The following is a 115343-nucleotide window of genomic DNA, read 5'->3' on the forward strand; positions in this document are numbered from 1 at the left end:
CCACAGCATCAGACCCAGAAGGTGATGAGTTAACGTTCAGCATCACTAACCAGCCCACCTGGGCAGCCTTCGATACCGCGACTGGACAACTGCAAGGTACACCCGGTGAGAGCGATGTTGGCACCAATAGCAATATTCAAATTACCGTCAGTGACGGCGACTTGAGTGCGCAACTCCCGGCGTTTGCTATCGAAGTCACTGCGGCTAATCAGGCCCCTCGTATTATCACTCGCACCATGAGTGTTGAAGAAGATACGTCAAAAACGGTGACCCTAGAAGTAGACGATGAACAAGCCGAGCAAGTCACTATTACTGTCGTTTCAGCGCCTGAGCAGGGTGAGCTACTCGTCAATGGCTTGAGCCTTACTTACACGCCCAATACTGACTTCCAAGGCACTGATAGTGCAACTTTGATAGCAAGTGACGGTGACTTACAAAGTGAACCTGTCGCTATTGAAATTACTGTCACCGGAGCCAATGACAAACCAATAGCCAATGATGATACTTTGAGCCTTACGCGCAATGACAGCGGCACATACATTCTTGAGGTACTTAGCAATGACAGCGATCCAGATCAAGGTGATACCTTACGCATAACAACAGCTAGCGCAGAATTAGGTGATGTCACTATCGACAATGGCGCGCTGCTATATACGCCTCCGGGTGGTCTTAATGAAACCACGACACTGCGCTATCGCATCGCCGACGAGCAAGGTTTAGCGGATACAGCAACGGTCAGGTTCTCCCTTGATGGCCCTATGGCCGACGATATCCCGGTACTCTCACTGCCGGCGGATGTCAGTGTTGATGCCACAGGCTTGTACACTAAAGTAAATCTTGGTGTTGCCACTGCTGTCGATGCAACGGGTAAAGCCATTGCGGTTAGAATCCTAGACAATCCGGTGTATTTCAAACCAGGCGTGCATAAAATTTACTGGCAAGCTACAGATGATCAAGGTCGCAGTGCCTTGCAATCACAGCGTGTGGAGGTCAACCCACAGGTAAGCTTGAGTGCACAAAGTATTGCCACAGAGGGGCGTAGTCATAGCATTACCGCTTACTTAAACGGTCCTGCGCCAAGCTACCCACTTATAGTACCTTTTACCGTCAGTGGCAGTAGCAGCAGTGATGACCATTCACTTACCAATGCAGAACTACGCTTCACCTCTGAGCAAGCAACCATCGACTTTGATGTATTCGCTGATGCCCTTGATGAAGAGGATGAAACCATCATGATAACACTGGACGAAAGTATCAATAGAGGCCCAACGTGGCAGCACCAGGTAACGATTACACAGCGTAACCTTGCCCCACAAGTGAAGGTAACAGCACAGCAAAACGCGCAAGCGATGACGTTATTTGTTGCCGACCAGGATATTGAGCTTGTTGCCCAAGTAAGCGATGCGAATATCAATGACTCTCATACTTATCAGTGGCAAATAAACCCGACACTACCTTTGAACCAATCGAGTAGTGAACGCGCTATTATTGAGGCCAGTGATCTAACTCCGGGTATCTATCATGTCAGCCTCGAAGTCACTGATAGCGGCACTCCATCGGCCAGTCAAAGTGTCAAACTACAGTTAGATGTGCGCAGTACGCTACCGCCTTTGAGCGATAATGATAGTGACGGCGATCTGATCCCTGATGATAGCGAAGGTTACCGTGATAGTGACGGTGACGGCGTTGCTGATTATTTAGACGCCATCGGCGTGTGTCACTTACTTGCAGCAACACCAGCGCAAGAAGATAACTTTATCGTCGAGACTGAATATGGCAACTGTCTGCAAACCAGTATATTTGCTGATGCTGCGAGCGCAGGTGCTGAGCTGATGCCAGAGCAGGTCGCAAGTGATGAAGACACACGTCATGTTGGCACACTTTACGGTGTGGTAGTCAGTGCCCTACCGGTACCTGGTGCTGCCGTTGATTTTGTGCTTCCGCAGCGTCAGCCACTGCCGCAAAATACACTCTATCGCAAGTATATCAATGACCAATGGCAAGATCTGGATACCCAAGGCGATGATGCTATTGCTTCAGCGTTAGGTAGTAAAGGTTACTGCCCAGCACCTGGCAGTGAGCTTTGGCAACCCGGGCTGACAGCCGGTCACTGGTGCGTACAATTAACATTGACAGATGGCGGCGCCAACGATGCTGATGGCATCATCAATGGCAGCATTGTTGACCCAGGTGTGGTGGCTATAGCACTTGACGCCAACCAGCCACCGATTGCAAACGATGATGTGTATACGGTAGCAGAGAACGCCATGCCGATGCTCGATGTGCTAAGTAATGATACTGATGCCGAGAGCGATGAACTCATGCTTACTGGCGTGGAGGCGGAGCTGGGTGATGCCAGTATTGTTGATAATAAAATCCAATACCAAACACCTAGCCAGTTCATTGGTAACGACCGTTTGATCTACAGCATTCGCGACGCTGCAGGCAATAGCCACAGTGCCGAGGTAAGTATTAACATTGTCGCTAACCAAGCGCCAGTTGCAGTCGCTGATAGCGCATCGGTTGCCTACCAAGGTACGGTTACAGTGGATGTACTCGCCAACGATAGCGACCCAGAGGGACAAGTGTTAACAGTGACCCAAGCGAGCAGTGAACATGGGGAGGTAGTAATTAACAGTGACTTCTCATTACGCTTTAGCGCCGCCGATGGCTTTAGCGGTAATGCGTTAGTACGCTATACCTTAAGCGATGAACTCGGAGCCACCGCACAAGGCGAGCTTAATATCGAGGTTGCTGCTGAAGTAGACAACTCACAGCCGCCAAAGCGTAAGCAAAGTAGCGGAACTCTAGCATGGCTAGTTATGTTACTTGCGTTAGTGGCTATTCGCCGACAAGCCAAGCGACTGAAATAACCGCAACGTCATTAAGTTAATGAATAAAAGCCTCGCAGAGCGGGGCTTTTTTATTGTGTGCGATAACGGGAAAATAATAACAGTAAAAAGAATATGCTTCCGATAGCCGACGTGATCACCCCAACTGGCAGTTCTTGATTATCTAACACTGTGCGTGCGGCCAAATCTACCCACACCATAAATAGGCCGCCGCTAAAAAAGCTCGCGGGATATAAATAACTACCTACACGGGGAGCGATTATTCGCACCAAATGGGGGATCATCAGCCCGACAAAACCTATACCACCGCACACACTCACAAGAACGGCAGTGATCAGTGCACTTAATAGCAGCATAGCTAAGCGCAGTCGCGGCACATGAATACCCAGAGTATGGGCACTCTCATCCCCCAACAGCAAGGCATTTAATGGCGCCCGTAACAGCCACACGATTGCGAGGCTGACGCCCATAAGCACACTCACTGGTAGCAGCATAGCCATGGAAGCACCAGAAAAGCTGCCCAAAGTCCAAAAAACTACCGCGCTCACAGCCTGGGGCTCGCCAAAATACAGTAACAAGCTAGTCATCGCACTGAAACCAAAAGATAAGGCCACCCCTGCCAACACCAAAATGGAGTTCTGCATATAGCGAACACTGTAGGCCACAATCAGCAACAACACCACGGCCAGCATGGCACCTGCAAAGGCACTGAGGCTCAGCAGCACCGGGGCGCTAACCCCAAAAAGCACCATGGTCACGACCACGCCCAGAGCTGCCCCCGAGGAAATACCAAACAAGTAAGGATCCGCTAACGGGTTACGTGTGACCGTTTGTAAAATCCCCCCCGCTAACGCCAATCCACCACCCGCTAGAAAGGCAATGCCTACACGAGGGCTGCGCAATTGCCAAATAATTTGCTGCCACAGCGAATCACTGTCCTCGCCACTGAGTACAGCCAACAGTTGCGGCCAACTTAGGCTCACGGCGCCTTGCTTAAGTGCAAATAATCCACTAAGCACAAAAACCAAAAGTACTGCAATCAGGGGTAAAGTATATTTAACTGTCATGCTGATGCCTTTGATAGCCGTAAAAGTACTGCACCAGCGGCCATTTATCAGGCTGCTGCGGATGATCACTGACTTTTGCACAAACGCCAAAAACATCACTGAGCAGTTGCTCCGTTACTACCTTTTTCGGGGCACCATCTGCAACCAGTTGGCCGTGTTTAAGAATCAACAATCGGTCACACAACGCACAAGCCAAGTTAAGGTCATGAAATGACGCCAACACCGTTAGCTTTAACGACCGCACCAGCTCCATCAATTCTATTTGATATTTAATATCTAAATGGCTGGTGGGCTCATCCATGATCAGTAACTGCGGTTGTTGCACTAAGGCCCGAGCAATATGAGCGCGCTGCTGCTCTCCTCCCGATAACTGAGCTAAGGGTTTATGCTGCAAGTTACACAGCCCTACGTCCACCAAAGCCTGATGGACTCGCTGCTTTTGCTCCTGCGTTAATGCTCGCCACATACCCCCTTGGGGCAATAAGCCAAGAGTCACTACCTCATAAACAGTGAGTGACATATCGCTTTCTGGCTGTTGCAGCACCACGGCTACATTTTGTGCTAGTGTGCGCTGTGACAATGTCTGTAAACACTGGCCATTAAAGGCAATAGTCTCAGCCGAAGTGCGGTAATAACGATAAATGCAGCGCAGCAGTGAGGATTTCCCAGCCCCGTTAGGTCCCAACAGGCCCACAAACTCACCTTGCTCAAGCGAGAAACTAAGGCGTTCAAGTACCCGATGTTCGCCAAGCTGGTGCGATAAATTTTGAACCTGTAATAACGGGCGGTGCAACACGGTACTCACTTAGCTAGGTCAGAAAAGAGCTATTATGAAAGCATTATCGCGCAAAGTAAATTTTGTCTATCCAGACGTCTGTGAAGCCATGGCAACATGGCGTGATAGTACGCAGGGTAACTAAACGTATATAGACAACAAACCGCGTTACATTCTACTTTTCACTTTATTGGTAGCCTGCGCGGTACTTGGATCATCGGGCCAAAAGTGCTTTGGGTAGCGACCCTTCATCTCTTTTTGCACTTCGCGGTAACTACTTTGCCAGAAATGCGCAAGATCTTGGGTTATTTGTAACGGCCGCCGCGCCGGCGAGAGTAATTCGAGTTGCAGCGGCAGCTTGCCTTGCGCCAACTCCGGGCTTGACTGCCAACCATAAACCTCTTGCATACGGACGCTGAGTTTGGCCGGACCATCGAGTTGATAATGAATACGATGACTGGCGCCCGAGGGCAGAGTTATTGTCTTTGGTAAGAGCTGCTCCAGGCGCTGTTGGCTCGCATAATCTAACAGGCTGAGCAAAGCGCTCCGGTAGTCAAACTGCTGTAATTGCGATAATGACCCCACATGGTCTAAAAACGGCGCCAACCATTGCTCTGCTTGGCGTAATAGCTGCGCCTCATCGGCAAGGGTGAACTCGCCACCAAGCAATTGACTAGCCAGCAACATACGCACTCGTAGTTGCTGCGACTGTGGATGCTGAAACAGCTCCCAACCCCGCTGCTGTATTAACTCCAACCACGCCTGCACTTTCATTTGTGTATCAATTTTTTTGCCACTGGGCTTAGTGGCAATAACGATTGCACCCAATTGCTGGCGCTGTTCATTAATAAAACGCCCTGATTTGATATCAAATTCGCACACTTGACGCTCACTAAACAAATGTGGCAAATGGGTTTGCAGCATGGCCGGGGAAAAGGCGGTGGCGCTAAAAATATGTTGTCCATCTTTACCACCAACATCGGCAATGGCCACATACTGCTCATCCAACCACAACTGCGGATGCGCACTCACCCCCGCGCCATTACTGAGCAACATACCCGAGCCACGCCGTTTGGCTAGGCGGTCAGGATAAGCCAAAGCTACGACCACAGGCAGCAAGTGCATAGGTAAGTCTTTGTTCGCCGGCAAGGATAAACGCTGGCGCCAGTACTTCAGTTGTTGTGTAAATTCTGGGTGAGGACGATGCTGTTGCGCACTGATAGCGGTAGCCAGCTCGGCATCAATGCGCACCCGTGCCTCCATCAAGGCGACAAAATGTACCGCCAAGTGCACAAAACCAGGATGCTGAGATTCACGTTGCTGAGCTTGATACAGCAAATGGGCAAAACGTAAATCGCTGCCCATAGCATGTATTTCTTTTGCCTTTGCGGTGAGCTTGCCATCGGCAATCAGCTCTAACATCTGTAACAGTTCGCAGGCTTGGTGCTGCTGCGCCGCAGAAGGCGGGTCAAGCAGCTGTAATTGCTCGATATCGGCCCCCCACAACTTCGCCTCTAGCATTAAAGGACTAATATCACTGGTTAATATTTCCGGTGCATCATGTTGCGCCCGTCGCTCTAATTGCTCTTTACTGCCTAAACGATAGACCACTCCAGGCTCTACACGCCCCGCTCGCCCAGCCCGTTGCAGCGCCGAGGAGCGTGAGATATTCACGGTTTTCAGCTCACTCACACCGGTTTTTAGATTGAACTGCGCGGCGCGGCGTTTACCGCTGTCGATAACAATGCGAATGCCCTCAATAGTCAGGCTGGTCTCGGCCACATTGGTGGTTAATACCACCTTGCGCTGACCTTGCGCTGCGGGTGCTATCGCTCGTTGCTGGGCGGCTTTGTCTTGCTCGCCATATAAGGTGTGGACTTCAATATCGCTGGGCAGCCCGCTGAGCTGCGCGGCGACATAGTTTATTTCTTTTTGTCCTGGCAAAAACACCAAGGCGCTGCCACTTTGCTCTTGCAGTGCTGTGATTACGGTAGGCGCAATCGCCTCAAGCCACTGCGTTGGCTGCGCTAACGGGCGGTAAATTTCATCTATTGGGTAGCTACGACCTGTTGAACTAATGAGTGGGCAATCAAAAAAGCGTTGATAGCGCTCGCCATCAAGGGTGGCGGACATCAATAAGATCTTTAGATCATCACGCAGCATCTGGCTTTCTAACGCAAAAGCTAATGCCGTATCAGCAGCCATGGAGCGTTCATGAAATTCATCAAAAATAACTAAATCGATACCGCTGAGCTCAGGGTCTTGCTGCAACATGCGCGTTAATACCCCTTCGGTGACAATTTCTAGGCGCGTCTCAGCGCTTACTTTGGTCTCTTGGCGCAACCTTAGGCCCACGCTTTGTCCTACCGCTTCTTGTTGCTGCGCAGCCAAAAAGCGCGCTATGTTGCGCGCAGCTAAGCGCCGGGGCTCAAGCATGATAATACGGCGAAAATGGCCTTCGCGAAGCAACTGCAATGGCAACCACGTTGACTTACCTGCGCCAGGTGGGGCTTGCAGTAGGCACATAGGTACACGATGTAATTGCTCAACAAGTTGCGGGTAACTTTGCTCTATTGGTAAGGCCATAATCCCAAGGTATTCATACTCTTTGCCGCTATTGTACGTTATTCGTTTTGCCTATGCAGCTTAGCAAGCAACTGTCGGTTCACTTTCATAACTTGCTGTGGGCATAGTAATGCGGGGCAGCACTGTAGTAGCCGAGATTCAAAGCTAGCCAGATCAGGGGCATTAAATAAGTGTGCGAACCATATTTCTAAGGGGATACCTAATGCCTGCGTTAAAAACAGCTCACCCTGCCAATCGCGCGGTGAAAGTGATCTAGGTTGCTGGTTTTGCTTTGCCCATAAACACTGCGCAAACGCCCGCTTTATATAAATGAGCCCGAGGTCGGCACAGTCATTAATGCTGGGTAAGGTGAGTGCTGATAGGCGTTTATCATGCGGAAACTCGAATATGAAATCGGCCTGTCTGGGGTTAGCATAGTGAAAAGGAACATGTGCGCCCGCAAAAAGGCAAGTTGCCTGCGGCGGTACTGAAAATGGCACGGTTAAGCTTGATTGCCCTTCGCTTAAAACGCAGTGATTATAAACTTGGATATCCGTGGTTAGCGTAAAGTGGTCGTCACTTTGATGCTGCGCTGGGATAACAAGCTCACCACGTATATCGGTAATATCATCGCGTGCTAAGCGCAGTGCCGTGATTTTATCGAGGCGAAAGTACTCATCAATCAACACTCGCTCTTTAGCGCGCTCTAGCCAAGCTCGCAAAGAAACCACTTGAGGAATTAACACTCCCTGTGCTTGCAGATAACGCACGAGGTTTTTAAATATCCATACCTGGGGCTCACGACGAAGCAGTGCTGTCATCGTTTCAGAAATAATGATATCGAATCGACGTTGCGCGTCAGGTTGCCAGCAGGTCGCATCAGCAACCACATATTCGCTGATTAAGTGCCCAATATGCCAGCGTGCAACCAATTTTTTGACCGCCTCAATATTCTCCTGGTGAATATCCAACAATGTTACCCGCACCGGTAATTCGGGGTAGCATGCGAGGTAGGGCAATAATAAGGTGACAAAAGGGCCGGTGCCCGCATAGAGGATGTGGACGACTTTATCACCGTGGACTTTATCGTTAATAGCCGCCGCAACCCCTTGCATAAACACTTGGGTGCGCAGGGGCTCCAAGGAACAGCGTGCAGCTTGTACCGGAGAAATCGCAACGCCATGCTCGGTATATGTTCCGTGCGATGTATTCATATCCGCTCGCGACGAAACACCACTTTCTTGCTCTAACGCATTAACCAAAGCATGAATAGGTTGCTTAACAACACCAGCGTCCACTGGCGCTGCAACAATAGTTGCGACTAGCTGTTGTAACTGCATCAGGGTCATAAGTCAGACTTAAAGGGAAACATGCACTATTGTTAGCAAATCCCCTCTTGGTGTGTCATTACAGCGCATTACACTGTGCTCGGCTAATAAAGGTTGTGCAACAAGCTGACAATTCAATAAAATTTCATATAAGACATGAGCTTGGCGATTGACTGTTCTGCGGCCTTGTATGAGAATAGCGATAAAAGGAACATAGCATGGAGGCCTCAATGCTCATCAATGCAAGAGAAGAATTAAGAAATAAGCAGCGAGATCAGCAACTCGCTCATCTATTAAAGTCCAACCAGCATAACTTTATCCATCTTAATGACAGGGAATTTTTTGATTACGCTGTGAACGTAAAACGCACCCAAGGCCATTCTAATGAGCGAATCGCCGCCTGGTTCGAATCAATTATGGAACGCGCCAATATTGTACCTGAGCTTTGGCGAGCACATCGCGATTGGGTTAAAAATGGTTCAGGGCTCGTCCCTTTAGGGCTGGATGTGGCCGCTTTAACAGCCATTGCGCTAGAGATGCAGCGTAGCGGTTCAGTCTTTGATAAATTCAAAGTGAAGTCATATTCTGGGAAAAACTACATTATATTCAAAGGCTACTCGGGTCTCAGAAGACACCTGACGGGAACCCGATACTTAGCCAACAACCCTAAACTAGTGTCTTTCGGCATCGGTAAGCTGGGAGCGCAAAGCTCTATAAAGCAAGGGTTTGTGTTAACGATTCTTATCTCTGCAGGGTTTCATGCCTTGGAGCAACTGATTGATGACAGCAAAACATGGCACGACTTTATTGGTGGTTTATCTGTTGATGTTGCCATCGCAGCAGCATCATCAGGCATTGCCTGGGGAGCGGTAACTGCCGTTGTGGGAACAGCTGCAACCGTCGCCGTTGGCCCCATGATTGCCGTTGTTGTGGTTGGCGCAGCTCTGGCTGGTTTGGCCTATACATTCATTGATACTGATGCGATAGCAGAAAAAATAGCGGCTAGTCTAAGAGCGGTTGAAAACGATTTAAAACAAAGCTTTCAGCAAGCACGTAGAGAAATAGACCGGGCGCAGCGGTGGTACGAACAAGATCCCATCGGGTTTATGCACCGTTTATTTGGGCTTCCTTACTCTGGCGGATATAGATAGCACAATGGATGACGTGCAAAGTACAACGATGGACAGAGTAAAGCTATTCTGCTTTTTTGCTTTATTCTGTGTACTTACTTTACTGCTCCCTTATGCAACGTTCAGTGAAGTGAGCCAAGTAAGTACAGCCCTAGGGGAGCATGTTCTGGCTTTTCGGGAGCGCAGTTTTTCTCCTTCTTTGGTATTGGCCACCCCCGTTTTTGCCGTATTAACCTACTTACTGTGGTTACGAGCAACTCATACCCAAGTAAGTGATAGGTTACTCAGTGGTTGGTTTAAGCTGTGCGGCGTGACCTTAGTATTGATGTTAATTGCCACGCCTATCTACACCTATCTCATTGAACACCATATTAGTGCTCAGGGTTACACCCTATGTAGCGCCTACGGCCGGGGCACGATTGGCTCAGCCGATATCTGGGTGGCAAATGAGAGCCATTGTATAAAAGAAGGTTTCCCCGTACGCAACGAACTCGTTGATTGGCTATCTCAGCAACCATCAGATACCAGCGCGCAACAAGTAAAGCAGAAGTTGGCAACGCTTTTGGCTGCTCAGCATCATACAAAGTAATTGAGCAGCCAGCTCATGTTCCACTTGGCGCAAAAAAGTAAAACCTGTGGTTAATTTTCATACCCCAAATTCGGGCCTAGCCACTTTTCGGCTTGCTCTAGCGTCATTCCTTGGCGGTTAGCATAGTCCTCAACTTGGTCTTGTTGAATCCCTGCCACGGCAAAGTATTTCGAATCAGGGTGTGAGAAATACCAACCCGAGACGGCGGCACCCGGCCACATCGCATAGGAGCTCGTCAGTTTCATGCCGATGCGCTCTTCAACGCTCAGTAATTCCCAAATCTTAGCCTTTTCAGTGTGCTCTGGGCACGCTGGATAGCCCGGCGCAGGGCGAATGCCCTGATAGTTCTCACGAATGAGCTGATCATTGTTTAACGCTTCGTCTGCGGCATAGCCCCAGTACACTTTACGCACTTGCTCATGCAGGTATTCTGCGAAGGCCTCTGCAAGGCGGTCAGCCACCGCTTTGACCATGATTTTATTATAATCATCACCTTGGTCATCAAAGGCCTGGGCTAAGTCATCTTCTTCTAACCCGCCGGTCACGGCAAAGGCGCCAAAGTAGTCGGCAACACCTTTAGGTGCGATATAGTCGGCTAAACAATAGTTAGCAAAGCCCTTTTTGTGCGTTTGCTGGCGTAACTGACACGAACGTAAAATCACTTCGTCACGCTGCTCGTCGCGGTATATTTCTATGTCATCGCCGACGCGGTTTGCTGGGAATAAGCCAATCACCCCTTTTGGTTGAATGCTGCCTTGGCGCGCAAACTCATCCAACATTGCATTTGCATCGGCAAACAATGAGCGCGCTTGCTCACCCACCACCTCGTCATTCATGATACGCGGGTATTTGCCGGCCAAAGACCAGGTCATAAAAAATGGCGTCCAGTCGATATATTGCCTTAAGGTGCTCACTGGCACCGAGTGAAACTCTTGGACTCCTAGCTGTTTAGGCACAGGCGGAGTGTAGTTTTGCCAATCCAGCTGGGCATGATTGGCGCGAGCTTGTTGCAAACCTATGGGCTTGGAGCGGGGTTTCTTGCGTGCTTGTTGCTCTCGCACTCGCTCGTACTCTGCTTTAGTTTTACTCAAAAACTCACTTTTCGCGGTTTTACTTAGCAAACTAGATGCCACGCCCACCGCACGGCTGGCGTTATTAACATAAACCACGCCGTTATCATATTGGGGCTCAATTTTTACGGCGGTATGCGCCTTTGACGTCGTCGCGCCACCAATCAGCAACGGAATGGTAAAATCGCGGCGTTTCATTTCTTTGGCGACATGCACCATTTCATCTAACGAGGGAGTGATAAGCCCGGACAGGCCTATAATATCGGCGTTTTCGTCTATTGCGGTTTGTAAGATTTTTTCAGCGGGCACCATCACCCCTAAGTCGATCACCTCGTAGTTATTACACTGTAACACCACGCCAACAATATTCTTGCCAATATCATGAACATCGCCTTTTACCGTGGCCATGACAATTTTACCGTTGGTTTCACCCTCTTGTTTCTCGGCTTCGATATAAGGGTCTAAATAGGCCACCGCGCGCTTCATTACCCGCGCCGATTTCACCACCTGCGGCAAAAACATTTTCCCGGCCCCAAACAGATCACCCACCACATTCATGCCGTCCATCAACGGACCCTCAATGACCTCGATGGGTTTAGCAAACTGCTGTCGGCACTGCTCGGTGTCCTCATCAATATAATCTGTAATGCCTTTAACTAGGGCATGTTCTAGGCGCTTTGCCACCGGCCAACTACGCCACTGTAAATCCTCAACCTTCTCCGCTTGCGCCATGCCCGAATACTTAGGCGCTAATTCCACCAACCGCTCTCCGGCGCCGGCATCTTTATTTAAAATCACATCCTCAACGGCGTCTCTCAGCTCAGAGGGAATATCGTCATACACCGCTAGTTGACCAGCATTGACGATGCCCATATCCATTCCGGCTTGAATGGCGTGATACAAGAACACAGAGTGAATAGCCTCGCGCACCGGATTGTTGCCTCGAAACGAGAAAGAGACATTAGACACACCACCGGATACCTTGCAGTGGGGAAGGTTCTCCTTGATGCGGCGAGTTCCTTCGATAAACTCTACGGCATAGTTGTCATGCTCTTCTATGCCGGTGGCCACGGCAAAGATATTGGGGTCAAAAATAATATCTTCTGGCGGGAAGCCCAATTCATCGACCAGGATGCGATAAGAGCGCGCGCAAATAGCAAACTTCCGCTCGGCGGTTTCTGCTTGACCACTTTCATCAAAGGCCATCACCACCACAGCGGCGCCGAAGCGCTTTAATATCTTGGCTTGGTGACGAAACGGCTGCTCCCCCTCCTTGAGGGAAATAGAGTTCACTATCGCCTTGCCTTGAATGCATTTTAGTCCCGCCTCGATTACTTCCCATTTCGACGAGTCCACCATAATGGGCACTTTCGAAATATCGGGCTCTGAGGCGATAAGGTTCAAAAAGGTGACCATGGCCGCTTTAGAGTCCAACATGGCTTCATCCATGTTGATATCGATAATCTGCGCGACATTTTCAACTTGCTCACGTGCCACCTCTAACGCGGTTTCGTAATCTTCCTCGAGGATCAGCCGTTTAAAGCGCGCCGAGCCGGTCACATTGGTGCGCTCGCCGACATTGGTAAAAGTTGCAGTATTATTCATGTTATTGGCCCCTTAATTGAGATTACAGGCTTCAAGGCCACTTAAACGCATGCGCACCGGCAGCTCGGGCAAAGTACGTGGAGCGGTGTTTTTTAGCCCATCACTAAAGGCTTTAATGTGCTCGGGTGTGGTCCCACAACAGCCACCAACAATATTGATAAACCCTTGCTCCCCCCAGTCGATGATTTCTTGTGCCATTTCTTCGGCTTCTAAATCATATTCGCCAAATTCATTCGGCAGCCCTGCATTGGGGTGCACCGAGGTGTAGGTTTCACAAATACTGGCCAACTCTTCCACATACTGACGCAACAAGTCTGGCCCTAGCGCACAGTTCAAGCCAATGGAGAGCGGTTTAATATGGCGAATGGAATTATAAAACGCCTCGGTGGTTTGCCCTGACAAGGTTCGACCCGAAGCATCGGTGATGGTGCCGGAGATCATTACCGGCAGAGTCACTGCGGCCTGTTCGAACGCTTCTTCTACCGCAAAGGAAGCGGCTTTGGCATTGAGGGTATCGAAAATAGTTTCAATTAAAATCAGATCGGCACCACCTTCTATCAGTGCCAGGGTCGATTCGATATACGCGGCCACCAGCTTATCGAAGGTGATATTGCGATAGCCCGGATCGTTAACATCCGGCGAAATCGAGCAGGTTTTTGATGTTGGCCCCAGTACGCCGGCCACGTAGCGCGGTTTATTTGGCTCGCGAGCGGTAAACTCATCGGCCACCGCGCGTGCCAGTCGGGCCGATTCGAGGTTAATCTCACGGCTTAGGCTCGCCATGTCATAATCTTCCATGGAAATGGTCGTGGCGTTAAAGGTATTGGTCTCAATAATATCGGCGCCCGCTGCCAAATATTCACGGTGAATTTGTGCTATTAGATGAGGTTGAGTGAGGCTCAATAAATCGTTGTTGCCCTTGACCAACACGTGCCAATCTTGAAACCGCTCACCACGATAATCATGCTCTTCGAGCTTATGCTGTTGGATCATCGTACCCATGGCGCCATCTAAAATTAAAATGCGCTCGTTGAGGGCCAGTGTTAATGCATCACGTTTATTCGGCATAGTTGTTAGTCCTTACATCCTGGCTAACCAGATTAATATCATAGGGAGTGGTTTGGTAAACGTAGTAATTAAGCCAATTCGAAAATAACAAAAAGGCATGGCTTTGCCAGGTTTTCGAGGGCTCTTGCGCTGGGTCGCCATGAGGGAAGTAGTTTTCTGGCATCGGTGCGTCAGCGCCTTTATCGCAATCACGTAAATACTCTTTTTTCAGGGTATCGGCATCATACTCAGGGTGTCCTGTGATATACACCTGCGAACCACTCTGGTTTTTAAGTAAGTAAGCACCTACCTTGGGCGAGCCTGCTACCACGACTAATTCTTTACAGGCGTTTATCGCAGCAATATCAATATGGCCATAACGCGAATGCGGGACTAAGAAGCGATCGTCAAAGCCTCGGGTTAACGCCGCGTGGTCAAAGTAACACTGATGCTCAAACACCCCGCACAACTTATTTTTCTGCAATTGACGCTTAAGTCCATGATGATGGAAAAGCCCAGCGTGCGCCGCCCAACAACTAAATAGCGTCGAGGTCACATGGTGCTCCGCCCAATCAAAGAACGCTTGTAGCTCCGACCAATACCCTACCTCATCATATTCTAAGTGAGCCAAGGGCGCGCCGGTGACAATCAAGGCATCGTAATTGTTGTCTTTAACATCTGAGAAATACTGATAAAACATATCCAGATGCTGCTCTGAGTTAGCGCTAGAGCGGTGCGTATCTAAACGCAGCAAGTCAACATTGACCTGCAATGGCGTATTCGCCAGCAAACGAATAAATTGCACTTCGGTTTCCACCTTATTCGGCATCAGGTTCAAAATAGCCAAGCGCATGGGCCGGATCTCTTGAGTCCGAGCGCGACTTTTCGGCATCACGAATACATTTTCTTGGCGCAGCTCCATAATCGCTGGCAAAGCGTCTTGAACCGTAATGGGCATGGCGGTACTCCGAATTAAAAGATAAGGAGCTATTATGAACGCCACACTGGAAATTTCAACCTCTAGATGTTTAGACGTCCAAAATAAAGTTGCAGTGAATGAGTTAACTGCAATAATGCCCGCGATTAACTAACAAAGAGTCGATGATGGGTATAGGTGAAATTGCAGCAATCAGTGCAGCCGTGGTTTGGGCCTTTTCTACCTTACTGTACAAAGGCTTCAGTCATCATCTTTCACCGCTGCAACTAAATGTAAGTAAAGGCTTACTCGCTTCTTTAATGATGGTGATTGCCATGGCGCTACTTGGCGATGGGGCCATGCCAGTGCAGCTCACCTCATGGGGCTGGCTTATCGCCGGTGGGATTATCGGTATTGCCATTGGCGATAGCGCCTACTTTGGCGCCCTGCGCAGTATTGGCCCAGCACGAACCTTAATAATTGAATCTCTCGCTCCAGCCTTAACTGGCATACTTAATATTGTGCTGTTAGGTGTGTACTTACCGCTACTGGCCTGGTTGGGCATCGCCATCACTTCGGTGGGGGTTATCCTCGCGGTATTACCTCAACGCCACTTGCCCCCAGTTGATAAGAAGTTTTACTTTCAAGGCGTGGCTTTCGCATTACTTGCGGCTTTGTGCCAAGCCAGTGGCATGGTGATGTCAAAAGGGGCTATGAATACTGAGTCGATGAGTAGCCTATGGGCCGCCCTTATTCGCCTCCTTGCCGGCACATTGAGCGTGGCTTTACTGGTAATGATTATAAAACGCAGCGACCTGTACCAAGCCACTCGACTGCACGGTATTGATAACAAACGCTGGCTGCTCGTGGCTGTTTTTTTCGGCACCTTCGTTGGCTTGTGGCTGCAATTGGCGGCGGTGCAACATACCGACCCGGCTATCGCACAAACTATTTTTGCCACCGCCCCGCTGATGGTCATGACCATTGGCTTTTTTAAACGCGAGCCGGTGACTTGGCGTATGATAGTGGGCGGTTTATTGGCGCTGGCTGGAGTGGCCATATTATTGGCAAATTAACGGGCCATTCGTTGACGCTTTCACCATAGAGACTCTACAATAACGGCAGTTTAAATTAGTCACATTGTAAAGGCTCCTTTCATGGTTTTACCTGATAAGTTTATTTTCTCGATGAGTCGCGTGTCAAAGGTGGTGCCACCTAAACGCACCATCTTAAAAGACATCTCTCTGCACTTTTTCCCTGGCGCTAAAATTGGTGTACTTGGCCTAAATGGCGCAGGTAAATCGACCTTACTACGCATTATGGCCGGCGTGGATAAAGATTTTGAAGGTGAGGCACATCCTCAGCCTGGCATTAAAATTGGTTATCTTCCTCAGGAGCCTGAGCTTGATGAAAGCAAAACGGTGCGTGAAGTTGTAGAAGAAGCGGTCAGTGAAGTTAAAAATGCTCTTGATCGCCTTGACCAAGTATACGCTGAGTATGCCATGGAAGATGCCGATTTCGATGCGCTTGCCAAAGAGCAAGGCGAACTTGAAGCCATTATTCAAGCCCACGATGGCCACAACCTTGATAACGCCCTAGAGCGCGCCGCAGATGCATTACGATTGCCAGCTTGGGATGCCAAGATTGAGCATTTATCAGGGGGTGAGCGTCGCCGTGTGGCAATTTGCCGTTTATTGCTTGAAAAGCCGGATATGCTTATCCTCGATGAGCCTACCAACCACTTAGATGCTGAATCTGTCGCTTGGTTAGAGCGCTTCCTACATGATTATGAAGGCACTGTAGTGGCGGTAACCCACGACCGTTATTTCCTTGATAACGTGGCCGGCTGGATCCTCGAATTAGACCGTGGCGAAGGTATTCCGTGGGAGGGCAACTACTCTTCTTGGCTTGAGCAAAAAGACGCACGTCTGCAACAGGAGCAAAAAGCAGAGAAAGCAAGACAAAAATCCATCGCTCAAGAGCTTGAGTGGGTACGTTCAAACCCGAAAGGTCGCCAAGCAAAATCAAAAGCGCGTATGGCGCAATTTGCTGAACTACAACAAGGCGATTATCAAAAGCGTAACGAAACCAATGAGCTGTTTATTCCACCTGGCCCGCGCTTAGGTGATCAGGTCATTGATGTACAGGGCTTAAACAAAAGCTTTGGCGACCGTGTGCTTATTGATAACCTTGATTTTAGCGTTCCTAAGGGAGCGATTGTCGGCATTATTGGTGCCAACGGTGCTGGTAAATCGACCTTATTCAAAATGCTCAGCGGCGAGGAACAGCCTGATAGTGGTGAAATCACCCTAGGTGAAACCGTTGAACTCGCCACCGTTGACCAATTCCGTGGCAACATGGACGAGAGCAAAACCGTATTTGATGAAATCGCAGACGGTCAAGATGTGTTGAAAGTGGGCAACTTTGAGTTCCCAAGCCGTGCTTATGTGGGACGCTTTAACTTTAAAGGTAATGATCAGCAAAAATACGTCAAAGACCTTTCCGGCGGTGAGCGCAACCGTTTGCACTTAGCCAAACTACTAAAAGCGGGCGGTAACGTATTACTTCTCGATGAGCCAACCAACGACTTAGACGTTGAAACCTTGCGGGCGTTAGAGAATGCAATTCTCGAGTTCCCTGGCTGTGTCATGGTAATCTCGCACGACCGCTGGTTCTTAGACCGTATCGCCACTCATATTCTTGATTATCGCGACGAAGGCCAAATTAACTTCTTCGATGGTAACTACACCGAATACGAACAGTGGTTGAAGAAAACCTTAGGTGCCGAGGCTGCACAACCGAAGCGCATTAAGTATAAAAAGATTGGTTAATTAACCACATAAAAAAGCCCCATCTCGATGGGGCTTTTTTGTGCCCTTGGCATCCACCTATGTATGGCACTATGATTGCGCTAACGCGCCACTACTTAATGACCATTGTGATATTTTTAGCTTATTGAAATAGCGAAAAAAGTCATTCACAGCCAAGGACAACCTCAAGGCTGGCTACTACACTGGAGGGAGACGCGCCAATACAGGAACTGTTATGGAAAACCGCAGAAACTTTACTCGTGTTATTTTTCAACGCCCCGCCCTAGTGGTATTTAATAACCAGCATCATGGCTGTCATTTACTTGATCTTTCCTTAAATGGCGCTTTGGTAAGCCACCCTGATGACTTCAACCCACAGTTAGGTCAAAGCGTAGAGCTTATTTTCCACCTATCTGGCAGTGATGTTGATATTGATATGCTTGCTGAAGTGGCTCACATTGAGCCGCAACACATTGGCTTACATTGTGTAAAAATGGATATTGACAGTGCCACTCATTTAAAACGCCTTATTGAACTTAACGTGGGTGATGATAAGCTACTGCACAGGGAGTTAGCGCAGCTTGCTGCGCCCGAACAATAATAACGATTGCAGTGAGAGCACAATAATGATCATGGAATCCATCCAGGGCTTTGTCCCTTTTATCATGTACTTTGGTTTAGGCTACCTACTTATCCTAGCCTTTCTATTCATTTACACCCTTATCACCCCGCATTGCGAATGGACCTTGATGAAGGAAAACAATGCCGCCGCTGCCACCGCGTTTAGTGGCGCGTTCATTGGCTTTACCCTTCCAGTTGCCAGTGCAGCGGTGAACTCGGTCTCGCTGCTAGACTTTGCCATCTGGGGCGTTATCGCTGGCATTATGCAATTAGTGACCTTTTTCTTAGTGCGCTTATACATGCCGAAGTTGTCTGAAAAAATTGCCCAGGGCCATATGAGCGCAGGGGCATTTTTAGGGGTTGCTTCACTGGCCACCGGTATTCTCAACGCTGCCTGTATCACCTACTAAGGAGGCGGCAATGAAACGTACTAGCAAACTTAAACTGACACTTATGCTCGGTGCCAGTGCCGGACTGAGTGGCTGCACCGACCCTGAAGAACCAGCACTATTATTTACCGATGTAGATGATTGCACCGACTTTGGCGTCGAACGCGATGTATGCCAAGCACAATACCAACAGGCCTTGGCTAATCACGATATTGAAGCGCCAAAGTACGCCAATGAAAACCTCTGTGAAAATGACTTCGGGTTTGAGCGCTGTGAGCAAGAAGGCAGTATTTGGCGACCCATTATGGCAGGCTTTATGATCGCCGCCGTGGCTGAGGCGGTGGATGAAGGTTTAGACCTTATGAAGAAGAAGAAAAAACGCAAAAAATACGCGTTTTTAGGGGGGAATTACTACTCAGGTGCGAAGCCCCTTTATCGCTCACGCGATGACTTTTTCAGCTTCCGCAATGCCAACAACGATTACATTGGCTCAGTCAACAATCGCGGCACCACTATGGTGAAAAAGTCTAAAGTTAAATACGCTTCTAAGCCCAAGCGCGTTACTCGTAACCGAGGAGGCTTTGGCCGCCGCGCTTCATCACGTAGCTTTGGTGGTTAAATGTTTCGCCACCCTATTGCTGAGCGGCCGGATTTAGCCGCTCAGGCCGATTATTTCGGCTTTGACTTTTGCCGCATTGATGGTGAAAAGTATTGGGATGAAAGCGCTTATTACCAATTCACGCTAGAGCAAATTGAGAACGACTTAGAGCAACCGACCAATGAACTGGAGCAAATGTGCTTGCAATTGGTCGACAAAGTTGTGCGTGACGAGTATTGGCTGCGCAAGTTCGCTTTGCCCGAGCAGTATTGGGACTTTATCGCCACCAGTTGGCACAACAAAGAGCCTAGCTTATATGGCCGTATGGACTTTAGTTACCACGGCAACGGCCCTGCGAAATTACTGGAGTACAACGCCGATACCCCCACCTCCATCTATGAAGCAGGTTTTTTCCAATGGCTGTGGCTGGAACAGCAAGTAGATAGAGGCAAATTGCCACGGCAAAGTGATCAATTCAACAGTATTCAAGAGGCGCTCATTGAGCGTTTTAACTTCTTCTCTAACCGCGAATTGCTGCACTTTGTCCACAGTCGCGACTCCATTGAAGATAAAGGCACCGTCAGTTATTTACAGGACTGTGCCTATCAAGCAGGTATGCCCACGGCACGCATGGCCATTGAAGATATTGGCGTTGATGAGCACGGCCAGCTCACTGACCTAGAACATGCTCCTATCGCGCAACTCTTTAAACTTTACCCTTGGGAAGAGTTGCTGCATGACGACTTTGCTCCCCATGTGCTCAGCACCGACACCCTGTTTGTCGAGCCGCCTTGGAAGGCTGTGTTATCGAATAAAGCCATATTACCGCTGCTGTGGCAAATGTTTCCCGGCCACCCGAATCTCCTAGCCGCCTACTTTAGCGGTGAAGAAGGCGATGGGCTGGAGCAAGGCTTTGTCAATAAACCCCTGTTTAGCCGCGAAGGTGAAAACATTACTTGGGTGCACCCAGATAAGGGCCGTGTGCACCAAAGCGGCAGTTACGGTAGCGAAGGCTTTATTACTCAAGCGTTAGCACCCTTACCCGTGTTTGCTGGTAATCACACCTTAATCGGCTCTTGGGTCGTCGGGCACCAAAGTTGCGGCCTCACTATTCGCGAAGATGATGGCCCCATCACCAAGGACACCTCCCGCTTTGTGCCTCATATTATTTTGGGGTAATGGCCTTAAAAGCACAAAAAGTCATTCCTAAAAATTCCCCTTTGTTCGTTATTAGATTTACAAAGCCAAAAACTATTGGTTTTGCTCATAATAAAAACGAAGGGGCCAAAATGAACCAACACACACTTCAGTATAAAAAACACCTTATTGCGCTTGCTATAAGCAGTGTACTTTTCAGTAGCCAAGCGTTCGCCGCTACAGAACCACAACAACAATCCGATAAAAAGCAGTTGCTCGACCTTGAGCGCATAGTGGTCACAGGGAGTGGCGGGCGTGGGCAAACTAAGCTTGAGTCATCGGTGTCTATCACCACCTTGAGCGCCGAAGATCTCGCCCGCGAAGCACCGCTGGGCACGGCAGACTTACTGGAAACCGTTCCCGGGTTTTGGGTTGAGGACTCTGGTGGTGAAACCAACAATAACGTCGCTCCACGGGGTCTTCGCGGCGGCGAAGGATTTCGCTATATAGGCGTGGAAGAAGATGGGCTACCGGTGGTCTACGACGGCGTCTGGGTCGATTTTTATCAGCGCCAAGACATCACTATCGAGCATATGGAAGCGGTTCGCGGTGGCACCTCGGGCTTGCTAACCACTAATGGTCCGGCAGCCTTGGTGAACTTTATTACCCGCAAACCCGATAGCGTTGAAGAAGCCACCATTCGCTTAACCACCGCCGACTATGGCATGTACCGCAGTGAGTTCTTTTACGGCACCCCTATTAGCGATGATTGGAAAATGTCGTTGGGCGGTTTTTATCGACGCTCAAACGGGGTCAGAGATACCGAATTTACGGCAGACCATGGCGGCCAGCTGCGCATGAGTTTAGTCCGAGAGTTTGATAAAGGTCAGTTAACTTTATCTGCCAAGCATTTAAACGATCACACCACTTTCTTTGTGCCGATCCCCCTGCAAAACCAAGATGATCCCGAGGGCATCCCTGGTGTCGACCCGCAACATGGCACCTTAATAGGTAATGGCCAGCGGCTGTTACAGTACTTGCAACAAGATGGCAGCTATCAAACCCGAGACCTCAAAGATGGGCAACATACTAAGTTCTCCACTTTAGGGTATAACCTGGATTGGGAGCTCAACGATCGCTGGCTACTCGACACCGCTGGGCGTTACTCTCGCTTTGAGAATGACATGTATATCCTGCTGAACTTTGATAACTCCACACTAATCAATGCCAACGAGCGCCTAGGCCAGCAAGATGTCACCGCAATGTTGACACAATTTGCCGATGAGGGCGCTGTTGCAGCGCGATATCGTTACGTGGATAACGGTGAACTACTGACAGATGTCAGTAATCTCAATGGCAATGGTTTGGTCACCACAAGCTACCCTTTGTACTCACAATACCAAGCCGAACAGTTCGTAAATAAGCTGAGCTTTACCTATGAGGGCGACCAACATACAGTGACTATGGGTTGGCTATTTGCTTATGTTGATGCCGATGCACTGCCAGTTGATCAGTGGCAATCACAGTTCCTTACCGAGGTAAAAGACAACGCCCGGTTGCTCGATATCGTAGCCGTAGACAATAACCAGCAGGTGGTGGGTCAACTCACCGATAGAGGCTCCACAGGGTATGCACCCGGATGGGGTCAAGCGACCGCTTTTGGCACCAGTACCTCGCATTCTTTCTTTATCAATGAACAATTTCAGGTAACGGATAAGCTGCGTATAGACGGCGGCCTTCGCCTCGAGTGGCTAGAGCTTGATAGTACTGCGTCGGGCACCGAGTTTGCGCAGCCGGTAGACGGTGCATTTGACGACAATGGCAACGATACCGACAACAACCTAGCTAATAACTACGTTGATACACCTTCGCAGCAATTCTTATCGAAAACCCGCAGTGAAACCGAGACAGCCTGGACCCTGGGCTTTAATTACCGCCTCTCTGAGAGTGTATCGACCTTTGGTCGTTATGCAGATGCGTTTGAAATGCCGCGCTTAATGAGCTTTGGTCAGAATATTCATGCCCAAAGCGAGGCAGACTTTAACGACAGTGTGAACCTGACCTTTGGCGAGCTTGGGGCCCGCTACTCGGGTGCGGACTTGGGCGCTTCTGTTACCTTATTCCGCACTAAGTTTAATGACTTAGTTGAACGTAACTTTACCGGCACTGATGGCCAAGTCGCTAATCAAGTAATTGACACTATTACCGATGGCGTCGAATTCGAGGCCGTATGGCAAGCCTTGGATGATGTCCAGCTGACCTTAACCGGGGTGGTACAAGATCCAAAAATGGAGGGCTTCACGGGCGCCTTTGCACATTGGCAGGGTAAACAGGTTAAGCGCACTCCAAAGGTGCAACTACGACTCACCCCAACCTATTATTTTGACGATGGCGATGTGTACTTAACCATCCACCACTTAGGTGAGCGTTATTCCGATGGCGAAAATAAGTTTGTTCTTCCCGACTATACCACCGTGGATATGGGCGTTAACTACCGCTTTAACGACACCGCTGCGTTGCATGTTAAAGCGACAAACCTCACCGACGAGCTAGGTCTAACCGAGGGCAATCCACGTGCCGTAAACGATGTTCAAGCGGGCTATGACTATTACTACGCCAGGCCTATTCTGGGGCGCACAGTGAGTGCCTCATTAACGCTTAACTTTTAATGTTCCCCGACTAATTAGCGCTTTGCCCAGTGCCAATTAGTACACCCAAGCCCGCTGTTGCGGGCTTTTCTCAGGAATTGACTATGAATGACAGTACCCTTTCTTACTACTTATCCAGCACCTTGATGGCATTCGCATTGTTTTTCAGCTGCCAACAGGCGTATGCCGATATCACCCCAAAACCCCATCATATAGCCTTTACCGAAGGCCAGTTTGAGCTCACTCAGGAGACCGAAATAAGCTTCAATCACCCCGATGCTAAACCGGTTGCTGAATATTTGGCAGAGTTTTTACGCCCGCCCACAGGCTATTTACTGCCTGTAACCAAGCAAACGCGTAGCCAAAGAAACGTCATCACGCTACATCTTGTGGATAGTGCGCTTGCCGAGGAGCAATACCGACTAGCAGTGAGTGCACAAAGCATAAAAATAAGCGCGCAAACGCCAACGGGACTATTTTGGGCGGTGCAATCATTGCGGCAATTGCTCCCTGCAGAGATAGAATCGCGCATGCCTATAAACCAAGCCAGTTGGGCTGTCCCCCTAGTGACCATTAACGATAAGCCGCGCTTTAAATACCGTGGTATGCACTTAGATGTAAGCCGCCATTTCTTCGGTGTCGATTTTGTAAAGCGCTACATCGATTGGTTAGCCATGCATAAATTTAATGTCTTTCAATGGCATTTAACCGATGACCAAGGCTGGCGCATTGCCATTGATGCCTATCCGAAATTAACTGAAATTGGCGCCACCCGCCCTCATACTGTGGTCGGTCATACCTATGACTATCAACCGCTGTTTGATCAGCAACCCGTTTCTGGCTTTTACACCCAAGCTCAGATAAAAGAAGTGATAGCCTATGCACAGGCCCGCCATATTGAGGTAATACCAGAGATCGATATTCCCGGGCACACCAGTGCCTTGCTGGCCGCTTACCCGGAACTTTCTTGCCATCAACAACCGGTCAAAGTACAACCCCAATTTGGTATTTTTGAGGACGTACTTTGCCCCCGAGAGGATGTATTTGCATTTTTAAGCACAGTGTATAAAGAGGTGGCCGAGCTTTTCCCTAGCCAATATATTCACATTGGCGGCGATGAAGTCATTAAAAAGCAATGGCTCGCTAGCCCCTTTGTAAAGCGGCTCATGCGTGAACACCAGCTCAGCACGCCTGAGCAAGTACAAAGCTACTTTATAAAGCGCGTCGCGAATATTGTTCAAGCGCAGGGCAAAACAGTAATTGGCTGGGACGAAATTTTAGAAGGGGGTGTCGCAGAGGGGGCTGTGGTGATGTCTTGGCGCGGGACGCAAGGAGGGATAGCCGCTGCCAAACTGGGTCATCAAGTGGTAATGAGCCCCTATCAGTATATATACTTTGACGCTTATCAATCGCGTAACCTCGATGAGCCCAAGGCCATTCATGGCCTTTCCACACTCAAAAACGTTTATCATTATGAGCCCCAGCCCAGCCATTTGAGCCCCGAGCAGCAAGAGCTCATCATTGGTGCGCAAGGTGCTTTATGGACGGAGTATATAAAAACACCGCGCCACGCCGAGTATATGGTTTTTCCGCGCTTAAGTGCGTTGGCCGAAACCTTATGGTCTGCAAAAGCAGATAAGTCGTGGTCTGAATATAGCCAGCAGCGCTTACCCAAACTAATGCAGCGCTACCAAAAAATGTACATAAATGCCGCCACCAGCGCCTACAACCCCACCATCAGCAGCACGATAAAAGGCGATCAACTACAGGTATCCATGCGCACTGATATCGAAGGCACTGAGATTTACTATACCCTCGATGGCAGCGAGCCGACACTCACCTCGTTACGTTATCAGCAACCTATTATTATCAGCGAGCGCACGCGCGTGCGCGCGCGCAGTTTTGCAAAGCCGCTCGGGCAACTAGTAGGAGACGCACAGCTTACCTTAGCGCCGCACCTCGCATTGGGGAAAAAAATAAGCTTTAGCTATCCGCCAGCAGAAGGCTCTGCCACTAAACTGCAAGACGGTCAGTTCGCCTATGATCAATTTTATAGCGTCAATGACTACGCCATTTTTTATGATAGCGACCTTGAAGCGGTCATCGATTTAGACAGCCCAACCTTAGTCGAGCGCGTGGAAATAGGCTATAACAGCGGTCGTCATCGACAACTGCATCCGCCAACGAGCATCAAGGTATGGGGTTCTAACGATAACAAAAACTGGCAACCGCTGGCCCACATTCAGCAACCTCCCGGGCCCATGTCGATTCTCTCTTTTGCGGCCACGCGTGTACGCTACCTCAAAGTGAGTGCCATCAATAGTAAGCAATCTCAGGATATACAAATCCCCAAATTGCCTTTATATATTGATGAAATAGCGGTGTATTAACCTTTTAAGCCCTAGTACTAAATACGTATTTAGGGCTTATTGCCATTTTTTATTCCCAAACCTTAACGCTAAGACGTTTATAGCAATAGAGCCACTTGCGGTACTCGCTCTCACTACACAATAACAACGTCTTAGGAGCCCTCATGGTTGCAAAACTATCTACATTCACACTCGCATTGGCAGGCTTGAGCTTATTGAGCGCGAGCCAGTTAGCCGTTGCTCAGCCCCATCCTGATAACCTCGATTTACACTGGCAAGTGGTCGATCACAGTATTGGCGAGAATATCTTTCTTGGCAGTTTAACCATCACTAATAACGGCAGGGAGCCACTTTCAGAGTCAGGATGGGCACTGTATTTCAGCTCAGTGCGCCCCCCAGCCAGTGTGTTACCAAGCGGCGATGCTAATGGCGATTATGCGCGTCAGCATATAGCGGCGCAAAACCTCAGTTTGGATAATGCCGATGTCGCCAAAAGCGGCGATTACTTTGTGTTAAAGCCGCAACCTGGCTTTGTGCCCATTCAACCTGGGCAGTCGCGAGAGATAGAGATAATCGCTCAATACTGGCAAATGCTTAAAAACGACTCGCCTTCTGGCTTTCATATCAGTTATGACGGACAAACGCCTCAGGCTGTGCTGGTGAATGTCACCATGGACCCCAGCGATCCGAAGCAAACCACTCAAGCCAGCAATGACACCATGCCAGTGCAAACCACGGCACTGCGATTTACAGAGAACACCACAGCGCTCACTCCCTTAGCCTTGCAACATCAGGTAGTGCCTCAGCCTTATTCAGTCGAGCATCAAAACGATGAGTTTCTCACCCTAATGAGCCAATTAACGGGCATCTCGGCGCCTTCCTCTTTGGCCACGGAAGCGGCCTATTTACAAACGGCGCTCAGCGATATTCTCAGTGGCTCTTTTCCTATTAATGGCGCTGCGCAAAATGGACCGAACCATATCACTTTGCAACTAGATGATCAGCTCGATACCAACAACGATGGCCAACCGGATGCCGGCGGTTATCGCCTTGAGATAGATGCATTTTCCGGTATTACTATCACCGGTCGCGATGCCCAAGGGGTGTTTTACGCTATCCAAACTTTGCGTCAATTAATTCCTACATCCGTATATAAAAATGCTGTTAATTCAAATACCTTGGCTGATAATGCAGTGCTGCCAGCAAGCACTATTTTAGATGCGCCTCGCTTTGCTTATCGAGGCATGATGCTCGATGTCTCGCGTAACTTTCAATCCCTTGAAACTGTTTTTAAACTATTGGATTTAATGGCGTTTTATAAGCTCAATAAATTTGAGATTAATGTTGCTAATGACGAGGGATGGCGCTTAGAAATACCCGGGCTGCCCGAGCTCACTGAGTTTGGTGCCAAGCGCGGACATGACCTTGAAGAGAACACGATGTTGCATACCTTTATGGGCGCAGCCAATGAATTTGCGCCCGGTGACGGCATCGACAACAAACCAGCCGATAAAGTAGCGGCTAACTTAGGCACCGAGCCACAGTTCCAAGGGTTTGAAATAGCTCAGCAAAACTTCCTTGGTAAAGGCTGGGGTTATTATAGCGTCGCAGAGTTTCAAGAGATTCTACAATACGCGGCAGACCGCCATATTGATGTCATTATTGAGTATGACTTCCCCGCCCATGCTCGCGCCGCCATCAAAGCCATGGAATACAGATATAACAAATACAAAGACACCGATCCGGTTGCCGCCAATCAATACCGATTGATTGACCCACTCGATGAGTCTCAATACTACACTCCGCAGTTTTATACCGACAATTTTGTCAACCCAGCGCTAGAGGGCACCTTCACTTTTCTCAACCATGTGGTCAGAGAGACTCGCGCTATGTACGATGCGGTGCCCGATGCCAAGCGCACGCGCTTACACGGCGGTGGCGATGAGCTGCCGCATTTAGGCGCAAATGAATGGTGGGCCAAATCCCCGGCCGTGCAGGCGAACCCAGCAACAGCAGGGAAAACCGACGCCGAACTATTTGACTACTTTTTCACGCGCTGGAAAGACATCATTCATAGCCATGGCTTTGATATGGCTACCTGGGGCGATGTGCTTTCTCATAACGGCACTGGCAATGTCGATTATGGCGACATATACCCGGTGTTTTGGAATAACGTTTGGGGCTGGGGCAATGAGCATCAAGCCTATAAATTTGCCAACCAAGGCTATAAAGTGGTGCTCGCGCATGCCACTAATATGTATCTCGATTTAGCCTACAATAAGCACCCTGACGAGGTGGGTTATCATTGGGCGGGCTATACGGATACCAAAAAAACCTTTACCTATCGCCCCTTTAATATCTATGCCAATGCCGAGTCTGATAAGCTCGGTAACCCGGTCCCTTGGGGAGAAAATTGGCTGCCATTGAGCGCCACGGGTAAACAAAATATTGATGGCATTCAGGCGCAACTTTTTGGTGAAAATCAAAAATCCCCTGAGATCCTTGATTACATGACCTTTCCGAAGTTACTCGGAGCCGCCGAGCGCGCTTGGGTACAAACCATGCCCGCTGAAGGCTTAGCAACACAGCAGGCCTGGGACACTTTTGCGAACACCTTGGGGCAGCACGCTCTACCACTATTAGACTATTACCAAGTGGTCGACATTCATGGTCAAATACCCCATCAACATGGCGTAAACTACCGCATCCCCTTGCCCGGCGGCGCCATAGAAAACGGAAAGCTGGTGGTTAATACTCGCTTTGCAGGGATGAATACCGAGTATTCCTTAGATCAAGGTGTGACCTGGCATCACTACCAACAGCCAGTCCCACTTACCACCTCGGCGTCAGTACAATTACGCACTGTGAGTGACTCTGGACGAGTGAGTCGAGTGGCCACGTTGTCTGAGTAAATCAAGGCGGCGGGCCTGCACTTAAGGCTCGCTGTACGCTAAATAAAAGGAATAGCAGGATGCGTAACCATGCCATCTTTATTATCGTTTAAGCGCAAAGCGGCGAACAGCGAAAGTAGCTATGAATCAGATAGACGTCAGCAAGTAGAGCAACTGTTTTTAAAGCAGCAACGCAAGCTCATCCGCCACATTATGGCCAAGGGGCTGGATAAGCGTGAAGCCGAAGACATTGCCCAAGAAGCTTTTGTTAAGCTGCTGGGTCTAGAGCAAGAGAAGGTAAGCAGCTATATAGCCGCTTACCTATATAAAATAGCCACTAACCTGGCCATTGATAAGCTTAGGCGTAAGGCTCGCAGCCCCTTTGATCACTATGTTAGTGACAGTGATGAATTACCTAAGCTGTGTGCGCCAACGGGACCGGAGCAAAACCATCATAATCACGAATTACTCAAAGAAATGGAAAAAGCCCTCGCGAGCCTTCCAGACAAGTGCCGCTTGGCCTTTTTGTTATATAAAATGCGCGGACAAAGCTATGAGGAGATCGCGTTGACCCTGCAAATATCGACCAGTATGGTGAGAAAATACGTTCTACGTGCAGTTCGTCATTGCTACCAACAACTTGAGCATGAGCTTTAAGCATGAGCAGAAAGGATATTGATATGACCCTTCCCGGTGATGATGAAACTGTCATCGAGCAACAAGCCACACGGTGGCTACTGACGCTCCATGAGCAGCAACTGGATCATGACAACGAAAGCCTATACCCTGAGGCGCTTACCCTATGGCTTGCCCAAAGTGCCCGCCACCGTGAAACCTTTACTAAGGTAAACAAACTGTGGGCATTGTCGACACAACTCGACCCAGCGTTTGTTGACAGTCAGCTTGCTCACCTTGACGCCGAGCCCGCAACCAAGCGCAAGCCAAAAAAACCAGCGACGCTTTGGTACGCAGCCTTAGCGGCGTCCTTTTTGCTTGTGAGCACCCTGATGCTGTGGCCGCCCAGCTCCCCGGCGCCACAACAAATAGTTAACAGTCCCGCCATACCTAGTAACAAGGTGTACAGCGAATTTTTCCACACCCCGGTGAGCGAGCATAAAACCGTGACCTTGGATGATAATTCGCAGGTCACCTTAGGTGCCAACACCCAGCTCGCCGTGCGTTATAGCGATAGCACGAGAGAGTTATTGCTATATCAAGGGGAAGCGCTTTTCAATGTCAGCAAGGACCCGACGCGACCATTTATCGTGCGCTATCAGCAAAGCCAGGTAGAGGCGTTAGGCACTATTTTTAACGTCCGCGCCAACCCTGACTCAGTGCGTGTTGATGTATTAGAAGGGCGAGTTGCCCTAGCGCAACAAAACGCCATTGAATTAACGGCAGGGCAAGCCGCAGAAGTGGCCACTGATGGTAATATTACTCGCAGCCAGGCACAAGGAAAAGGCACCCAAATGGCCTGGCAACAAGGTCACTTAATTTATCATAATGCTCGCTTAGGTGATGTACTGCATGATGTCGCCCGCTATAGCCAAATTGACATTACAATCAGCGACGAAAAGTTAAAGCACTTAGTGTATACAGGCACTTTTTTAACGACTGAAATAGAAGCGTGGCTAACGAGTCTGCAACAGCTTTACCCCATTAAGGTATTGCGCAGCGGTGATAAGGTGACCTTGGTGGCAAATTAGCTAAAAGTGGCATAGTGACCACAGCCAAAGTGTGGTACAAAATTCAAACAATAAAAATAAAGCTGAACCCGCCATGTTATTAAGGTTATTAGCCATCGCTCTGCCATGGTTAATATTATTTAGTAGCTGTACTTATGCCCAAAGCGAACATTCGTTTGCGCTGCCTGAAGCGACACTGCAACAGCGCTTGCTCGATATTGCTGCGCAGAGCAACTGGCAGCTCAATGCCGCAGCAATTGAGCAGTCGCCCCCCCTTGCGGCCCTTAATGGACGATACAGTCTAGAGTATGTTTTAAATCTCAGCCTGCGTGACACGCACTATGAATATGCCTTGAACATGAGCGAGCGCCGTATTGTTATTACTGCGGCAAGCGAAGCAACACCCAAGGGCGATTTTGAACGTATTATTGTCACCGGCGTCAGCGGTCAGCGCCGCAACATACTCAATTCGTCCATCGCCATTACCCAGTTATCTAATTTAGAACTGAGGCAACGCACGCCCTACTCCAGTGCCGAAGTGCTCAAAAACGTCACCGGATTTTGGGTCGAGGACTCAGGCGGCGAAACTAATAACAATGTCTCGCCACGAGGGCTCAGGGGCGGCGAAGGGTTTCGTTTTATTAGCTTAATGGAAGATGGCCTGCCCATGACCTACGACGGCATATGGAGTGACTTTTTTTTACGTCCAGACTTAACCCATCAGCGTATCGAGGCGGTGCGCGGTGGCAGTAGTGGGATCTTCACCCTGAATGGGCCGGCGGCAATGGTTAACTATATTGGTCGACGCGGCTCGCACACCCCGTTGCGACTGTTAAAACTCAGCCAGGGTCTAAATTATGACTACTCACGTTTGGATGGGGTTGCCAGTGGCCCCATCAACGAGCAACTATTTTATACTGTGGGCGGCTTTTACCGCTTCTCTGATGGCATTCGCGAGCCGGGGTTTATCAGTGATTTAGGCGGGCAGTTAAGCACCCGCCTGAGTTTGCGAACCGATGCCTTTGAGCTCGATGTTATTTACAAACACTTGCAAGACAATACCAGTTTTTACGCTCCCTTGGTGATGCAAAATCACCACGGTATTGAGGCCTTATCGAGCCTGCCCCATGACTACGGCACCCTACTCAGTAAGGATATGCAATTACTGAACTTTTATACCCCCGAAGGGACAACAACCCATGACTTAGAGGATGCCCAGCAAACGCGTATGAACAGCTACACCGTGCTGTTTAATGCACCGCTATCAACACACCTAACCATCGACAACCGCACTCGTTATGCGCTACTCAATAATAGCCTGTACACCTTGATGAATTTAGGCAACCAAACGGTTAATAGCGCCGAGCAGCGTTTAACCTTGGCCGATGTCAGTCAGTTCAGGGACAATGCCGCAGATGACACCTTAAGCTTGGCCTATCAACGGGTCAGCGACGGCAGCCTAATCGCCGACCCCTCAACGCTTAATAACAATGGCCTTATTACTGCAACCTTTCCACTTTACTCGCGCTACCAACAAACGCAATTAATCAATCACCTTAGCCTTAGTTACCAAGACACGGACTGGGCTGTGACGCTGGGTCATCTCTATGCCCATAGCGATTATGGCGCCCTGCCCTTAGATCAGTGGCTCGGTGAGCTGCTAACCGATGTGCAACACCAGCCTCAGCGCCTAGATATAGTGCTTATTGATGAGCATAACCAGGTTGTTGATACATTCACCGACAGTGGCTTTTTATCGCATGCGGGGCCGGTTTATTTAAAAGGTCATGGGGAGTCACAATCGCACTCCTTGTACACCAATATCGACTGGCGCATCACCGAGCAGCTACGCCTTGATGCGGCGATACGCCACGAACACCTAACACTTGACAGCACCAGCGCCCAAGGCCAGCGCTCTCAAGCTGATAACGGCCAACTTTTTTACTCGCATTACGCACCCAGCACCTCTTTGCGTCAGCACTTTAGTGACAATGCCATCAGTGTGGGGGTGAACTATCAGGCTGCGGAGCATATGGCTGTATTTGCCCGTTATGCCGATGCATTTGAAATGCCTCGCCTCATTAATTTCGGCAATGCCCTAGGCTGGGCTGGCAATGCTCATCAGCGCGGCGAAGTTGATTACGGCGAACCTATTCGTCTAACGCTCAGTGAGGTAGGTTTGCGATACCAAACAGCCCACTCACTCTTCAGTGGCGCGTTATTTACTACTCATTTTGATCCACTGCCATTCACCGTGTATCGCGGTGCAACGAGCCCGCAGCACGCCATTTTAATCAATACGCAAACAACCGGGTTCGAATTTGAATATGAATACCGCTACAACGCGAGCTGGCAGTTAAAAGCGATTGGGGTGTGGCAGGATGCAGGCTTTTACGGCATTCCTACATCTTTGCCGCAAAGCCAATTCAACGGCAATCAAATTACCCGAACGCCAGAGTTACAACTGCGACTAACCCCTCAGTATAGTCAAGGGCCTATCACCGCTGCACTGACCTTTTCGTACATTGGCGAGCGCTATTCTGATGTCGCCAACCGTTTTGCTCTGCCTGCTTATCATACTTGGGATCTGTTCTCAGAAGTCGCTCTGAATGAGCACCTAAAGATGCAATTAGAGATTAAAAACCTAACCAACACGCTAGGCCTTACCGAGGGCAACCCCCGCGATGATTTAAACCATCAAGAAGCGCTATTTTACGCCAGACCCATTTTTGGCCGCACAATCACACTGTCGATGAGTTATGAATTTTGAGTTTTGAGGGTTGCTAGAGCAACAAAAAAGCGAGCTAATAAGCTCGCTTTTTGACCATTATAAAAGAACACTCGTTTAGATAATTTGGTTCTCTTTCCAGGCTTGCTCTTTGGCCATACGTTTTTTACGTTTGTCACACGGGTCGTCACAGTCACAGGCTTTGTCGATGCCGACAGAGCCAAGACCTCCGCAACTACTGGCCATGGCTTTACGTTGTACAATAACGCCAACGGCCATCGCCGCGACGACTAAGACGAGTAGGCCAAATGTAAGAAGAAATAGTTGCATTGTCTGTGCCCCTTTAAGTTGACAAGTTAAGGCGCAAAACGCCTTACCCGCTATTATACGCCGAGCAAAAACTAACTACAAATATGGCTTAAAAGCTGTGCTTGCATGGGTTTGCAAACCACTGTCAGTCTTGCTGATCAAGTACACCGGTAAATTATGCTGCTCAGCATAGGCTTTGGCCTGCTCTGTGCCCATAACGGTCAGTGCCGTTGCTAAGCCATCAGCAGTCATGGCGCTGGGGTGCAATACCGTTACCGAAACCAAATCATGTTTAATTGGCATGCCTGTTTGCGGGTCAATCAAATGGGTATAGGTTTCGCCATCCATTTCATAGAAGATACGATAATCTCCTGAAGTGGCAACGCCCATACTACCTGGCTCAACTACACGGTGAATTTTGCGCTGCTCCGGCGGTGCATCGGGCTGCTCGATAGCAATGCGCCACGGCTTGTTATCGGGCTTATGCCCTGAGATACGCATTTCACCGCCAATCTCTACCATGTAATTGGTGAGTCCATGGCTTTGCAATAACTCAGCAACCTTGTCAATACCATAGCCTTTTGCGGTAGCGGAAAAACTCAGCTCTAAACCATCCACGGTTTTAGCCAAGCCTTGCTCGCTCAAAACCAGTTTATCAACACCAATATTCGCCAGCATGGCATCGAGCTCAGCTTGCTCTGGGCGCTGTGTGGGTCGCTTATCGGGGCCGAACCCCCAAAGATCAATAAGCGGTCCCATGGTCACATCCAGCGCCTTTGTCGATTGTCCAAGGCGAATAGATTCGCTCACCACAGCGCGGAAATCGCTGCTGATGGGCATCACTTCACCTGCAGGCAAGCGATTAAATTGATTAATCTCGGAGTCTTCAATGTACGTCGACATCGACTGATTCACTTTTTTAAGCTCCTCAGTGACATCAGCGTATAAATTAAGTTGAGGTAACTGTTGCTGCGGTACAAACACCTTAATATTAAAAGTGGTACCCATGGTTTTCCCTTGCAACAACACCTCTTGTTGGTCGGATTCTGGGGCGTTATCACACCCCGATAAGGCAAATAAAGAAAGGATGAATAACAAGCCAAATACGGCTTTTACGCTGCGTAACATTGCTAGCCTCAAGTTGGTGAACAGTAAACGAAAAAAGGCTTCCTAACCGAGTTAGGAAGCCTTTTATAAATCAATGACGAATGCGTGACATTCGTTTAGCCGCCGAAGTCATCCAGTAGGATATTTTCGTCTTCAACACCTAAGTCTTTTAGCATGTTGATTACGGCTGCGTTCATCATCGGTGGCCCACACATGTAGTACTCACAGTCTTCAGGCGCTTCGTGGTCCTTAAGATAGTTATCGTACAATACGTTGTGGATAAAGCCAGTATAGCCTTCCCAGTTGTCCTCTGGCTGAGGATCAGAAAGCGCTACGTGCCACACGAAGTTATCGTTTTCTGCAGCTAGACCGTCAAAGTCTTCAACGTAGAACATCTCACGCTTAGAGCGTGCACCGTACCAGAAGCTCATCTTACGATCTGAGTTCAAACGCTTCAGCTGGTCGAAGATGTGTGAACGCATCGGTGCCATACCTGCACCACCACCGACAAAGACCATCTCTGCGTCAGTTTCTTTAGCGAAAAATTCACCAAATGGACCAGAAATTGTCACCTTATCGCCTTCTTTAAGCGACCAGATGTACGATGACATCTTACCGCAAGGTAGGCTTAGGTTGTTTGGCGGCGGCGTAGCAATACGCACGTTCAACATGATGATGCCAAACTCTTCTGGGTAGTTCGCCATTGAGTAAGCACGAATAGTTTCTTCGTCTACTTTTGACTCTAGGTCAAAGAAGCCGAAACGCTCCCAATCAGGACGATACTCTTCAGGAATATCAAAGTCCTTGTATTTAACGTGGTGAGCAGGTGCTTCAATTTGAATATAACCACCGGCGCGGAAAGGTACAACCTCACCGTCTGGGATCTTAAGCTTAAGCTCTTTGATGAAGGTTGCTTTGTTATCGTTAGAGATAACTTCACAATCCCACTTCTTGATCCCGAAGATAGACTCTTCTAGCTCAATCTCCATGTCGCTTTTAACAGCAACCTGACACGCAAGACGACAGCCCTGACGTGCTTCACCTTTAGAGATGTGGTCAAGTTCGGTCGGCAGGATATCACCACCGCCCTCTTTAACATCAACACGACACTGGCCACATGAGCCACCGCCACCACATGCAGACGATACGAAAATACCTGCATCTGCAAGGGCACCCAGTAGCTTGCTACCTGGTGATGTTGTAATTGCTTTGTCAGGATCACCATTGATCCCGATGGTGACGTCACCTGTGGGTACTAGCTTTGACTTGGCCGCAATGATGACCAAAACCAGCATAACCACGATAGCGACGAATACACCTACGCCTAAATATACCTCAAGCATGATTTCTCCTCGCTACCTTATAGTGAAATACCAGAGAATGACATAAAGCCCAGACCCATCAGGCCTACTGTGATAAAGGTAATACCTAAACCACGCAAACCATCAGGAACGTCTGAGTACTTCATCTTCTCGCGAATACCCGCTAGCAACGTGATTGCCAGCGCCCAACCTACACCAGAACCAAGGCCGAAGACCACTGACTCACCGAAGTTGTAATTACGCTCTACCATGAACGATACCGCACCGAAAATCGCACAGTTTACCGTGATCAATGGTAGGAAGATGCCCAACGCGTTATAAAGCGGTGGGAAGAACTTATCCAATGCCATTTCTAGGATTTGTACTAGGGCAGCAATAACACCGATGAACGTCAAAAAGCGCAAGAAGCTTAAATCAGCGTCAGGGAAACCCAACCACTCCAGTGCGCCCGGCGCTAATACCGCGTGATAAACCAAGTTATTCACCGGTACGGCAATACCCAGTACGAAGATAACCGCTACACCTAGACCAATTGAGGTTTTTACTTTCTTTGATACCGCAAGGAAAGTACACATCCCCAAGAAGAAGGCAAGCGCCAGGTTTTCAATGAAAACCGCTTTAACAAATAAGTTAAGATATTGTTCCACGACTCGCCCCTTATTTCGCTTCTACTTGGTCTTTCTTATAAGTGCGTAGCACCCAAATGAATAGACCGATGATGAAGAATGCACTAGGCGGCAGGATCAATAGACCCATAGGCTGATACCAGCCACCGTCTTGTACTAATGGGATGATTTCTACGTCGAACAGCGACCCTTTACCGAATAGCTCACGAATGAAACCAACAGTCAGTAATACTACTGAGTAGCCTAAGCCATTACCAATACCGTCTAGGAAAGACATAAACGGCGGTGACTTCATCGCGTACGCTTCAGCACGACCCATTACGATACAGTTGGTGATAATCAAACCAACGAATACCGACAGTTCTTTCGCTGTTGCATACGAGAAGGCTTGCAGTACCTGGTCCACCACGATTACCAATGAGGCAATGATGGTCATCTGTACGATGATCCGCACACTTGATGGGATCTGGTTACGAATCATAGAGATAAACAAACTTGAGAAGCCCGTTACTAGGGTCAATGCAATTGACATGATCAATGCATTTTTCAAGCTTGATGTTACTGCTAGCGCCGAACAAATACCGAGTACTTGCAGAGCGATAGGGTTATTTGCGAAGACAGGTCCAAATAGAACCGACTTCATTTCTTTAGTATCAGCCATTATTTCAACGCTCCTTCACGTACTTTCGCAAGGAAAGGACCAAAGCCGTTTTCACCTGTCCAATAATCAACCGTGTTATCAACACCGTTTGAGGTCAGGGTTGCGCCAGAGAGACCGTCTACTTCGTGCTCGTTGTCAGCACCGCTTTTCACTAAGTCTACCGGCAGCTCTTTGCCTTGCCACTGAGCCGTCCAAGCTGGGTTTTGGATTTCACCACCTAGACCTGGGGTTTCGTTGTGCTTGTAGAAGATGATGTTTTTAACAGTTTCGCCATCACTTTCAAGAGCTAAGAAGCCATACATAACACCCCAAAGGCCATAACCTTGGATTGGTAGAATGATTGACTTCACTGAGCCGTCGTCGGCACGGTTAATGTAAACCGGTGCTTCAGTAGTACGACGTTGAATGCCCGCTTTGTCTTGCTCTTTTGGCAACTTAATGCTCATATCGGCGTCAAACTTACTCTTTTCGAAGTCGTAAGATTTGATCCACTCGCTGCGAGCTTGCTCAGAGTCAAACTCAACTTGTTGGCCGTTATTAACATCAACAACGATGGTTTCAATGTTTTCGTCATACGTAGCTTGCACGTCTTTGACATCATTAAATCCAGCGGCTGAAAGAATATTGCTTTGAATATCCTTTAATTTATTTTCTTGCTGCAGCGGGCGCAATTGCACCGATGCGAACGATACGATAACCGCACACACCAAACATAGCGAAACAACTACACCGAGCGTTTTACCGATTGATTCGTTATTACTGGACACGTGCCAATCTCCTCTTGATGTTTGACTGCGCTACGAAGTGGTCGAATAGCGGTGCAAATAGGTTTGCAAACAAGATAGCGAGCATCATGCCTTCAGGGTATGCCGGGTTAACCACGCGGATCATCACCACCATAAAACCAATCAGCGCACCATAGGCCCACTTACCTCTATCGGTAAATGACGCTGATACCGGGTCGGTTGCCATAAAAAACATACCAAACGCAAAGCCACCAAGGACTAAGTGCCAGTGCCAAGGCATTGCAAACGCGGTGTTGGTGTCTGAACCGATAAAGTTCAGCAGCGTTGCAGTGACTACCATACCCAAGAAGGTACCTAGCACGATTCGCCAAGAAGCAATACGCACATAGATTAGGAACAAACCACCTAATAAGATTGCTAGGGTTGATGTTTCACCCATAGAACCTTGAATGAAACCGTAAAACGCATTCCACCATAGCTCCATGTTGGCATAATCAAGCGCACCTGTTGCCGCTTGGCCTAGGTAAGTCGCGCCAGAGAAACCATCAACAGCTGTCCACACTGTGTCACCTGAAATCTGCGCCGGATAGGCGAAGAACAGGAACGCACGGCCAGCAAGCGCAGGGTTCAAGAAGTTACGACCTGTACCACCGAATACCTCTTTGGCGATAACCACACCGAAGGTAATACCTAGGGCAACTTGCCAAAGGGGAATGGTTGCAGGCAGGATCAATGCAAATAACACAGAGGTAACGAAGAAACCTTCGTTTACTTCGTGCTTACGTATTGACGCGAATAGCACTTCCCAGAAGCCACCGACACCGAAGGTAACGGCATAAATTGGCAGGAAGAAACAGGCACCGTAGAACATTTTCGCGCCCCAGCCTGAATCAGCAGTGAGCTCACCGCCTAACAGTTGGAACAATCCTACTTGCCAAGAATCACCTAATGCAAAACCGTTTGCTAACGCTTCTGCCGCTTGGTGGCCAATGTTAAACATGCCAAAGAACATGGCAGGGAACGTTGCCATCCACACTAAAATCATAATACGTTTTAGGTCGATGTTATCGCGAACGTGAGTACCGCCTTTGTTGACATAGCCAGGGGTATAAAAAATAGTCGCAACTGCTTCATACAGTGCGTACCACTTTTCATGCTTACCACCCGCTTCAAAATGCGGTTCGATATCTTCTAAAAATTTCTTCAAGCCCATTTTAGCCTTCCTTCTCGATTGTTGTCAGGCAGTCACGAAGGATAGAACCGTATTCGTATTTACCTGGACAAACGAAGGTACACAACGCTAAATCTTCTTCGTCTAGCTCCAACGCGCCGAGTGAAATTGCCCCATCTAGGTCACGCGAGATTAAATCGCGCAGTAATAAGGTAGGCAAAATATCAAGCGGCATCACGCGCTCATAGTTACCGATTGGTACCATCGCACGTTTTGAACCACCGGTTGATGTGGTCATGTTGAACAAACGGCTTGGCGCTAAGTGGCCTAAGAAGGTACGCGTTACAGAGAACTTGTTGCTGCCTGGAGCAATCCAGCCGAACAACTCTTTCTCTCGACCCTCTAGCAGCACCGACACTTGCGTGTGATAACGGCCAAGGAACGCATGTGGACCCGTTGCATTGGTACCAGAAAGTACTGAGCCTGAAATGATACGGTTGTCACCGTCTTCCAGTTCACCAGACACTAACTCATCCAAAGCAGCACCGATCTGTGTTTTCACCAAACGTGGGTTCTTAACACGTGGGCCGGCTAAAGAAATCACACGCGGAGTGTAAATTTCACCACTTAGGAAAAGGTGACCGTAAGCGATCACATCTTGGTAGCCCAAGTGCCATACCTGCTTCGATGCAGACACTGCATCTAGGTGATGAATGTGAGTACCAACAAGACCTGCAGGGTGCTTACCGCCAAACTCATGAACTTCTACAGAAGCCACAGAAGAGCTAGGCACTTGAGCACCGGCTTGTTTACACACAAACACTTTGCCTTCTGTAAGACGAGAGACAACCGCTAAACCAGCTTCAAATGCTTCCGCATTCTCAGCAATAATTACAGCTGGATCAGCTGCAAGCGGATTAGTGTCCATCGCTGTTACAAAGATAGAGCTAGGTTTGGCATCAACAGCGGGTACTTTGCTGAATGGGCGGGTGCGAAGCGCAGTCCATTGACCTGAGTCAACTAACTGGTCAACCACCTTTTGGCGGTCAAGGTTAGCGAGCTCACCCTGGTCGAACTTTGCAAAGGTTTCCTGCTCGTTGCCATCGATTTCGATCACAACAGATTGCAGCACACGTTTTGCACCACGATTGATTTCTTTAACTACCCCGGCGGCCGGTGCAGTGTAGATAACGCCAGGATTCTTTTTGTCTTCAAAAAGAACTTGGCCTTTTTTCACTTGGTCATCCACACGAACTCGCATGGTAGGACGCATGCCGATATATTCTTCACCTAGCACGGCTACTCGTTTGACGGGTTGACCGTCGTGAATAACTTGCTGAGGTGCGCCCTCTATCGGTAGATCCAGACCTTTTTTTATGTTGATCATACGCACTTGCATTACATTAACGGAAAGAAACTTAAAATCTTACCAACCACGCTGCTAAGTTGGCCGAGTTGAGTGATGGCCGCGTAAAAGGCGGTTCGCTTATTGCTCGGTGCGCACTTACGCACTTGTGCAAGCAAAAGTCGTCCACACGATTAATACAAACGGTATAAAAGAGCACCCATTTCGGTTAGTGAGCAAAGCAACGCAGTGAACTTGTCACATATCTGCCGAATTTTAACATCAATCACGGCGACTATGCGAGTTAAAAAGTAAAAATTATCTAAGCAATCCGAGCTAAAATTAGTGAATAAACTTCAATATAGACCAAAGTCTTAATTTCACAGCCTGAGATTGTAAAAACACAAAAAAGCCAGTCTATTGACTGGCTTTCTATGTAAAACAGCGATACTTAAACGAGATTGTTGATTTCAACCTCAGGGTTAACATCACTTTCGTAGTCAACACCGTCTAGATCAAAACCGAACAGGTGTAAAAACTCACGATGATAACCAACATAATCGGTTAGCTCGTCAATACTGTCGGTATCCACCTGATCCCAAATATGCTGCACTCGTTGCTGCACATCGTCTTCAAGCTCTTTGTAGTTCTGGAATAAATGACCGCCTTCGTCAAAGCGCGGCGTTTCGCCGTACAAGTTCTCTTTAAACAACGCGGTAATTTGCTCGATAGTCCCCTCATAGGTGCCATCTTCTTTCATCACTTTGAACAGCGCAGAGATATACAAAGGCATAATCGGTATTGCCGAGCTGGCTTGCGTGACCACAGCATTAAGAGAGCTCACATAAGCCTCACCGGAAATATCAGCGGTAGATGCTTTGATTTCCTGAACGGCACGGTCCAAGTCTTCTTTGGCTTTGCCTATTGTGGCGTGACCGTAAATCGGCCAGGTCAGCTCTTTACCGATGTAGGTGTAAGCGGTGGTTTTGAAGTTATCGGCAAGCACGCCCGCTTCATTTAAGGCATCAATCCACAGCTGCCAATCTTCACCACCCATGACTTTCACGGTATTGGCAATTTCTTCATCACTGGCAGCCTCAACGCTTACTTCATCAATAATACGCTTTGAAGTATTGAGGTTCTTGGTGGTCACGCCTTCACCGATAGGCTTGAGTGTCGAAGAGAAGGTTTCACCGGTTTTTGGGTCGGTACGACGCGGCGAAGCAAGGGAATAGATAACTAAATCAATCTTGCCTAATTCATTTTTAATAACATCAATCGTTTTTTCTTTGATTTCATCAGAAAAGGCATCACCATTGATATTTTTTGCCCACAAGCCCGCTTCATCGGCTGCATTTTGAAAAGCAGCGGTGTTGTACCACCCTGCAGAACCTGTTTTCTTTTCTGTACCTGGCTTTTCGAAAAACACGCCCAATGTTTTGGCGCCATGACCAAAGGCTGAAACAATACGTGAGGCCAAGCCATAGCCGGTTGACGAGCCAATGACTAGGACGTTTTTAGGGCCTTGCCCTAAATCACCTTGGCGTTTTACGTAATCTATTTGTTGTTGTACGTGCGCTGCACAGCCCGCAGGATGAGCGTTAGTGCAGATAAAACCACGAATTTTAGGCTTAATGACCATGATAAAATTCCATATCGTTGCCGAAAAATTTAGCGCTAGTGTAACGACTAAAGTCTGTTACACAGGTCTGATGACTTTACTTAATCGAATTTGGAGCCACCTAAACAATTAGGAGACTGCGGAGCTTGCCCCTGTCGCTCACTGAACTCTTCAGGTGTGTAAGCATGAATCGCAAGGGCATGAATGTGTTCGCGCAACTCATCGGCCAACACCTCATTAATCGCGCGGTGGCGCTGTAATAAGCGTTGGCCGCTGAATTGCTCACTGACCACAGTGACTTTGAAATGAGAATCTTCACCTCGGGCGTGCATATGGCTTTCGTTTTCCACATGTAAATGCTTGCACGCAATGGCAGCAGCGAGTTTTTGCTCTATCTGAGTTTGCATAGACATAAATTACTGACTCGTCAGCGTAAACTGGAGCATTACTATAACAAAGAAGCGTCAATGTGGCGAAACGTTAAGTTAATGCGCCCTTGGGTCACTTTACGCTGCTTCGGTAGACTGTGCTCGAAGTGTTGCTGGCTTTGGCCTTTCATGATCAGCAAACTACCGTGACGCAAAGGCACATCTGTCACCACCCGCGAGTGCTTATGGCGTAACTTGAACTTACGCAGCGCTCCTAAGGATAACGATGCAATGGTCGGCTGCGCTCCAAGCTCAGGCTCATCGTCAGCATGCCACCCCATACTATCGAGACCGTTGCGATAATAATTAACCAGTACCGCATTAAATTTGCACCCTAGCTGATTATTGAGGCGCTCCCGCATGCGCGCCAAAGGTTCAGGCCAAGGCATAGGCGAAAACACTTGCTTTGAGTATTCATACGCGCTGTCTGGATCGCCGATATAGGCCTGTAAACGAGGTATAGGATGCCATTTACCGAAAACGTGTATGCTTGGCTGTTGCCAAGCCAAATTATCACGCAAATAATGATAGAGCTGGGTGGCCTTATCAGCACTCAGCGCCTGCAGCTGATAGTGAAACATGTCTGCTGGTAGCTCATCGGGCAACAGGTTGCCGGTATCAGTGTTAAACACCTTCGAATTCCCATCCATCGTGGTAAACTAGCGCTACTATCCGTTACACATTGACCGTTATGATAACATCCGCCCTACTCGGTGGCACCCACTACACCCTACACCGCTTTCCTCTGGAGCAAAAAAACCGTAGCCTACAGGCGTGGGATGCCGCCGACGAGTACTTAATTGATTATGTCAAAGAGCATCATCCCAGTGCAAAAAAGCTGCTTATATTAAATGACGACTTTGGTGCCCTCGCCTGCGCTTTGCATCAATTTGATATTAGTGCGCTCAGTGACTCGTACGTGGCCCACCAAGCTTGGCATTATAACCTGGCGCAAAATGCCTTAGATGAAAGTAATTTCACTGCACTTAGCAGCATGGATAAACTGGACGACTATGATTTAGTCATCGGCAGAATTCCTAAAAACAGTGGCTACCTGCAACATCAACTGGCCCAGTTATCACAGACATTAAGCCCAAACACGCCGGTGATCTTAGGGGGCAAAACTAAAGCTGTTCATACCTCAACAATCAATCTCGTATCGCGCTACATAGGCCCAGCAAGCACCACCTTGGCGGTGAAAAAAGCGCGGCTTATCACCGCCTCTATGCACAATAAAGCGCAACAAAGCCCTTTTCCTAAGAGTTGGTCGCTCGAAGGCACTCCTTACACCCTGCATAATCACGCTAATGTATTTTCCCGTGATTCGTTGGATATTGGCGCTCGCTTTTTCAGCAACTACCTACCGCAGTCCAAAAAAGCGCTGCGCATTGTAGATTTGGGCTGTGGCAATGGCGTCATTGGTCTACTTACTTTGGCTCAATGCCCACAAGCACAACTTACTTTCGTTGATGAATCATGCATGGCAGTGGCCTCGGCACGACTTAATGTTGAACAAAACCATGAACATGATTTGCACCGTTGCCAATTTGTGCAGTCAGATTGTTTAACAGGGTTTGCCGCTGCCAGCCAAGACCTGATCTTATGTAACCCGCCGTTTCATCAACAAAACGCGATTACCGACCATATTGCTTGGCAAATGTTTAATGACGCGAAAAAAGTATTGCGCCCCGGCGGCGAGCTTCGTATCGTAGGCAACCGACATTTACAATACCATGAGAAACTTAACCGTTTATTCGGTGGTCATAAGCTGCTGGGTTCGAATAAAAAGTTCGTCGTGTTAAGTGCAAAAAAATAGGTAGGATCATGAGCAACACAGTTATTCGTCTTTTTCTCTTGAGCGCTGCACTGGTTACTGTGAGCGGGTGCGCTAACCGCGCAGCCGAGGCTATTCTTGACCCACAATACCAAGGCGGTCAATATCATCAGTTTAATCAAACAGTATCACTGCAAGTGAATGACCAGCGTGCTAATAAAGCCACTGTGATAGTGAGCGATGGCGAGCATTCACAACAGCAGCTCACTCAGGGGCTTGATAGCAAGCTCACGCGGGTGTTTGAGCAAGGTCTACAACGTAATGGGGCTCAGGTCAGCGCCATGGGAGCCACCCATATCCGTATTGCTATTCATGATTTACACGCCCATGTTGAACAAAACACCGTCGATCATAACAGTACTGCGAAGATTGCCCTACAGGTGTTCGTGCAGCGTAATGGTAGTCAATTCAATAAAATGTATAATGGCCAAAGCCAGTTCAGCGGCCCATTTGGTTATGATCAAGCCAAAGTAGAAGCGCAGCTTAATAAGCAGATTGAGCAACTGGTAATTCGTATAATGAACGACCCTGAACTGAACAATTACATGCAAAAGGGAGCATCATGAACACTCGTTTTCTTGGCACACTTACCGCCGTATTCCTTACTTTCTTTATCAGCTTGCCCACACTCGCGGCTGTACAAGGTCAATTTGTGCAAAAGGACAACCTCTTCCCACGAGTAGAATTCGCCACCAGTGAAGGAAAGATTGTTGTTGAGCTGGACCGCTCACGAGCACCAATTACGGTCAATAATTTCCTGACATACGTACAAGACGGCAGTTATAAAGGGTCGGTGTTTCATCGGGTTGAACGCGACGAAGAAAACGACCGCGACTTTGTCATCCAAGGGGGTGGCTACGACAAGAATTATGACGGTCTGCATGAGAATGACCCTATTTTTAATGAAAGCGGCAGCGGCCTGGAAAACGATATGTATACCATTGCCATGGCTTACCAAGACCGCAAGCCGCATTCTGCAACGCGTCAGTTTTTCTTCAATATGGATAATAATGACCACCTAAACCCCGGCAGTGATTGGGGTTTTGCAGTGTTTGGCTCCGTCGTAGAGGGGTTTGAAACTTTAGATAAAATCATGCGTGTCGAGACCGACTACCAAGAGAAAATAGGCTATTCCTACGTTCCTAAACAACCGGTTATCATTTTCAATATTAAAGTACTCGAAGCGCAACCTTATTAGTTTTCAGCTATGGGCGGTCGTCACCGCCCGTATCCTCCCAAAATCTCAAGTAAGCCGTCATCATGAGCCATAACCCCGTATCACTTCAGACTTTTTTCAATTACTTTCGTGATCGCCGCTTACTCACTATTTTTATTTTTGGCATCAGCAGCGGCTTTCCTTGGGTGTTGATCGGCTCGGTGATGAGTGCGTGGCTTAAAGATGAGGGCTTAAGCCGCAGTATGATTGGCTTATTTGGCATGGTGTTTGGTGCCTACTCTATTAACTTCCTGTGGTCACCTTTGGTTGATCGGGTCAAAATTCCTTATGTGACTGCCTGGCTTGGGCAACGCCGAAGTTGGTTGCTTTGCTGTCAGTGCGTGATATTGCTGGGCACGCTGGCTATGACTTTTGTTGATATAGGCGCACAGCTGTATCTAGTAGCGCTGCTTGCCCTGGTAATTGCCACTGCTTCTGCCACTCAAGATATTGCAATTGATGCTTATCGTATTGATATTTTGGATGAAAATGAAAGTGAAAAGATGTCGGCAGCGGCGGCAATGGCAACCTGTGGTTGGTGGACAGGTTATGCTCTACTCGGTGCCATGCCTTTTTTCGCCGCTGATATCCCCGGTATTGAGTGGCCAGATGTCTACCTCGCATTGGCGCTGATAGTCGCCGCTCTCATTGCCTATGTGTTTGTTGCTAACGAACCACTGTCAAACCGTGAGCATGTTCATGAACAGTTGGAACATCAGTATCAGCAAAAGTTACAACAACATTCTAACGCTCTTCCTTTAGTATTGAAAAAAACCTTGGCTTGGTTAGGGGTCACCATCATCGAGCCGCTACGCAGCTTTTTTGCTAAAAATGGCGTGAAAACCGCTATTGCTCTGCTAGCGTTTATTTTCTTATTCAAAATTGGTGAGGCATTTTTAGCGCGAATGTCCATCGTTTTCTACAAAGAAGTGGGCTTTAGCAATTCCGATATTGCCACCTTTTCGAAACTCGGTACGGCGGTACTAACGATTATTTTCGCGTTCCTAGGGAGCTTATTCAATGCCCGCTTTGGTATTGTAAAAGGGCTATTTATCAGTGGCGTAGCAATGGCCGCATCTAATTTAATGTTTTCTTGGATAGCGGTTGCTGGCCCTAAGCTGCATTTATATGCGTTGGCCATTATTTTAGACGGTTTCACTCAAGCTTGGTCACTGGTTGCTATGGTTGCGTTTATTTCCATGCTGTGCGATCGCGCCTTCAGCGCTACGCACTACGCGCTGCTGGCTTCATTGGGCAACCTGGGGCGCACTTTGCTCTCTGGATACAGTGGTGTAGTGGTTGATGATTGGCTTCACGGCGACTGGTCCACGTTCTTTATACTGACTGCACTTATGGTGCTGCCATCACTACTATTTTTATATCTAATCAGAAAACGGTTATACCAGCTTGAACAACAGTATCATGCACGTTCAGCGAAGGTTAAAGAATAATTGGTAGGGTATAGGAAGAAGAACCTAGAGCCCTTCCTGGGCTCTGGTTTATCGGTATTACGCTTGTTCTTGAAGTAGTGACAGACCTTCATAAGGGTCAACTTCAAGGGCGTCGCAATAACGCATGAACTCAATAACATCTAAACGACGTTCTTGGTTTTCTATTTTACCGATAAAAGAGTGCGGCGTGCCCAAAACTTGAGCCAAGCTGCGCATAGTGTGGCCTTTTTCATGGCGTTTGTCTTTTAGCCACTTTGTTAGTCTTCCGTTTTCTTCGGAAGAAACGGTTTTACCCATCATAATTACATCTCCTACTAGATGAATTGCTATACATATCACGGTTGATAAATAGGATTGAATGAAATTTGCCCGTCTCATTCACGCGGTATTAAACCACATGTCCTATTTTAGGTATAGTTTATATACAAAAATTTACCTAATTCCGGCGCGAGAATTTTCACTGCAATTTTCGCAATGAATCACGCACTAGAGTTTAACAAGATATTAATTAATTTCACTCATAAAATCGATAGTTTATTTTTACCTTTAGCGTTAGGTACTTATAAGCTAATATGAAGGAAAACAGGGAATTTAGGGGAAAAAATGCTCAGATTGCTCTTTATCTTGCCAATTCTTTTGTGTTTATTGTGGTGGCTTTTTCTCCATTACAACCGTATACCGCTAAAACAAGGTCGTAAAGGATTTGTGTATATTGTTGCTTTGTCCACCTTAGTTTTAGGTTTCTTCACTTTGATGCTGTTTGTTACCAATACTCCGCTAGAATAACGTTCAACCACAAAAAATGCCGCGAATGCGGCATTTTTTTCAATTTCTGATTCAACCTAAAGCTTAAACGCTAAAACTAGCACCACAGCCACAGGTTGTAGTGGCATTCGGGTTATTCACAAAAAAGCGTGAACCCTCAAGCCCTTCGGTATAATCGACTTCACCGTCAACCAGATATTGAATACTCATTGGGTCGACCACTAAGGTCACACCATTCTTTTCTATCTGCATGTCGCCTGGATTGGCCTGCTCCGCAAACGTGAAGCCATACTGAAAGCCTGAACAGCCGCCACCAGTGACATAAACGCGCAGCATCAATGAAGGATTCTCTTCCTCTTCAATAAGCTGCTTTACACGCGCAGCAGCGGCATCACTGAATTTAATTGGTAATTGCTCGGACATACTCTTTCTCTCACTGCTCATTTACTGCGAATTATCTAATACCCGACTAAGTTAATCAAGTATTGCCGCGCGAAAGCATCATAACATGGCTCATGTGCGACGCTAGTGCGACCAGCAACATTAGTCTGCCATCATTGCTCTGACAAAGTGTGACGTTAAACAAGGATTTATATATAAACCTTTGGTAGACTTAAGCGCACTCCATAGTCATTAAGAACAAAGGAATAGGTATGCAACTAGAGGCGCTAAGACGACGCCTTGCTCGCCCTAAAACCTCAATCCAGCTTTGCCTTCTCGGTATTGCCGCAGGTTTGATTGCAGCGGGATTAATTATTCTATTTCGTTTGACTATTGTGTTAGTACAAAACATCTTTCTAGATAATTTTGATGACTTTACCACCTTATCGGCATTAGAACGGTTTTTACTGCCTGTTGGCGCAGCCTGTATTATCGCACTGTTTGCCTACCTTACTGGCTTTAAGCACTACCGACTTGGTATTCCCTTTGTTATTCACCGTATGAAAATGCACTACGGACAAATGCCTTTTTATAACACAGTAAACCAGTTCTTTGGCGGTGCTCTAGCATTGATTAGTGGTTTTTCGGTAGGTCGTGAAGGCCCCTCCGTTCATATGGGCGCAACAGGCGCAAGCATGCTTGCTAACCAGCTCCACCTGCCCTATAACGCCATGCGGACACTTAGCGGTTGTGGTGTAGCCGCAGGGATTGCAGCCTCCTTTAACACCCCTTTAGCAGCCGTAATTTTCGTTATGGAAGTGGTCCTCCGTGAATACAAAGTGCATATCTTTGTTCCTATTATGCTCGCCGCCGTTACCGGGGCTTTAGCTACTCAGTTTGTTTTTGGTGATGACATAGAGTTGGCGCTCATCAGCGTTACTCCACTGAGCTTTTGGCATTATCCCTACTTAGTCATTTGCGGCATGACCTTAGGCGCCATCGCCTATGCCTTTAACAAAAATCTGATGCTCATTATTCGCACCTTTAAACCCTTATCAATGCTGCCGCGATTGATTATTGCCGGCATTATTGCCGGCGGCATCGGTTACCTAGTCCCGCAAGCAATGGGCTCGGGAATGAGCGCCATTACTATCGCTACTCATTCACCGGATAATGTACAACTGCTGCTGACCATATTGATCGCTAAACTACTGGCAACGTTGTTTGCCATCGGCTTAGGTATACCTGGCGGCCTGATTGGCCCGGTTATTGGTTTGGGAGTTATTATGGGCACCTTAATGTCATTTTTCGCCCACCTTGTTGCCCCCGGCACCGACGTTGCTGGCACCTATGGTGTATTAGGCATGGCCGGATTACTTGCCGCGACTCTGCATGCACCACTGGCGTCGCTGACAGCGGTGATGGAGCTCACTTCCAGTCCGCAAATTATTGTGCCAGCGATGTTAGTGATTGTGACCGCTTACGTCACCGCCTTACAAGTGTTTGGCAACCGCTCTATTTTCCTCCAACAACTCGACTTTCAGGGGCTGACCTACCAAGTATCTCCAGCCACGGAGGCACTGCAAAAAGTCGGCATCATGGCAGAGATGAATGAAGACTTTAAGCTGCTATACGCCGAGGACAAAGAGCAAATCAAAGAGTCTTTGGATAATCTCGACGGACAAACGCCGCTGATTGTTTATGATGAAGAAAATGGCTACCGACTCGCGGAATATGATCTTAATTTAATGTCTGAGGAAAATATCAATATCCGCTACGTTACGCTCGAAGGGGTGAGCTCACAGGCCACCCTATCAGATGCCTTCGATGTGCTCAAAGACAAGCGTAGCGGCGCCGTGTATGTGTATGATATGCACGATCATAAAGAAATTCTGGGAATTATGCGCTGGGATCAAATCCGCCACATTCTCACTATTCGTAATGCCTTACTCTAACTGGGAAGTACAATGTCACTGATTTTGGTATATAAAGCTCTACACCTATTTTTCATGGTTGCCTGGTTCGCTGGTATTTTTTATTTACCACGCTTGTTTGTTTATCACGCGCTCAACGAAGAGAAATCATGCAGCTCTATGCTAAAAGTTATGGAGCGCCGGTTACTCCTGTTCGTTACCCCGTTTGCGATTTTAACTGCGGTGTTTGGGGTACTGATGATCGTCGAGTATGGCCGCGAGTGGTTTCGCGCTAGCATGTGGCTGCACTACAAACTCACTTTAGTGCTTATTTTGTACGCCTATCATGGCTACTGTTTTAAGCTATTAAGTGATTTTAAACACGACAAAAACACCCGTAGTGACCGGTTTTATCGTATTTTCAATGAACTTCCCGTATTAGTACTGCTGGCAATCATCTTTTTGGCAGTATTAAAACCGGCACTCTAAAAATTAGAAAAAATCTGCTATAGTGCGCCTCCAAACGCGGTGGCGTACTTGCGGCTTACACTCGATGGCGGTGTTAGCCCCAACGTACCCTCATACTGTCTCACTTTATTGTTTGGGAAGACCTCCATGCTACGCTTCTTAGGTGAAAACATTCTGTCTGTAAATCAACTTGATAGAGAAAGTATCGAGCATATATTTGCAGTGGCTAAACGGATGGAACCTTATGCCAAAAAACAAAAACGCACAAAAGTGCTCGAAGGGGCGATTCTTGCGAATCTATTTTTTGAGCCTAGCACCCGTACACGGGTCAGCTTTGGCACCGCCTTTAACTTGCTAGGCGGATTAGTGCGCGAGACAACAGGCATGCAAAGCTCCGCTTTGGCCAAAGGGGAATCCCTCTACGATACCGCACGCGTCATCTCTGCTTATGCCGATGCTGTCGCTATGCGCCACCCCGATGCCGGCTCCGTGGCCGAGTTTGCCACCGGCTGTAGCGTCCCTGTACTTAATGGCGGTGATGGCCCCAACGAGCATCCCACTCAAGCACTACTCGACTTGTTAACCATCGATCGCGAGTTAAACCGCTTTGGCCAAAAAATTGATGGCATGCATATCGCTCTAGTCGGCGACCTAAAATATGGCCGTACCGTGCATTCGTTATCCAAGTTGCTATGTCATTATAAAGACGTGCGCTTTACCATGGTTGCCCCGGATGGCTTGCAAATGCCACAAACCATTCTAGACAGCGTCAGCGATGCCGGCCACCGCATTGTCCTTGCCGATAAAATGGAAGGTAATCTGGCCGCTGATATCGTCTACCAAACTCGCATTCAAGAAGAGCGCTTTCCAAGCCAAGAAGAAGCCAATAAATACCGTGGTGGTTTTCGTATTTCCCAGTCCATCTACAACGCCCATTGCAAGCCCAGTTCAGTGCTGATGCACCCGTTGCCACGTGATAGTCGCAGCGATGCCAATGAATTAGATAATGATTTAAATGCCAATGATAATTTAGCGATTTTCCGCCAAGTTCAAAATGGTGTGTTAATTCGTATGGCGCTGTTTGCATTAACCCTTGGGGTCGAGAACCAAGTAGAAAAGTATGAAACCACAGTACCGTGGTTCAGCCGTAAACGTGAAGACTAAAACCAACGTGTATGCATATCGCTGAGGGGCCCTGCCCCGCCTGGATACGCAGTTAAACTTACACAGGCTCAGATTCGTAAATATGCCAAGTGAGCTGCTACACACTTAAAAGGTCAACTGACCCGAATTTATAGGAAGCATTATGAGCAAAAGCCAAGACTTATATTCCCGCGCCCAAGCCTCTATTCCCGGTGGCGTTAATTCTCCCGTACGTGCTTTCAATGGTGTAGGTGGTACGCCATTGTTTATCACTCATGCCGAAGGTGCATACACCTATGATGCCGATGGCAAAAAATACATCGACTATGTGGGCTCTTGGGGACCGATGATTTTAGGCCACAACCACCCTGAAATTAAACAAGCAGTACATCAAGCGGTAGAGTGCGGCTTGAGCTATGGCGCACCTACCGAAGCCGAAATTGATATGGCTGAGAAAGTAAAAGAATTAGTGCCTTCCATTGATTCGGTGCGCATGGTTAACTCTGGTACAGAAGCCACCATGAGCGCGATTCGTTTGGCGCGTGGTTACACCGGCCGCGATAAGATTCTAAAGTTTGAAGGCTGCTATCACGGCCACGCCGACTCTCTGCTGGTTAAAGCAGGCTCTGGGGCATTAACCATGGGTGTGCCAAACTCGCCAGGGATCCCAGAAGATTTTGCCAAACACACCCTCACTGTGTCGTTCAATAACCTTGACGAAGTGAAGGCTATTTTTGCCGAGTATCCACAAGACATCGCCTGTATTATTATCGAGCCGGTGGCTGGCAATATGAATTGCATTCCACCGCAACCTGGCTTTTTAGAGGGCCTGCGTGAAATTTGCGATGAACACGGCAGCGTCCTGATCTTCGATGAAGTAATGACCGGCTTTCGCGTTGCACTAGGCGGTGCTCAAGCTTATTACAATATTACCCCTGACCTGACCTGTTTAGGTAAAGTGATCGGCGGCGGCATGCCGGTGGGCGCTTTTGGCGGTAAACAAGCAATTATGGACTATATCGCGCCAGTTGGGCCTGTTTATCAAGCCGGTACTCTCTCTGGGAACCCCATCGCCATGGCTGCTGGCTTAAAAGCCTTGCAGCTGCTCAGCGAGCCAGGTTTACATGAGCAGCTGGAAGCGAAGAGTAAGGCGCTGTGTAGCGGTTTCCAAGCGGCCGCTGACAAAGCAGGGATCGCCCTAACAACTAACTATGCAGGCGGTATGTTTGGCTTTTTCTTTACCGACGCCGAGCAGGTAAGCAGCTACCAGCAAGCTACCGAATGTGACCTTGAGCGTTTTAAGCGCTTTTTTCACCTAATGCTAGAAGAGGGGGTGTACCTCGCTCCATCAGCGTTTGAGGCTGGGTTTGTATGCGCCGCTCATGGCGATGAGCAAATAGAAACAACGATTGCCGCCGCTGAGCGTGCATTTGCAAAGCTATAAGGCGGTGAAGCCATAAACCCATGGTTCATTAGCTGACAAAAAGCCGCCCTTGAGGCGGCTTTTTAATGCATATCGATTAACGGCTTTTACTGCCGACACGGAGGGCGTGGATTAAACTCGCGCTCGCGCACTGGTAGCTGGATAACCTTGCCACAACCAGGAGGCGCTTGCTCACCGGTGGCCTCGTTAACGAAAGCCCAACGAATACCTTCAGGGCGAGTATCGGCGATAGATTGAGGGTTGAGCTGACGCAGATAACGAATATAGAGTTCCAATGCTCCCACCGAACCGGTTAATCCGGTACTTTGGTTGTCATCTCGGCCCACCCAAGCAACAGTGACGGTACTTTGGTCAAACCCAGCGTACCAGCTATCACGTAAGTTGTTACTGGTGCCTGTTTTGCCAGCCAATTGAATCGTTGGGAAGTGTTTATTTAAACGCTTACCCGTGCCATCTTTAGTCACCCGTTTCATACCATACTTGGTCATATAAATCGCATCTTTAGCAAAACGTTGCTGCGGGGCAAACTGATGGCGATACAGCACTCGGCCACTGTTATCAGTCAATGCCGAAATACTGCTTAGCTGGCCATAAGCGCCATCATTCGCCAATGTGGTGTACATTTGCGCCACTTCAAAGCTCGATAGCTCCAATGCCCCCAACAGCAGCGATGGATATTGATTGATACGCGACTGCACACCCAACCCCTGTAAAGTATTGGCAACCTTGTCGACGCCCACGTCTAACCCTAAATTGACCGCTGGAATATTAATACTTTGACTAAAGGCACGGTATAAAGGCAACATTCCTCGGTGTTGATGGTCGAAGTTGTCAGGTTGCCAAACCTCACCTTGCTCGTCAGTCACCTCCAGTGGCCTGTCATCCAACAAAGTCCCTAAGTTATATTGTGGTAACTGCAAGGCTGTTAAATACACCGCAGGTTTCACCAAAGAGCCGATATTCCGTTTAGTATCCAGTACCCGGTTAAAACCGGAATAACGGACATCGCGTCCAGCAACCAAGGCAGATACGCCCCCTACTTCACGATTAACTGACAGCATCGCCGCTTCCAACTGCTGTGTTTTCGGGCGCCGTTCTAAATAGGGGAGCGACTTTTCAATTGACGCTTCCATCGCTTCTTGTTTTTGTAAATCAAGGTATGTAAATACCCGCACTCCAGCATCCAATGTGGCTTTATTGGGAAGTAGCTCTTTGAGCTCACGATTAACCAGCTCTAAATAGCCTGGGTAGGTTTTATTAATATCACGACGCATCGCGACGATATCCAGAGGCCGTTTTAGGGCCCGACGATATTCGTTGGTTGTTAGCAAACCATTTTCGGCCATTAACCGCAGTACAAGGTCGCGTCGCTCCATGGCGCGCTCTTCATAACGTCGCGGATTATAGTACGACGGCCCCTTCACCAAAGCGACCAGTAGCGCAATTTGGTCAAACTCCAGCTCATCAACAGGCTTGGAAAAGTAAAACTCCGATGCCAGCCCCATACCATGCACGCCTTTAGTGTATGACTGACCTAGGTAAACCTCATTAAGGTAGGCCTCGAGTATGGCATCTTTGGAATAGCGGTAATCCAAGATCAGCGCGATTAACGCCTCGTTGATCTTGCGGACTAAAGTGCGCTCTCGCGATAAGTAAAAGTTCTTCGCAAGCTGCTGTGTTAACGTGCTGCCACCTTGTACCGTGCGCCCAGCTCGAATATTGGCATACAAGGCGCGCATAATTGACCAAAGCGAAACGCCATGATGCTGATAAAAGTCCTGATCCTCCACCACTAGCAAGGTCTCTTTTAATAATGATGGGAACTTATCTAGGGGCAAAAATTCTCGGTCTTGGGTTTTGTCATTACCGATACGAGCTATTTGCACCGGCTCCAGTCGCGCACGCTCTAAGCGCTGGCCTATATTGTTTTGTACGCTGGCCAAGCGGTCACCTTTAAAACGCAGCTCAATAATATGTGCTTGCTCTGCGCCATCGGCAAACTCAAAAGCACGACGATAAATGCGTAGCCGAGTTCGACTTTGCTCATATTGCCCAGTATGAGCAAGCTTAGTCACTTGCGTGTAGTTTAGGCGTTGCAGCTCCCACTCTACTTCCTCTAGAGATAGGTATTGCCCAGGATAAAAGTTCATTGCCCGGGCGTATACCTGCGCAGGTAACTGCCACTTATTGCCCTCAAACTGCCTGGTTACTTTGACATCGAGATAAATCATGTACAAAGCCACACTAATGAATGTGACTAAAGCCAGCTTCCAGGCAATGGAAAATAATCGCTTCATAACCCGCTTAAAGGTTGATGATGGCTGCTTAGAGGCTGCTTTTTTGGAATTGGACTTCTTTTTGCTGGGAGATTTTTTCGACGCCATGTATGTGCAAATGCTAGCTAGGGTGAAATTGTTGAGAAGCTTAGCATACTCGTGATTGAAATTAACCGCCCACGAGCATGCCAAGCAGGGTGCGAGTGAACTCTAGCGTGGTAAAACTTAACTGTGACTGACTTATGCAGCAGCAAATAAGCATAAAAAACGCCAGCACTGGGGCTGGCGTTCTATGAGAACGGGTGAGCTTAACTAGAACGTACAGACACAAACTCCGGATAAGCATCAATACCGCAATCGTGCTGGTCCATACCGTTGAGCTCTTCTTCCTCGCCGACACGAATGCCGATGGTTTTCTTCAAAATGGCCCAAACAATAAATGACGCTACGAACATGAAGCCAAAGATACACAATAAACCAATTAACTGCGTGGCATAGCTGGCGTCAGCGTTCGACAAGGGCACTAACATTAAGCCAATAGCACCGCACACCCCATGCACTGAGATAGCACCCACCGGGTCATCAATACGCGCCTTATCCAAAGCGACAATGCTAAAGACAACGGCAATGCCCCCTATCGCGCCAAGTAAAATAGCCAGCAAGGGGGAAGGGGACGCCGGCTCAGCGGTGACCACCACCAGCCCAGCAAGAGCACCATTTAATACCATCGTTAAATCGGCTTTACCCCAATAAGTTTTGCACACAAGTAAGGAAGCCACGGCACCGGCTGCTGCGGCAGCATTGGTGTTGAGCATGATTTTACCCACTGCGGTGGCATTCTCAGCATCGCTAATAAATAACTGCGAGCCGCCATTGAAACCAAACCAGCCCATCCACAAAATAAAGGTGCCCAGTGTTGCCAGTGGCAAGTTAGAACCAGGAATGGGGTAAATTTCACCGTTTTTACCGTATTTACCTCGGCGCGCACCGAGCAGTAACACACCGGCCAACGCTGCTGATGCACCCGCGCCGTGCACAATGCCTGAGCCGGCAAAATCAATAAAGCCCATTTCCGATAAAAAGCCTCCACCCCATGTCCAGTAGCCTTCAAGTGGGTATAGCACCCCAGTGAGAGCAACACAGAAGATTAAGAATGCCCACAGCTTCATACGCTCCGCGACAGCGCCAGAGACAATAGACATGGCGGTGGCAACAAAGACAACTTGGAAGAAAAAGTCAGACTCTAGCGCATGATCGGCATCACTGGCTTGGGTGCCTATCAAGGCTCCAAAGCTAGGTATAAAGCCGCCCTCAGCGTTATCCACGTACATGATATTATACCCAATCAGCAAGTACATGGTGCAAGCGATAGCATATAAAGCGATGTTTTTCGTTAGGATCTCGGTGGTGTTTTTAGAGCGCACGAGCCCTGCTTCGAGCATGGCAAAGCCTGCTGCCATCCACATCACCAGCACCCCGGAGATTAAAAAGTAAAAGGTATTGAGTGAAAACTGTAATTCTACAACCGTATTTTCCATGATGGCTCCCCTTAAATCGCTTCTTCGTCGAGCTCACCCGTACGGATGCGCACAATTTGGTCAAGGTCATAAACGAAAATCTTACCGTCGCCAATTTTGCCAGTGGAGGCCACCTGGGTGATGAGTTCAACCACTCTGTCGACGTTGTCGCTCAAGGTTGCGATTTCGATTTTAATTTTGGGAATAAAGTCCACCTGGTATTCGGCGCCGCGATAGAGTTCGGTGTGTCCGCGTTGCCGGCCAAAGCCTTTAACATCAACCACAGTCATCCCCTCTATACCCAGCTCCGCCAAGGCTTCGCGTACTTCATCAAGTTTAAATGGCTTGATGATGGCGCTGATCATTTTCATACGGCCCCCTTAGGCAATATTCATTATTATTGTCTAAGGACCAATCCAACCTTTATGCCAGTTTAAATTCCCTTTATTTAACAGCACATTAACTTATCAGGGCATAAAAAAACGCACCATTGTGGTGCGTTTATCAGTCGCTCTGACCAAAGTTGTGCGTTAACTCATCACAGCGATGATGTTATTCACATACCAGCTGACATTTACCTTGCGCCTTAGCGCGATAAAGGGCTTTATCAGCAGCACTTAAGCAGGCATCGAAGTCATGATGATTCATCGCTGCTAAGCCAATGCTGACACTTAGTGTATGCGTGCTATCGATTAGCTCTATTGGCTCATCGCGCAGCGAGTCGTTTACATTTTCCAGCTGCTGCTGCAATTGTGCACTGTCGTGACAATGTGCCAACACGGCGAACTCTTCACCACCAAACCGCGCAACGATATGCTCATCAAGGTGCTGCTGTAGTCGCTGGGCAAGCTGTCGAAGCGCGCTGTCTCCGGCTTGGTGACCATACTGGTCGTTGATCTGTTTGAAGTTATCGGCGTCGATAAGCGCCACCGTGACAGCGTGTTTATCTTTTGCAAATAGGCGCCGACCATGTTCTTGTAAATAGCGACGATTAAACATGCCGGTGAGGTAATCACGCTCTGCCGTGGCTTTAATTTGTTCGATTAAATGCAGCTGCTCTACCGTTTGCAGCACGCGACAATGAAACTCTTCATTCATAAACGGCTTGGTCAAAAAGTCATTGGCGCCGTATTTGATAAACTTCGCCGATAAACCATTGTTGCCCGCGCCGGAAATACCAATAATGGCCAAATCATCACGGCCTCGGTGGTTACGCACCGCTCGCACTAATTCGAAGCCGTCCATTTTCGGCATAGCATAATCACATAGCAGCAGCTTGATACTGGTGTCTTCACGCAATATCGCCAGCGCTTGTTCACCGTCTTCAGCCTCTATAACATGATAAAGCTGACGTTGTAGTAACTGCTTAAGTACTTGTCGGCTTAATTGCGAATCATCAGCCACCAGCACGGGTAGACCTTTATTACGCAGTAGCTGCGTTAATAGACGCACGGCATAAAGGTAGGAGTCACGGTTATCTTTAATAACATAATCAACCACGCCGAGTTCCAGCATCTGTTGGCGCTGAGACTCGTCCATACTCGAGGTTAAAATGACTGAAGCGACATTATGTTCAATCGTAAGGCGAGCAGCATCGCCGCTGGCACAGTCTGGCAAGGTCATGTCAACCAATGCCAAATCATATGTGTGCTGCTCAAGCAGCTCTTGAGCTTGCTCATAATTCCAAGCAAAATCAACGTGCTTAATAAATTCACGGGCAAATTTTTGCGTTAGCAAATGGCGCAATACTTGCTGTACAACTTTACTATCTTCAACAATCAATACTCGGGCCATCGCCAACTCCAAGGTGAATATCTTTCATTAAGCGGACCAAATTTAACCACACTTTGGCATTAAAGGACATCTTTGACTTTATAAACTTGTGTCGCTAGGGTGAGTTCCACCAATAGATGACCTTCGTTGTTATTATGTCTACTATCATGCTATCCGGCGCTACCGGGTTACTCGGTCGTGCGCTTTATCAGCGTCTTGCGCCACATCACCAAGTGATTGGGTTAGGTTTTTCCCGAGCTCAGCCACCCCTTGTTAAAGTCGACCTGACCGATACCGAGGCATTGTCCGCGCTTTTTTCAAAGCATCGCCCCGAGGTGTTTATTCATGCAGCCGCTGAGCGCAACCCAGACCAATTTGATACCGACCCACAACGCAGCATACAACTGAACTGTGATGTTACCGAACGTATCGCCCAGTTATGCACCGAGTACCAATGCCGACTCATATTTATTAGTACTGATTACGTATTTGATGGCCAGCACCCGCCCTATGAAGAAGGCGCTGCCGTCAACCCACTGAACCTCTATGGTGAATCCAAAGCGCGTAGTGAAACACTATTACAAGCAAACTACCCCGATGCAGCCATCGTTCGTATCCCGGTACTTTACGGTGAAGTTTCTCACTTAAAAGAATCGGCTGTGACCACCATTGCGGCACAACTAAAAGCCGGACAACGGCAGTTTGACGATGAGGCGCAGCGCTTGCCAACAGATGTTAACGATATTGCCGATGTGCTCAGTAATGCGCTGCATATGATGAACAACGACCTAAGCGGTATATTCCATATCAGTGCCAGCGAAAAGCTCACTAAACTGGCAATGGCCCAAGCCATGGCACCGCTATTACATATTGACCCTAATAGCCTCAGTGCTGCCAGTGTGGATAGCAGCGCCGCACCACGGCCCAAGGATTGTCAATTGCGAGATACTCGACTGGCGCCGATGGGACTGGCCATTGATAGTGGTTTTAGTGCCCGTATTGCCACAGTGATTGCTCCCCACTTGTCGCATTAACTTGTACTTGTCACTTTGAACTCCTTTAATGGAGAAAACTACAGGAACTAAGGGTGAATCATGTTCGCAACACAATTAAAGGCGTTGAGCCTAACTCTTGCAGTGGCACTGTCGCCACTGGCTGTTGCCGAGGTCGATCAGCACGACGCCTCACAGCACAGCCGCCAAATTGATATCGATAGTAAAGTTATTACCGAGCACAAAGCGCGCATCAATGGCGATCGCTTATCGTACACCGCCGAGACGGGCACGCAGCCGGTGTGGGACGACCAAGGCCATGCTGTGGCTACACTGCACTATACCTACTATAAGCGTGATGGTGTTGATGATGACACCCAGCGTCCGCTGCTTATTTCATTCAATGGTGGACCTGGCTCGGCGTCGGTGTGGATGCACCTAGCTTATACCGGTCCCAAGGTATTAAAAATTGATGACGAGGGTTACCCAGTCCAACCCTACGGTGTTAAAGAAAACCCCTACTCGGTGCTAGATGTAGCGGATATTGTCTATGTAAACCCAGTTAACACCGGGTACTCTCGCGTACTGCCGGACGCTGATGGCAAAATGCCTAGCCGCGACAAGCAAAAGGATATGTTCTTTGGCGTTAACGCCGATATTCAATATTTAGCTGAGTGGCTCAATACCTTTGTACACCGTCATAATCGCTGGCGCTCGCCCAAATTCCTAATTGGTGAAAGCTATGGCACCACCCGAGTGTCAGGTTTGGCGTTAGAGTTACAAAACAGCCAATGGATGTACCTCAACGGTGTGGTGCTGGTATCACCTACGGAGATCGGTATCAAACGCGAAGGCCCCGTGGAAGCCGCTAACCGTCTGCCCTACTTCGCTGCCACAGCGTGGTATCATAAGGCGCTAGATGAGCAGTACCAAAACATGGACCTCGAGCCGTTTTTAAGCGAAGTAGAAACCTTCACTGTCAATGAGCTGATCCCTGCGCTGGCCAAAGGTGGCTTTATCTCTGACGATGAAAAACGTCGCATCGTTACACAAATGGCCCGCTATGCAGGTGTCTCTGAAACCTATATTGAGCGCAACAACCTCGATGTGCCCACCATGTCTTTTTGGAAAGAGCTATTACGTGAGCGCGGGCAAACAGTGGGACGTTTGGACTCTCGTTATTTAGGTATTGATAAGCGTGACACCGGCGAGCGTCCAGATTACTGGGCGGAACTGACTTCTTGGTTGCACTCGTTCACACCGGCTATCAACTACTACCTTAGTGAAGAGCTAAATTACAAAACCGATGTGAAATACAACATGTTTGGCTCGGTGCATCCTTGGGACCGTAGCAATAACAACACTGGTGAAAACCTACGCTTGGCGATGGCACAAAACCCCTACCTCAATGTGCTAATCCAATCAGGCTACTACGATGGTGCAACCAACTATTTTGATGCCAAGTACACAATGTGGCAGCTAGACCCAAGCGGTAAAATGAAAGAACGCTTGAGTTTTAAAGGCTACCGCAGTGGTCATATGATGTATTTACGTCGAGCTGATTTAGAAAGCTCAAACAACGATTTGCGCGAGTTCATTTTGAACGCTCTGCCAGAACAAGGAGCAGCGGCTAAATACTAAGCCGGGTACTCACTGTATCTATTAAAGCCCACCCAATGGTGGGCTTTTTCTTTTTAAAAAAAAGGATTTATACTCACAACTACACAATCGTTGTAGCTGTATCAGCACAGCAGGATATCTATGAGTGAACAATATAGGTTAGTATTCGCCAGCCTCGATGAGGGTCTTGAGCAAACCGAAGTCGCACATGCGTTGCAGCAGAAACTCAAACTGTCACCCAAGCAGGCGCAAGCGTTTTTTACTGGGCGTAGTATCTTTGCTCCCAGTGATAAAGCCAAAGCATTAAAACAAGCTAAGGTGTTGGCTTCGTTAGGCATTCGTACACGACTGCAAAGCATGCAAAGTACGGCCAATGAGACCGCGAATACGGCATCGGCCGCGGCTAGAGACGAGCAAATTTTGGCGGCCCTTGATTATATTACCAGTAGCCTTATTCGCCTTGAGGAACGTCTTGATGATATGGATAACCGCCTCAATGATCAGCTGCAGCAAAATTCTAGCAATGAAGTGAATGATGATTTTGCCGTTGATCTCAGCCTCGACGAGGAGCTCGAGCTGGCGCCTCAGCCAAGTCGCAAACGTTGGCCTTTATTTACCTTAATCGCGCTGATTGTGCTTCTGCTTGGTGTGCTCGCGTTGGCTTTCATCTACCCCGAATTACTGACTTTTTAAGCTATGAGTGCGAATCAGTTTAACCAGCAACGTATTGACATCCGCAAGAAGATGCGGGAAATGAGAAAAAGCTTATCCACCTCTGAACAAAAACGTGCCGCCGATGACCTCATTATTAATTTTCTTCAAGTAGCAAAAGTTACTGAAGGGACCCAAGTAGGCGGGTACTTGGCGAACGATGGAGAACCCAGCCTATCTCCCATATTTGAAGACTTGTGGGCTAAACAAGCAGTGCCAAACCTGCCCATTATTCACCCCTTTTCAAAGACTCATTTGCTCTTTCAGAGGTATGAAGAAAATTCACCCATGAGCACAAACCGCTATGGTATCTTGGAGCCCAAGTTGAATTGCAGTCATGTGTGTCCGGTTGCGCAGTTAGATTATATTCTAACGCCACTGGTTGCATTTGATAGTCAAGGCAATCGGTTGGGTATGGGTGGCGGATATTATGACCGCACATTAGCACAAATCCCCGCCGATCGAAGTCAGCGCCCTCTGCTCATAGGCATTGCCCATCAATGCCAAGAAGTGGCGCAACTACCGATCGCGAGTTGGGATGTGCCACTTGATTATATTGTGACACCGAAGACAATTTATCGCCCCGGTGCACAGTGATACACTAACCGAAACCCTTTGCTATTAACTCTTTAATGAGCACACCATGACTCAAGATGAAATGAAAAAAGCGGCTGCTTGGGCAGCGCTAGACTATGTAAAAAGCGACACGATTGTTGGTGTTGGCACCGGTTCTACTGTGAATCACTTTATTGATGCACTGGCGTCGATAAAAGACACGATTCGTGGCGCCGTTTCCAGCTCTGAAGCCTCAACACAACGGTTAAAAGCGTTGGGAATAGAGGTATTTGAGCTCAATGATGTCAGTAGCCTCGATATTTATGTTGATGGCGCCGATGAGATCAACGCCAATAATGAAATGATTAAAGGCGGCGGTGCGGCATTGACTCGTGAGAAGATTGTCGCGGCTGTGGCCAAGCGCTTTGTATGTATCGTTGATGAGAGCAAAATCGTCGATACCTTGGGTGAGTTCCCACTGCCAGTGGAAGTGATCCCGATGGCGCGCAGCTATGTCGCCCGTGAAATTGTTAAACTCGGGGGCGACCCAGTTTATCGCCAAGGTGTCACCACTGATAACGGCAATGTCATTTTGGACGTGCATAATTTGCATATTGTTGATGCCAAGTCGCTTGAGCAGACATTAAACCAAGTCGTCGGTGTTGTAACCAACGGCCTATTTGCCCATCGTGGTGCCGATGCTGTTGTCGTTGGTACTGCGCAGGGGCCTACTACACGTTAGAGGAATGAGGAACATGAGTAAGGTATCGTTAGCAAAAGACAAAATTAAAATTCTCTTGCTAGAGGGCGTACACCAAAGTGCGGTGGAAACGCTAAAACGCAACGGTTACAGCAATATCGATTACGTTAAAACCTCGCTACCTGAAAGTGAACTTGTAGAGCGCATTAGCGACGTGCACTTCGTTGGCTTGCGCTCACGTACACAACTCACAGAAAAAGTCTTAGATGCAGCGCAAAAGTTGGTCGCTGTCGGTTGCTTCTGTATTGGTACTAACCAAGTTGACCTCGACGCCGCGAAGCGCCGGGGGATTGCGGTCTTCAACGCGCCATTTTCCAATACTCGCTCGGTCGCCGAATTAGTGCTGGGTGAGATTTTATTGTTACTGCGCGGTATTCCTAAACGCAATGCGATGGCTCACCGAGGCCAGTGGTTGAAATCAGCAGAAGGTTCTTTCGAGGCTCGAGGCAAAACATTGGGTATCATAGGCTATGGCCACATCGGTACTCAGTTGGGCATTATGGCTGAGAACATTGGCATGCAAGTGCGTTATTACGATATCGAAGATAAGTTATCTTTAGGCAATGCCCAGCAAGTAGAAAACCTCACTAAACTACTGCAGCAATCGGATGTAGTCAGTTTACACGTGCCGGAAACTCCGCAAACAAAGAACCTCATCGGCACCGCTGAGTTGGCGGTCATGAAAAAAGGCAGTATCTTGATTAACGCCTCACGCGGCACCGTTGTCGATATTGACGCCCTTGCCGAAGCACTCGAAGAGCGCAGCCTATCCGGCGCGGCCATCGATGTGTTCCCTGTTGAACCGAAATCAAACGATGAAGAATTTGTCTCGCCACTGCGCCAATTCGACAACGTTATTTTAACCCCCCATGTTGGCGGCTCTACGCAAGAAGCGCAAGAAAGTATTGGTGTGGAAGTAGCCGGTAAGCTCGCTAAATATTCCGACAACGGCTCAACAATGACAGCCGTCAATTTCCCTGAAGTCGCCCTGCCAGAACTGGCGAATCGCAGTCGCCTGTTGCACATTCACCAAAACCGCCCTGGTGTGTTGACACAAATTAACCAAGCGTTTGCACAGCATGGCATTAATATAGCCGCGCAGTACCTGCAAACCGATGACAACATAGGTTATGTCGTTATTGATGTGGATAGCGACCACTCCGAAGTGGCATTGAAAGAGCTCAGCGCTGTGGACGGCACCATACGTGCGCGAATTTTGCACTAAATGGTTTGTCTAGGTAGACTAAAAAGCACAGCTTCGGCTGTGCTTTTTTGATCAACAATAACCAATAGGGATCACCTTATGGACTCTAACAATAATAACAAAGACAAAGCGAAAGAACGTCGCGGCCATATCACCCTCATTGCCTTTTTAGTGGCGGTGGGTATTTTTGCCTTGGGTATTAAAGTAGGCGAGCTTCTAGCGTAATACCCAGATTCTCGCCAATCTAAGCGGCTGATGGTTTAGGTATCAAAGTCGCTACTGGCATGGCGCTCTTTGAGTTGCTCGCTCGGCTCACCCCATACACGATTAACTCGTTGGCCCCGCTTTACTGCAGGCCGAGCGTCAATTCTCTTGGCCCACGCCAACACATGCTTATACTCGTGTACACTGAGAAACTCAGCAGCATCGTATAACCGTCCTAACACCAAAGCTCCATACCAAGGCCAAATAGCAATATCCGCAATAGAGTATTGCTCACCGGCCATATACTCGTTTTGCGCCAAGTGCTTATCTAACACATCCAACTGGCGCTTAGTTTCCATGGTAAAGCGATTGATGGGATATTCCATCGGCTCTGGCGCATAAGCATAAAAGTGACCAAAACCGCCACCTAGATAAGGCGCGCTGCCCATCTGCCAAAATAGCCAATTCATACACTGCGCCTTTGCATAAGGCTCTGAAGGGATAAGCGTGGCAAATTTCTGTGCTAAATAAAGCAGTATTGCTCCCGATTCAAAAACCGGTGTGGCGGGGGTGCTTGAAGTGTCCAGTAACGCCGGGATTTTTGAGTTCGGGTTAATGGCAACGAAGTCAGAACCAAACTGGTCGCCTTCGCTAATATCGATTAAAAAAGCATCGTATTCGGCGTCTTTAATCCCCTGCTCTAGCAACTCTTCAAACATAATCGTGGCCTTTTGGCCATTGGGAGTGGCCATAGAGTACAGCTGAAAGGGATGCTGCCCGCTTGGCAGATGCTGCTCGAACGTGGCTCCTGCTGTGGGTTTATTTAGGCTTGCCCATTTGCCGCCGCTTTCGCTATCGAACTGCCAAACTTTTGGTGGAGTGTAGGTCGATTTACTCATTGTCGCTCCTGATGATGTAAAAACGTTTTGAGTATAGACCTGAGGGTGGATAATATAATTACAAGAGCAAAAAAGGCACCTTCAGGTGCCTTTTTGAATTTTACCGCCCACATCCGTGCGCGCTATGGATCATCATTATTTACCTACAGCATGCAAGCTAAAGTAGTTAGCCAACTCTTCCGGCTTACCCATTAGTGTCATCATTTGCTGATTAATCTCTGCCACCGAGGTATTTTCGGGAACCTGCATAGAGACTTCAAACTGCTCCGTGCCCTCGATAAAATTCAGTGCCGCTTCTCGCAATACCACCGGCGCCGGTGACATGCTCAATTGTTGCTGGGCATTTTGTTGGAATTGCTCATAGGTCATGCCTTGCTCGCCAATTAGGCGCTCAAGAAGCGCCTTGAGCTTACCGTTGTTGGCTAATTTAAAGCTCACTTTCTTTGGCACCAACTCGGTCACAGCACTCATCATCTGGCTTTGTAGCGCCAGCTGCTGCTGTAAATTCCCCTGCTCTTGTTGCGATTGCTGTTGCATCTCATTTAGTTGCTGCGACACTGCCATTAACGCCTGTGAATTGGTCATGGCAAAGCTAAACTCAACATCGGCCAATTTACCTGCATTGAGCTTGGTAAAAATATCCGCATCACCACTTTTTTCATCATAAGTGAACTCACTCAAGACATTGATATTCTCGCCTTTAAGCTCATCCATGCCTTGCACTGCGGCGCCTGAGAAAGTTAAGTCTTTGATTTCGACACGAGAATATTCAGAAATCTTATTCGGCTCATAGCCGGTCATTTCAACACGCTCAATCTGAGCAATTTGCTCGCCGAGGTGGTCATTGACAGAAATGTCGGCCAACGCCAACGCATTGTCCAATACATTGGCAGAAATCTCGTCGTAGCGGATATCAAGGCCTGTTTGTGTTTGAATTTGCATTAGCTGCTGATCAATGCCCTTGCGCGCTTCTTTCGACACATAATAATTGGCATAGCTGTAACCGCCAATGGCGATGGCACCCACGGCACCGACAATGAGTAGTTTTTTCATGTTGACTTCCTTGGGAGTGTCCAGCTCCCTCCTAGTTTGGACATTACTTTAAAATAACGCATCGAGTGCATCGCTTAAGCTTGCGACTGCTGTGACTTCCATGCCCTCGATTGCCTCTTTCGGTTTATTGTCAATGGGTACAATAGCACGTTTAAAGCCATGTTTCGCGGCTTCACGCAGTCGTTCTTGACCACTGGGCACTGGACGAATCTCCCCACCCAGGCCAACTTCACCAAATACCACCAGCTCACGGGCCAAGCTATAATTTTTAAAACTGGACACCAAAGCCACAATCAAAGCCAAATCAGCGCTGGTTTCCGTGACCTTGACACCACCGACGACGTTAACAAACACATCCTGATCGGCCACTTGTAAACCGCCATGGCGGTGTAGCACCGCCAATAACATCGCGAGGCGATTTTGCTCCAAACCCACCGTGACGCGACGAGGGTTTGCAAGCTGCGAATAATCGACGAGCGCCTGCACTTCCACCAGCAGCGGTCTGGTACCTTCCCATACCACCATCACTAACGAGCCCGGTGTTTGCTCTTGTGAGCGGTTCAGGAAAATAGCCGAGGGGTTTTTTACCTCGCGCAACCCTTGCCCAGTCATGGCGAACACTCCAAGCTCGTTTACTGCGCCAAAGCGGTTTTTGTGACCACGCAAAGTACGAAACCGGCTATCACTGCTACCTTCAAGTAAAATAGAACAATCAATGCAGTGTTCTAATACCTTGGGGCCGGCTAAGGAGCCGTCTTTGGTCACATGGCCCACCATGATCATGGCTATTTGATTTTGTTTAGCAAAACGGGTGAGGTACGCCGCACTTTCTCTCACCTGGGAAACACTACCCGGTGCCGATTGCACATCGGCCATATGCATGACTTGAATGGAATCTATGACCATGATCCCGGGCTTTTCTCTTAGCGCCAGCTGGCAAATGGTTTCGACATTGGTTTCGGCTAAGGTTTGTAGCTTATTGGTGGGCAACCCCAAGCGCTTTGCCCGCATAGCCACTTGCTGCAAAGACTCCTCCCCGGTGACATACAGGGTTTTCATATTTTCTGCGAGACCACACATGGTTTGCAGCAAAATAGTACTTTTACCGGCTCCGGGCTCGCCACCGATAAGAATGGCACTCCCCGGCACCACACCGCCCCCTAACACGCGGTCAAACTCAACAAACCCGGTGGAGAAGCGCGGCAGGCTTTCAAGATTAACCTCATCCAGAGTTTGAATTTTGGCCTCAACCATGCCGGCATAGCCGCTCGCAGCACTATTGCGTGGCGCCGATTTAACCGAGGGCACGCGAAATTCGGTTACTGTGTTCCATGCTTTGCACTCGCTACATTGGCCTTGCCAACGCGCAAACTCAGCACCACACTCATTACATACAAAAGCTGTTTTCTTTTTTACCATATTACGGGCATAATTTTTGCTGGATAAATCGTTTAAATAACGAATAAACAATAATTTGACACCCAGTATAACGGTTTTTGCCGACTGGGTAATGGTTTAATGCATGGCTGAAGACACCCTTTTAAAACACCAACCCTTAGTTGACGAACTCAAGCAAAGCCTCGGGCAGGCGAGCTTTAGCCGCGATTTTGCCGCTAAAACGGCACAACTACCTAAGGGCGATCAATTTATTATAAAGATGGAGTTTAATCGTCTTCGTCAGCCGTGCAGTCGCACCATTGATTTACGCGGCACGGCTTCCGGTGAAGTGCAAAGCTACTCATACAAGAGTCAGCAGCATTTTATGGATGCTCAAGCCATCGCAACCTTTGAAAAAGGCGTCGCTCGCTTCGGCGACTACACCATGGCCGTTTATGAAATGGTGATGGAAGAGGTGAACAATCAGCGCCAATTACGCCAAGGTGCAACACCACAGCCGGAAAATACTGAAAAAAGTGCCCGTGTCATCCACTTTGCCTCCTATGATTTTCGTCAGCAAGAGCGCATGAATTACACCATCAAAGTCAGTGTTATGGTGAATGACAAAACCATTGAAGGTAAAAGCAGCGATATTTCTTTGGGGGGATGTAAGCTTAAGTTGCCTAGTCATGCCATGCTTGAGCGTGGGCAAAAAGTGCAGGTTCGCTTTACCGGTCTAGAGGAAGATTTCGAACTGGGCCTCAAAAACGGCTTAGAATATGAAATTGTGGGCATAGATCCTGCGAGCACCATCGACTTTTATTACGCCCGCATGAAGCGCACCGGTAGCGAGACAACCCCTGGATTCGATGAGTTTCTAGCGCGCTTTATTAACGGTAATAAACGCCGCTACAAGGTCAACCTTGATAACACCCTCGATGCGGTTTTAACCAAAGGTTATGAGCAGTATTACTTGCCAAGGGTCAGTTCGCTGTTCAGTTTCATTTGCGTAAACGATAAAAAGCTCACCCCTAAACTGCTGCTTACCACCGAGAATAATGCCTACATTCACTATTATTTCAGTGATGAAGAGCGCCGCTCTGTGCTGCCGAGTATTCTTAATACGCAGCGCATAAGCAGCATTTTGGCACGCAAGGGGCAAGTCAAATCAACCCTACTTTACAGCTTTAGTCACACCCAAAATGGCAAGGTCTTCTTTTACAGCGCCACCGATATCGAACTGGCCACCTACCCTAAGTTACGCTCGTTATTTTTTTCCTATGCCAGTAGGAAGCCGTCTTGGCGGGTATTTAAGTTGCAATTGGTTCCCGTGCAAAGCGAAGACTCCCATATTCCACTCTCGCTCCCCGACAGTGCCGGCGAGGCAATTGCTAAACTTAATAAGCCTCCGAGCGCTCGCGTGCAAAGCTATTTAAAGGGTCTTAAGTACCTGTGTACCTTATCGGAGGTGAGCTCTGCTAATTTAACCGCACACAAGCGCCGCTACCGCCTCGATAAAAGCTTAGTCAACCAGCTCAAAGTATTTGGCCATCGTAAAGTGGCAGAGCCAGAGCTTGAAGTCGTTGCGTTGGAGTATGCTAACTTACGGGCTCACAAGCGGTATCTGTACCAAACAGAAGTGATTGTTGAAAGTGGTTTGGCAGCGCCGATGTCAGCACAATCTCGTGATTTCAGTGTACTAGGAATGCAAATAGAGCTGAGCCAACCAGCGCCTGAGACCAAAAAAGGCGATGTTATTTATCTGCGCTTACCGCAACTGCAAGAAATAACGAAAAAATTTGAGCTCACTCAGCTACCTTACGAGGTGATGGCTGTCAGTAAGACCGGCACCATTTTAAACTTAAAAGCCTACCAAAAAAGTAAGCAACCCCATGTTGGCGTACAGTTTTTCTCGCAACTAGTAGAGAACAACAAAGACAAACTGCAAGTGTGTGAGGAAGAGCCGAAAGTGCCGGGGCTATCCAAAGCCTTGCGCAATATTGTGGTCAAGAATCTAGCGCAAACACCGCTGTATATTACCAAAGAAGAAGCACACCTGGAGCTTGGTGCAATAGGTGAAGGACGTTATCAAAGCGCGATTCACCATATTTGGCGTCAGTTTGGTGAATTCTCTACGCAAATAAACTTAAAACCCTTACTGAGTATCAAGGAGTTCCAACAGCTCAGTGATACCCTACGCGATGGAAACCGCCAAGATAAGCCCAAAACTTTCGACCTGTTTATTCGCTTAAACCTTAAAAAAGACGACCTCAGTGGTGCAGTCACCAGCCGCTGTATTAGCACCGAAGAGGACTACAGCTCATTGCTGCCTTTTGTGAACAAGGCGCTTAAATCGGGCTTGTTGTTTGCGTTTCGCCTGCATTTATCGAAAACTGGCCGACCAGACACGAAATACCTGATCAGTGAGCTAAAATACATCAGTCACTATGCGTTGCATAAAGCCAAGGAGTTAGAGCAAGCGCTATGGCGTGTTGAGGGCGTAATTGATGCCCTCGCTATTGATGAGTTAGTGCCAAAGCTCTGTGATATAGAGGTTCAGGATTATCAAAAAATGCTTGAACGCCGCAACCTGTGGCTACAGCGTTTAGGTTAGTTGAACGCGGGAATACTGAGTAGATACAGTATCTGCGCCAAACTGCCAGCATTGATGGCGGTGGGAGCCTGCGCCACCACTTTAGGCTTACCGTGAACAGCAACACCTAGCCCAGCTGCGTGCATCATCAGCAGGTCATTGGCACCATCACCGATGGCCACCGTTTGCTCTGCGCCCACGCCCAACTCATCGCAGTAAGCTAATAAAAAGCGTGCTTTTTCTTGCGCATCAACAATATCCCCATTGACCACTCCGGTTAGCACGTGGCCATCGTCTGCTAATTGATTGGCATGAATACGATCTAGTTTGAGTTGTTTTTGTACCTGCTCAGCAAATGGAATAAATCCTCCCGAGGCGATGGCCAAATGCCAATTATGGCGTTTTAGCGTTGCGCATAGGTGGTCGATCCCGGGCATCAAGGGAAGCTGCTCTTTAAGCTCTGCAAGCAAAGACAACTCGACGCCCGCTAGTTTCGCGACGCGCTGACGCAGGCTGTCACTAAATTCCAACTGCCCACCCATCGCTTGTGCGGTGACCGCAGCGACCTCGTCGTACACCCCTGCTAAGCGCGCAATTTCATCAATACATTCGATGGTGATCGCCGTCGAGTCCATATCCATCACTAATAAGCCGGGTGTATGTAAACGTGGCGGGTTGCTCAGCAGCGCGCACTGCACTGCGTTTTCAGCTGCATATTGCTTGAGCTGAGAGTTAAGCTCAGCCTGGGGGTTAGCAATCGCGAACGCAAACCCTGGAGGTAAATCATCATCGGCGTGATACCGGACCACCGCCTGCACCTGACATTGCCAGTCACGCAGCTGCTGTGCCAGTTGAGCAACGTGCATGCCCAGTTGAAAACCAAATACACTGACATAAGCCAGTGGCTGTTCGCTCTGCTGACTTGCCACTAAAGGCGAATCGTCAAAAGAATACCAAGTATTTAAACTTAGGGTTTGCTGTAAAGACAAATCGTCTTGCTGTGCTAAAGTAGACAAGAGCATGCTTTGGTGCGACATTAAAACTCCAAATAGGTGAACACGTTAGCTGATGACAACGGATGCTTAATTTAACCACCCTTAGCAATGAAAGTCAGTAAGTACACCCATGATATGAAAAATAAACAAGTGAAAAATCCGGTTCGAACATCGCAGTGGCAACGGCTACTGCGCTTGGTGTTTGCCGCTTTTTGCTTTGTATTACTGACTTGGATGGCCTTTAATACCAGCTTTCAAGGCCACCAAATGCTCTACCAGCAAAGCTATCAATATGCCAAAAGCCTCACCGAGCAGTTAGCCTTGACCGCAGCGGAGCCTTTGGAGCAGAGCAACAAGCCTCGTTTGGGACATTTGGCCAATCAATTGAGTACAGACTCGAGTATCCAAAGTGCAGCCATTTATGATGCCCACGGCACTGCGATGGCGCTCAGTGAGGCGTTTAGTCCCTATCAACGTGAGTTTGGGGTGACACAAGCGACCCCGGGGGTGAGTAAATTGAGTCAACCTATTGTCATCCCCATCACCTCATTGCAAAGCAATAAGCCCATCGGTTTTGCTCGCGTTAATTACCTGCCCCAAGTCGCCATTGATGACAGTCACCGATATTTTCATGAGGTCGGTCGCCAAGTACTTCTTATGCTATTGATCACCTGCGTATTCACTTGGCAGCTTGGACGAGGATTAAAACGTTGGCAGTTAAAGCGTTACTTTCGTAAAAAAGCTAAGCAGTTAAAATAGAGCTGCTCACTTAAGGCGCTGAGGTCTTGGCATTGCAATAGCCGTGCTAGGGCTATAAACACTTGAGGAATACGCTCTGGCGTATTGATTTGCCCTTGGTATCCGCAAAGCGGCATACTCGGTGCATCACTTTCCAATAACAGATGCTCTATTGCGACACTACGCAGTGCTTGCTGGGTCTTGACCGATCGAGCATAGGTAATGGTTCCGCCCACACCCAATTTAAAGCCTAACTTGATATAGTATTTAGCCACTTGTTCGGATCCAGAAAACGCATGGATCACGCCGCCATAACGCGGCTGACAACGCTTAAAACTCGCGGCGATTAAGTCATGGCTCTGACGGTGATGAACAATGAGTGGCAACGCCAGTTCATTCGCTAAGGCAATCTGCGCTTCAAAGAGCGCCACTTGCTTGTCCATTTCTCCAATACTGCGATCAAGGCCGCACTCTCCGATGGCGCACCAACGGTGCTTATGCGCTGTTGCCAGTTCGCCTAGGCCGACTATATGTTCACTCGCGTGTTGCGATAGAAAGTAGGGATGTAAACCAGCACCGATATGAGTAGGTCCATGGTGCTGGCTAAAGTCGAGCAACTGCTGAGATTGCGCCAAGCTAATGCCAGGCACAATAAACTGCTCCACGCCCAACGCTTGGGCATTCGCTATTATCGCCTCTCGCTGGCCATTGAACTCGCTAAAATCGAGGTGGCAATGAGAATCGATAAAACGCATTTAAGGGTTTAGGCGCTCGACACGCCAGCTTCCATCTGGCTGACGACGATACATAAAGCGATCATGAAGGCGATGCGCTCCTCCTTGCCAAAACTCGACCTTAGTCGGCTCGACACAGTATCCTCCCCAAAAATCAGGCAGCGGGATTTCACCTTTAGCAAATTTACTTTTCATTTGCGCAAACTTTTCCATGAGCGCCTGACGTGATGACACCGGCCGACTTTGGCTAGAAGCCCATGCCGCTAACTGGCTTTCTTTTGGCCGCGATAAGAAATATTTTGCCACTCGCGATGTTGGCAACGGTTTGGCCTCGCCGTAAACAATGACTTGACGCTCAAACATGTGCCACGGGAAGTGCAGACTAATTTTATTATTCTGGGCAAGTTCCTGCGCCTTGCGTGAGCCGGTGTTGGTGAAGAATACAAACCCTTGCTCATCGACATGCTTAAGCAACACAATACGCTGCGAAGGCTGACCCTGCTCGTCAACGGTGGCAACGACCATGGCCGTCGGATCGGGGATTTGCGCATCAATGGCTTGTTGTAACCACTTTTCAAACTGTGCTACTGGCGTCGCATCGAGCATGGTTTCATCTAATCCACCTTGCAAATACTCACGACGAATATCTTCCAATTTCATATTCATTCCTTCTCACTAAGCGCCAAGAATACCCGACAATCAATCAAGCTATGTCACCTTACCCAGCCACTCAGCTTGTTCCAAAGCAAAGCCTATTGGGGGATGGTGTAATCGACCTCTCCACCAGCCGACTTTGGATAAAGCGCGCGGTTCGGTCGATTAGAGGGATATCAGCAAACATTGAGCTGATTACATTTGCTCCATCACCTCAATGCCAAGCAGGTCTAACCCTTTGTGCAAGGTTTTTGCTACCAATGAACACAGCACCAAGCGGCTATTTTTATCTGCGTCGCTGACGCCCTCTTTAAGTACCGGACAAGCTTCATAGAAGCTCATATACAAGCTCGCCAGCTCATACAAGTACCCACATAATACGTGTGGTGTGGCATCGCTGATCATTTGGTCCAGCACTTCTTCAAATTGCATCAGCTTGATAGCCAGCGCTTTTTCTTGTGGCGCAGCAATCACAACCGGAGCCTGATGAGTGGTGCTATCAATGCCGGCTTTACGGAAAATACTTTTCACTCGCGTATAGGCATATTGCAGATAAGGCGCTGTGGCTCCCTCAAAGCTCAACATGGTATCCCAGTTAAAGATGTAGTCACTGGTACGGTTTTTCGATAGGTCGGCGTATTTTACCGCGCCGATTCCCACTTTTCGGGCGATTTCTTCTTGCTCTTGCGCACTATGAGGAGAGTCGCTATCGGCGAGCTTTGCTTTGGCGCGAGTCACCGCTTCATCGAGTAAATCGGCAAGTTTAACGGTACCGCCAGTACGGGTCTTAAACGGTTTACCATCCTCGCCCATCATGGTGCCAAAAGGACAGAATTCATAGCTGGTTTGTTCGCGTAAAAAGCCGGCCTTGCGTGCTGTCAGCTCAACTTGGCTAAAGTGCAGGCTTTGACGAGCATCAACGAAAATCAAGATACGGTCGGCTTGCAATTCATTAGAGCGATAATCACAAGCGGCAAGGTCTGTGGTTGAATATAAAAAGCCACCGCCGGATTTCTGCACGATGAACACCGATGGCTCACCGTCTTTGTTGGCTAACTCATCTAAAAAGACCACTTGCGCACCCTGGTCTTCCTGCGCCAGTCCTTTTTCTTTAAGCACTTCAATCATGCGCTGCAACTCACTGTTGTAGGCACTTTCCGCTTTAATATCATCCCGAGTCAGGGTGACATTCAGCTTTTTGTATACTTCTTCGGAGTGCTTGACCGAGGTATCAATGAAAAGTTGCCACAGCTTATTACAGTGCGCATCGCCTTGTTGTAGGCGCACAACATACTCGCGCGCCTTATCAGCAAAACCGGCCTCATCGTCGAAACGCTTTTTGGCGTCACGATAGAATGTCTCTAAATCAGCAAGCGCTACGGACTCTAGATCAACACCCTCATTAAGCATGTCTTCCAAATGCGCGATAAGCATACCAAATTGCGTACCCCAATCGCCCATGTGGTTTTGCCGTATTACTTTATCACCACGAAACTCCAAGGCACGTACCACGGCATCACCGATAATGGTGGAACGTAAATGGCCCACGTGCATTTCCTTAGCAAGGTTGGGCGATGAGTAATCCACCACCACTGTATCTGCTTGCGGGTGCTGCGCCACACCGAGTTTATCGTCTTGGCTTGCCGCTTCGACACTGGCGCCTAAAAACGCCGGTTTGAGGTGAATGTTAATAAAGCCTGGGCCTGCTATTTCAACCTCGGCGGCGATATCGCTCACATCCAGGTTATCGATAATTTTTTGCGCTAGTTCACGCGGATTAGTTTTTAGCTTTTTCGCGGCGCCCATGGCACCGTTAATTTGGTAATCACCAAATTGCGGACGCGTACTTTGCGTCACCGCTGGATTCGTGCCTTGCTCAAGTCCCGCAGCGATCATCGCAGCGTTGGCTTTTTCAATCAGAATTTGCTTAATGTTCATAGTTGCAGTTACCTTGCAATAAGGGCCAGCGAGGGCTGACCACGATTAATACAGTTGCTCAGTGGCGCTTTAGTGCTCGCGCGTTTCGCTAAAGGTTACCTCTGGGTAACGCTCCATGGATAAGTTCAAGTTTACGCGACTTGGGGCGATGTATGTCAGGTTATCTCCGCCATCTAAGGCGAGGTTTTGCTCACACTTGCGCTTGAACTCTTCAAATTTCTTCACATCATCACAGCTTACCCAGCGCGCCGTATTAACGTTGACACTTTCATAGATAGCATCCACTTTGTATTCGGCTTTTAAGCGTGCAACCACAACATCAAACTGCAGCACCCCAACGGCGCCAACAATTAAGTCGTTATTGGCAAGCGGTCTAAACACCTGCACCGCGCCCTCTTCCGATAGCTGTACGAGGCCTTTAAGCAACTGCTTTTGCTTAAGTGGATCTTTAAGGCGAATACGGCGGAATAGCTCTGGAGCAAAGTTAGGAATACCGCTGAACTTAAGCTTTTCTCCGTCGGTGAAAGTATCACCAATCTGGATGGTGCCATGGTTGTGCAAGCCAATAATATCACCGGCATAGGCGTGCTCAGCACGCTCGCGGTCACCGGCCATAAAGGTCACCGCATCAGAAATACTGATTTGCTTGCCTATACGTACGTGGTTCATCTTCATGCCTTGGCTGTACTTGCCCGAGACAATACGCATAAAGGCAATACGGTCACGGTGTTTGGGGTCCATGTTGGCCTGAATTTTAAACACAAAGCCTGTGAATTTTTCGTGCTCAGCACCCACTTTGTTGCCATCATCGGTGGCGCGCGGTAAGGGGGCCGGAGCCCACTCGGTCAAGCCATCAAGCATATGATCAACGCCAAAGTTGCCCAACGCAGTACCGAAGTAAACTGGGGTTAACTCACCGCTCAAAAATAACTCTAAATCGAATTCGTTGGACGCTCCTTGCACCAGCTCAATTTCTTCGCGCAGTTGTTGCGCTAAGCTCTCACCCACCGCTTCGTCTAATTCACTGTTATCCAGCCCTTTGACGATGCGCAACTCTTGAATGGTATGGCCTTGACCGCTTTGATACAAAATCGTCTCGTCACGGTGCAAATGATAGACCCCTTTGAATTCCTTACCACAGCCAATGGGCCAGGTTACGGGGGCACACATCATATTGAGCTCAGTTTCCACCTCATCCAATAACTCCATTGGATCGCGAATATCACGGTCCAGTTTGTTCATAAAGGTGACGATGGGGGTGTCACGTAAACGGGTGACTTCCATTAACTTACGAGTTCGGTCCTCAACACCCTTAGCGGCATCAATCACCATCAAACACGAATCCACGGCGGTCAAAGTACGGTAGGTATCCTCAGAGAAGTCTTCGTGCCCTGGGGTATCTAGCAGGTTAACTAAACGCTCGTTATAAGGGAACTGCATTACCGAGGTGGTCACCGAGATGCCACGCTCTTTTTCCATTTCCATCCAGTCTGACTTAGCGTGTTGGTTTGACCCTCGGCCTTTAACTGTGCCCGCTTTCTGAATGGCTTGTCCGAATAATAGAACTTTTTCGGTAATGGTGGTTTTACCCGCATCGGGGTGTGAAATAATCGCAAAAGTACGACGTTTACTAATTTGTTGTGTTAACTCTGACATGCGGTCACTTATGAATAGTCGACCCGGCACTAAACGCGAACCAAGCCGGGAATTAATTTAGAGATTATTACGCGTGATTATACCGACTTTAGCATGCACACAAAAGCGCCTAATACCGACAAAAGTGACTTCTACGCATTGCCATGTGTATTATTGCTAAGCAATTTTGTATAATTTTTCGTTCGTTTGAGTTAGTAAGCTGTTTTTTACGTTGCAAGGAGCCGCACCCATACCATGAAAACCAGTAAGTTAAGTATACGATTACTATGGTATATCACTCCGGTGGTGATTTTGCCCTTGCTGTTTTTAGGTGGCTTTACCTTGACCAACGTAACTTCAAGCTCACAACAACAAACACAGCTCATTGTAAGCCGCTTTGTCGAACAGCAGCAAAATAAGGTGTTTCACTCCCTTAATGTCTATCACTCAACCACCGAGCTGTTAACAAGCTCACCAGTACTGCAAGACTTTGTGCCGGAAATACATCAGAGCAGCGACCGCTATACCGAACGTTTAGCGGCGCTAATGGATGTGTTTGGCAGCTACACCCAAGCTTACCCAGATATACTCAGTATTAACTTAGTGTCGCCACAGCAAAAAAGTTACGCTTACTTTTCAACGAAATTAGAGTCCGCACCGCAGGCATACCCATTTTTTGAGAAACTCAGCGCCAGTTCCCTGCGCCGCCAGCAATTTATGGTGCAAAATGAACGCGGCGAAACCACACTGTACTTCGTGCAAAAGGTATTTACCCCAGATTACCACTTAGAGCGCCCTATTTTATTGGGCTACGTAATTATGCGCGTGCAGCCAACAGTACTTAATACAGCGATTTTAGAGTCTCCCTACAACAATACCCTCAACTTGATGCTCACTGAGCAAGGGAAAATTCTATTTAGCTCTAACCACGCCCTGCGAGGCCAAAGTATCGCCAGCGAAGAGCTGCGTAAAATTAGCTTATGGGCCGATAATGGTCGCCTCAACGAGCTCGCCTTACACAGTATTGATCACACACAACGCTTGGTGTATGCGGTGCAAATGGCCGGAGGCCACTATTTCATTACCAGTATTCCGAAGGAATTACTGTACGAGTCTGGCAAAGTCATTAGCTTGATCACCGCCTTAATTGTGATGATCTCTGTTATCACTCTGCCAATACTCATTTTTATTGTTGTACGTAACTTGCTGTTAAACCCTATCGAACAGCTGGGGGCGGCCAGTCACCGCGTTGGCGAGAATGACCTTGCCGTACGCCTACCCGATGATCGCAAGGACGAGGTAGGCCAACTCTTTAGTGATTTCAATCACATGGTTAATAAAATTTACCACACCCAGGGAGAGCTTGAAGAATACAAAAACACCTTGGAACAAAAGGTAGAAGCGCGCACCTTGGAGCTGGAAAAAACCAATAAGGCGTTAGAGCTCGCCATTGAACAAGCCGAGCAAGCCAACCAACTTAAAAGTCGCTTCCTAGCCAATATGAGTCATGAGATCCGCACTCCGCTAACGGCAATTATGGGGTTCACAGAGCAACTGCTTGATAACAATAAGATAAAAGAAGAAAAAGTGCACACCCAGCTCGCGACGGTACTGCGCAATTCACGCCACCTGCTGGAACTGATTAATAACATTCTCGACTTATCGAAAATCGAAGCTGAGAAATTGGATATGAATCATGAACCGGTGTCGCTATACGAATTACTCCATGATCTTGAGTCCATTGTCGAGCCTCAAGCGCAGCAAAAACAACTGCAATTCGATATTGACTATCACTTCCCGCTGCCCAAATATTTAAGCAGCGATCAAACGCGATTAAAGCAAATCCTTTTAAACATTCTCACTAATGCGGTGAAGTTCACCACCCAAGGTGGCGTGCATATGAGCATTCGCTATCAAAGTGGCATGCTGGAGTTTGTTGTTACCGACACGGGTATTGGTATTTCAGATAAAGAACTGGACCGTATATTTAAGCCCTTTGAACAAGCCGATGCCACCACTACACGACGTTTTGGCGGCAGCGGCCTTGGCCTCTGTATTGCTAAAAACTTGGCGCAGCTACTCGGCGGTGATATTTGGGCACAAAGCCAACAAGGGGTCGGCAGTCAATTCACTATTCATGTTGCTTGCTATCAACAATATACCGAACAGGATTATTACTACGACCACGCACAAATGCAGCCAGTTTACAGCGAACGTCCGGCCCTGAGCGAGCAGCGCTTTGATGGCGATATTCTTGTGGCGGAAGACAACAAAGATAACCAGGCGTTAATATCACTGCTACTTGAGCGCTGGGGGATTGAGCCTGACTTTGCTAACAACGGCGCAGAGGCGGTGGAAAAGGCCTTGGTCAAAGACTATCAGTTGATTCTTATGGATATGCAAATGCCCGTTATGGGCGGAGAAGAGGCCACCAAAATGCTCCGCCATGCCGCTTATGATGGCCCTATTATCGCCTTAACTGCCAACGTGATGAAACATGATATTGAGCGCTACCTCGGTGCTGGCTGTGATAAGACTTTAGGAAAGCCTATTGATAAACAGGAGCTTGAGCATACGTTAGCCACCTACTTGAGCATTCAACAAGAAGCAGCCTCACAGTGGGACGATATTTTGCAAAGCGAGCGTTTTTTGCAAATTAATGCTAATTATAAGGAAAAGCTACCTGAGTACCTTGATGAGGTGCTTGGCCACCACCATGACGGGGATTGGGAACAGTTGCAGTCACTGGCTCACAGCATCAAAGGCAGCGCCAGCTGTTTTGGTTTCTTCGCCATTGCCGAAGCAGCGGGCGAGCTCGAGCAGGTTTTACGTCAAGGCCACCATGACAGCCATGACTACTGCGTACTTAAGCTCGAACACGCCATTCGCTATGTGCTTGAGCAAGATGTCGAGCCAAGCTAATCACTGCGCGTGTTTATGCGCGCCAATAATTCCATGAATGGCTACCATGGCCGGGTCATGAGCATTGAAGTACTGCTTTGATGACAGTGTCACCGGCACATGAGGGGCAACCCAAATACGGTGGTCCTCAGCCTTTGACGCTTGATGGAACTGCGATGAAATCAAGCCCCAAACGCCACTGTAAGGCAACTTAAACCAGCCACTCTCACCAAGATGATTAGGTCGACTGCCACTGGGTTCACCAACAATAATGGCATCACTTAAGCGATTTAAATCAGCCAGTAACAAGTGTGCTGCGGAAAAGGTATTACGGCCAACAATTACAAACAGCTTATTTTGCTCACGCTCTTGTGCAAAGTGCAGCAACGCTCTGGTTAACGGTGGAATAATCGAGCCATTTCCGCCGCTATTATGACGCAAATCGAGCACTAAGTTCTGCACTTGGCGCTCGTTAGCTATGCCTGAAATGCGCTTACTAAAAGCAGCAAGTGATTCCGATTTTTTTTGCCCAACACGATTAAATTGTACGTAAGCTAAGTTTTGTTCTGGGCTTATTTTGAGCCAGTAAGGTTGATGCTGCTGACTCAGATAAAGTGGATTATGTTGCTCTTCTAGCTTTGGTAACTTCGGAAACCCGGTGAAATTGAAAGACTCTGCGGGCAAGATAACGTGCGTTGTCACCCCCTGCGAATCGGAGACCGTCAGCGCGGTTTTCTCTGTCTCTGTTGTCACCCCCACTCCCTGTAAAACCTGAGGTAAAGAGAGGTAAAATGGCGCAAGCCATAATTGTTGCATCTCATTATCACGGGCATTAACCATGGCTACCTTGTCCACCACTTGCGCAATCGGTGTATTGCCGATACGCAACACTTTTTGCCCTACCAAATGGCGATATTTAGCACTGGCGGAAACAATAAAATAACCATCATTAAAACGATAAAATTGTACCGGCAGTTGCGTAAATGCCCCTTTCAATGAGTGCGTCGGCACAATAAAATTGTGACCATTGCCGAGGCTGCCCAGCAATGACATAAACTGGAATACGATTTGTTGGTCGCTCAGACTCGGGATCGCCTCAGCTATTTGTTGTACTTTCGCGGTAAAGGCTTGTTGACTGATGTGGTGAAAGGCGTTGACGTGCAGGCGCTCAATCTCAGCCACTAAAAAATCGAGATCCTTAAGCCATTGTTGGTCGCGACTGAGGTTATCAGCCAACGCGGCCCCGGCAATGGCTTTAAACTGTGTGTTCGTAGCCAACGCAGTAAAGTGCTTGCTAGTTAGCAAGCTTTTGCGGTCATCCCAGCGATAAGCCAGTGCTCGTTCTAACCACTGAAGCGCGGCTTGGCTTTCACCCAAAGCGCTGTAACAACGCGCTATTTTAACCATCATATCGTTGGGCGGTGACGAGGTGGAGGGCACTCCTGAGATAATAGTCCCTAGTGCAATTGCTCGCTCCAAAGCAGGTATCGCTTTCTCATACTGTTTATCTAGCATATAGCCATGCCCTAGTAGAAACCATGTATCACCATCATCACGGTATGCTTTTGTAAGTGTCTCTAATAAGGGTAAAGCCAACTGCCACTGCTCTTGGCGAGTATACTGCACAGCCTGCTGACGCTGCCGCCAGTAACTTTTTGCGTCTTTGGGAAACGCATCGGAGGGAGCGTTTATAAAGGCATTGTTGGTCATTACATCGGCACGCGAGTTGGCCGCCACCGGCGCGCTCACTAACACACACGCCACCATAGAGCATAGTAAAGTTGTTCTCATTTATTATTCTTCTTTAGCCAGATAACATCATCACTTAACCTAACAAGCGAAGACAATGCGTTGCTAAAAAATAGGCGGTCTGCGCAGCAGCTACAATAGCGACACGTCGTTCTCATCGTGTTCGGTAAGTGTCATTTTTAGCTAATACTATCAAGGTGTTGAAATCGACACCTTATCTAAGTTGTAACAAATTATCTGGTTGCACTAGCTTAAATTCAAAGCCGGTAGCTTAAAATAACAAGAGATATATGCTTGAAGGGGGTGCGCTTAAGACTGCGCCACATTTAGCTCGCGCATCATTAATAGTGCATCTTCGCCGTCTGGGTAATACTTTTTGCGTCGTCCATTAATCACAAAGCCACTGCGCTGATAAAGGCCGGTGGCAGCATCATTACTCGCTCGCACCTCTAAAAAGATGGCCTCGCATTGGCGCGCTGTTGCTTGGTTTATAAGATGGTTCATTAGCGCTTTACTGAGCCCCTGCCCTTGCTTATTTGGGGCAATACAAATGTCCATTAGCGTGCAATCTGGGCCCGCTTGCTCGGCTATATAAAAGCCCACCAGCTCAGCCTCATCATAGAGCCCGGCGTTAAAATAACGCCCACCTAGGCATGAGCGTATCAGCTTTTCGCTCCACGGGTGGCTGTGACAGGCATTTTCAATAACGCATACCGCCTGGATATGATCCAACGACAGCTCACTCACTTGCATGGCTATACTCGTCAATCACATTCGATAACTGCTGCCACAACGCCTGCTTTTGAGCGACCGCCAGATTTGCTGCGGGCAAGTAGACGCTCAGCCCCTTTACTTGTGGGCTTGATACATCACTAATATAAACGGCAGCGCCTTGTGGCAAGCAGCGTAAAATATCTTGTGCCACTGTGTTGTTTAGTGGCTCTGCATTGGCCGAATTGACATGCGCAACGGGCGCGGTTGCGTCGCTGCTGCGTAAACGCACAGGTTGAATCGCAAGTATATCGGCAATATCTGGATGCATAGTAATGATTAAGTCGTTTTGGCGAGAGCCAGTGTAGCGCAAAGCTAGAAAAGAAAGAAGTGGCAGGGGCGGAGAGATTCGAACTCCCAACCGTCGGTTTTGGAGACCGCTGTTCTACCAATTGGAACTACGCCCCTGCAATGTCGACGCATTATAATGAGGTTTTTAAAAAGGTAAAGAAAAAATCACGCTTACCCGGTTTAACTGCTTTTAAAATAAACAAACGGCATGCAATTGCTTGCATGCCGGTTTAATATGGTTGTTCTTTCGCCGTGAGGCTAAACCACTATTCCCACTCGATAGTCGCTGGCGGCTTACCTGAGATGTCATATACCACGCGAGAAATACCATCGATTTCGTTAATAATACGGTTAGACACCTTACCAAGGAATTCATAGGGTAAGTGTGACCAACGCGCGGTCATAAAGTCGATGGTTTCAACACAACGTAGGCTCACCACCCAGTCATATTTACGCGCATCGCCCATCACCCCGACCGAGCGCACTGGCAAGAACACCGTAAAGGCTTGGCTTACTTTGTGATAAAGCTCCGCCTTGTGCAGCTCTTCGATGAAAATAGCATCAGCACGACGGAGCAAGTCGCAATACTCTTTCTTAATTTCACCCAGTACCCGTACACCTAGGCCTGGGCCTGGGAATGGGTGGCGATACAACATGTCATAAGGAAGACCCAGCTCAAGGCCTATCTTGCGTACTTCGTCTTTGAACAATTCACGCAGCGGCTCAACAAGGCCCAGCTTCATGTCTTCTGGCAAACCACCAACATTGTGGTGTGACTTGATGACATGGGCTTTACCGGTCGCCGAGGCGGCTGATTCAATTACATCTGGGTAGATAGTTCCTTGCGCCAACCACTGCGCATTCACACGTTTGCCCGCTTCTTCATTGAATACATCAACAAAGGTGTAACCAATGGCTTTACGTTTAGCTTCTGGCTCATCAATCCCTTCTAAGGCTTTCAAAAAGCGCTCTTCGGCATCTATTTTGATGATATTGAGGCCAAAGTGGTCGCCGAACATATCCATCACCTGCTCGCCTTCGTTCAAGCGTAACAGGCCGTTGTCAACAAACACACAAGTTAGTTTATCGCCAATGGCTTTATGAATAAGCATCGCCACGACAGACGAGTCTACCCCACCGGATAGGCCTAAGATCACTTCTTCGTCACCGACTTTTTCACGAATACGCTCAACAGCATCCTCGATGATTTGCGCGGGTGTCCAAAGCTTTTCACAACCACAGATATCAACCACAAAGCGCTCTAACAGACGCAGGCCTTGAAGTGTATGAGTCACTTCTGGGTGGAACTGCACGCCATAAAAACGTTTTTCTTCCCATGACATCGCTGCATGGGGGCACGTGTCTGTTCTCGCTGTGGTAGCAAACTGAGGGGGAATTTCTTCTACTTTATCGCCGTGGCTCATCCATACATCAAGCAGACCGTTACCGTTGTCGCCAAGGTGATCTTCAATGGCTTCAAACAAGGCACAGTTACCTACTTTTTCCACTTGTGCATAGCCAAATTCTTTCTTATCAGAGCCGTGTACTTTACCGCCAAGCTGCGCCGCCATGGTTTGCATGCCATAACACACACCCAGAACCGGAACACCCGCTTCAAATACGTAGTCAGGCGCACGCGGGCTGCCCTCTTCGACTGTAGATTCAGGGCCACCAGATAAAATGATGCCTTGCGGGTTAAATTCACGAATTTGCTCTTCCGTTACATCCCACGCCCATAATTCACAGTAAACGCCTATTTCACGCACGCGGCGGGCGATCAGCTGGGTGTACTGCGAACCAAAGTCGAGGATCAATATACGGGAATCATGGATGTCTTTGCTCATTGCTGTCTCATCTAAATTAAATGATGGCGGACCCAGTGCAACCAGGCCCTTTACGCTAACCGAAATTAAGCAGGGCTAGCAGTTGCTAGCCCTGAGTGCACCGTTTTCGCGCCTAGCCTAGGCGGTAGTTGGGCGCTTCTTTAGTAATTTGCACATCGTGTACGTGCGACTCGCCCATACCGGCCGAGGTAACGCGTACAAACTGTGGCTTAGTGTTCATCTCTTCAATGGAGGCCGAGCCAGTTAGGCCCATGGAGCTGCGCAGACCCCCCATTTGTTGGTGGATGATATTGCCAATCGGGCCTTTGTAAGCCACGCGGCCTTCGATGCCTTCTGGTACCAATTTCTCGGCTTCTTTCGAAGTTTGGAAATAGCGATCTGACGACCCTTCTTTTTGGTCCATCGCACCTAATGAGCCCATGCCACGGTAAGATTTATAGTAGCGTCCTTGATATAGCTCAACCTCGCCTGGCGACTCTTCAGTACCGGCAAGCATTGACCCCACCATGACGCACGATGCACCGGCAACCAGCGCTTTAGCAATATCGCCTGAGAAGCGAATCCCCCCATCGGCAATAACAGGAATATCACGTCCTTTAAGGCCCTCAACAGCATCTGAAATAGCGGTAATTTGGGGTACGCCACAACCAGTCACGATACGCGTAGTACAGATAGAGCCTGGGCCGATGCCCACTTTCACGGCATCCACGCCAGCATCAGCAAGGGCAATAGCGCCTTCAGCTGTCGCTACGTTACCAGCAACGATTTGTAAATCTGGGTAAGCTGCACGCGTTTCTTTGACACGGTCAATAACCCCTTGCGAGTGGCCATGTGAGGTATCGATGAGTAGCACATCAACACCGGCTTCAACCAGTGCAGCGATGCGCTCGTCAGTACCAGCACCCACACCCACCGCAGCACCGACGCGTAAGCGACCTTGCTCATCTTTACAGGCGTTTGGTTTGTCCATGGCTTTTTGGTAATCCTTCACTGTGATCATGCCTTTCAGTTTAAAAGCGTCATCAACAACTAGGATTTTCTCAATGCGGTGCTCGTGCATCAGCCCGAGGATCTGGTCACGATCAGCATTTTCGCTTACCGTAACAAGGTCTTCTTTTTTGGTCATCACGCTAGAAACAGGCTTACTCAGCTGAGTTTCAAAACGCATATCACGGCTGGTAACAATACCCTGAAGGTTATTGTCTTTGTCGGTCACCGGGAAACCAGAGAAGCCTTTCTCAATCGCCAGTGCTTGTGCATCAGCGATAGTCAGGTCCGCTGGTACGGTCACAGGTTGCGACACAACCCCTGCCTCGTACGTTTTTACTTTACGTACATTGGCCGCCTGTTCGGCGATGGTCATGTTTTTGTGAATAAAGCCCAGTCCACCTTCTTGCGCTAGAGCAATGGCTAAACGCGCTTCAGTCACTGTATCCATAGATGCAGAAACAAGCGGGAGGTTCAGCTTAATGCCGCGAGTAAGGCGAGTGGTAAGGTCCGCTGTGTGCGGTAGAACAGTAGAATGACCAGGTACTAAAAGTACGTCGTCAAAGGTAAGAGCTTCTTTAGCGATCCTAAGCATTGGCAACTTCTCACGAATTGGTGATTGGATGGAGTTGCGGCGGCATTTTATCAGCGATAATAGGGCGAGTAAATAAAATTCGCCGTTTATTTATGATAAAGTGGCGACAACTTTTTCGCTCTCTTGGGTCGTTCTATGTATTCACAACCCCACGCTAATACGCCAGCTGCCGTATACACCGTATCGCGCCTAAACCGCGAAATCCGAACCGTGTTAGAACGTGGCTTTGCCAGTATAGTACTCAATGGTGAAATTTCTAACTTTGTTGCCCCCGCTTCTGGACATTGGTACTTCTCCTTAAAAGACGATAAATCCCAAGTACGCGCAGCGATGTGGCGCGGCAACAACCGCTATGCACAAATTCGCCCAAAGAATGGCGACCAAGTGCAAGTACATGCACGAGTCTCATTGTATGAACCGCGCGGTGACTACCAAGTCATCGTCGAGCGCATGGAAGCCGCTGGCGAGGGGCTGCTTAAACAACAGTTCGAAGCCTTAAAAATGCGCTTGGCTAGTGAAGGGCTATTTAACTCTAGTTACAAAAAGCCATTGCCTAGCAGCATCAATAAAGTAGGTGTTGTCACGTCCAGCACTGGGGCCGCTATAAAGGATATTTTAACCGTATTAAAGCGCCGCGCACCGCAGCTTGAAGTGGTTATTTACCCTTGCCAAGTGCAAGGTGATAGTGCCCATCAAGGGATCATCGATAAAATTGCTCTAGCCAATGCCCGCAAAGAGGTTGATGTATTAATTGTCGGACGCGGTGGCGGCAGCTTAGAAGACTTGTGGTGCTTTAATCACGAGCAATTGGCTCGCGCTATTTTTGCCAGTGAATTACCTGTGATCAGTGCCGTGGGTCATGAAATAGACACCACTATCAGCGATTTTGTTGCTGATATACGTGCGGCGACCCCCTCGGCGGCGGCCGAGTTAGTGAGTCCCGATAGCGAACAAATTAAGCAGTTTTTAGCGCATAAAAAGCAGCAGCTACACAGCGCATGGCGACACCGCTTAGCGGCCTATCAACAGCAATTGCAGCAACTACAAAGCCGTTTATCACACCAGCATCCAGCTAATCAGTTGATGCAACAGCAGCAGCGTTTAGATGAGTTGCAAATGCGTCTACACCGCGCCATGGAGCAGCGTTTTAACCACCAGCAACAGCACCTTGGCGAGCTTAGTATGCGTTTGCAACGCGCCAACCCAGCACAACGGGTAGCCAGCGCCAAATATCAATTGCAGCAACTATCGAGCCGTCTAGTGGCAAGCCAAAAAGAACAACTCTATCGCGCCCAAAGCGAACTGAGCCACCTCGCTACTCGCCTTGATAGCATCAGCCCTTTGGCCGTACTTGGGCGCGGCTACAGCATTACGCGCGCCGACTCGGGAATTATTAAGTCAGTACAGCAAGTACAACCGGGCCAAACACTGCATACGCGCGTGGCCGATGGTGAGGTTACGACGACGGTGGTAGGCGTTCAACCCAAAGATTAAGACCCGCTTCAGAGCTGCGCGAATTGGTGCGGTGAAACTGCTGCCACCACGGCTGTTCCATAAGAGTATTTTGAATATTGTGCCAATCGTCACGCGGGTCGAGTTCTACGTCTTCTTGGGCTGAGAACTGCAGGCGACAAACCGTTTGCTTACATTGGGCGGTATCGAGTTTAATCTTGTACGCCAACCCTTGGCTGTAAACAAAGTCACTCACTTTGGTCTCAACTTCATAGGCCCAAGCTTCGTCCCGCTCTTGATTGGTAAATCGCTCTTTAAGTTCGGCCTCCATGTCACTGGGCGCGTCTAGAATATGCTTGTAGGTAGCAATGGTTTGCTTAGCGGCCGCCAATTCGCGGCGTAAAGTATCAATGTCGCTGGTACTGTTAGCGGCACCTTGGGGTTGTTCGGGGGCGACCTCTAGCGTATCGGTAGCGGGTGGCAGCTGCTGTTTTTTTACTGCTATTTGAGGTGATTCAGGCAGCGCCGCGAGCTGAGGGGGATGAGTTACAAGTTGAGCATCACTTGATGGTGCGGGCTGCGTTGCTGGCACGGGTGATGGCTCGAAGAACACTATATAACCGCCTCCGAAGCCCAACGAGAATGCCCCCAGTGCAGTTATAACAAGTTGTTTATTCATCCCTTTTCACTCTAGTGCCACTACAACATGGCACTAGTATGCGATTGATTCTCTTGTTCGTCATCTAAAAAGTTTTGATTCATGCTTTCCGCTGGACAAGGACAGTCCGGTTTGCCCACCAATTTAGCGGGAACGCCAACGGCGGTCATATGCGGCGGCACTGAGCTCAATACTACCGAGCCGGCACCAATACGCGCACCCTCACCCACTTCAATATTGCCCAGAACTTTCGCCCCGGCACCAATCAGCACCCCGGCACGAATTTTAGGGTGGCGATCGCCAGACTCGTTACCTGTACCGCCTAAAGTGACCGACTGCAAAATAGACACATTGTCTTCAATCACCGCTGTCTCACCAATAACAATGCCTGTCGCATGGTCAAACATGATGCCGTGACCAACACGGCACGCGGGGTGAATGTCAACACCAAACACCTCTGAGCAGCGGCTTTGTATAAAACGAGCCAGCTCAATGCGCCCTTGACGCCACAAGCAATGAGCCAACCTGTGCGCTTGAATGGCGTGAAAGCCTTTAAGGTTTAAGATCACCGTTAAATAAGTATCCACCGCCGGGTCACGATCGCGAACGGCTTTAATATCGTTTGCTACATGAGTCAGCATGGTATCGCAGTCCACAAACGCTTGGTCAAATAGCTCGCGAATGGTAAACGCTGACACCACCGCATCGGCGAGTTTGTTGGCCACGATAAAGCTTAGCGCCGAGCCAAGGCATTCATGATTAAGCACACACGAGTATACGTGCGAGGCCAATAATGGCTCTTTAGTTACAACTTGATTTGCTTCTTCTCTGAGCTGCTGCCAGATTTCATGACGCATGGGCATATCCACCAACTTACGAACAACGGACTTGTAATAGACTAAGTGTAACGGATCTGCCCACTATCACGCCATCCCGGGGGCAATTTAGGGTCGTTATCAGATATAACTAAAACAACTAAGGAAAGAACTGTTGTCCTTAATGCAAAAATAAAGCTAGGCTAAAGTCATAGCCGCATTGGAGAAGAATATGCCCCAAGCAATTGATAAAAAGAACTTTAATAGCTTTAAAACGTTTTACCCTTATTACTTACAAGAGCACGAAAACCCTGTGTGCCGACGTTTACATTTTATCGGCAGTTTAGTGGTGCTGGCGATATTAGGCTTTGCTGTGTTCAGCGGCAGCTACATTTGGTTGTGGGCGATGCCTGTGGCCGGTTACGGCTTTGCATGGGTGGGTCATTTCTTTTTCGAGAAAAATCGCCCTGCTACCTTTCGCCATCCAGTTTACAGCTTGATTGGCGACTGGGTCATGTTTAAGGATATGCTCATTGGCAAAGTACCTTGGTAGCCCCAAGCTTTGCCACTGAGCGCTCTAATAGGAGGCTATACCCCCACACCAAGGGTTTTTAACAACGCCAACACACTTTTAGCATTATCTGCTAATACCAACTGCTTATCATGCTCTGAAGTGGCCTGATGCACAGCCGCAATCATCTCATGCAGCTCTTTTAGTTCATCATCACTAAAGGCACTACGAAGTTGTGGCTTCGACATGGGTAAGGAATTGCTTAAATCAGCGGCAATCTGGGCGATATCGTCGGCGAACTCGCCTCTTAAATCGTTTAGGCTCATTATTCTATCCTGTTATTAAAGGCCTGCGCTTTGTAATGATTTATCAATAAAGGTGCTAATTGTTGGCGGGATCGGCAGCAAATCACCCACCTCCTTTATGGCGCTTTGCTGCAAACTCAATACCGAATTAGCGCTAATAAGTAACTCGGTGATACTTTCATTCGCTTCAAGGGTTGCTTGCACATTGCCATGAATAGTGCGACGCATCCTATCGGCTTCATCGTTAATGCTGCCTCGCACTTGCGTGCGGATAAGGGCCGCCAAACCAGCCACATCTTCACGTTGCTGTGAGTTGAGATTATCATTATCAGCCAGCTGTCGTTTGCCACGGTAATTTTGCTCTGCTTTGGCATACACCTTATGCCAGCGCTCATCAAGCATCGCATAAGCAGAGTGCTCCCACGCATCCACCATGGCCAAACCATTATCCCCAATCGCGGCGATGCCTTTCGAGACTTGCTGATTTGCGGTAATCGCCTGTTGTGGAACGCTAGTACAGCCACCGAGAATGACCGTCGCCAATACCACCGCACTAAACACCCGAGTCATTGTTATTGCTTCCTTTTTTATTATTTGTCCCGCTAATAGAGTAACTTAGTTCGGATGAATTGCCACCTTTAATCACCCTATTTGAGTTAAGTGCACCACTGTGTAGCAGTGCTTATTGCGGCGCTGAGAGTATGTTTTCTATAATTTTTAACTGCCCGAAATCGACACGATAAAACAATAATAGTGAGTCAGCCTATAAGACAATCTGGATAGACTAAAAGCAATTTGGTTTCAGATGGTTGGGAATCTTTTTGGTGTGTACCAAACCATGTACCACTGGTACACGGATTTATATGAAGATGTTCGGGATTTTTGCAAACCGCTTGAAAGATCAAGCGGTTACTAAAATTGGCGAGTCAACCGCTAAGTAAACTGAGCCGTCCAATGGGGTAACAATAAAAAAGTCACCCTCTGCGCTCTCAATATAGAGGGCTTCTCACTTCATGAGGCCTTTGTTTTACTGCATGCGTGTATATCTGCGTTATGTGCACTGATGCGTGCCCCAGTAATCCTTAAATAGTTCGAATACCGTTTCCAGCGAGTAAAAGCTAAGTCACAAATGTATGACTAAAAGTTTGGCAACCACAGTGTTTACTGAACGCACTTGTTTGTGCATACTAGCTTGTTGTAATGTCCACAAGTCCACAAAATTCAATATGACTTGCGCCTTCTCTTGATCTCCGGCGCTAAAGCTAATAGGTTAATGCAGGCAATAGAACGAGGAACGCGATGAAATCGCATCAAAACAACAGAGCTAACAGCAAGGTGGTGATTACCGCCCTGATGCTGTTTGCACAGTTGTTTTTGTTTGCCTCAGATGCGTTTGCTTTTGATAACTTCTTCGAAAACGCTTCAGAGTCACACCATGAACTGTGTGTTCAGGACTCCAGTGTATGTCAGCCAGATAATAATTCTGCAGACGAAGCTGGCGCAGACAACTGTGACCACTGCTGTTCCTGTCACGGGCATTTTACGCATATCGTATTATTCAAAAATACTGATAGCCATTTAGGAAAATTTGGCGAGATGGCACTAGCTGCGTATCGTCCTTTCCCTCCGTCTCATTTACAATCCGGTATCGACCGTCCTCCTAGAGCCTAAATCCTAGTCATTTTTTACCTATTTAGTTACTGACCAGGATTTACAATATGAACTCTTTTTTTTCGCATGCGCGCAAGCGTGTGTTCACTGTGGTCGTGAATAGTGTGTTGCTATTCATATCAACCACTGCAATGAGCAAAACAATAACGCTCGAACAAGCGGCACGCCTGACGTTGCAGCAACATCCGGAGTTACAGCGATATCAGTCGCTGCTCACTGCTACAGAGGCAGATAGAACGCTGGCTAATCTCACTCCGGCTTATCACGTTGGCGTTGAAGCAGAAAACCTGCTCGGTTCAGGAGATGCATCAGGCATTAGTGATGCTGAACTGACAGTTTCACTTTCCTCTGTCTTTGAGATGGGAGGGAAGCGAAATGCAAGGGTATCTTTGGCAGATGCCAATTTATCCCTGTTACAGTCAGAACGCTATGTTACTTCGCTCAAACTGTTAAGCGAACTGACCCGGCACTATGTAAAAACACTCGCAGCAAAAGAACGGCTGACATTGGCACAAACGTCTGTTTCTCTCGCTGATGAAGCCTTATCTATTGTGAAACAGCGCGTTGAGAAAGGCGCAACCAATAAAGCGGAATTTCTGCGCGCCAGAGCCGCTCTCAATCAGGCCAAAGTCGACAAAGCATCCGCTGAAACGGCTCTGGTTATTGCCAAACAGTCACTTGTACTATTTTGGCAGGGAGATGCTGAGACAATCGATAAAGTATCGGGTTCACTCAGTACCCTTCCCGCAAAACGGCAGTATTCAGCTGTTTATCAACAGTTTCTTGAATCAGCAAATGTGGAACGACTCACCCAAGCTATCAATGTGAAAGAGGCTGAACAAAAGCTGGTAGAAAGTAATGCCAGTGCTGATATCTCATGGCGTATTGGTGTGCGGCGCTCTCAGGCGGTTCAGGATACGTCTGTTGTTGCTGCTGTATCCATACCGCTTTTCGCTGAACAAAGAAACCAAGGTGCTTCTCGGGCTGCCTTGGCGAAGAAAGAAGCCGCGGTAATTGCCAGAGACACTCAGATACTGGAGATAAAAGCACTACTGTTTAAAGCGCAGCAATACCTCAATTTCTCCATTGATGCTGTAAAGCATATCAACGATACCGTGTTGCCCGACCTTGAAGCAGCTACCACACTTGTGCTCGAAGGTTACCAGCGAGGGGCATACAGCTACCAGGACTGGATTGCATCCAGAGATGCGTTGATACGCGCACGTGCAAAGGTCATCGAATTGAGCGAAAGCGCGTTAGTGAACCAGTCACTCATTGAGCAGTGGACCGGACTATCCGGTCAGGCTTCATCTACTAAAAAATTCCGGACAACCCATGAATAAACTATTTTTTATCATCTTACTACTACTGTGTCTTACAGATGCCAATGCCGCAGCAAGTGGCGAACACTCCCATGCGGCTGAATCGAAAACATTTACCAATAGCAGCGTATCGTTGACATTACGCATTCAGGATACGAAAGAGGGAGCATATCTACTTGCCGAAAGAGTTGATAGCTCACAGCCGCTGCCGCCTGACGCACTTAACGTCACACTCAATCGGATGGGAGGACGTCAGGACAAGATCCATTTTGAAAGCTATGAAAATGGGCTCAGATCCACAAGTTTTATCGCTGAGCCGCACTCATTTGTCGCCAATATTACACTGTTACTGGGTGAAAATAGCTTTTCGTGGGATTGGAAAAAGCACGAAGCCCGAACTGAAATAGATGATGCGTATTCCAGCCAGACTGGCGTAACCACAAACGTCGCTACAGGCGGTGAAATAAAAAAGCACACCGAGGTTTATGGTCAGCTGACTATACCGCCACAACAGCGTGCCGAGGTTCATGCCCGGTTTACGGGAATTGTAGAACAGCTCTTTACTGATATTGGGCAGACCGTGAAAGCCGGCGAGACAATGGCGCAGGTGCAGTCGAATGACAGCCTCCAGTCTTTCGATGTGAAAGCCCCAATCAATGGCATTGTGGTATCGCGCAACCTGAATATTGGAGAGCTTACCCGCACAACACCACTTTTTACGATTGTTGATACCTCAGTGCTTTGGGCGGAATTAAAGGTGTTTCCATCTCAGCGCAGTCAGATTGCTGAAGGTAAATCTGTTCACATTATCGCAAATGGTCGTCAACTCGAGAGCACAATTACCAGCATTATTCCTTCTCACGAAGGGCAACCCTACCAGCTAGCACTGGTAAAAGTGGTGAACAAGGATGGTCTGCTCTCTCCCGGCGATTTAGTTACAGGCATTGTCGACTCACAACAAAAAACGGTGCCGGTAAAAATCGAAAATCGCGCCATTCAAACCCTGAACAATAGGCCCGTTGTGTTCCTGAAAGAAGGCAATGCCTATCAGGCAACACCTGTAATCTTAGGATTGCAGGACGACAACTTTTCCGAAGTCGTCGCAGGGCTATCCGCCGGACAAACGTATGTTGTCGACAACAGCTACTTAATCAAAGCGGATATACAAAAATCCGGCGCATCGCACGCGCACTAATAGGGAGAGACAAATGATAGATAATATTGTTCGCCTCTCAGTCGAGCGGCGTTACCTGCTGTTAACCCTGGTGCTTGTCATCATAGGCATTGGCATATGGAGTTATCAGCGGCTACCGATAGATGCGGTGCCGGACATTACTAATGTTCAGGTTCAGATAAACACGGAAGCACCAGGTTATTCGCCACTTGAAGCCGAACAGCGGATCACCTTTCCGGTTGAAACTGCGTTGTATGGTCTACCCAATTTGTCCTATACGCGGTCAATTTCACGTTACGGACTTTCTCAGATCACCGTGGTATTTGAAGAAGGAACTGACATTTACTTTGCGCGGAACCTTATCGATGAGCGGTTGGCAACGCTGAAAAGCGTTCTGCCACCCGGACTGGAACCTGAGATGGGACCGATTGCAACAGGACTGGGTGAAATCTTCGTTTACACGCTGGAAGCGAAAGACGGCGCCCAAATGCCGGACGGCTCGCCCGTTACGCCTATGGCACTTCGTGAAGTTCAGGACTGGATAATCAAACCACAACTGGCTCAGGTTAAGGGCGTGGTGGAAGTGAACACCATTGGGGGGTACGACAAGCAATATCACGTCATGCCTTATCCAGCGAAGATGCTGGAAATGGGTGTGACTATGGCAGATATCCGCAAAGCGTTGGTAAGCAACAATGACAATGCTGGAGCCGGGTATATAGAGAACAATGGCGAACAATTGTTAGTTCGCTCACCGGGCCAGTTAAAAGCAATTGAGGATATCAGGAACGTTGTTGTCGGACGTAAAGGTTCCGTGCCTGTTTTAGTCAAAGATGTCGCCGAAGTGGGACTGGGCAAAGAGCTGCGCACAGGGGCAGCAACCCGAAACGGCAAAGAAACCGTGATGGGCACCGTGATGATGTTGGTGGGAGAAAACTCGCGTGAAGTTGCAGCATTCACCAATGATAAATTTCAGCAAATACAAACGTCATTGCCACAATGGGTTCAGGCTGAGGTGGTATATAACCGCACCACGCTGGTAGACAAAGCCATCCAGACGGTACAAAAAAACCTGCTGGAAGGCGCACTGCTGGTTATCGTTATTCTGTTTTTACTGTTAGGAAACATCCGTGCCGCCCTCATTACGGCGGCTGTTATCCCAATCGCGATGATGATGACTATTACCGGCATGGTTCAGCGGGGTGTCTCTGCCAACCTGATGAGTCTCGGGGCGCTGGACTTTGGTCTGATTGTGGACGGCGCTGTCATCATTGTGGAGAACTGTATCCGCAGGCTCTCAGAAGCGCAAAAACAGCAAGGTGGCACACTGGCGCTTAAGGCACGCTTGCAGGAAGTCAAAGACGCCACTATTGAAGTTATCCGCCCCAGCTTGTTTGGCGTGGGTATCATCACCGCAGTGTACTTTCCTATATTTACCCTTTCTGGCGTAGAAGGGAAAATGTTTCACCCCATGGCAACAACTGTGGTAATCGCATTGCTTTGTGCGATGGTGTTATCACTCACTGTTGTGCCTGCTGCGATCGCGGTATTTATGCGCGGAAAAATCAGCGAAAAGGAGAGCATCATTATCCGCGGCGCGAAAGCCATTTATCGACCAGCACTTGAGTGGGTGCTTAAGTTCAAGTCGCTTATTTTGACAGGCGCGTTGGCTCTGGTTGTTGGTTGCTCATGGCTTGCCTCTACATTAGGCTCTGAGTTTATACCACAGCTTGATGAGGGTGATATCGCGCTGCATGCATTACGTATTACAGGCACGGGATTAGAGCAGTCTGTTGAAATGCAGGAGCTCCTCGAAAAAACCATCACCGACTTTGAAGAAGTTGACAAAGTATACGCCAAAGTGGGGACGCCAGAGGTAGCCACAGACCCTATGCCACCGAATGTCGCCGACACCTTTGTCATGCTCAAGCCACGCTCTGAGTGGCCCACCCCGGATAAGCCTAAATCACAGCTCATTGAAGAGCTTGAGAAAGCAGTCACTGCAATACCGGGCAATAACTACGAGTTTACGCAGCCTATCCAGATGCGCTTTAACGAGTTAATTTCCGGTGTCAGAGCCGATGTTGCGATTAAAGTATTTGGTGATGACCTGGATACATTACTGGCATCAGCAAATTCAGTTGCATCACTGACGAAAGGCTTACCTGGCGCAGCGGATACCCGCGTTGAACAGGTAGACGGTCTGCCTATGCTATCGGTCATTCCCAAACGTGAAGTGATGGCGCGCTATGGCCTAAATATAGACGACATCCAATCTCTGGTTTCGACCAGTATTGGTGGTCAGCAAACAGGCTTGATCTATGAAGGTGATCGGCGCTTTAAACTGGTAATTCGCCTTCCGGAGCAACTACGACGCAACGTTCAAAAACTAAAGGTACTGCCAGTCCCGACACCCGATGGATATGTGCCTCTACAGGAGGTGGCCACATTAGAAGTCAAACCCGCGCCAGCACAAATCAGTCGGGAAAATGGCAAACGCCGCGTGGTCGTTACAACCAACGTTCGCGGGCGCGATCTCGGTAGTTTTGTCGCAGAGTTGCAGGCTACGTTGAATGAAGACTTGAAACTACAAGATGGCTACTGGCTGGAATATGGCGGAACGTTCGAACAGTTGGAATCGGCAAGTAAGAGGCTGTCCTGGGTGGTACCGGTAACGCTGGCACTCATCGTCGGCATTCTTATTCTTGCATTTAGTTCTGTGAAGGATGCTTTAATCATCTTCACCGGTGTGCCGCTGGCACTGACTGGGGGCGTACTTGCACTGTGGATTCGGGGTATGCCGCTGTCTATTTCTGCCGGTGTAGGATTTATCGCATTGTCAGGCGTTGCCGTATTAAATGGTTTAGTCATGCTCGCCTTTATCAGGCAGTTGTGGTTTGAAAAAGGCGATCTGTACACCGCTATCATTGAGGGGGCAATAGTCAGGCTTCGTCCCGTTTTGATGACTGCCCTGGTAGCAAGTCTTGGCTTTGTGCCCATGGCACTGAACACAGGCACCGGTGCTGAAGTTCAACGCCCGCTCGCGACGGTAGTTATCGGCGGCATTATCTCATCGACTTTACTTACACTGTTCGTGCTCCCAAGCTTATACCAATTGGTGCACAGGAAAGCGGATAAACAGTAAAACAACAATGCCCTGGATAAAACCGGGGCACGACAGGAGTATGTATGGGGCACTCACATTCCCATAGCTCAGAAAAAATTGGCTGGGCTTTTTTCCTTAACTTTGGCTTCACTATCATCGAGTTCATTGGAGGATGGTTAACAAACAGTACCGCTATTATGGCGGATGCCGTGCATGACTTAGGTGACACATTGTCAATTGGCAGTGCGTGGCTTCTGAATAAACTAGGCACTAAAAGCGCGACCAAAGAGTTTACCTATGGCTATCGGCGGCTGAGTTTACTTGGGGCGCTGATAAACGGCATTGTTTTAATCGTTGGTTCTGTCTGGATCCTTTATGAAGCAGTGCCACGGCTGAGTAATCCAGAAATGCCAGAAACAGAAGGCATGATTGCACTGGCTATTCTTGGCGTACTGGTCAATGGCTTCGCCGCTTATAAATTACATAGTGGTAAATCGTTGAATGAAAAAGTTCTGAACTGGCATTTACTCGAAGACGTTTTAGGTTGGGTAGCGGTACTCATTGTCGCTATTGTTATGCAGTTCAAAGATTGGCCCGTTCTGGATCCAGTTCTTTCCATCGGATTTACGCTATTCATTCTGTTCAACGTTATCCGAAACCTCATCAGCACCATGAAGCTATTTTTTCAGGCGTCACCAGACAACACTCTTTTACAAAAGGTAACTGATAAACTACTTGAACTTGATGCTGTGAGCGACCTGCATCACCTGCATATCTGGTCACTAGATGGTGAGCACCATGTCGCGACAGTTCATGTCGTTAGTCGGTTTGAGTCGAAAGCTGAATACCTCGAACTTAAAGAAAATGTATCCAACGCGCTGCAAGAGTTTGAGTTATCACATACTACTATTGAAATTGAGCTAACTAGCGAAGAATGTCGGGATGCTGATTAATACAAATTTAGTATTTAAAAAATGGGCGGTGTAGCCGATATGAAACGACTTTTTACTTCAGTAATGGTCCCCCCCATTTTAATTGAATTAGTTCCGAACAGATCTGACAAAGCTTCTTGAAAAGTTGAGAGTTACCCGTTTCGATAAAGGTGCTGAATCTTTAATCAAAACAAACAAAGAGGTAACTCTCATGCTTCATACTAACAACCCAATCATTAAACACAAAGCTGGATTACTCAATCTGGCTGAAGAACTTGGCAATGTGTCAAAGGCCTGCAAAGTAATGGGTGTTTCGCGAGACACGTTTTATCGATATCAAGAATTGGTCGAAGGTGGCGGCATTGATGCGCTGATTGATAAATCACGCAGAGCGCCAAACTTAAAGAACCGTGTCGATGAAGAAACTGAAAATGCTGTCACAGAGTACGCGGTTGAATACCCCGCTCACGGTCAGGTTAGAACCAGTAACGAGTTGCGCAAACAAGGCGTGTTCGTTTCTGCCAGTGGTGTTCGTTCAATTTGGCTGCGTCACGATTTGGAAAACTTCAAAAGACGCCTGAAAGCATTGGAAGCAAAAGTCGCCCAAGAAGGCATTATCCTTACGGATGCTCAGGTTGCGGCACTCGAAAAGAAAAAGAACGATGATGAGGCTTGTGATGAAATTGAAACGATGCACCCAGGTCATCTTGGTTCGCAAGACACATTCTATGTTGGTCGAAAATCACGGCTTCAGCTAATCCGCTAGCAATCAACGCATTATCATTTTCAGTTTTTGAAAATGGATAGTGAAATGCTACTGGTTAGCTCATCAGTGTTCATTTTAAGTGTACCCAAAACATTCGTTTAGTTTTTACCTAATACTGTCTGTTTAAACTCTTTATGGGTTTATGATGGACATGATAAATGTGGTTTAAAAACTTATAGCGAACATGCCTTCCAAAGCACGTGGAGTTAAAGAAGCTCTAATAATGGAAATGCGCTAGATTTATACAGGAGTTATCAATGTAATTTTCAAATTTCAGGCATAAAAAAACCCTAGCCAATCGGCTAGGGTTATCAAAAGTGGTACCAGTGGGCGGACTTGAACCGCCACGCCCGAAGGCAACGGATTTTGAATCCGTCATGTCTACCAATTCCATCACACTGGCATCTTTTTTCTTTGACCTTCTCAACGAGAAGATAAAGAAAAACCACTTCAGAGCAAAGGCTTTGTTTATCTGCCTTCATCTCTATGCCGTGCATTATACAAAGAATGAAAAGCGCGGCAAGCGTTTTATGTTATTAATGTGTCAACTGCTGAATAAACAACCAAGCATGAGCATGGATGTTTATTCAGCACTTAGGCATAAAGCGTTTAATAATTGCCTGCATATCAACATTTTCATTGAGTGTGCCATATTGATGGTGGCTTTGGGGTGCTAAACGTGAGTGCACAAAGGCATCGGCAATTAAGGGGTCGCCGTAAATAAGCAAGGTTGCGCCCTGCCAAAGCAGGGCTAAGCTTTCCATGATTTGCCGCGCATGTATTTCAATCGCCCCTTTATCACCAAGCTGGACCTGCAATTGTTCTAACCGCTCATCGAACTGCGCATACTGGCCCTTTGCCTGCTCTAATTCTCGCAGTAAGGCCTTTAGCGTATCCGGCTCTTTATTCAGCACCCGCAATAAATCTAAACACTGCACATTGCCCGAGCCCTCCCAAATGGCGTTCACCGGGGCTTCTTTATACAAACGGCTGAGCACATTGTCGTTTACATACCCCACCCCACCGACACACTCCATGGCTTCATAGGTATGTTGTACGGCGCGCTTGCAAATCCAATACTTGCCGATTGCGGTGGCGCTGCGTACTAACGCTCGATGGTGGTGATCATCTTGGTTATCTAATGCATTAGCGATACGCATAGAGATAGCCAAAGCAGCCTCGGCCTCAATGGCTAAATCTGCTAATACGTTGCGCATAAGCGGTTGCTTGTGTAGACCTTTGCCAAAGGCCTGGCGTTCATGGGTATGCCAAATCGCTTCTTTCGCTGCTTGCGCCATCAGTGCCGAAGAGCCCAGCATGCAGTCGTAGCGCGTTAAAGCCACCATTTGAATGATGGTGGCGATGCCGCGCCCGGGCTCACCCAATAGCCACCCATGAGCACCGCGAAATTCCACCTCGGAGCTGGCGTTAGATTGATTCCCTAACTTATTCTTAAGGCGCTGGATATGCATTGGGTTCTTGCTGCCATCCTCGCGCCAACGGGGAACTAAAAAGCATGAAAGCTGTTGCTCTACCTGGGCTAACACCAAAAAGCCATCGCACATCGGCGCCGAGCAAAACCACTTATGACCCACAATCTCATACAATTGCCCCGGCCCACCCGCAGCTACAGGAGTGGCATAGGTGGTGTTTGCTCGCACATCACTGCCACCTTGTTTTTCGGTCATTGCCATCCCTATGGTCACGCCTTGCTTTTCATACCAAGGCTTATTGCTTTCATCATAGTGACGAGACAGAATCTTGGGCAGCCATCGATCGGCCACCTCTTTTTGTACCGCGATTGCTGGAACGCTGGCGAAAGTCATGGTTAACGGGCAGCCCGAGCCTGGGTCGGCGTGGCTGTGTAAAAAAGCCAGCGCCCCGCGCACCACATGCGCCCCGCTTTTACTTTCCAACCAAGGTAGCGCACAGTGACCACTTTGCACTGCATGGCGCATCAGTTGATGATAAGCGGGGTGATAATCGACTTGATCAATGCGCTCACCAAAACGGCTATGACTAACAAATTCGGGAAGGTGCTTATTAGCAAGGAAGCCGGCCTCTAATAGTGGCCCACCTATGCCTTCGCCAAAGTTGCAAAGCATGGGCGCGCCCCAACTGCCACCGAACCGCGTTAACCAGTATTGCAGCACCTTATCGGCGCTAAAGGCATTGTAATTCGCTAACGGCTTGGGTTGATTAAATACCGAGTGTGTATCTGCTAGGCTGTTGTTATTCATTTATTTTTCTCACAGTGCGGCAGTGGAGTTATGTCACTGACTATAGCAGGTCTGACCACCTTGTCGAGCGAGCACTAAGAGCGTCGCCTTTGTGCAGGGGGTTTGCTACACTGTCGCCGATTTTATCGCTTAGGAATGTTGTCATGTCTGCTGATTATGCACGCACTGGGTTTGCCCGACGTATCGCCTCATTAATTTATGATGGCCTTGTGGTTATCGCATTTGCCATGCTGACCACGGTGGTGTACTTACTTGTTGTACAAGGCGCTATCTCGCTAGGTTGGTTGAGCTTAGGTGAGGCGGAAGATGTGGCGGCGTTGATTCAACAAAATACCCTTCTCTATGTGCTCCGTGATGTGCTTTTAGTCTTAGTAAGCCTAAGCTTTTTTGGCTACTTCTGGAGTAAGAGTGGGCAAACAATCGGTATGCGTGCATGGCGTATGCAAGTGCGCCGGCTCGATGGCAGCCTTCCAGGCTTTTGGCAAAGCGCATGGCGCAGCCTGTGCGCGTTACTTGGCTTAGGCAATATCTTGGTCTTGGTTGATATAAAAAACAAACGCGCCCTGCAGGACTACTTATCGGGCTGTGAAGTGGTTACCTTAAGCAAAGAAGACAACAAGAGAATTTACCAAGCTCTAGATTAAGCACAGCAAGCGGCGTTTAATTGCGCCGCTTCAGTAGATAGCTTGAGAAGATAATAAACAACATGCTCGGTAGCACCGCACCCACGAATGCGGGGATCTGATACACCGTCACAATAGGGCCGAAGATACGGTCGGTCAGGTGGAAAGCAATACCTGTGACCACCCCCATCACAATACGCGCACCCATGGTTACGGTGCGCAGCGGCCCAAAAATAAATGACAGCGCCACAAGCAGCATCACTGCCAAAGACACGGGCTGCATAATCTTGCGCCACAATGCCAACTCGTAAGCGGTGGTGTCTTGGTCGTTGTGCTGCAAATACTGCAAGTAAGACCACAGCCCTTTGAATGACAAGGTTTCGGGCTTCACCGACACCACTCCTAATTTTTCAGCGGTGAGCTGTGAGTCGTAAAATTGTTCTTCGGCGAAGCTTTCTCTAATTTGTGCCGCATCAACATGTAATTCTTTGACTTTACGCAGCATCCAGCCACCTTCGCGATAAAGCGCTCGATCAGCAAAGGTGATCTTTTCCAGCTCTAAGTCTTTATCAAAGTGATACATACGCACGCCATTGAGTTGCCCTTGTTGGTCAACATCCTCAATATTGACGAAAACATCACCATCTTTGGCCCACACGCCTTGCTTGGCGCTGTATACATCGCCGCCGTATATAGCATGCGAACGCAGTTGTTTGGCGGTTTGCTCGGCCTTGGGTACACCCCACTCGGCCATGGCCATCATCAATAAGGCTAATACCACCGCCGTTTTCATCACCGAGGCAATGACCTGCAAGCGTGACATGCCCGCCGCCTGCATCACGACCAACTCGCTGTTTGAAGCCAAAGCACCGAGCCCGGTGAGTCCGCCTATCAACGCCGCCATAGGGAAAAAGACCACTACATCGCCAGGCACCGTATACAAGGTATATAACAGCGCATCCATAATGTCGTAGCTGCCACGCCCCACTGATTTAAGCTGCTCAATAAACTTAATGAGGGTACTGATCCCCACCAGAACCAATAGGGCGAACCCCGTGGTTTGCATAATGCTGCGCCCTAAATACCAATCGAGTGTTTTCATACTGCGGCCTCTCGCTTAGTTAGGATGGAGCGCAGCCACACGCCGAGCGGTCGCCCTTTGATAATAAGAAATGCACCAATAAACAGCGCACTAAGATGCACCCACCACAGGCCAATCGAAGGCGGAATTTTGCCATCTTCCAAGGCAAACTTAGCGGCATTCAATAAAATAAAATACCCTAGGTACAGGCTGATCGCCGGCACTAGTTTGGCAAATTTACCTTGGCGCGGGTTCACCACGCTCAAAGGCACGGCGATAAGCGTTAATAGCGGAATAGACAACGGAATGGCTAAGCGCCATTGAAACTGCGAGATAGCTTCATTGCTATCTTGCTCTAACAACTTGGCGGTGGGCACGGCTTCCAGCTTACGACGCTGGTGTTCAATGGCTTGCTCGCGGATCTGCACCTGATAGCTATCAAACTCGGTATGTTGCATGTTCAGTGCGCGGGCCTGAGTTTCGTAGCGCTGCCCCTGACGCAGGATCAACTGTTGTTCGCCGTTATCACGTTCGATCACCTGCCCTTGCTCGGCATACACAACCTGAGACTGTTGCTGGCCTTCACCACGAGGCAACTGCGCCACAAACACCTTATTTAAAACGCGTCCGCCATCGTCCATATCATGAATAAAGACCACGGCTTTTTCATTCCCTGTTTCCTGAAAGCGCCCGGCACGCAAGGCAGAAAGGCCGGCATCGGCTTGTGCCCGCTCCTTTAACTGGTATTCCTTTTCACTGGCCCAAGGGGCTAAATACAAGGTCATGGCACCGGCTAAAATCGCCAAAGCGGTGCTTGAGATTAGGGTAATACGCACCACATACCATTCACTGACGCCACAGGCTTTAAGAACCGTCATTTCGCTGTCAGCATACACGCGGCTATAAGCGAGGATAATACCTAAAAAGATACTTAGCGGCAGAATCAACGAGGCTAATTGCGGCAGCTTTAGTGCCACCATAGAAAGCACTAATTTTGCAGGAATACTGCCCTCAGATGCATCGCCTAGAATTACGACGAATTTTTGGCTGATAAAAATGGTCATTAAGGTCAAGAAAACAGCAACCTGAGACTTGAAAACTTCAGCGGTTAAGTATCGAAAAATCAGCAATGTCCGCCCCTAAAAACGTCGTGTTTCACTGGCATAGTAGGAAAATTTGAGTAAACTAGTTGTTTTAGTCACTTTATTATATGTCAAGCGCATTAAATATCATACCTAAGGCATGTAATTGTCTACACTTTAGTTAGTGGATTGATAAATGCGTAAATAGTTCACGACAATAGTAAGTAGGTGAACAGCGCCTTGGCTGGCAAACGCCCCAAGGGCTGACTTTTCCTCTAATTAGGAGTCACAATGGAATTTAGCGTAAAAAGTGGTAGCCCAGAGAAGCAACGCAGCGCTTGTATTGTAGTGGGTGTTTACGAGCCACGCCGCTTATCCCCTATCGGCGAGCAACTGGATCAAATCAGTGAAGGCTACATCTCTAACCTTTTACGTCGCGGCGACTTAGAAGGTAAGCCGGGGCAAACGCTATTATTACACCATGTACCGAATGTGCTAAGTGAGCGCGTACTACTTGTAGGTTGTGGTAAAGAGCGCGAGCTAGACGACAAACAGTATAAGCAAATCATTTCCAAAACCATTAATACCCTGAACGAGACTGGGGCCATGGAAGCGGTGTGCTTTTTAACAGAGCAGCATGTGAAAAGCCGTGATACGTATTGGAAAGTACGCCAAGCTGTTGAGACTACACAAGATTGCTTATACACCTTTAACCAGCTGAAAAGTAAAAAAAGCGACCCACGCCGACCACTGCGGAAAATTGTTTTCAACGTCCCAACGCGCCGCGAATTGCCGATTGGCGAAAGTGCTATTGAGCATGGTTTAGCTATCGCTTCAGGAGCCAAACTCTGTAAAGATGTCGCCAATATGCCGCCAAATATCTGTAACCCACGTTACTTAGGCGAGCAAGCGAAAGGCTTAGAAGAAGAGTTCGAGAACGTCACCGTTAACTTGGTCGGCGAGCAAGAAATGGAAGAGCTCGGTATGCACTCGTACCTTGCCGTAGGCCGTGGCAGTGCTAACGAGTCAGTGATGTCGGTGATTCACTATAATGGCGGCGCAGAAGGCGTGGCACCGATTGTGCTGGTAGGCAAAGGCCTGACTTTCGACTCCGGCGGTATTTCAATTAAGCCAGGCGAAGCCATGGACGAGATGAAATACGACATGGGCGGCGCAGCTGGGGTAATCGGCACCATGCGCTCCATTGCCAAAATGCAACTGCCCATTAATGTGATTGGTGTGCTTGCAGGTTGTGAAAACATGCCCAGCTCCAATGCCTATCGCCCGGGTGATATTCTAACCACGATGTCGGGGCAAACCGTCGAAGTCCTTAATACTGACGCCGAGGGACGCCTGGTACTATGTGATGCCCTCACCTATGTGGAGGCATTCGACCCCGATACCGTGATTGACGTAGCCACCCTTACTGGTGCGTGTATCATTGCCCTGGGTGCTCATGCAACCGGCATGCTCTCTAACCATAATCCTTTGGCACATGACCTTCTTAAAGCCTCTGAGCAAAGTGGCGATCGTGCTTGGCAGCTGCCGCTATGGGATGACTATCATGAGCAGTTAGAAAGCCCATTTGCTGATTTCACTAACTTAGGCGGTCGCGCCGCAGGCACTATTACCGCAGCCTGCTTCTTATCTAAGTTCACCAAAAAGTATAACTGGGCGCACTTAGATATTGCCGGTACGGCATGGCGCAGCGGCGGCAAAACTAAAGGCGCCACGGGGCGTCCTGTGCCGATGCTAACGCAATATTTGATTAACCGCGCTGGGGTATTGGATAACCCGCAAGATTAATCACTGCGATATCACTTCAAGCCCCTTTTTTAAGGGGCTTATTCATTGATGCAGGGGCGTGATTGTGTCAAAATTGGCGGATTAACGAGCCGCGTAGAGGGCGCAATGCACGCGTTATTTTACCTGCTAGAACATGCCGATGAGCCGGGCAGCGACGTACCGGCTCATTTTGATCTTGGCGCTCGCTTGGCGTGCGAGCAATATCGCCAAGGACAACGGGTATTTATCTTTGTTGATAATCGCGACGATGCTCATCTTGTTGATCAGCACCTATGGGCATTTGACGCCGATAGCTTTGTGCCCCACAACCTCCAAGGTGAAGGGCCGCGCGCCGGTGCCGCTGTGGAGATAGGGCAAACCCCGCCCGTGTCACGGCGCAGTGTACTGATCAACTTAGCATCAAGCGTGCCCGATTTTATACGTCGCTTTGATACGGTGTTTGACTTTGTGCCAGCCGATGACACACGCAAACACCAAGCACGAGCAAGATATAAGCAGTTACGCGACTTAGGCGCGCAGCTGGCAACACAAAAAGTTTAAGTTAAGGTTCTGGGCAATGGATAAAACCTATAATCCGCAAGATATTGAACAATCCCTCTATCAGAAGTGGGAAGAGAACGGCTACTTTAAGCCAAGTGGTGAGGGCGACTCATACTCAATTATGATCCCACCACCAAATGTCACCGGCAGCCTACATATGGGTCACGCCTTCCAGGACACCATCATGGATACCTTAATCCGTTTCAAGCGGATGCAAGGGAATAACACATTGTGGCAGGTTGGTACCGACCATGCTGGGATCGCGACACAAATGGTGGTCGAGCGCAAACTCGCCGCCGAGGAAGATAAAACACGCCATGACCTAGGTCGTGATGCCTTTATCGATAAAATCTGGCAATGGAAGAATGAATCTGGCGGCACCATCACCAAGCAGCTGCGTCGTTTAGGTGCCTCGGTGGATTGGGACCGTGAACGCTTCACTATGGATGATGGCTTATCTGAGGCGGTTAAAGAAGTCTTTGTGCGCCTGTATAAAGACGACTTAATTTACCGTGGTAAGCGCCTGGTTAACTGGGATCCAAAACTACACACCGCTATTTCTGACCTTGAAGTTGAAAACAAAGACAAACAAGGCCATATGTGGAATATGCGCTATCCCTTGGCCGATGGCGTCAAAACTCAGAATGGCAAAGATTACATCGTCGTCGCCACCACTCGCCCAGAAACCATGCTCGGCGATACTGGTGTGGCCGTGAACCCTGATGACGAGCGTTACCAAAACCTCATTGGCAAAGAAGTCTTGCTGCCTATCGTGAACCGCCGTATTCCTATCGTTGCTGATGAGCATGCCGATATGGAAAAAGGCACCGGCTGTGTGAAAATCACCCCAGCGCATGACTTCAACGATAATGAAGTCGGTAAACGCCACCAGTTGCCGATGATTAACGTATTCAACAAAGATGCGGCGATTCTAAGCGAAGGCGAAACCTTTACCTTTGATGGCAAACCACTGCAGTTAGACGCCCCTATCCCCGAGCGCTTCCACGGCTTAGACCGTTTTGATGCGCGTAAGCAAGTGGTTGCTGAGTTCGAGCAGGCTGGGTTATTAGAAAAGATTGACGATCACAGCTTAACCGTGCCCTACGGCGATCGCTCTGGGGTGGTGATTGAACCCCTACTTACCGACCAATGGTATGTGCGCGTTGCGCCACTGGCCGAGCCAGCTATCAAAGCCGTTGAAGACGGTGATATTGAGTTCGTACCAAAGCAATACGAAAACATGTACTTTTCTTGGATGCGCGACATTCAAGACTGGTGTATTTCACGCCAGCTATGGTGGGGCCACCGTATTCCAGCGTGGTACGACAACGACGGCAACGTGTATGTTGGACGCGATGAAGCAGAAGTGCGCCGCGAGCATAACCTCGATGACGATGTCACGCTCAGCCAAGATGACGACGTACTCGATACTTGGTTCTCATCAGCATTGTGGACCTTCTCAACCCTGGGTTGGCCGAACAACGTTGAAGACTTAAAAGTATTCCATCCGTCTAACGTGTTGGTCACTGGTTTCGACATCATTTTCTTCTGGGTTGCCCGTATGATTATGATGACTCTGCATTTCATCAAAGATGACAATGGCAAGCCTCAGGTACCATTTAAAACCGTGTATGTGACTGGCCTGATTCGCGATGAGAATGGCGATAAAATGTCGAAGTCTAAGGGTAACGTGCTTGACCCACTGGACATGATTGACGGCATCGATTTGGAAAGCCTAGTGACTAAACGCACCGGCAACATGATGCAGCCGCAGCTGGCGAAGAAAATCGAAAAGAACACCCGTAAAACCTTCGCTGAGGGTATTGAGCCGCATGGCACCGATGCCTTGCGTTTCACTCTTGCAGCCATGGCGTCAACCGGTCGTGATATCAACTGGGATATGAACCGCCTAGAAGGTTACCGTAACTTCTGTAATAAGCTTTGGAACGCTAGTCGTTACGTGCTTATGAACACCGAAGAGCAAGATTGTGGCTTCAACGATGCACAGCGCGAGTACTCGCTGGCGGATCGTTGGATTCAAGGACAGTTCCAACAAACCGTGAAAACCTTCACTGAGCACTTGGACAACTACCGTTTTGACCTTGCTGCTAACACGATTTACGAGTTCACCTGGAACCAGTTCTGTGACTGGTACCTCGAGCTAACTAAACCCGTGTTATTTAAAGGCACCGAGACCCAGCAACGCGGTACTCGCCATACCCTGATCACTGTGCTTGAAGGGCTACTGCGTTTGATGCACCCACTAATGCCATATATCACCGAAACCATTTGGCAGCGTGTGGCTCCGCTTGCAGGTATCCATGCCGATACCATTATGACCCAAGCGTTCCCTACGTTTGAGCAAGATAAAGTCGATAACACCGCGATGGCCGATTTGGAGTGGATGAAACAATTTATTGTCGCCATTCGTAATATTCGCGGTGAAATGGACATTAGCCCAAGCAAACCACTGAACGTGTTGCTTGCTCAGGCTTCTGCCGAGGATACTCGTCGCTTACAAGAAAATCAGACGTTCCTAGCCGCCCTAGCCAAGCTAGAAGATGTGACCGTGCTTGATAACGTCGACGACGCGCCAGCGTGTGCGACCGCCTACGTGGGTCAACTCGAGATCATGATCCCCATGGCCGGGCTGATTGATGTAGACGCTGAGTTAGCGCGTATTGCTAAGCAATTGGAAAAAGCTGAAAAAGGTCTGGCTCAAGTTGAGAAAAAGCTCGCTAATGAGAAGTTTGTCAACAATGCGCCTGAAGCCGTACTTGAAAAAGAAAAGTCGAAGCTGGCAGAGTACAGCGAAGCCAAGGCGAAATTGCTCGAGCAAAAAGCAAAAATCGAAAGCCTGTAAAACTATTAGGCAACAATCATAACGCGAGCTCAGGCTCGCGTTTTTTATGTCCGCGTCCCATGCAAACAAGCATAAAAAAAGCCAAGCAGTTGCTTGGCTTTTTCATCTCAGCATTGCTTAGAAGCTGTAGTTGTACTGTGCACCAACCAGGTAAGCATGGCCTTCTGATTCAAAGCCCCACTGCTGCCCTAGGTTGTCACCTTCAACAAAGTTTTGGGTTTTACCGCGTAAAATACTGGCACCTAAATCAACGCTAGACGCTTCATCGATAAACCATTCCGCACCAAAAGAGAGCCAGAAGCGGTCAGTATCTGGGATAGAGATAGACAGATGCTTCTGCGCCACTGGCGATTCATCAAAGGCTAAACCAGCACGCAATTTAATATCGTTTGTTAGCTGGTAGTCACCACCGATTGACACACGGATTGAATCCGAGAAGTCTTCGTTTTTGCTAAATACCGGCCCCTCACTCACTGGCACATAGGCTTCAAGCTTGTCAAAGCTACTCCAGCCGGTCCAAAGCACACTGTAGTGTAGGCCATAATCTTGGTTTAACTGGTGTGAGCCTGAGAATTCAGCGATCGCTGGCAGAGTTAAATCAACCGTACCAGGTAAAGTTTGCCCATTAAGGCCACCCAATGCTGCCGGAAGCTGATTGGTGTAGTCACCCTCAAATGTGAGGTCTGTTTCGCTGCGATAGTGGAAGCCAAGGCGGTTGTCACTATCTAGGTCATAGGCCAGGCCTACATTCCAGCCAAAGCCATAGTCATCGCCCTCAAGGTGAACCGCTTCTAAGCTTGCCGGTGCACCTAACGGGTTTGCGCCAAGGTTACGGACAATCTTTGCATCGGCGTACACGTGGTTAACACCCAGTGCCAAGGTAAGAGCTTCGTCCACCTTATAAGAAACCGATACATTAGAGTTAATAGTGACGATTTCAGTTTCACCAGCTAGCTGGCCTGCCGCATAATCACTGGCAAACTCAGTAGCTAAACCAAAGTTAGAGAAGGCACCAAAGCCTACTGCCACCTTATCGTTTACCGGGAGCACAAAGTAACCGGCAGGGATCACCGCGCTAGGGGCGATGCTATCGTCGTTTAACACGTTAGGGTTTAGGCCATTGTTGGTGCTTTCGCCTTCAAGGCTCACGTCTGGCTCGACATAAATTGCCGCCACGCTCAGCTGTGCCGTTTCAAATTGCGACATCAGTGCGGGGTTACGGGCAACCACAGATGCATCATCAGCAATGGCTGCTTCACCGGCGTAGGCACGGCCTAAGCCTGACGCATTTTGCTCTGCCAGCTGAAAAGCGGCAGCGAAAGATTCTGTTGATAATAGCGCCAATGAAGCCGCTAAAATTGTCTTTTTGAATTGCATACTTCTTTCTCATTGTTGTCATTTTAACTGGCATACACTAGCGTATTTCATGCAAAAAAACTGTTAAATATGGTTAACATAGCGTAATTTAAGGGCAATATTTACATAATTTTACGATTTTTAAGACTGATTAGACCTCAAACACTCAAATGATATAAATTCTCATTACCATTGACTATTTATCTAATATCGCTACACTGCGGGTATTAAAAAGTGAACAGGAATGTCCTATGGTGCTCGTTATAATGCTTATTTTGGTTGCGCTGGTGTTTTGCGCTATCAGTGTATTTGCATTTTTACGTGCGAACTACTGCGCCTGCCATCATCAAGGCGAGTGCGACAACCCGGTCAGCCAATATTGGCTTGCTTCAATGCTGGCCTCGCTGGTAAGTTTGGGACTGTGTTGTATTGCCCTGCATACGACACAAGGCACTATGGTATGGTTTATACTAACGGGGAGTTGTTTTAGTGGCGCATTAATCGCCGCTAAGCGCCAAGGAAAAAAGCAGTGTGAGCGTACTAAGGCAGCAAGTGCTCCTTTAACAAACGAGACAAATTAAGGTCAAACTCTAAGGGAGAGGTGCTACCCAAGATTTTGATATCGTCTTTGCTGATACTCAAATCGATGTCTTTGGCGGTAATGTGGTGACGGTGCTGAGTGTTATAAAACACCCTTACCTTAGGTTTGATAGGATTAGCCTCGTTGCCCTGCACTACTAATGCCAGACGCTCATTGGTAAGTTTGACCAAGGTTCCCACAGGATGGATCCCGACACATTTTATAAAGCGCTGTACTAGGGCTTGGTCAAACATCGCCTTTTGCGCTAATAAGAAACGCAGTGCCGTTAGCGGCTCCTCACCTTTTTTATAGGGCTTATCTGCCACCATTGCCGCATACACATCCACCAGCGCTAAAATACGTGCTTCACGAGATAATTTATCGGCTTTGATACCACGCGGGTAGCCGCTGCCGTCTAAACGCTCATGATGGTTAACAACCATTTCTAACATCATGCTGGAGATGTGCTTTTGCCCTTTAAGCATGGTTAGGCTCAGCGCCACGTGTTTACGTACCGCCTTGGTTTCGAGCTCAGTGAGTTTACCTGGCTTTGATAGAATTCCTTGCGGTACTTTGGCAAGACCAATGTCATGCAACAAGGCCGCTAACGCCATTTGCCGCACTTTATTAATTTCGAAACCTAAATATTTGGCAAAAATAGCGGTCAAAATGGCGCAATTCATCATATGACGCCAAGTGTAGCTATTTCTATCGCGCAGCAGTGTCAGCGCGGCCATAGCGTCTGGATTACGAAAAACTGAGTCAACAATATCATCAGCGATACCACTGAGTAGTGCCATATTGACTTGCATGCCTGAGGTCAGCTCGTTGTACATGGCACGCAGTTTACCCAAGCTTTGATCATAGCACGTGCTAGCGATGAGGAACTCTTGCTCTAACGTCGCCTGACTGTGATCACGGTCACTAAGCTTCGGCTTTTCTGCTTGGCTTGCGATATCTTGTGACTCGCCAGTGTGCTCTTTCTTAGACTTGGGTTTTAAATGCGTGGGAATGGGGATATCGCTTTGTGCGAAATCGATGGTCAGCTCTTCCACTCCCTCACTCAGCAGGCGCTTAATGATGGAAGCATCTCTGACCATGCCCCGGGTTTTTATCTTTATTGACGCACCTTGGGCCTGCTTATTTACCCGGTCAACAAACATGCCGGGTTTTAGCTCGCTAATAGGTAAGGAGATCAACATAGAGGACTGTACGAAAGCTGAATAAACTCAGATAAAATTACCACTAAATGGTAAATAAAGTCCATAAAAGGTGGTTAAAACCACCCTTTAGTCTTGGAAGTAAGTGCCCCAGCCATCGTATTCCACGCCGTTATCAGCGGCAATGGCTACCAGCTTATCAACATCTTCCATAATAACGTCGGCATCGAGCTCAGACTCAACCACCACATCAAAGCCCCAGATAGTTCCCCCTTCTTCGAGTTCCAACTCAGCCGGTTCTTCCACATCAAAGCCAGCCTTAAAAGCAGCTAACGCGGCGTTTTCTAGGGCATTGAAATCTTCACACACAAAGTGATGTTCTACCTCATATAAAATTTCCGGATTAGAGCCATCTTCAAGTAGGGATTCGACAATTTCTTCGCTAATTTCGCGCCAGTTTTCCATTATGTTCTCTCATTCAATTGCGCCAGTGTCTGAGCCATCAAGGCATGGAAGTGATCCGCATATTCGCGCGGGCTCATCGAGGCATCCAATAATTGTGGCGCCAGCATTTTGATGTAAATAGTACCATTATCCCAGCGATTTAGCTTGATGGTTTTGTGGGTATCGCTCATTACTACCGGCACCACAGGGACCTTGGCATTGAGTGCGGTGTGGAACGCGCCGGTTTTAAATGGCAACAAGCCACGACCATAACTACGGGTGCCCTCTGGAAACATCCACAGTGATAACCCGCCTTTTTTGAGCTTTTCGGTGGTTTTAGCAATGGTGGCCATCGCCCGCGAACGATTTGCACGATCGATAAGAATATTGCCCGACAACCAATAAATTTGGCCAAAAAATGGGATCCATTTTAAGCTTTTTTTACCCAAACTTACGGTATTACGCTGCAGCGCACCGGGGAGTAAAAATAGATCATAGTTATTCTGATGGTTAGCAACATAGACCGCAGGCGAACCAGTCACAATGGCTGGGTCTTTCTCAATAACAACATTCACCCCCAGCAACTTAGGCATCTTTGCATACCAGCTACCAATCACCCGCACGTTGTCACCGTGAAACGGGCGTACCAAGCACAAGATAAACCCCGCGATAAAGCTTAAGGGGACAAACACAGCCATGGCTAACAAACGCAATAAAGCCAGCACGATAAACTCCACATAACCTGAATTGTCGGCATTATACATAGACGAATTATTTTAAGCGAACACTTGTACGCTGTTATTGCTTTCTCACTAAGTGCGCTATACGTGTTGGAAAAAAGCGATGCCACGCATCGGTTTTTATCGTTTCCAATTTCGCTGTCATTAAGGCCTTATAGACTACACTTGTTTAATCTTAGTTCATCTCCACAGCTCTATAGTAAGTGAATGAATTTATTACCGTTAGATTCCTTAAGGAGGACGATATGGGTAAGTGTCCAGTGATGCACGGCAGCCAAACCACGCAAGCAAAACCTAATACTGATTGGTGGCCCAACGCACTCAACCTCGATATTTTGCATCAGCACGATAGCAAAACAAGCCCCTACGGCGAGCATTTTAATTACGCTGAGGAGTTCAAAAAGCTCGACTTAGAGGCGGTGAAAAACGATCTTAAAACACTAATGACTGACAGCCAGGCATGGTGGCCTGCCGACTGGGGCCATTATGGTGGGTTGATGATTCGTATGGCTTGGCACTCCGCAGGTTCATATCGCCTTGCTGATGGTCGCGGCGGGGGTGGTACTGGTAACCAACGCTTTGCTCCCCTTAATTCATGGCCTGATAATGCCAATTTGGATAAAGCACGGCGATTACTGTGGCCTATCAAGAAAAAGTACGGTAACAAACTCTCATGGGCCGATTTAATGATCCTTGCCGGCAACATGGCCTATGAGTCCATGGGATTGAAAACCTTTGGTTTCGCCGGTGGCCGCGAGGATATTTGGCACCCAGAAAAAGACGTTTACTGGGGTGCGGAAAAAGAGTGGCTAGCACCGAGCGATGAGCGCTACGACAATGTTGAGAAGCCGCAAAGTATGGAAAACCCTCTCGCCGCCGTGCAAATGGGGCTTATCTACGTCAACCCTGAAGGGGTTAATGGCGAACCAGACCCGCTCAAGACCGCTGCGCAAGTCAGAGAGACATTTGCCCGCATGGCCATGGATGACGAAGAAACCGCGGCCTTGACCGTCGGTGGTCATACTGTCGGCAAAACCCACGGTAATGGCGATGCCGAAATACTTGGCCCCGAGCCAGAAGCCGCCGATGTTTTCGAGCAAGGGCTAGGTTGGAATAATCACCACCAGCGCGGGATCGGTCGCGATACGGTCACTTCAGGATTAGAAGGAGCATGGACCACCTACCCAACAAAATGGGATAACGGGTATTGCCACCTACTGCTTAACTACGAATGGCAGCTCAAGAAAAGCCCTGCGGGCGCTTGGCAGTGGGAGCCTATTGATATGAAAGAGGAAGATAAGCCCGTTGATGTCGAAGACCCATCCATTCGCTGCAATCCGATCATGACCGACGCCGATATGGCGATGAAGCTTGACCCCAGCTATCGCAAAATCATCGAGCGCTTTCACAACGACTTTGATTACTTTAGCGATGTTTTCGCCCGCGCTTGGTTTAAACTAACCCATCGTGATTTAGGCCCTAAATCTCGTTACCTCGGCGCCGATGTGCCAAATGAAGATTTAATTTGGCAAGACCCTATTCCTAGTGTCGATTACGTACTTAGTAGTTCCGAGCAGGCTGAACTTAAACAGCAGATACTGGCATGCCCAGTGAGTGCCGCCGACCTTATCTGCACCGCATGGGACAGTGCTCGCACCTTTCGTAGCTCAGACTATCGTGGCGGCGCCAATGGCGCGCGTATCCGTCTGGCACCACAAAAGGATTGGCTTGGCAACGAACCTGAACGCTTAAATCGGGTACTTGATGCCTTGGCGCAATTGCAAAGCACCTTAGACAAACCCATTAGCATGGCCGACCTCATTGTTCTCGGTGGCACTGCAGCCATTGAGCAAGCGGCAAAAGCCGGGGGCGTAGATATCAATGTGCCCTTTAGCGCAGGGCGCGGCGATGCGACCGATGAGATGACCGATGGCGATTCATTCGAGCCACTGGAACCTATTCATGATGGCTATCGCAAT

General features: G+C 48.4%; 95 protein-coding genes, 2 tRNA genes and 1 pseudogene (1 of these 98 running past the window's edge). 48 read left to right on the forward strand and 50 right to left on the reverse strand.

The features are described from left to right. The coding region (locus EXT46_RS15590) for an Ig-like domain-containing protein (protein WP_130148407.1) at positions 1 to 2873 on the forward strand (2873 nt) is incomplete at its 5' end. Between the two features lie 50 nt (positions 2874 to 2923). Here the strand turns inward: EXT46_RS15590 and EXT46_RS15595 are convergent. From EXT46_RS15595 to EXT46_RS15610, 4 genes are all read right to left on the reverse strand, one after another. Beyond that, positions 2924 to 3919: an iron ABC transporter permease gene (locus EXT46_RS15595; protein ID WP_130148409.1), complete on the reverse strand. Its 996-nt coding sequence runs from the start codon at positions 3917 to 3919 to the stop codon at positions 2924 to 2926. Beyond that, complete coding sequence (locus EXT46_RS15600) at positions 3909 to 4724, reverse strand: ABC transporter ATP-binding protein (RefSeq protein ID WP_205988250.1); 816 nt, start codon at positions 4722 to 4724, stop codon at positions 3909 to 3911. The genes EXT46_RS15595 and EXT46_RS15600 overlap by 11 nt, the downstream gene beginning before the upstream one ends. A gap of 138 nt (positions 4725 to 4862) precedes the next feature. Beyond that, a complete protein-coding gene (gene hrpB, locus EXT46_RS15605; RefSeq protein ID WP_130148411.1) occupies positions 4863 to 7280 on the reverse strand; it encodes an ATP-dependent helicase HrpB in 2418 nt (805 codons plus the stop codon). A 38-nt stretch (positions 7281 to 7318) separates the two neighbouring features. Beyond that, positions 7319 to 8608, reverse strand: coding sequence for a class I SAM-dependent methyltransferase (locus tag EXT46_RS15610; RefSeq protein WP_130148413.1), 1290 nt, complete (start codon positions 8606 to 8608; stop codon positions 7319 to 7321). A 209-nt stretch (positions 8609 to 8817) separates the two neighbouring features. On the opposite strand from EXT46_RS15610, the gene EXT46_RS15615 reads away from it, so the two are divergent. Together EXT46_RS15615 and EXT46_RS15620 are read left to right on the forward strand one after the other, a co-directional pair. Beyond that, positions 8818 to 9738 carry a hypothetical protein gene (locus tag EXT46_RS15615; RefSeq protein WP_130148415.1) on the forward strand — a complete coding sequence of 307 codons (921 nt, stop codon included), beginning with the start codon at positions 8818 to 8820 and terminating at the stop codon, positions 9736 to 9738. A gap of 4 nt (positions 9739 to 9742) precedes the next feature. After that, complete coding sequence (locus EXT46_RS15620; protein WP_130148417.1) at positions 9743 to 10306, forward strand: hypothetical protein; 564 nt, start codon at positions 9743 to 9745, stop codon at positions 10304 to 10306. A gap of 50 nt (positions 10307 to 10356) precedes the next feature. Here EXT46_RS15620 and metH read toward each other — a convergent pair whose 3' ends face one another. From metH to metA, 3 genes are read right to left on the reverse strand one after another with little or no spacing between them, the layout of a single operon-like run. After that, positions 10357 to 12981 carry a methionine synthase gene (gene metH / locus EXT46_RS15625; protein WP_130148419.1) on the reverse strand — a complete coding sequence of 875 codons (2625 nt, stop codon included), beginning with the start codon at positions 12979 to 12981 and terminating at the stop codon, positions 10357 to 10359. 12 nt (positions 12982 to 12993) lie between these two features. After that, positions 12994 to 14049 (reverse strand): homocysteine S-methyltransferase family protein, encoded by a 1056-nt coding sequence (locus tag EXT46_RS15630; RefSeq protein WP_130148421.1) that lies wholly within the window; start codon positions 14047 to 14049, stop codon positions 12994 to 12996. Beyond that, positions 14039 to 14986, reverse strand: a complete 948-nt coding sequence (metA, locus tag EXT46_RS15635; RefSeq protein ID WP_022945790.1) for a homoserine O-succinyltransferase — start codon at positions 14984 to 14986, stop codon at positions 14039 to 14041. The genes EXT46_RS15630 and metA overlap by 11 nt, the downstream gene beginning before the upstream one ends. A 146-nt stretch (positions 14987 to 15132) precedes the next feature. Here metA and EXT46_RS15640 point away from each other — a divergent pair, with 146 nt between their 5' ends. From EXT46_RS15640 to EXT46_RS15695, 12 genes are all read left to right on the forward strand, one after another. Beyond that, complete coding sequence (locus EXT46_RS15640) at positions 15133 to 16020, forward strand: DMT family transporter (protein WP_240701149.1); 888 nt, start codon at positions 15133 to 15135, stop codon at positions 16018 to 16020. Positions 16021 to 16101: 81 nt separating this feature from the next. After that, positions 16102 to 17775 carry an energy-dependent translational throttle protein EttA gene (ettA, locus tag EXT46_RS15645; protein WP_130148425.1) on the forward strand — a complete coding sequence of 558 codons (1674 nt, stop codon included), beginning with the start codon at positions 16102 to 16104 and terminating at the stop codon, positions 17773 to 17775. 214 nt (positions 17776 to 17989) lie between these two features. Next, the gene (locus EXT46_RS15650; protein ID WP_022945793.1) at positions 17990 to 18355 is read left to right on the forward strand and encodes a PilZ domain-containing protein; all 366 of its coding nucleotides are present in this window, start codon (positions 17990 to 17992) and stop codon (positions 18353 to 18355) included. 25 nt (positions 18356 to 18380) lie between these two features. Beyond that, a complete protein-coding gene (locus EXT46_RS15655) occupies positions 18381 to 18785 on the forward strand; it encodes a DUF350 domain-containing protein (RefSeq protein ID WP_022945794.1) in 405 nt (134 codons plus the stop codon). Between the two features lie 10 nt (positions 18786 to 18795). Further along, on the forward strand, positions 18796 to 19383 hold the full coding sequence (locus EXT46_RS15660; protein WP_130148427.1) for a DUF1190 domain-containing protein: 588 nt from the start codon (positions 18796 to 18798) through the stop codon (positions 19381 to 19383). Beyond that, entirely contained in the window at positions 19384 to 20541 is a 1158-nt protein-coding gene (locus tag EXT46_RS15665; protein ID WP_130148429.1) for a glutathionylspermidine synthase family protein, read from the forward strand. A 110-nt stretch (positions 20542 to 20651) separates the two neighbouring features. Continuing rightward, positions 20652 to 23168, forward strand: a complete 2517-nt coding sequence (locus EXT46_RS15670) for a TonB-dependent receptor (RefSeq protein WP_130148431.1) — start codon at positions 20652 to 20654, stop codon at positions 23166 to 23168. A gap of 83 nt (positions 23169 to 23251) precedes the next feature. Further along, the gene (locus EXT46_RS15675; RefSeq protein WP_130148433.1) at positions 23252 to 25537 is read left to right on the forward strand and encodes a family 20 glycosylhydrolase; all 2286 of its coding nucleotides are present in this window, start codon (positions 23252 to 23254) and stop codon (positions 25535 to 25537) included. A 143-nt stretch (positions 25538 to 25680) separates the two neighbouring features. Then, positions 25681 to 28428, forward strand: coding sequence for a family 20 glycosylhydrolase (locus EXT46_RS15680; protein ID WP_130148435.1), 2748 nt, complete (start codon positions 25681 to 25683; stop codon positions 28426 to 28428). 69 nt (positions 28429 to 28497) lie between these two features. After that, positions 28498 to 29064, forward strand: a complete 567-nt coding sequence (locus EXT46_RS15685; protein WP_053910555.1) for an RNA polymerase sigma factor — start codon at positions 28498 to 28500, stop codon at positions 29062 to 29064. Between the two features lie 2 nt (positions 29065 to 29066). Then, positions 29067 to 30113 (forward strand): FecR domain-containing protein, encoded by a 1047-nt coding sequence (locus EXT46_RS15690; RefSeq protein ID WP_240701150.1) that lies wholly within the window; start codon positions 29067 to 29069, stop codon positions 30111 to 30113. A 73-nt stretch (positions 30114 to 30186) separates the two neighbouring features. After that, a complete protein-coding gene (locus EXT46_RS15695) occupies positions 30187 to 32862 on the forward strand; it encodes a TonB-dependent receptor (protein ID WP_130148437.1) in 2676 nt (891 codons plus the stop codon). Positions 32863 to 32937: 75 nt separating this feature from the next. On the opposite strand, the gene nqrM is transcribed toward EXT46_RS15695, so the two are convergent. The 11 genes from nqrM to EXT46_RS15750 form a co-directional block, all read right to left on the reverse strand. Further along, positions 32938 to 33150, reverse strand: coding sequence for a (Na+)-NQR maturation NqrM (gene nqrM / locus EXT46_RS15700; RefSeq protein ID WP_022944566.1), 213 nt, complete (start codon positions 33148 to 33150; stop codon positions 32938 to 32940). Between the two features lie 75 nt (positions 33151 to 33225). After that, the gene (locus EXT46_RS15705; protein WP_130148439.1) at positions 33226 to 34257 is read right to left on the reverse strand and encodes an FAD:protein FMN transferase; all 1032 of its coding nucleotides are present in this window, start codon (positions 34255 to 34257) and stop codon (positions 33226 to 33228) included. A gap of 95 nt (positions 34258 to 34352) precedes the next feature. Then, the gene (gene nqrF / locus EXT46_RS15710; RefSeq protein WP_045980502.1) at positions 34353 to 35579 is read right to left on the reverse strand and encodes an NADH:ubiquinone reductase (Na(+)-transporting) subunit F; all 1227 of its coding nucleotides are present in this window, start codon (positions 35577 to 35579) and stop codon (positions 34353 to 34355) included. Between the two features lie 17 nt (positions 35580 to 35596). Further along, positions 35597 to 36205: an NADH:ubiquinone reductase (Na(+)-transporting) subunit E gene (gene nqrE / locus EXT46_RS15715; RefSeq protein ID WP_022944569.1), complete on the reverse strand. Its 609-nt coding sequence runs from the start codon at positions 36203 to 36205 to the stop codon at positions 35597 to 35599. A gap of 10 nt (positions 36206 to 36215) precedes the next feature. Then, positions 36216 to 36845: an NADH:ubiquinone reductase (Na(+)-transporting) subunit D gene (locus EXT46_RS15720; protein WP_022944570.1), complete on the reverse strand. Its 630-nt coding sequence runs from the start codon at positions 36843 to 36845 to the stop codon at positions 36216 to 36218. Further along, positions 36845 to 37612 (reverse strand): Na(+)-translocating NADH-quinone reductase subunit C, encoded by a 768-nt coding sequence (locus tag EXT46_RS15725; protein ID WP_022944571.1) that lies wholly within the window; start codon positions 37610 to 37612, stop codon positions 36845 to 36847. The genes EXT46_RS15720 and EXT46_RS15725 overlap by 1 nt, the downstream gene beginning before the upstream one ends. Continuing rightward, positions 37602 to 38804 (reverse strand): NADH:ubiquinone reductase (Na(+)-transporting) subunit B, encoded by a 1203-nt coding sequence (locus EXT46_RS15730; protein ID WP_022944572.1) that lies wholly within the window; start codon positions 38802 to 38804, stop codon positions 37602 to 37604. The genes EXT46_RS15725 and EXT46_RS15730 overlap by 11 nt, the downstream gene beginning before the upstream one ends. 1 nt (position 38805) lies before the next feature. Beyond that, positions 38806 to 40149 carry a Na(+)-translocating NADH-quinone reductase subunit A gene (locus tag EXT46_RS15735; protein ID WP_130148441.1) on the reverse strand — a complete coding sequence of 448 codons (1344 nt, stop codon included), beginning with the start codon at positions 40147 to 40149 and terminating at the stop codon, positions 38806 to 38808. 409 nt (positions 40150 to 40558) lie between these two features. Continuing rightward, on the reverse strand, positions 40559 to 41749 hold the full coding sequence (gene fabV, locus EXT46_RS15740; RefSeq protein ID WP_045980501.1) for an enoyl-ACP reductase FabV: 1191 nt from the start codon (positions 41747 to 41749) through the stop codon (positions 40559 to 40561). Between the two features lie 80 nt (positions 41750 to 41829). Beyond that, positions 41830 to 42141 (reverse strand): BolA family protein, encoded by a 312-nt coding sequence (locus EXT46_RS15745; protein WP_130148443.1) that lies wholly within the window; start codon positions 42139 to 42141, stop codon positions 41830 to 41832. A gap of 35 nt (positions 42142 to 42176) precedes the next feature. Then, on the reverse strand, positions 42177 to 42788 hold the full coding sequence (locus tag EXT46_RS15750; RefSeq protein ID WP_235419385.1) for an alpha-ketoglutarate-dependent dioxygenase AlkB: 612 nt from the start codon (positions 42786 to 42788) through the stop codon (positions 42177 to 42179). 59 nt (positions 42789 to 42847) lie between these two features. Between EXT46_RS15750 and EXT46_RS15755 the strand changes: the two genes are divergently transcribed. The 4 genes from EXT46_RS15755 (at position 42848) to EXT46_RS15770 (ending at position 46657) form a co-directional block, all read left to right on the forward strand. After that, positions 42848 to 43972: a methyltransferase gene (locus tag EXT46_RS15755; protein ID WP_045980499.1), complete on the forward strand. Its 1125-nt coding sequence runs from the start codon at positions 42848 to 42850 to the stop codon at positions 43970 to 43972. An 8-nt stretch (positions 43973 to 43980) separates the two neighbouring features. Beyond that, positions 43981 to 44556, forward strand: a complete 576-nt coding sequence (locus tag EXT46_RS15760) for a YajG family lipoprotein (protein ID WP_045980498.1) — start codon at positions 43981 to 43983, stop codon at positions 44554 to 44556. Further along, a complete protein-coding gene (locus tag EXT46_RS15765; protein WP_022944579.1) occupies positions 44553 to 45188 on the forward strand; it encodes a peptidylprolyl isomerase in 636 nt (211 codons plus the stop codon). The genes EXT46_RS15760 and EXT46_RS15765 overlap by 4 nt, the downstream gene beginning before the upstream one ends. A 62-nt stretch (positions 45189 to 45250) precedes the next feature. After that, a complete protein-coding gene (locus EXT46_RS15770) occupies positions 45251 to 46657 on the forward strand; it encodes an MFS transporter (protein WP_130148445.1) in 1407 nt (468 codons plus the stop codon). A gap of 57 nt (positions 46658 to 46714) precedes the next feature. Here the strand turns inward: EXT46_RS15770 and EXT46_RS15775 are convergent, their stop codons facing one another. After that, a complete protein-coding gene (locus EXT46_RS15775; RefSeq protein ID WP_022944581.1) occupies positions 46715 to 46957 on the reverse strand; it encodes a helix-turn-helix transcriptional regulator in 243 nt (80 codons plus the stop codon). 303 nt (positions 46958 to 47260) lie between these two features. Between EXT46_RS15775 and EXT46_RS19060 the strand changes: the two genes are divergently transcribed. Beyond that, on the forward strand, positions 47261 to 47443 hold the full coding sequence (locus EXT46_RS19060) for a hypothetical protein (RefSeq protein WP_053910564.1): 183 nt from the start codon (positions 47261 to 47263) through the stop codon (positions 47441 to 47443). Between the two features lie 63 nt (positions 47444 to 47506). Here the strand turns inward: EXT46_RS19060 and erpA are convergent, their stop codons facing one another. Then, the gene (gene erpA / locus EXT46_RS15785) at positions 47507 to 47845 is read right to left on the reverse strand and encodes an iron-sulfur cluster insertion protein ErpA (RefSeq protein ID WP_022944582.1); all 339 of its coding nucleotides are present in this window, start codon (positions 47843 to 47845) and stop codon (positions 47507 to 47509) included. A gap of 230 nt (positions 47846 to 48075) precedes the next feature. On the opposite strand from erpA, the gene EXT46_RS15790 reads away from it, so the two are divergent. The 4 genes from EXT46_RS15790 (at position 48076) to hemL (ending at position 52771) form a co-directional block, all read left to right on the forward strand. Beyond that, positions 48076 to 49758: a chloride channel protein gene (locus EXT46_RS15790; RefSeq protein ID WP_022944583.1), complete on the forward strand. Its 1683-nt coding sequence runs from the start codon at positions 48076 to 48078 to the stop codon at positions 49756 to 49758. Positions 49759 to 49770: 12 nt separating this feature from the next. Then, positions 49771 to 50205 (forward strand): CopD family protein, encoded by a 435-nt coding sequence (locus tag EXT46_RS15795; RefSeq protein ID WP_022944584.1) that lies wholly within the window; start codon positions 49771 to 49773, stop codon positions 50203 to 50205. 126 nt (positions 50206 to 50331) lie between these two features. Further along, positions 50332 to 51348 (forward strand): aspartate carbamoyltransferase, encoded by a 1017-nt coding sequence (locus EXT46_RS15800; RefSeq protein WP_045980495.1) that lies wholly within the window; start codon positions 50332 to 50334, stop codon positions 51346 to 51348. Positions 51349 to 51490: 142 nt separating this feature from the next. After that, positions 51491 to 52771, forward strand: coding sequence for a glutamate-1-semialdehyde 2,1-aminomutase (hemL, locus tag EXT46_RS15805; RefSeq protein ID WP_130148447.1), 1281 nt, complete (start codon positions 51491 to 51493; stop codon positions 52769 to 52771). A gap of 86 nt (positions 52772 to 52857) precedes the next feature. Here hemL and mrcB read toward each other — a convergent pair whose 3' ends face one another. The 4 genes from mrcB to EXT46_RS15825 all read right to left on the reverse strand — a co-directional run bounded on the left by mrcB (position 52858) and on the right by EXT46_RS15825 (position 58358). After that, on the reverse strand, positions 52858 to 55068 hold the full coding sequence (mrcB, locus tag EXT46_RS15810; RefSeq protein WP_240701151.1) for a penicillin-binding protein 1B: 2211 nt from the start codon (positions 55066 to 55068) through the stop codon (positions 52858 to 52860). Between the two features lie 287 nt (positions 55069 to 55355). Beyond that, entirely contained in the window at positions 55356 to 56585 is a 1230-nt protein-coding gene (locus EXT46_RS15815) for an ammonium transporter (RefSeq protein ID WP_130148451.1), read from the reverse strand. 11 nt (positions 56586 to 56596) lie between these two features. Further along, complete coding sequence (locus tag EXT46_RS15820) at positions 56597 to 56935, reverse strand: P-II family nitrogen regulator (RefSeq protein ID WP_022944590.1); 339 nt, start codon at positions 56933 to 56935, stop codon at positions 56597 to 56599. Between the two features lie 181 nt (positions 56936 to 57116). Beyond that, the gene (locus EXT46_RS15825) at positions 57117 to 58358 is read right to left on the reverse strand and encodes a response regulator (RefSeq protein WP_053910571.1); all 1242 of its coding nucleotides are present in this window, start codon (positions 58356 to 58358) and stop codon (positions 57117 to 57119) included. Between the two features lie 134 nt (positions 58359 to 58492). Here EXT46_RS15825 and EXT46_RS15830 point away from each other — a divergent pair, with 134 nt between their 5' ends. The 7 genes from EXT46_RS15830 (at position 58493) to EXT46_RS19120 (ending at position 64404) form a co-directional block, all read left to right on the forward strand. After that, positions 58493 to 59371 carry an SDR family oxidoreductase gene (locus tag EXT46_RS15830; protein WP_165381144.1) on the forward strand — a complete coding sequence of 293 codons (879 nt, stop codon included), beginning with the start codon at positions 58493 to 58495 and terminating at the stop codon, positions 59369 to 59371. A 60-nt stretch (positions 59372 to 59431) separates the two neighbouring features. Continuing rightward, entirely contained in the window at positions 59432 to 60970 is a 1539-nt protein-coding gene (locus EXT46_RS15835; protein WP_053910573.1) for a carboxypeptidase, read from the forward strand. Between the two features lie 120 nt (positions 60971 to 61090). Beyond that, positions 61091 to 61642 carry a hypothetical protein gene (locus EXT46_RS15840; RefSeq protein WP_130148455.1) on the forward strand — a complete coding sequence of 184 codons (552 nt, stop codon included), beginning with the start codon at positions 61091 to 61093 and terminating at the stop codon, positions 61640 to 61642. 3 nt (positions 61643 to 61645) lie between these two features. Beyond that, a complete protein-coding gene (locus EXT46_RS15845) occupies positions 61646 to 62257 on the forward strand; it encodes a 5-formyltetrahydrofolate cyclo-ligase (protein WP_130148457.1) in 612 nt (203 codons plus the stop codon). A gap of 46 nt (positions 62258 to 62303) precedes the next feature. After that, positions 62304 to 62957, forward strand: a complete 654-nt coding sequence (rpiA, locus tag EXT46_RS15850) for a ribose-5-phosphate isomerase RpiA (protein WP_022944595.1) — start codon at positions 62304 to 62306, stop codon at positions 62955 to 62957. A gap of 13 nt (positions 62958 to 62970) precedes the next feature. Continuing rightward, a complete protein-coding gene (gene serA, locus EXT46_RS15855; protein ID WP_045980488.1) occupies positions 62971 to 64200 on the forward strand; it encodes a phosphoglycerate dehydrogenase in 1230 nt (409 codons plus the stop codon). Between the two features lie 78 nt (positions 64201 to 64278). Beyond that, complete coding sequence (locus EXT46_RS19120) at positions 64279 to 64404, forward strand: hypothetical protein (protein WP_022944597.1); 126 nt, start codon at positions 64279 to 64281, stop codon at positions 64402 to 64404. 35 nt (positions 64405 to 64439) lie between these two features. Here the strand turns inward: EXT46_RS19120 and yghU are convergent, their stop codons facing one another. From yghU to radA, 3 genes are all read right to left on the reverse strand, one after another. Beyond that, positions 64440 to 65282, reverse strand: a complete 843-nt coding sequence (gene yghU, locus EXT46_RS15860; RefSeq protein WP_130148459.1) for a glutathione-dependent disulfide-bond oxidoreductase — start codon at positions 65280 to 65282, stop codon at positions 64440 to 64442. Positions 65283 to 65417: 135 nt separating this feature from the next. Beyond that, entirely contained in the window at positions 65418 to 66335 is a 918-nt protein-coding gene (locus EXT46_RS15865; RefSeq protein WP_022944599.1) for a hypothetical protein, read from the reverse strand. Between the two features lie 48 nt (positions 66336 to 66383). Next, a complete protein-coding gene (radA, locus tag EXT46_RS15870) occupies positions 66384 to 67754 on the reverse strand; it encodes a DNA repair protein RadA (RefSeq protein ID WP_026111063.1) in 1371 nt (456 codons plus the stop codon). Between the two features lie 103 nt (positions 67755 to 67857). Here radA and EXT46_RS15875 point away from each other — a divergent pair, with 103 nt between their 5' ends. Next, on the forward strand, positions 67858 to 70326 hold the full coding sequence (locus EXT46_RS15875) for a PilZ domain-containing protein (protein WP_130148461.1): 2469 nt from the start codon (positions 67858 to 67860) through the stop codon (positions 70324 to 70326). Here the strand turns inward: EXT46_RS15875 and serB are convergent. Further along, complete coding sequence (gene serB, locus EXT46_RS15880) at positions 70323 to 71342, reverse strand: phosphoserine phosphatase SerB (RefSeq protein ID WP_240701153.1); 1020 nt, start codon at positions 71340 to 71342, stop codon at positions 70323 to 70325. The genes EXT46_RS15875 and serB overlap by 4 nt on opposite strands. 93 nt (positions 71343 to 71435) lie before the next feature. Between serB and EXT46_RS15885 the strand changes: the two genes are divergently transcribed. Then, positions 71436 to 72059 carry an AhpA/YtjB family protein gene (locus EXT46_RS15885; protein WP_026111023.1) on the forward strand — a complete coding sequence of 208 codons (624 nt, stop codon included), beginning with the start codon at positions 71436 to 71438 and terminating at the stop codon, positions 72057 to 72059. Here EXT46_RS15885 and EXT46_RS15890 read toward each other — a convergent pair. From EXT46_RS15890 to prfC, 4 genes are all read right to left on the reverse strand, one after another. Beyond that, positions 72026 to 72793 (reverse strand): TatD family hydrolase, encoded by a 768-nt coding sequence (locus tag EXT46_RS15890; protein WP_130148463.1) that lies wholly within the window; start codon positions 72791 to 72793, stop codon positions 72026 to 72028. The two genes, EXT46_RS15885 and EXT46_RS15890, sit on opposite strands and share 34 nt — an antisense overlap. Then, entirely contained in the window at positions 72794 to 73432 is a 639-nt protein-coding gene (gene pdxH, locus EXT46_RS15895; protein WP_022944344.1) for a pyridoxamine 5'-phosphate oxidase, read from the reverse strand. Between the two features lie 189 nt (positions 73433 to 73621). Next, entirely contained in the window at positions 73622 to 75364 is a 1743-nt protein-coding gene (gene argS / locus EXT46_RS15900; protein ID WP_022944343.1) for an arginine--tRNA ligase, read from the reverse strand. 69 nt (positions 75365 to 75433) lie between these two features. After that, positions 75434 to 77032, reverse strand: a complete 1599-nt coding sequence (gene prfC / locus EXT46_RS15905; RefSeq protein ID WP_026111022.1) for a peptide chain release factor 3 — start codon at positions 77030 to 77032, stop codon at positions 75434 to 75436. Between the two features lie 222 nt (positions 77033 to 77254). On the opposite strand from prfC, the gene EXT46_RS15910 reads away from it, so the two are divergent. Further along, a complete protein-coding gene (locus tag EXT46_RS15910) occupies positions 77255 to 79921 on the forward strand; it encodes an ATP-binding protein (RefSeq protein ID WP_130148465.1) in 2667 nt (888 codons plus the stop codon). Here EXT46_RS15910 and EXT46_RS15915 read toward each other — a convergent pair whose 3' ends face one another. The 6 genes from EXT46_RS15915 to guaB form a co-directional block, all read right to left on the reverse strand. Then, positions 79922 to 81691: a S41 family peptidase gene (locus tag EXT46_RS15915; RefSeq protein WP_130148467.1), complete on the reverse strand. Its 1770-nt coding sequence runs from the start codon at positions 81689 to 81691 to the stop codon at positions 79922 to 79924. 267 nt (positions 81692 to 81958) lie between these two features. Next, positions 81959 to 82402: a ribosomal protein S18-alanine N-acetyltransferase gene (gene rimI / locus EXT46_RS15920; protein ID WP_130148469.1), complete on the reverse strand. Its 444-nt coding sequence runs from the start codon at positions 82400 to 82402 to the stop codon at positions 81959 to 81961. Then, positions 82389 to 82691: a hypothetical protein gene (locus EXT46_RS15925; protein WP_130148471.1), complete on the reverse strand. Its 303-nt coding sequence runs from the start codon at positions 82689 to 82691 to the stop codon at positions 82389 to 82391. Before EXT46_RS15925 ends, rimI begins: the two co-directional genes overlap by 14 nt. 60 nt (positions 82692 to 82751) lie before the next feature. Then, positions 82752 to 82828 (reverse strand) — tRNA-Trp (locus EXT46_RS15930). Positions 82829 to 82977: 149 nt separating this feature from the next. Beyond that, the gene (guaA, locus tag EXT46_RS15935; RefSeq protein WP_022944337.1) at positions 82978 to 84555 is read right to left on the reverse strand and encodes a glutamine-hydrolyzing GMP synthase; all 1578 of its coding nucleotides are present in this window, start codon (positions 84553 to 84555) and stop codon (positions 82978 to 82980) included. Between the two features lie 112 nt (positions 84556 to 84667). Further along, on the reverse strand, positions 84668 to 86137 hold the full coding sequence (guaB, locus tag EXT46_RS15940) for an IMP dehydrogenase (RefSeq protein WP_022944336.1): 1470 nt from the start codon (positions 86135 to 86137) through the stop codon (positions 84668 to 84670). Between the two features lie 135 nt (positions 86138 to 86272). Between guaB and xseA the strand changes: the two genes are divergently transcribed. Further along, on the forward strand, positions 86273 to 87631 hold the full coding sequence (xseA, locus tag EXT46_RS15945; protein WP_045979541.1) for an exodeoxyribonuclease VII large subunit: 1359 nt from the start codon (positions 86273 to 86275) through the stop codon (positions 87629 to 87631). Here xseA and EXT46_RS15950 read toward each other — a convergent pair. Together EXT46_RS15950 and cysE are read right to left on the reverse strand one after the other, a co-directional pair. Then, positions 87594 to 88268, reverse strand: a complete 675-nt coding sequence (locus tag EXT46_RS15950) for a hypothetical protein (RefSeq protein ID WP_045979542.1) — start codon at positions 88266 to 88268, stop codon at positions 87594 to 87596. The two genes, xseA and EXT46_RS15950, sit on opposite strands and share 38 nt — an antisense overlap. A 20-nt stretch (positions 88269 to 88288) precedes the next feature. Then, entirely contained in the window at positions 88289 to 89104 is an 816-nt protein-coding gene (gene cysE, locus EXT46_RS15955; protein ID WP_045979543.1) for a serine O-acetyltransferase, read from the reverse strand. 190 nt (positions 89105 to 89294) lie between these two features. On the opposite strand from cysE, the gene EXT46_RS15960 reads away from it, so the two are divergent. Continuing rightward, complete coding sequence (locus EXT46_RS15960) at positions 89295 to 89615, forward strand: Mpo1-like protein (RefSeq protein WP_045979544.1); 321 nt, start codon at positions 89295 to 89297, stop codon at positions 89613 to 89615. Between the two features lie 35 nt (positions 89616 to 89650). Here the strand turns inward: EXT46_RS15960 and EXT46_RS15965 are convergent, their stop codons facing one another. Beyond that, positions 89651 to 89899 (reverse strand): hypothetical protein, encoded by a 249-nt coding sequence (locus EXT46_RS15965; RefSeq protein WP_045979545.1) that lies wholly within the window; start codon positions 89897 to 89899, stop codon positions 89651 to 89653. A 15-nt stretch (positions 89900 to 89914) separates the two neighbouring features. Beyond that, positions 89915 to 90448, reverse strand: coding sequence for a hypothetical protein (locus EXT46_RS15970; protein ID WP_045979546.1), 534 nt, complete (start codon positions 90446 to 90448; stop codon positions 89915 to 89917). 729 nt (positions 90449 to 91177) lie between these two features. On the opposite strand from EXT46_RS15970, the gene EXT46_RS15975 reads away from it, so the two are divergent. From EXT46_RS15975 to EXT46_RS16000, 6 genes and pseudogenes are all read left to right on the forward strand, one after another. After that, positions 91178 to 91549, forward strand: coding sequence for a hypothetical protein (locus tag EXT46_RS15975; RefSeq protein ID WP_130148473.1), 372 nt, complete (start codon positions 91178 to 91180; stop codon positions 91547 to 91549). A gap of 47 nt (positions 91550 to 91596) precedes the next feature. Continuing rightward, on the forward strand, positions 91597 to 92892 hold the full coding sequence (locus tag EXT46_RS15980) for a TolC family protein (protein WP_130148475.1): 1296 nt from the start codon (positions 91597 to 91599) through the stop codon (positions 92890 to 92892). Further along, positions 92885 to 94066, forward strand: a complete 1182-nt coding sequence (locus EXT46_RS15985) for an HlyD family efflux transporter periplasmic adaptor subunit (protein WP_130148477.1) — start codon at positions 92885 to 92887, stop codon at positions 94064 to 94066. The genes EXT46_RS15980 and EXT46_RS15985 overlap by 8 nt, the downstream gene beginning before the upstream one ends. A gap of 13 nt (positions 94067 to 94079) precedes the next feature. Further along, positions 94080 to 97190: a CusA/CzcA family heavy metal efflux RND transporter gene (locus EXT46_RS15990; RefSeq protein ID WP_130148479.1), complete on the forward strand. Its 3111-nt coding sequence runs from the start codon at positions 94080 to 94082 to the stop codon at positions 97188 to 97190. A 44-nt stretch (positions 97191 to 97234) separates the two neighbouring features. Then, on the forward strand, positions 97235 to 98104 hold the full coding sequence (locus EXT46_RS15995) for a cation diffusion facilitator family transporter (RefSeq protein ID WP_130148481.1): 870 nt from the start codon (positions 97235 to 97237) through the stop codon (positions 98102 to 98104). Between the two features lie 190 nt (positions 98105 to 98294). After that, positions 98295 to 98819 (forward strand): annotated as a pseudogene (locus EXT46_RS16000) (helix-turn-helix domain-containing protein); the annotation flags it as partial. Between the two features lie 348 nt (positions 98820 to 99167). Here the strand turns inward: EXT46_RS16000 and EXT46_RS16005 are convergent. Both EXT46_RS16005 and EXT46_RS16010 read right to left on the reverse strand, forming a co-directional pair. Further along, positions 99168 to 99252 (reverse strand) — tRNA-Leu (locus tag EXT46_RS16005). Positions 99253 to 99436: 184 nt separating this feature from the next. Further along, positions 99437 to 101089, reverse strand: a complete 1653-nt coding sequence (locus tag EXT46_RS16010; RefSeq protein ID WP_130148483.1) for an acyl-CoA dehydrogenase family protein — start codon at positions 101087 to 101089, stop codon at positions 99437 to 99439. A gap of 143 nt (positions 101090 to 101232) precedes the next feature. Between EXT46_RS16010 and EXT46_RS16015 the strand changes: the two genes are divergently transcribed. After that, positions 101233 to 101733, forward strand: a complete 501-nt coding sequence (locus EXT46_RS16015; protein WP_130148485.1) for an RDD family protein — start codon at positions 101233 to 101235, stop codon at positions 101731 to 101733. 16 nt (positions 101734 to 101749) lie between these two features. Here the strand turns inward: EXT46_RS16015 and lptG are convergent, their stop codons facing one another. Both lptG and lptF read right to left on the reverse strand, forming a co-directional pair. Beyond that, positions 101750 to 102814 carry an LPS export ABC transporter permease LptG gene (lptG, locus tag EXT46_RS16020; RefSeq protein ID WP_022946285.1) on the reverse strand — a complete coding sequence of 355 codons (1065 nt, stop codon included), beginning with the start codon at positions 102812 to 102814 and terminating at the stop codon, positions 101750 to 101752. Then, on the reverse strand, positions 102811 to 103923 hold the full coding sequence (gene lptF / locus EXT46_RS16025) for an LPS export ABC transporter permease LptF (RefSeq protein WP_022946286.1): 1113 nt from the start codon (positions 103921 to 103923) through the stop codon (positions 102811 to 102813). The genes lptG and lptF overlap by 4 nt, the downstream gene beginning before the upstream one ends. Positions 103924 to 104166: 243 nt before the next feature. Between lptF and pepA the strand changes: the two genes are divergently transcribed. The 3 genes from pepA (at position 104167) to EXT46_RS16040 (ending at position 109084) form a co-directional block, all read left to right on the forward strand. Beyond that, entirely contained in the window at positions 104167 to 105681 is a 1515-nt protein-coding gene (gene pepA, locus EXT46_RS16030; RefSeq protein ID WP_130148487.1) for a leucyl aminopeptidase, read from the forward strand. 105 nt (positions 105682 to 105786) lie between these two features. Continuing rightward, positions 105787 to 106221 (forward strand): DNA polymerase III subunit chi, encoded by a 435-nt coding sequence (locus EXT46_RS16035; protein WP_026111300.1) that lies wholly within the window; start codon positions 105787 to 105789, stop codon positions 106219 to 106221. A 16-nt stretch (positions 106222 to 106237) separates the two neighbouring features. Next, positions 106238 to 109084: a valine--tRNA ligase gene (locus tag EXT46_RS16040; protein WP_130148489.1), complete on the forward strand. Its 2847-nt coding sequence runs from the start codon at positions 106238 to 106240 to the stop codon at positions 109082 to 109084. A 117-nt stretch (positions 109085 to 109201) separates the two neighbouring features. Here the strand turns inward: EXT46_RS16040 and EXT46_RS16045 are convergent, their stop codons facing one another. After that, positions 109202 to 110461 carry an outer membrane protein transport protein gene (locus tag EXT46_RS16045; RefSeq protein WP_130148491.1) on the reverse strand — a complete coding sequence of 420 codons (1260 nt, stop codon included), beginning with the start codon at positions 110459 to 110461 and terminating at the stop codon, positions 109202 to 109204. A gap of 230 nt (positions 110462 to 110691) precedes the next feature. Between EXT46_RS16045 and EXT46_RS16050 the strand changes: the two genes are divergently transcribed. Then, entirely contained in the window at positions 110692 to 111021 is a 330-nt protein-coding gene (locus tag EXT46_RS16050) for a hypothetical protein (protein ID WP_130148493.1), read from the forward strand. On the opposite strand, the gene EXT46_RS16055 is transcribed toward EXT46_RS16050, so the two are convergent. From EXT46_RS16055 to EXT46_RS16065, 3 genes are all read right to left on the reverse strand, one after another. Then, positions 110981 to 112222, reverse strand: a complete 1242-nt coding sequence (locus EXT46_RS16055; RefSeq protein WP_130148495.1) for an HD-GYP domain-containing protein — start codon at positions 112220 to 112222, stop codon at positions 110981 to 110983. The genes EXT46_RS16050 and EXT46_RS16055 overlap by 41 nt on opposite strands. Positions 112223 to 112309: 87 nt before the next feature. Next, entirely contained in the window at positions 112310 to 112645 is a 336-nt protein-coding gene (gene rraB, locus EXT46_RS16060) for a ribonuclease E inhibitor RraB (RefSeq protein WP_022946294.1), read from the reverse strand. Next, positions 112645 to 113349, reverse strand: coding sequence for a 1-acylglycerol-3-phosphate O-acyltransferase (locus tag EXT46_RS16065; protein ID WP_026111301.1), 705 nt, complete (start codon positions 113347 to 113349; stop codon positions 112645 to 112647). Before EXT46_RS16065 ends, rraB begins: the two co-directional genes overlap by 1 nt. Before the next feature lie 260 nt (positions 113350 to 113609). On the opposite strand from EXT46_RS16065, the gene katG reads away from it, so the two are divergent. Continuing rightward, a protein-coding gene (katG, locus tag EXT46_RS16070) for a catalase/peroxidase HPI (protein WP_130148497.1) crosses the window boundary here: on the forward strand, positions 113610 to 115343 show its 5' portion. Its footprint extends 429 nt past the window's final position; the window shows 1734 of its 2163 coding nt (coding positions 1-1734); its start codon is at positions 113610 to 113612; the stop codon falls past the right edge of the window.

It is taken from the genome of Pseudoalteromonas sp. CO325X (genome assembly GCF_004208955.1).
In the GTDB taxonomy this organism is placed as follows: domain Bacteria; phylum Pseudomonadota; class Gammaproteobacteria; order Enterobacterales; family Alteromonadaceae; genus Pseudoalteromonas; species Pseudoalteromonas ruthenica.

What these genes read in the sequence shown, in the direction of transcription:
- EXT46_RS15595 (WP_130148409.1), bottom strand. Translation starts at nt 3,919, where the DNA reads ATGACAGTTAAATATACTTTACCCCTGATTGCAGTACTTTTGGTTTTT.
- hrpB (WP_130148411.1), bottom strand. Translation starts at nt 7,280, where the DNA reads ATGGCCTTACCAATAGAGCAAAGTTACCCGCAACTTGTTGAGCAATTA.
- EXT46_RS15610 (WP_130148413.1), bottom strand. Translation starts at nt 8,608, where the DNA reads ATGACCCTGATGCAGTTACAACAGCTAGTCGCAACTATTGTTGCAGCG.
- EXT46_RS15615 (WP_130148415.1), top strand. Translation starts at nt 8,818, where the DNA reads ATGCTCATCAATGCAAGAGAAGAATTAAGAAATAAGCAGCGAGATCAG.
- EXT46_RS15620 (WP_130148417.1), top strand. Translation starts at nt 9,743, where the DNA reads ATGGATGACGTGCAAAGTACAACGATGGACAGAGTAAAGCTATTCTGC.
- metH (WP_130148419.1), bottom strand. Translation starts at nt 12,981, where the DNA reads ATGAATAATACTGCAACTTTTACCAATGTCGGCGAGCGCACCAATGTG.
- EXT46_RS15630 (WP_130148421.1), bottom strand. Translation starts at nt 14,049, where the DNA reads ATGCCGAATAAACGTGATGCATTAACACTGGCCCTCAACGAGCGCATT.
- metA (WP_022945790.1), bottom strand. Translation starts at nt 14,986, where the DNA reads ATGCCCATTACGGTTCAAGACGCTTTGCCAGCGATTATGGAGCTGCGC.
- EXT46_RS15640 (WP_240701149.1), top strand. Translation starts at nt 15,133, where the DNA reads ATGGGTATAGGTGAAATTGCAGCAATCAGTGCAGCCGTGGTTTGGGCC.
- ettA (WP_130148425.1), top strand. Translation starts at nt 16,102, where the DNA reads ATGGTTTTACCTGATAAGTTTATTTTCTCGATGAGTCGCGTGTCAAAG.
- EXT46_RS15650 (WP_022945793.1), top strand. Translation starts at nt 17,990, where the DNA reads ATGGAAAACCGCAGAAACTTTACTCGTGTTATTTTTCAACGCCCCGCC.
- EXT46_RS15655 (WP_022945794.1), top strand. Translation starts at nt 18,381, where the DNA reads ATGATCATGGAATCCATCCAGGGCTTTGTCCCTTTTATCATGTACTTT.
- EXT46_RS15660 (WP_130148427.1), top strand. Translation starts at nt 18,796, where the DNA reads ATGAAACGTACTAGCAAACTTAAACTGACACTTATGCTCGGTGCCAGT.
- EXT46_RS15665 (WP_130148429.1), top strand. Translation starts at nt 19,384, where the DNA reads ATGTTTCGCCACCCTATTGCTGAGCGGCCGGATTTAGCCGCTCAGGCC.
- EXT46_RS15670 (WP_130148431.1), top strand. Translation starts at nt 20,652, where the DNA reads ATGAACCAACACACACTTCAGTATAAAAAACACCTTATTGCGCTTGCT.
- EXT46_RS15675 (WP_130148433.1), top strand. Translation starts at nt 23,252, where the DNA reads ATGAATGACAGTACCCTTTCTTACTACTTATCCAGCACCTTGATGGCA.
- EXT46_RS15680 (WP_130148435.1), top strand. Translation starts at nt 25,681, where the DNA reads ATGGTTGCAAAACTATCTACATTCACACTCGCATTGGCAGGCTTGAGC.
- EXT46_RS15685 (WP_053910555.1), top strand. Translation starts at nt 28,498, where the DNA reads ATGCCATCTTTATTATCGTTTAAGCGCAAAGCGGCGAACAGCGAAAGT.
- EXT46_RS15690 (WP_240701150.1), top strand. Translation starts at nt 29,067, where the DNA reads ATGAGCAGAAAGGATATTGATATGACCCTTCCCGGTGATGATGAAACT.
- EXT46_RS15695 (WP_130148437.1), top strand. Translation starts at nt 30,187, where the DNA reads ATGTTATTAAGGTTATTAGCCATCGCTCTGCCATGGTTAATATTATTT.
- nqrM (WP_022944566.1), bottom strand. Translation starts at nt 33,150, where the DNA reads ATGCAACTATTTCTTCTTACATTTGGCCTACTCGTCTTAGTCGTCGCG.
- EXT46_RS15705 (WP_130148439.1), bottom strand. Translation starts at nt 34,257, where the DNA reads ATGTTACGCAGCGTAAAAGCCGTATTTGGCTTGTTATTCATCCTTTCT.
- nqrF (WP_045980502.1), bottom strand. Translation starts at nt 35,579, where the DNA reads ATGCTTGAGGTATATTTAGGCGTAGGTGTATTCGTCGCTATCGTGGTT.
- EXT46_RS15720 (WP_022944570.1), bottom strand. Translation starts at nt 36,845, where the DNA reads ATGGCTGATACTAAAGAAATGAAGTCGGTTCTATTTGGACCTGTCTTC.
- EXT46_RS15730 (WP_022944572.1), bottom strand. Translation starts at nt 38,804, where the DNA reads ATGGGCTTGAAGAAATTTTTAGAAGATATCGAACCGCATTTTGAAGCG.
- EXT46_RS15735 (WP_130148441.1), bottom strand. Translation starts at nt 40,149, where the DNA reads ATGATCAACATAAAAAAAGGTCTGGATCTACCGATAGAGGGCGCACCT.
- fabV (WP_045980501.1), bottom strand. Translation starts at nt 41,749, where the DNA reads ATGGTCATTAAGCCTAAAATTCGTGGTTTTATCTGCACTAACGCTCAT.
- EXT46_RS15745 (WP_130148443.1), bottom strand. Translation starts at nt 42,141, where the DNA reads ATGTCTATGCAAACTCAGATAGAGCAAAAACTCGCTGCTGCCATTGCG.
- EXT46_RS15755 (WP_045980499.1), top strand. Translation starts at nt 42,848, where the DNA reads ATGATAACATCCGCCCTACTCGGTGGCACCCACTACACCCTACACCGC.
- EXT46_RS15760 (WP_045980498.1), top strand. Translation starts at nt 43,981, where the DNA reads ATGAGCAACACAGTTATTCGTCTTTTTCTCTTGAGCGCTGCACTGGTT.
- EXT46_RS15765 (WP_022944579.1), top strand. Translation starts at nt 44,553, where the DNA reads ATGAACACTCGTTTTCTTGGCACACTTACCGCCGTATTCCTTACTTTC.
- EXT46_RS15770 (WP_130148445.1), top strand. Translation starts at nt 45,251, where the DNA reads ATGAGCCATAACCCCGTATCACTTCAGACTTTTTTCAATTACTTTCGT.
- EXT46_RS15775 (WP_022944581.1), bottom strand. Translation starts at nt 46,957, where the DNA reads ATGATGGGTAAAACCGTTTCTTCCGAAGAAAACGGAAGACTAACAAAG.
- EXT46_RS19060 (WP_053910564.1), top strand. Translation starts at nt 47,261, where the DNA reads ATGCTCAGATTGCTCTTTATCTTGCCAATTCTTTTGTGTTTATTGTGG.
- erpA (WP_022944582.1), bottom strand. Translation starts at nt 47,845, where the DNA reads ATGTCCGAGCAATTACCAATTAAATTCAGTGATGCCGCTGCTGCGCGT.
- EXT46_RS15790 (WP_022944583.1), top strand. Translation starts at nt 48,076, where the DNA reads ATGCAACTAGAGGCGCTAAGACGACGCCTTGCTCGCCCTAAAACCTCA.
- EXT46_RS15795 (WP_022944584.1), top strand. Translation starts at nt 49,771, where the DNA reads ATGTCACTGATTTTGGTATATAAAGCTCTACACCTATTTTTCATGGTT.
- EXT46_RS15800 (WP_045980495.1), top strand. Translation starts at nt 50,332, where the DNA reads ATGCTACGCTTCTTAGGTGAAAACATTCTGTCTGTAAATCAACTTGAT.
- hemL (WP_130148447.1), top strand. Translation starts at nt 51,491, where the DNA reads ATGAGCAAAAGCCAAGACTTATATTCCCGCGCCCAAGCCTCTATTCCC.
- mrcB (WP_240701151.1), bottom strand. Translation starts at nt 55,068, where the DNA reads ATGAAGCGATTATTTTCCATTGCCTGGAAGCTGGCTTTAGTCACATTC.
- EXT46_RS15815 (WP_130148451.1), bottom strand. Translation starts at nt 56,585, where the DNA reads ATGGAAAATACGGTTGTAGAATTACAGTTTTCACTCAATACCTTTTAC.
- EXT46_RS15820 (WP_022944590.1), bottom strand. Translation starts at nt 56,935, where the DNA reads ATGAAAATGATCAGCGCCATCATCAAGCCATTTAAACTTGATGAAGTA.
- EXT46_RS15825 (WP_053910571.1), bottom strand. Translation starts at nt 58,358, where the DNA reads ATGGCCCGAGTATTGATTGTTGAAGATAGTAAAGTTGTACAGCAAGTA.
- EXT46_RS15830 (WP_165381144.1), top strand. Translation starts at nt 58,493, where the DNA reads ATGTCTACTATCATGCTATCCGGCGCTACCGGGTTACTCGGTCGTGCG.
- EXT46_RS15835 (WP_053910573.1), top strand. Translation starts at nt 59,432, where the DNA reads ATGTTCGCAACACAATTAAAGGCGTTGAGCCTAACTCTTGCAGTGGCA.
- EXT46_RS15840 (WP_130148455.1), top strand. Translation starts at nt 61,091, where the DNA reads ATGAGTGAACAATATAGGTTAGTATTCGCCAGCCTCGATGAGGGTCTT.
- EXT46_RS15845 (WP_130148457.1), top strand. Translation starts at nt 61,646, where the DNA reads ATGAGTGCGAATCAGTTTAACCAGCAACGTATTGACATCCGCAAGAAG.
- rpiA (WP_022944595.1), top strand. Translation starts at nt 62,304, where the DNA reads ATGACTCAAGATGAAATGAAAAAAGCGGCTGCTTGGGCAGCGCTAGAC.
- serA (WP_045980488.1), top strand. Translation starts at nt 62,971, where the DNA reads ATGAGTAAGGTATCGTTAGCAAAAGACAAAATTAAAATTCTCTTGCTA.
- EXT46_RS19120 (WP_022944597.1), top strand. Translation starts at nt 64,279, where the DNA reads ATGGACTCTAACAATAATAACAAAGACAAAGCGAAAGAACGTCGCGGC.
- yghU (WP_130148459.1), bottom strand. Translation starts at nt 65,282, where the DNA reads ATGAGTAAATCGACCTACACTCCACCAAAAGTTTGGCAGTTCGATAGC.
- EXT46_RS15865 (WP_022944599.1), bottom strand. Translation starts at nt 66,335, where the DNA reads ATGAAAAAACTACTCATTGTCGGTGCCGTGGGTGCCATCGCCATTGGC.
- radA (WP_026111063.1), bottom strand. Translation starts at nt 67,754, where the DNA reads ATGGTAAAAAAGAAAACAGCTTTTGTATGTAATGAGTGTGGTGCTGAG.
- EXT46_RS15875 (WP_130148461.1), top strand. Translation starts at nt 67,858, where the DNA reads ATGGCTGAAGACACCCTTTTAAAACACCAACCCTTAGTTGACGAACTC.
- serB (WP_240701153.1), bottom strand. Translation starts at nt 71,342, where the DNA reads ATGTCGCACCAAAGCATGCTCTTGTCTACTTTAGCACAGCAAGACGAT.
- EXT46_RS15885 (WP_026111023.1), top strand. Translation starts at nt 71,436, where the DNA reads ATGAAAAATAAACAAGTGAAAAATCCGGTTCGAACATCGCAGTGGCAA.
- EXT46_RS15890 (WP_130148463.1), bottom strand. Translation starts at nt 72,793, where the DNA reads ATGCGTTTTATCGATTCTCATTGCCACCTCGATTTTAGCGAGTTCAAT.
- pdxH (WP_022944344.1), bottom strand. Translation starts at nt 73,432, where the DNA reads ATGAAATTGGAAGATATTCGTCGTGAGTATTTGCAAGGTGGATTAGAT.
- argS (WP_022944343.1), bottom strand. Translation starts at nt 75,364, where the DNA reads ATGAACATTAAGCAAATTCTGATTGAAAAAGCCAACGCTGCGATGATC.
- EXT46_RS15910 (WP_130148465.1), top strand. Translation starts at nt 77,255, where the DNA reads ATGAAAACCAGTAAGTTAAGTATACGATTACTATGGTATATCACTCCG.
- EXT46_RS15915 (WP_130148467.1), bottom strand. Translation starts at nt 81,691, where the DNA reads ATGAGAACAACTTTACTATGCTCTATGGTGGCGTGTGTGTTAGTGAGC.
- rimI (WP_130148469.1), bottom strand. Translation starts at nt 82,402, where the DNA reads ATGCAAGTGAGTGAGCTGTCGTTGGATCATATCCAGGCGGTATGCGTT.
- EXT46_RS15925 (WP_130148471.1), bottom strand. Translation starts at nt 82,691, where the DNA reads ATGCATCCAGATATTGCCGATATACTTGCGATTCAACCTGTGCGTTTA.
- guaA (WP_022944337.1), bottom strand. Translation starts at nt 84,555, where the DNA reads ATGAGCAAAGACATCCATGATTCCCGTATATTGATCCTCGACTTTGGT.
- guaB (WP_022944336.1), bottom strand. Translation starts at nt 86,137, where the DNA reads ATGCTTAGGATCGCTAAAGAAGCTCTTACCTTTGACGACGTACTTTTA.
- xseA (WP_045979541.1), top strand. Translation starts at nt 86,273, where the DNA reads ATGTATTCACAACCCCACGCTAATACGCCAGCTGCCGTATACACCGTA.
- EXT46_RS15950 (WP_045979542.1), bottom strand. Translation starts at nt 88,268, where the DNA reads ATGAATAAACAACTTGTTATAACTGCACTGGGGGCATTCTCGTTGGGC.
- cysE (WP_045979543.1), bottom strand. Translation starts at nt 89,104, where the DNA reads ATGCGTCATGAAATCTGGCAGCAGCTCAGAGAAGAAGCAAATCAAGTT.
- EXT46_RS15960 (WP_045979544.1), top strand. Translation starts at nt 89,295, where the DNA reads ATGCCCCAAGCAATTGATAAAAAGAACTTTAATAGCTTTAAAACGTTT.
- EXT46_RS15965 (WP_045979545.1), bottom strand. Translation starts at nt 89,899, where the DNA reads ATGAGCCTAAACGATTTAAGAGGCGAGTTCGCCGACGATATCGCCCAG.
- EXT46_RS15970 (WP_045979546.1), bottom strand. Translation starts at nt 90,448, where the DNA reads ATGACTCGGGTGTTTAGTGCGGTGGTATTGGCGACGGTCATTCTCGGT.
- EXT46_RS15975 (WP_130148473.1), top strand. Translation starts at nt 91,178, where the DNA reads ATGAAATCGCATCAAAACAACAGAGCTAACAGCAAGGTGGTGATTACC.
- EXT46_RS15980 (WP_130148475.1), top strand. Translation starts at nt 91,597, where the DNA reads ATGAACTCTTTTTTTTCGCATGCGCGCAAGCGTGTGTTCACTGTGGTC.
- EXT46_RS15985 (WP_130148477.1), top strand. Translation starts at nt 92,885, where the DNA reads ATGAATAAACTATTTTTTATCATCTTACTACTACTGTGTCTTACAGAT.
- EXT46_RS15990 (WP_130148479.1), top strand. Translation starts at nt 94,080, where the DNA reads ATGATAGATAATATTGTTCGCCTCTCAGTCGAGCGGCGTTACCTGCTG.
- EXT46_RS15995 (WP_130148481.1), top strand. Translation starts at nt 97,235, where the DNA reads ATGGGGCACTCACATTCCCATAGCTCAGAAAAAATTGGCTGGGCTTTT.
- EXT46_RS16010 (WP_130148483.1), bottom strand. Translation starts at nt 101,089, where the DNA reads ATGAATAACAACAGCCTAGCAGATACACACTCGGTATTTAATCAACCC.
- EXT46_RS16015 (WP_130148485.1), top strand. Translation starts at nt 101,233, where the DNA reads ATGTCTGCTGATTATGCACGCACTGGGTTTGCCCGACGTATCGCCTCA.
- lptG (WP_022946285.1), bottom strand. Translation starts at nt 102,814, where the DNA reads ATGAAAACACTCGATTGGTATTTAGGGCGCAGCATTATGCAAACCACG.
- pepA (WP_130148487.1), top strand. Translation starts at nt 104,167, where the DNA reads ATGGAATTTAGCGTAAAAAGTGGTAGCCCAGAGAAGCAACGCAGCGCT.
- EXT46_RS16035 (WP_026111300.1), top strand. Translation starts at nt 105,787, where the DNA reads ATGCACGCGTTATTTTACCTGCTAGAACATGCCGATGAGCCGGGCAGC.
- EXT46_RS16040 (WP_130148489.1), top strand. Translation starts at nt 106,238, where the DNA reads ATGGATAAAACCTATAATCCGCAAGATATTGAACAATCCCTCTATCAG.
- EXT46_RS16045 (WP_130148491.1), bottom strand. Translation starts at nt 110,461, where the DNA reads ATGCAATTCAAAAAGACAATTTTAGCGGCTTCATTGGCGCTATTATCA.
- EXT46_RS16050 (WP_130148493.1), top strand. Translation starts at nt 110,692, where the DNA reads ATGGTGCTCGTTATAATGCTTATTTTGGTTGCGCTGGTGTTTTGCGCT.
- EXT46_RS16055 (WP_130148495.1), bottom strand. Translation starts at nt 112,222, where the DNA reads ATGTTGATCTCCTTACCTATTAGCGAGCTAAAACCCGGCATGTTTGTT.
- rraB (WP_022946294.1), bottom strand. Translation starts at nt 112,645, where the DNA reads ATGGAAAACTGGCGCGAAATTAGCGAAGAAATTGTCGAATCCCTACTT.